Consider the following 115,343-nt stretch of genomic DNA (forward strand, 5'->3'; position numbering starts at 1 on the left):
TCAACGGACTGTGACCCTTCCGGGTATGGGTAGGCTCGGAGGGGTGCCCCAGATCCCTGAGAAGATCCACGAGTTGACCGTCGGCCAGCTGTCGGCCCGTAGCGGTGCCGCCGTCTCCGCGCTGCACTTCTACGAGTCCAAGGGGCTGATCAGCAGCCGCCGCACCTCGGGCAACCAGCGCCGCTACAGCCGGGACACCCTGCGCCGGGTGGCCTTCATCCGTGCCGCCCAACGCGTCGGCATCCCGCTCGCCACGATCCGCGAGGCACTCGCCGAACTGCCCGAGGAACGCACGCCGAACCGCGAGGACTGGGCCCACCTCTCCGAGGTCTGGCGGTCCGAACTGGACGAACGGATCAAGCAGCTGAACCGGCTGCGCGACCACCTCACCGACTGCATCGGCTGCGGCTGCCTGTCCCTGGACACCTGTGTGCTCTCCAACCCCGACGACGTCTTCGGCGAACAGCAGAGCGGCTCCCGCCTCCTGGTCGAGCGCCGCAGGACCGAACGGCGCGAACCCGGCTGCTGACAGGGCGGCTCCCGGGTTCGCGCCGGGCGTCACTCGTACTCCGTGCCGCCCTTACGGGTCAGGTACGCCGGGCTGACCGCCTTGGCGACGGCCCGCCCGCCGGTCACGGGGCTGTACCGCTCGGTGGCCGGCCGGATCACGACCCCCTCGCGCAGGTGCAGTGCGCGCCCGGAGACGGTCTCCCGTCCTTCGGCCACCTCCAGGACGAGGTCCGCGGCGTACGGACCCTCGTACAGCCGTGGCACCAGTGGCAGTTCGCCGTCGAGCAGCGTGCACAGCTCCGCGGAGTCCAGCCAGCGGACCCGGCCGTCGATGTCCGCGCAGACGTCGAACACGGCGTACCCGAGGGTGTCGCGGCGGCCGTCCGCGCCGTACGTCAGGTCCTGCACCCCGGCACCGTAGACCTCGCCGAAGATCCCGATCCGTCGCGCGCCGAGCCGCTCGGCGAGCCGGGCGGCGACCTCGCCCACCCGGTGGCCGTGGACGGCCCGCCAGTACAGATTGCGCGGATCCTCCTTCAGGGCGAGGGACTTCGAACCGAAGCCCTTCGAGGACACCAGCACCCGGCCGTCCTCGGCCAGATACGTGACCAGGCAGGCCGTGCCGTGCAGCTTCTCCGTGAGGACGACCGGTTCGCCGGGCGTGAAGATGCCGGGGTGGCGCTGGATGTTCTCGATGTCGACCCAGGGCAGCAGATCCGGCGCCGACTCGACCTCGCCGCTCATCGTGGGCGGGATCGGCGGCACCCATTTGACGATGCCGAGCCGTTCCGCGAAGTCCGTGCCGTCGGTCACGGCGGCCGTCAGATCGACGTCCGCGAGGGCCCGTGGGCGGCAGACGATGCCCTGCGACAGCTCGCCCCGCAGCCGTACCGCCTTCACCCGGTCCGAGTTGCCTCCCGCCAGCCGGCCGGTGAGCCCCAGTTCCTCGATCAGCGGCGCGGGGAGCACGGACTGCTCCGGGATGTACACGGCCGTGTCACCGGTGCGGTACGCCCCCTTCGCCACGACGGCTCGGTACAGGCCCACCTGGGCCAGTTCGAGCGCGTCGGCGTTCGGGTGTTCGTGGATCGTCAGCACTTCGGCGGTGACGCGCAGCGTCGACATCGGCCTCTCCTCGCTCCTGGGACTCAGGGCTGTCTCGTCGCCCCCAACTGTCCGCACGGGAAAGGGGTGGAGCGAGTCAATTTCGCCCTGGTAGGAGCGCGCTCCGGACGCGCCGGGCGCCACCCGTGCCGTGCCGCCCGCACGCCACGGGGTGCGACCGCTTTCATGGCAACGCTGCCATGGACACGGAGGGGTGGCGCGGCGCGTCCCCCGGGCATCGACATGGCAAGGGCACAGCGAAGGCACGGCACGGCAAGGAGCGCCGATGAGCGTCGTCATCTGTTCGCTGAAGTGGGAGAAGGCCCACTCGGGGACGCAGCGGATCACCTACGACTCGGACGGCTACCACCTGGTGCGCTTCCCGTACGAGGCGACCGAGGAGTCGTACGACCCCTGGAAGATGCACGACCCGGAGAACGGCGGTGGCACCGCCTCGAAGTTCCCCGACCCGCGCTCCGGACTGATCTGGCCCAGCCACGACGGCTGGGGAGTGCTGTCGGCGATGGTGTTCTGGGAGGCGGACGCCAGGACGCTGGAGTACCGCACCCGCTTCGTGCGCGACCCCCTGAATCTGACCAAGAAGAAGTACGACTCCACGGGCACGACGGACAGCGTGCGCACCCGGGGCGGCCAGTACCGCACCTGCGTGTGGCAGATGTTCGTGCACAGGGGCATGCCGCTGGGCCTGAAGATATCCGCGCGAGGGTCGGGGGACACCAGGCGGACCACGGCGATCACCCTCGCCGAGTTCAAGCTCGCCATTCACACGGACGTCAAGAGGCCGTAGCCGTCGCGCCGTACCGGAACCTCGTCGACCACACATGCACGGGGGTGCGGCATCCCCGGCGCACCCCCGCCGAGCTAGGCCGAGACCAGCAGCCGCCCGCGCCTGGACTCCGCCAGGGCGTCGGGGGTGAGTACCGGTCGTGGCACCACGATTCCGCACTCCGTGCAGACCGGGCCCGAGGACGGTTCATGGGCCAGGTCGTACATCCAGACGAGGCGCTCGCCGTCGCACACCGGGCAGGTCGAGCCCGGTTCGCGCTCCAGCGCGGCGATGAGCCGGCGCAGCACCTCCGCCAGTGGTTCCCGGGGGTGGACCTTCGGGTCGTCGCACCACGCGACGCCGAAACCGCCCCAGGTCAGCCGGTGCCAGTCGTCGACACTGCCCGGCCTGCGCAGCCCGTCGTACTTCTCCTTCTTGCGGCGCCGCGCGAACTGCACCTCGTAGTCGAGCCAGACGGAGCGGGCCTCTTCCAACTCCTCCAGTGCGGCCACGAGCCGCGCCGGGTCGGGGTTGCGGTCCTCGGGGCCGAAGCCGGCCCGCGAGCACAAGTGGTCCCACGTCGCCCGATGCCCGTAGGGGGCGAACCTCTCAAGGCACTTGCGCAGTGAATACCGCCGCAGTGCCAGATCGCACCTGGGATCTCGCACCTGTCTTGCCAGACTCCGGAAACCGGCCATCGCCCTGCACCTCCGTCACACCTGCACCTGAACTTCGGTCACTTCGGCGTCGTCGTCGGGACGTCGCCGAATAGACGTATCGACACGCGATTCGGCTCCATCCGATTTCCGATGACCTCCATAAGTCGTCTGCTGAGCTGTTCACGGACCCTTCCTGCCTACGTCTGACTGCCTCTGACTGACTTCTTCTTGCGCTCTTGTCGAGCTTCTTCTTGGCTTACGACTACTTCTGAGTACCTGTTCACGCTGTCCGTCACCTGTGTGTTCGCGGCGATCCAGAAAACGTGACGCATGTTCAGCTTCAAAGTCGGGGATACCGGCGGTAACATCCCGCCCACCCCTGTCAGGAGGAGCTGCCATGCCCTGGCGCACCCCACGCACCTCACGCAACGCACCGGACAGACTGAGAACTCCCCGCAGATTCCCGGAGTTCCTCAAGGCCGCCTCCCTATGCGCACTCGTTGCCGGTCTTTTGTCGCCTCTTTCCCCGGCTTCCCCGGTGGCGGCCGCCGACACCGGGTCCGTGCAGGCGGCAGCCGTGACCGACCACTGCGGCGGACAGTGCTCCGACATCCTGCCGCCCGGCCAGAACGGCAACGCCACCCTCGCCCAGATCCTCCTCAACCAGGCGTTCGGCTCCATGCCGGAGAACGCCGGCAACCAGCTCGGCCCCTACAACAACCTGGCCACCGGCTACCCGGGCCTCACCAACTCCACCATCAACACCTTCTTCAACGATGCCTCCTTCGGCGTCGCCTCCGACCAGGTCGCCTCCACCCTGAAGCCGGCCGGCCGCACCGACGTCACGATCGTCCGCGACAAGAAGACCGGTGTGCCGCACATCACGGGCACCACCCGCTACGGCACCGAGTTCGGCGCGGGCTACGCCGCCGCCCAGGACCGGCTGTGGCTGATGGACGTCTTCCGCCACGTCGGCCGGGGCAAACTGACCCCCTTCGCGGGCGGCGCCCCGTCCAACCAGGGCCTGGAGCAGGAGTTCTGGCGCCACGCCCCCTACACCGAGGCCGATCTGCAGGCCCAGATCGACAAGGCCGTGGCCGCCAACGGCGAACGCGGGCAGCTGGCCCTCGCCGACGTCAACGCCTACGTCGCCGGCATCAACGCCTACATCGACGCCTCCGACAGCGGCCGTTACTTTCCCGGCGAGTACGTCCTGACCGGCCACAAGGACTCCGTCACCAACGCCGGCACCATAGAGAAGTTCAAGCCCACCGACCTGGTCGCCCTGGCCTCCGTCATCGGCGCCCTCTTCGGCTCGGGCGGCGGCGGCGAGGTCAACAACGCCCTCTCCCTGCTGGCCGCCCAGGAGAAGTACGGCGTCACCGAGGGCACCAAGGTCTGGGAGTCCTTCCGCGAGCGCAACGACCCCGAGGCCGCCCTGACCGTCCACGACGGCAGCTTCCCGTACGCCACCAAGCCCGCGGACCCGCAGGGCATGGCCCTCCCGAACGCCGGCACGGTGGCCGAGGAGCCCCTCGTGTACGACCGCACCGGCAGCGCGGCCACGTCGTCCTCCAAGAGCCTGTCCGCCAAGGCCACCGACAGCGCCCTCAGCTCCGCCCGGCGCGGCATGTCCAACGCCCTCGTCGTCAGCGGCAAGCACACCGCGAGCGGACACCCCGTCGCCGTCTTCGGCCCGCAGACCGGCTACTTCGCCCCCCAGCTGCTCATGCTCCAGGAGATCCAGGGCCCGGGCATCAGCGCCCGCGGCGCCTCCTTCGCCGGACTGAGCATGTACGTCGAACTCGGCCGCGGCCAGGACTACGCCTGGAGCGCCACCACCTCCGGCCAGGACATCATCGACACGTACGCGGTCGAGCTGTGCCAGGACGACGTGCACTACCTCTACCACGGCACCTGCACGGCCATGGAGAAGGTCGAGCAGACCAACGCCTGGAAGCCCACCACCGCCGACTCCACCCCCGCGGGCTCGTACCGCATGCAGGTCTGGCGCACCAAGTACGGCCCGGTGACCCACCGCGCCACGGTCGACGGCAAGAAGGTCGCCTACACCACCCTGCGCTCCTCGTACCTGAACGAGGCCGAGTCGATCATCGGCTTCCAGATGCTGAACGACCCGGACTACATCAAGGGTCCCGAGAGCTTCCAGAAGGCCGTCCAGAACATCAACTACACGTTCAACTGGTTCTACGCCGACTCCACCCACACCGCGTACTACAACAGCGGTGACAACCCGGTGCGCGCCGCGAACGTCGACCCCGAGTTCCCGGCCTGGGCCCGGTCCGCGTACGAGTGGCGGGGCTGGAACCCGACCACCAACACCGCCGACTACACCCCGCCCGCCGAGCACCCCAACTCCATCGACCAGGCGTACTACATCTCCTGGAACAACAAGCAGGCCGCGGACTACACCACCGCCCCCTGGGGCAACGGCTCCGTCCACCGGGGCAACCTCCTGGACGACCGGGTGAAGAAGCTGGTCGCCGCGGGCGGGGTCACCCGGGCCTCGCTGACCAAGGCCATGGCCGAGGCGGGCCTCGCCGACCTGCGGGCCGAGGACGTCGTCCCCGACCTGCTCAAGGTCATCAACAGCAGCGCGGTCACGGACTCCGCGGCCGCCGCGGCGGTCACCAAGCTCCAGACCTGGGTCACGTCCGGCTCGAAACGCACGGAGACCTCCGCCGGTTCGAAGACCTATGCCCACGCCGAGGCGATCCGCATCCTGGACGCCTGGTGGCCCCTGCTGGTGAAGGCCGAGTTCGAACCCGGCCTCGGCACCGGCCTGTACAACGCCATCACCGCCAACCTGCCCGTCGACGAGTCCCCGTCGGCCGCGCACGGCCCGACCGGCTCCCACGCCGGCAGCTCGTTCCAGTACGGCTGGTGGAGCTACGTCGACAAGGACATCCGCTCGGTACTGGGCGAGACGGTGCGGGGCCCGCTGGCGAAGCAGTACTGCGGCGGCGGCAGCCTCGGCGCGTGCCGCACCGTCCTGATCGACACCCTCAAGGAGGCCGCCGGCAAGACCGCCGCGCAGGTCTACCCCGGGGACGCCAACTGCTCGGCCGGCGACCAGTGGTGCGCCGACTCGATCATCCAGCGGACCCTGGGCGGCATCAAGCACAACAAGATCAGCTGGCAGAACCGGCCGACCTACCAGCAGGTCGTGGAGTTCACCTCACACCGGTGAGCGACGCCCCCCCCGCACCGGAGCCACCGGTGCGGGGCCGAGTGAACGCCGGTGAGAGCCGGTGAACGCGTGACGGCGGCGGGTCCGGATCAGGTGATACGGCCCGCCGCCAGCACCACCCGGGCCAGCTCACGGTGGCAGATGTCACTGTGGGCACCGGACGGCGCGCCGCCGCGCCGCACCACGGCCGAGGCGTCGACGTTCACGCACCCCGTCGCCGGCAGCCGTGCCTTGAGCGCGTCGGCCAGCTCGAACGACCGCGTCCCCTTGACCGCCTGCACCCCGTCGTAGCCGAGGGCGCCCCACTTCCTGCCCAGCACGCTGTTCACGCTCAGACCCAGCACCGTGCGCGCGTCGCCCGCCATCCGGGAGGCCAGCGGGTAGATCGTGCCGAGCGCCGAGTCGTGCCTGGAGTGGCAGCACACCAACGGACCGTCGATCCGCTTGTGTTGCCCGGCCAGCGCTCCGCTCGCCCGTTCGTCGTGCGGCAGCCGGGACGCGAACGCGTAGTGGGAGAAGGCCGCCTGAAGAAGCGTCACCGACTTCACGCACCGCGCACCCTCCGGCAGCCCGCGCAGCGCGAACGACACCAGACGGGCGCCGAAGCTGTGCCCGACGAGGTGCACCCGCACGTCCGGCGACGACTGCGCGAGCTGTCCGAGCAGCCGCCCGAGCCCTCGCTCACCGACCGTCCCGGCGCACCGCTTCATCGCGAAGTACGTGGCCTGGCGCAGCAGTTCGTGCGCGCCGTCCCACGCCTGGGGAGGGGTGACGGCGGCCCCGGTCGGCACATCCGGGGTCTCGACCTCCGCCAGTGCCGCCGCGAAGTCCGCGCACACCGACGCCGTGTCCCCGCACAGCATCCCGGGTGTGCCCTCCGGCGCACCCGCCGCGACGGTGTCCGCCGTGAACGCGCCCTGCGGAGCCTGTGGCTCCACCTCGACCAGCAGCCGTACGAGCCGCCCGAACTCCTCCAACGACGCGCCCTCGTCCGGCCGTCGCTCCAGCAGCCGGGCGAGCTGCTCGACGACGGTGGCCCGCCCGGGGAAGACCTCCGCCAGCGCGTGCCGGGTGTTCTTGTCGAGCGCCGGGCGACCGGGCACGAGGGCGGGCACCGGCCTGAAGTCCGGGATCGGCTCGTCCGAGAACCGCATCGAGGGCCACAGCACGCCGACGTACCCCAGCCTCGCGGTCGGCGCGAGCACCGGGAACGGCTCGAAGAAGCGGCTGTAGAGCCCGGTCGCGCCGGACCGGTCGCTGTTCCAGCCGTGCGCGAAGACGACCAGATCCGCCACCCCGCGCCCGCCGACCCCGGCGAACAGCCGGTCCCGCTGACCGGTGTCCACGTCCCCGTCCGCGTCGAAGGTCAGTTCCCAGTAGGGAGTCACGCTCATTTCCACAACCGCCATGACGAGCCCCCTTCGGCCACGTTGGTGGTGCGCCCAGGCGCATGGTCCTGCCAACGGCGAAAGATGGCCATACGTCACGTACGGCCGGACTCGTGATCCGACCCTCCGGCTAGCGGTACAGCAGATACTCCTTGCGCACCCTGCGGAACGCGGCCAGTTCCTCCTGCCAGCCGGCCACGACCTCGTCCGTGTCCGCGCCCGCGTCGATCATCGTCCGCACCCGCGCCGAACCGGTCAGCTTGTCGATCCAGTTGTCCGGCCGCCAGGCGAAGCCGCTCCACACCTTCCTGGCGGTCACGAGAAGGCCGATCCCGGTGCGCACCGGGTCGTAGGCGGCCCGGTCGTGCACATGGATCTGCACGCCCCCGATGGTCTTCCCCTGGAACTTGGAGAAGGTCGGAGCGAAGTAGGCCTCCCTGAAGTGCGCGCCGGGCAGACCGAGCTCGTTCGCGGCGGCCGCCCACCGCCGGTCGATCCCCTCCGCGCCGAGCAGCTCGAACGGCCGCGTGGTACCCCGCCCCTCGGACAGGTTCGTCCCCTCGAACAGGCACGTCCCGGAGTACACGAGCGCGGTGTCCGGCGTCGGCATGTTCGGGCTCGGCGGCACCCACGGCAGCCCGGAGGCGTCGTGGAACCGCGAGCGCTTCCACCCCGACATCAGGACGGTCTCCAGCGCCACCGGCGCGGTGAGGAACTCCCCGTTGAACAGCCGGGCCAGCTCCGCCACCGTCATCCCGTGCGCCTGCGCGATGGGCTGCCGCCCGACGAAGGTCGCGAACTCCTTGTGCAGCACGGGCCCTTGGGCGCTGCGCCCGGTCACCGGGTTCGGCCGGTCCAGCACGACGAAACGCTTCCCGGCCAGCTGGGCCGCCTCCATGCAGTCGTACAGCGTCCAGATGTACGTGTAGAAGCGGGCGCCCACGTCCTGGATGTCGAAGACGACCGTGTCCACGCCGGAGGCGGTGAAGATGTCCGCGAGGGGGCGGCCGCTCTTCTGGTACGTGTCGTGGACGGGCAGCCCCGTCGCCGGGTCGTCGTGGCGGCCTTCGGAGCCGCCGGCTTGGGCGGTGCCGCGGAAGCCGTGCTCGGGGCCGAAGACGGCCCTGAGGTCCACGCGGTCGTCGGCGTGCATCACGTCCACGATGTGGCGGGCGTCGCGGGTGACGCCGGTCGGGTTGGTGACGATGCCGACCTTCTGGCCGCCGAGGATCTTGTAACCGTCCCCGGCCAGGCGCTCGAAGCCGGTGCGCAGCCCTTGGCGGGCTGCCTCGGCCGGGGGTGCGGTGGTGAGGCCGGCGGTGGAGGCGGTGGCCGAGGCCGCCGTGGCCGTGGAGGCGGCGAGGAAGGTGCGGCGGGAGAGGCGCATGGGGGTGACCTCCGTCATCGCGGGGAGCGGTGTTATGGGCAAGCTAAGCGCTTCCGCGGCTGGTTTGTCGTCTGCGGGCCCGTGTTGGCTGCTCGCGCAGTTCCCCGCGCCCCTTACAGGGGGCGTTGACGGTGCCCTTCCTCTGTTACATACCGACCGGTTAGTCTGACCCTCTGGGTAGGCCGTTCTTGATGCGTCGGTGTTGACAAGGAGAGCGATCATGGGAGACGTACAGGGTGCTGGTGTGGTCGTCACGGGAGCCGGTGGCGGGATCGGGGCCGCGCTGGCGCGGCGGTTCGCGGCCGAGGGGGCCCGGGTCGTCGTGAACGACCTGGACGGGGACCGGGCGAAGGCCGTGGCCGACGAGATCGGCGGGATCGCGGTGCCCGGGGACGCCTCGGCGATCGTCGCGGCGGCGCGTGACGCGCTCGGCGGGACCGTGGACGTGTACTGCGCGAACGCCGGGCTCGCCTCCGGGGGGACCGAGGCCGCCGACGAGAAGGTGTGGGCGCTCGCCTGGGACGTCAACGTGATGGCGCACGTCCGGGCGGCCCACGAACTGCTGCCGGCGTGGCTGGAGCGCGGCAGCGGGCGTTTCGTGTCCACGGTCTCGGCGGCGGGCCTGCTGACGATGATCGGCGCGGCGCCCTACAGCGTCACCAAGCACGGGGCGTACGCCTTCGCCGAGTGGCTCTCCCTCACCTACCGCCACCGGGGCGTCAAGGTGCACGCGATCTGTCCGCAGGGCGTGCGCACCGACATGCTGACGGCCTCCGGCAGCGCGGGCGACCTGGTGCTCGCGCCGACCGCGATCGAGCCCGAGGACGTGGCCGACGCGCTCTTCGAGGGCATCGAGAAGGACCGCTTCCTGATCCTGCCGCACCCCGAGGTCGCCGCCTACTACCAGGCCAGGGCGGCCGACCCGGACCGCTGGCTGACGAACATGAACCACATCCAGCAGAAGTGGGAGACCGCGGGCTGACCGCCCTGCCCGGCGGCCGGGCGCCGGAGAGTGGGATGATCCTCCGGCGGGAGCGTCCGATTCCGCCCGATCGGGAACCGATCGAGGCCGGACGGGCGACCAGTAGGCGACGACAGAACCTCGGAAGGCAGGTGGCGGCAGTGCCCAGGACGACGGACGGAGACGGTACGCCCGTCCCGCAGCGGCTGCTGGCCGCCGCCACCCGGCTCTTCGCCGAGCGGGGGTACGACCGCACCTCCGTGCAGGAGATCGTCGAGGCCGCGGGTGTCACCAAGGGCGCGCTCTACCACTACTTCGGCTCCAAGGACGACCTGCTGCACGAGGTGTACGCGCGCGTGCTGCGGATCCAGCAGGAGCGGCTGGACGCGTTCGCGGGGGCCGACGCTCCGGTGGAGGAGCGGTTGCGGGGGGCCGCGGCGGACGTCGTCGTCACCACCATCGACAACCTCGACGACGCGATGATCTTCTTCCGCTCGATGCACCACCTGAGCCCCGAGAAGAACAAGCAGGTCCGCGCGGAGCGGCGCCGCTACCACGAGCGCTTCCGCGCGCTGGTGGAGGAGGGCCAGGAGACCGGGGTCTTCTCCAAGGCGACCCCGGCGGACCTGATCGTCGACTACCACTTCGGCTCGGTCCACCACCTGTCGACGTGGTACCGCCCCGACGGCCCGATGAGCCCGCAGGAGGTCGCGGACCACCTGGCGGACCTGCTGCTGAGGGCACTGCGCCCGTAGGACGCCTCGGCTCTCCCCGCGCCCCTTTCGGGCCCCCGGCCTTCAGGGCAAGAAGCACGGGGCGCAGCCCCTGCTTCTTGAGGGGCGCGGGGAACTGCGCGAGAAGCCCTCACTCACCCGCACCCGCCCACGAACGAAGCCCGCACCCCCGAGCTACAAGGCGCCCCGGCCTCACACGTACCGCTTCAACTCCCGCCGAGCCAGCGACCGCTGGTGCACCTCGTCCGGCCCGTCCGCGATCATCAGCGTCCGCGCCCCCGCGTACAGCTCGGCCAGCGGGAAGTCCTGGCTGACACCCCCCGCACCGTGCAGCTGGATCGCCCGGTCGATGATGTCCACCACCGTCCGAGGCGTGGCGATCTTGATCGCCTGGATCTCCGTGTGCGCCCCCTTGTTGCCCACCGTGTCCATCATCCAGGCCGTCTTCAGCACCAGCAGCCGCAGCTGCTCGACGGCGACCCGCGCGTCGGCGATCCAGTTGTGCACGACGCCCTGCTGCGCCAGCGCCTTGCCGAAGGCCTCCCGGGCCACCGCCCGCCGGCACATCAGCTCGATCGCCCGCTCGGCCATCCCGATGAGCCGCATGCAGTGGTGGATGCGCCCGGGACCCAGCCGCGCCTGCGCGATGGCGAACCCGCCGCCCTCCTCCCCGATCAGGTTCGACGCCGGCACCCGCGCACCCTCGAAGATCACCTCGGCGTGACCGCCGTGGTAGTGGTCCTCGTACCCGAAGACCCGCATCGCCCGCTTCACGGTGACACCCGGGGTGTCGCGCGGAACGAGGATCATCGACTGCTGGCGCCGGATGTCGGCGCCGTCCGGGTCCGTCTTGCCCATCACGATGAAGATCTGGCAGTCGGGGTTCATGGCCCCGGAGATGTACCACTTGCGTCCGGTGACGACGTAGTCGTCGCCGTCGCGTTCGATCAGCGTGGTGATGTTGGTGGCGTCCGAGGAGGCCACCTCGGGCTCGGTCATCGCGAACGCCGACCGGATCTCACCGGCGAGCAGCGGCTCCAGCCACTGCTTGCGCTGGGCCTCGTCGCCGAACTGGCTCAGCACCTCCATGTTGCCGGTGTCGGGTGCGGCGCAGTTCAGCGCGGTCGGCGCCAGCTGCGGGGACCGCCCGGTGATCTCGGCGAGCGGCGCGTACTGGAGGTTGGTGAGCCCCGCGCCGTACTCGGAGTCGGGCAGGAAGAGGTTCCACAGGCCCTGCCTGCGGGCCTCGGCCTTCAGCTCCTCCACCACGGCCGGCGTGTCCCAGGGCGAGTCCAGTTCGGCCCGCTGCTCCTCGGCCACGGCTTCCGCCGGGTACACGTACTCGTCCATGAAGGCGAGGAGCTTGGCGCGCAGCTCCTCCGTACGCGCGTCGAATGCGAAGTCCATGGGATCAGCCCTCCTGGGAGCCGGAACCGGAGCCGGTACGAAGTGTCGTCAGGCCGTGTTCGATGAAGACGGGGACCAGGTCGCCGATGCGGTCGAAGCCGCGGCCGACCGTCTGGCCGAGGGTGTACCGGTAGTGGATGCCCTCCAGGATCACGGCGAGCTTGAACCACGCGAACGCCGTGTACCAGGACACCGAGGAGACGTCTCGGCCCGAGCGGGCCGCGTACCGCTCGACGATCTCGGCCGGGTCCGGGTGACCGGCGGCCGTCGCGGTCGTCGAGACGGGGGAGTCGGGGGTGGCCAGCGGCACGCTGTACATCACCAGCAGGCCCAGGTCGGTGAGGGGATCGCCGAGCGTGGACATCTCCCAGTCGAGGATGGCCTTGATCGCGTCGTCGTCGCCGAGCAGCACGTTGTCGAGGCGGTAGTCGCCGTGGATGACCGTCGCCGCGGGGGAGCGGGGGAGCCGGCGGCCCAGTGTCGCGTGGAGTTCGTCGATGCCGGGCAGCTCGCGGTTGCGGGACGCGTCCAGCTGCTTGCCCCAGCGCCGCAGCTGCCGGTCCAGGAAGCCCTCCGGGCGTCCGAAGTCGGCGAGGCCCACCTCTGCCGGGTCCACCGCGTGCAGTTCGACCAGGGTGTCGACCAGGCCCAGCACGGCGGCCCGGGTGCGCTCCGGCCCGAGCGGGGCCAGCTGCTCGGCGGTGCGGTAGGGGGTGCCCTCGACGAAGTCCATGACGTAGAAGGGCGCGCCGAGCACGTCCTCGTCCTCGCAGAGCAGCACGGGGCGCGGCACGGGCACGTCGGTCGGGTGCAGTGCGCTGATCACGCGGTGCTCGCGCTTCATGTCGTGCGCGGTCGCCAGCACATGGCCCAGCGGCGGACGCCGTACGACCCACTTCGCGGCGCCGTCCGTGACCTCGTACGTCAGGTTCGACCGCCCGCCCTCGATGAGCCGGCCGGTGAGCGGGCCGCTCACGAGTCCGGGCCGCTCGGCGTCGAGCAGGGCGCGGAGCCGGTCGGGGTCGAGACCTGGCGGGTGGTCTGGGTGCATCATCGCTCCTACACGCGAACGCGTTCTACCGGGACCCGTCTCATGATGCCGACCGGTCGGTATGTCGTCCAGTGGGCGGCACGAAAGTGATCGGGGTCTCCACGGAATCCGGCCGGAAACGGCCGGCTCCCGGAGCGAGCCGCGCGGCCCTCACGCGTGGCAGGTCATCATCTCCCCGCCGTTGAGGGTCGCCATGTCCATGAACCCGGCGAGCGGGTCGACGCCCTCGCCCTCCGGCTCCCCGTCCAGCTCGGCGTACGCCCGCCGCAGGTTCGCCACCAGCCGCTCGCTCTCCGGCAGCGCGGCGTACTCCCCGAGGTCCGTGCTCCGCGCGGCCTCCAGCGGGGTGAGTCCGGCCGCGTGCGACTTCTCGGCCACCTCGGCCACGAACCGCGTGTACCGCTCGGCCCGGTCGAACGCCGACGGGTCGGTCACCGGCCCGTGCCCGGGGACGACGGTCTCGGCGCCCAGCTCGCGCAGCAGCGCCAGCGCCCGCAGCGAACCGGTCAGCGACCCCATGAGGAAGAACGGCGTCCCGCCCTCGAAGACCAGGTCGCCCGCGAAGAGCACCCGGCGGTGCGGCAGCCACACCACCGAGTCGCCGACGGTGTGCGAGACGCCCGGATGGATGACCTGAGCCTCGATGTCCCCGACGTGCAGCGTCACCTGATCGTCGTACGTCAGGTCCGCGCCCTGGATGCTCACGTCCCCGAAGTCGGTCCGCGGCCAGAGCAGATGCAGGTGCTGTCCGCCGGCGAGGTCCTCGCGGCGGCAGGCCGAGTGCGAGACGAGGGTGGCGGCCGGCGTGAAGAAGCCGTTGCCGTAGGTGTGGTCGCCGTGGTGGTGCGTGTTGACCAGGAGGCGGGGCCTGGGAACCCCGGTCGCGTCTAGCGCGGCGCCCAGCGCGCGGGTCCGGCGCTCCGTCGCCGCGGTGTCCACGAGCAGGGTGGAAGTGCCGTCACTGACGAAACCCGAGTTGTTCAGACACCATCCGCCGTCCGGCTGCACGTACGCGTACACGTCGCTCGCGAGTTCGACGGTGTACGGCTCCTCCGCGGTCACGGTGACCCCCTTCATCCCCCGGATCGTCGCCGACCGGTGGTCAGAGCCTGCCAGTCGGCGGCGATCCGGTGGCATCCGGGGGGCCGGGAGCGCGGCGGGTCAGTGGTCGTCCCAGTGCCCGTCGTGGGCGGCGTGCCGGTGTCCGTCGTGCACATAGTCCACGTGGTCCCCGTGGGTGACCGCCTGGTGCCCGCAGTCCTCGCCGTGCTCGTGGGCGTGACCGTCGTGCGCGGTGTGCCCGCTCGGCTCGCACTCGTCCCAGTGCCCGGAGTGCTCGCGGTGCAGATGCCCGTCGTGCGCGTAGTCGGTGTGGTCACCGTGCGTCACGGCGGTGTGCCCGCAGGTCGGACCGTGGTCGTGCTCGTGGACGGGGTGTTCCTGGTGAAGGGTGGTCATGGTGCTCGCCTTCGCTGGTACGAGGGATGACTTGTCCAGGCTAGGCACAGAAGTCTCGATTCTTCCTTTCCGAAACTCCATGCACACACCAAGAGTTGCTCTTCAGAGCACCAGTGCCGCCCCGCACACCGCGAGCGCGATGACGCACAGGGCGGCCGTCGTGGCGGCCGAAGGCGCGAGGACGGGAGGGCGGGCGGCGGCCAGGGCGGCGATACGCCGATGGGCGAGCGCCAGCAGGGCCAGCCACAGCATCGCGCACAGGGCCGCGGCCGGCACGCTCGCCGCCGAGGGCCCACCGTGCAGCGCGGACTTCGCGGCGAGCACGGCGACCACGGCTCCCGTGAGGGTCGTACGGCGCCAGGCGAGCCGGGTCCGTTCCGGCTGCAGGCCGGGGTCGCGGTCGGGGGCGGCCGGGGGAGCGGGCGCCGGGCTCACCCCTCCCACCCGAGCAGCACGACGACGACCATCGCGACGGCGACCACGGCGACGACGACACCGAGCAGCGCCGGGAAGCGCGACACCGGCAGGTCCTCCCCGCGCCGCATCGCCCGCTCGCAGCGCACCCAGTGGTTGACCGCCCGCAACGCGCACAGCACCCCGGCCGCCAGCAGGGCGAGCGCGAGTCCGACCCGCCAGCCCCAGCGCAGGTCCGGCAGGAACTGGTCCACCGCGAAGCCGCCGCCGATGAGCGCGAGCGAGGTACGCAGCCAGGCCAGGAACGTCCGCTCATTGGCCAGGGAGAACCGGTAGTCCGGGGTTCCGCCGTCCTTCCGGATGTCCTCGGGGACGAACCAGAGCCGGACGTTCCGTACACATTCGATCACGTGCCGGACACTACCGGTCGGCTTCGCGTGTCAGTCGCCCCGGTCCTCCTTGAGCCGCTGGTACGCCGCCGTCCCGTCCGGCACCCACTCCCACTCGCCCAGCCGCCGCTCCAGCTCGGCCTCCGTGAGGAACCCGTGCCAGGCCACCTCCTCGACCTGCGGGCTCACCGGCGACGTGCAGCGGACCTCGTACACGGCCGACCACCAGCTGCGTCCCGCGCCGTCGTCGTACAGGAACTTGAACAGCGGCTCGGGGCGCGGCAGCCCGGGGACACCCAGCTCTTCCTGGGCCTCGCGGAGCGCCGCGTCGTCGTAGGCCTCGCCCGCCCCGACGACCCCGCCGACGAACATGTCGTACAGCGACGGGTAGACCAGCTTCGTCGACGTCCGCCGGTGCACGAAGATCCGCCCCTCGGCGTCCCTGGCCAGCACGAACACGGCCCGGTGCCGCATCCCCCGCGCATACACCTCCCCCCGCGGTGCCTGCCCGATGACCTGGTCGTTCTCGTCCACGATGTCGAGAATCTCGTCGGCTGCGCTCATGCCCCCATCCAAGCAGGGGGCGGGGCGACCGCGGCTCTCGGCAGCCGGCCCGGCGGGGCTTCACGCGCAGGGTGCCCGCACCCCCGAAACACACGGCCCCGCGGGCCGATGAAAGAGGAGACGCATCTCGGCAGTTGACTAGGTCACGCCTTCTGCCGAAGGATCTGATCCAAAGCTGCTGACCGGCCGGTAACAAAGCGCGGGGCCGTACCCGGCCCGTTCCAGCGTGCCCCGGTTGCCTGACCCGTTCCCGAGAGGACGTCCTCCATGTCGTACGACGCAGATGTGATCGTGATCGGGGCGGGCCTCGCCGGGCTCGCGGCGACCGCGGAGCTCGTCGACGCGGGCCGCAAGGTGATCCTCCTCGACCAGGAGCCGGAGCAGTCGATCGGCGGCCAGGCGCACTGGTCCTTCGGCGGGCTCTTCTTCGTGGACTCGCCCGAGCAGCGCCGTCTGCGGATCAAGGACAGCCACGCCCTCGCCCTCCAGGACTGGATGGGCACGGCCGCCTTCGACCGCGAGGAGGACCACTGGCCGCGCAAGTGGGCCGAGGCGTACGTCGACTTCGCGGCCGGCGAGAAGCGGTCCTGGCTGTACCAGCAGGGCGTCCGGTTCTTCCCGGTCGTCGGCTGGGCCGAGCGCGGCGGCTACGACGCCAACGGTCACGGCAACTCCGTCCCCCGCTTCCACATCACCTGGGGCACCGGCCCCGGCCTCGTCGCGCCCTTCGAGCGGCGGGTGCGGGAGGGCGTGCGCCGGGGGCTGGTCCAGCTGAAGTTCCGGCACCGGGTGACCGGACTGTCGCGCAGCGCGGGCTCCCTCGACACCGTCACCGGCGAGATCCTGGAAGCCTCGACGATCGAACGCGGCCAGCCGAGCAGCCGCGAGGTCACCGGCGCCTTCGAACTGAAGGCCCAGGCCGTGATCGTCACCTCAGGCGGCATCGGCGGCAACCACGACCTGGTCCGCGCCAACTGGCCCGAGCGCCTCGGCAACCCTCCGGAGAAGATGATCTCCGGTGTGCCCGCGCACGTCGACGGCCGGATGCTCGGCATCGCCGAGGAGGCGGGCGCGCGCCTCATCAACCGCGACCGGATGTGGCACTACACCGAGGGCATCCAGAACTGGAACCCCATCTGGGACAACCACGGCATCCGTGTCCTGCCCGGCCCGTCCTCGCTCTGGCTGGACGCCCGCGGCAAGCGCCTGCCCGTGCCGCTCTTCCCGGGCTTCGACACCCTCGGCACCCTCGAACACATCATGAAGACCGGGTACGACTACACCTGGTTCGTGCTCGACCAGAAGATCATCGGCAAGGAGTTCGCCCTCTCCGGCTCCGAGCAGAACCCCGACCTGACGGGCAAGTCCATCAAGGACGTCTTCATCCGGGCCCGCGCGGACGTCCCCGGCCCGGTGAAGGCGTTCATGGACCACGGTGTCGACTTCGTCGTCGAGAAGGATCTCGGCTCCCTGGTCCGCGGGATGAACGCGCTCACCAAGGACCCGCTGATCGACGAGGCCGAGCTGCGCCGCGAGATCGTCTCCCGGGACCGTGAGGTCGCCAACCCCTTCACCAAGGACCTCCAGGTCATGGCGATCCGAGGAGCCCGTAACTACCTCGGCGACAAGCTCATCCGCACCGCAGCCCCGCACCGCATCCTCGACCCCAAGGCGGGCCCGCTGATCGCCGTCCGCCTGAACATCCTGACCCGCAAGACCCTCGGCGGCCTGGAGACCGACCTCTCCTCCCGGGTCCTCACCGAGGGCGGCGACCCGCTGGACGGCGTGTACGCGGCGGGCGAGGCGGCGGGCTTCGGCGGCGGCGGCGTCCACGGCTACCGCTCCCTGGAGGGCACGTTCCTCGGCGGCTGCCTGTTCTCGGGCCGCACGGCAGGCCGGGCGGCGGCCAAGGCGACGGGCTGAGCGGCGCGGCGAGAACGCCGTACGGCGGGGAGGGCAACGGGCTGTACGGTGCCGAGGGCAACGCGCTGTTCGGCGGCGAGGCTGAGCGCGGCGCCGCGCTCATGACGGAATTCTGACGAATACCCGCTGCCGCTGGCCCAGCCGCGGTGGCGGGTGTTCGAATCGATACGTGAACCCTGAACACCCCGAACCACGGGAAGCGCCACCGGAGCCCCCGAACCCGGCGGCCCCCACCGACCGGGCGGACACCTCCGAGGGCCGCGGCGCGCCCATCGGCCGCCGGGTCCTCCTCGGCACCCTCGGACTCGGCGCCCTCGGCGTCGTCTCCGCGCCGGTCCTCCAGCGCGGCATGGAGGCGTTCCTCGGCGAGGCGGCCGAGAAGGACCCCACCGGCCTGACCGGCCTCCTCCCCAACGGCGGCGGCTTCCGCTACTACTCCGTGACGTCGTCCGTACCCCGCAGGACCGCGAAGAACTACCGCCTCACCGTCGACGGCCTGGTCGACAAGCCCGGTTCCTACACCCTCGCCGATCTGCGGGCCCTCCCGCAGACCCGGATGGTGAAGGACGTCCAGTGCGTCACCGGCTGGCGCGTGCCGGACACCCCGTTCGAGGGCGTACGGCTCTCCGTGCTGCTGGACGCGGCCGGGGTGCGCTCCTCGGCCGGAGCGGTCCGCTTCACCTGCTTCGACGGGGCGTACAGCGAGAGTCTCACCCTGGAGCAGGCGCGCCGCGCGGACGTCCTGGTGGCCCTGCGGATGCAGGACAAGGACCTCAGCCACAACCACGGCGGCCCGGTCCGCCTCTACGTCGCCCCCATGTACTTCTACAAGTCGGCGAAGTGGCTCTCCGGCATCGAGCTCACCGAGGAGGTCGAGCCCGGCTACTGGGAGGAGCGGGGCTACGACATCGACGCGTGGGTCGGCCGATCGAACGGGCGGGACGATGAACCGACGACTTGAGGAACGGCCGGTCGTCATGGCCTCCCGCGTCCCGCGCTTCACCGCCGCCGAACGCTGGATCCACCGGACGACCGCGGCCCTGATGGGCGCCTGCGTGGCGACTGCGGCCTGTCTCTACCTCCCCGCCCTCGCCGAACTGGTCGGCCGCCGGGCCCTGGTGGTCCTGGTCCACCAGTGGACGGGCCTCCTCCTGCCCCTCCCGGTCCTGGCGGGCCTGGTCTCCCGCGCGTTCCGCGCGGACCTCGGCCGCCTCAACCGCTGGGGCCCGCACGACCGCGTCTGGCTCCGCGCCGCCCGCCGCCGACTGGCCGGCCCGCGCCCCGCCGCGAAGTTCAACGCCGGCCAGAAGCTCTACGCGGCCTGGATCGCCGGCGCCACCCTCGTCATGCTCGTCACGGGCCTGATGATGTGGTTCACCCACCTCACCCCCCTGATGTGGCGGACCAGCGCGACCTTCGTCCACGACTGGCTGGCCCTGACCATCGGCATCGTCCTGGCGGGCCACATCGGCATGGCCCTGGGCGACCCGGAGGCCCGGCGCGGCATGCGTACGGGCTCGGTGAGCCGGGAGTGGGCGGACAACGAGCATCCGCTCTGGCGGCCGTAGGCCGTAGCCGTAGACCGCAAGCCGCAAGCCGCAAGCCGCAAGCCGCAAGCCGCAAGCCGCAAGCCCGCAAGCCCTGGGCCGCAGGCCCGCAGGCCCCGGACCGCAGGCCGTCGGTCACGACAGGGGCGGGGCGCCGGACCTCCGGCTCCCCGCCCCTGAACGACCAGCGCTCCTCGCCCGCCCGCGCCCCTAGATGATCAGCGACAGCAGCAGCACGATCGCCCCCGCCACCACCGAGATGATCGTCTCCATCACCGACCAGGTCTTGATGGTCTGGCCGACACTCATCCCGAAGTACTCCTTCACCATCCAGAAGCCGGCGTCGTTGACATGGCTGAAGAAGAGGGAGCCCGCGCCGATGGCGAGGACGAGCAGGGCGGTGTGGGCCGTCGACATGTCCGCGGCCAGCGGTGCCACCAGGCCCGCCGCCGAGATCGTGGCGACCGTGGCCGACCCGGTCGCCAGCCGGATCGCCACCGCGATCAGCCAGGCCAGGACGAGCGCGGGGATCGACCAGTCCTCGGAGATCTCCAGGATCATCTGCCCGACCCCGGAGTCGATGAGCGTCTGCTTGAACCCGCCGCCCGCGCCCACGATGAGCAGGATGCCCGCGATCGGCGCGAGGGACTTCTCGACGGTCGACCCCAGCCGCTCCTTGGTGAACCCGGCGGCCCGCCCCAGCGTGAACATGCCCACGATCACGGCCGCGAGCAGCGCGATCAGCGGCGAGCCGACCACGTCGAAGACCCGCTGCACCATGTTCTCGGGGTCGTCCACGACGATGTCCACGAGCGCCTTGGCCAGCATCAGCACCACCGGCAGAAGGACGGTCGCCACGGTCGCGCCGAACGACGGCCGCTTCTCCAGCTCCTCCGAGGGCCGCGCCTGGATCATGCGCTCGGGCACCGGTACGTCCACCCACCGTGCCGCGTACTTCGAGAACAGCGGCCCGGCGATGATCACGGTCGGTATCGCGACCACCAGGCCCAGCGCCAGCGTCACACCCAGGTCGGCCCGCACCGCGTCGATGGCGACCAGCGGGCCGGGGTGCGGCGGGATCAGCCCGTGCATCACGGACAGACCCGCGAGGGCCGGGATGCCGATGCGCATCAGCGAGTAGTTGCCGCGCTTGGCGACCATCAGCACGACCGGGATCAGCAGCACGATCCCGACCTCGAAGAACAGCGGCAGCCCGATCACCGAGGCGATGAGCACCATCGCCCACGGCATCGCCCGCCCCTGGGCCTTGGCGAGGATGGTGTCGACGATCTCGTCGGCGCCCCCGGAGTCCGCGAGCAGCTTGCCGAGGATCGCGCCCAACGCGATGAGCACGCCGACGCCGGCCACGGTCGTCCCGAGCCCGGTGGTGAAGCTGGCGATCGCCTTGTCCAGCGGAGCCCCGGCGAACGCGCCGAGCGCGAGCGAGCCGATGGTCAGCGCCAGGAAGGCGTGCACCTTGAACCTGGTGATGAGCACGACGATCACGGCGATGCCCGCCAGGACGGCGATGCCCAGCTGTGCGTGCCCCGCCGAGGTGATCGGCTCGACGGGGTCCGCTGCCAGCAACTCGACGTTGAGTCCGGTCACGGTGATTCCTTGTTTTGGGGAGGTGTCAGGGGGAGGTGAGGGGTGGGGGAGGGGCCGAGGCGAAGCAGGAGGCAGCGGGCACCAGGAGCCGGCGGAAGCCAGGAGCCGGCGGAGGCAAGGAGCCGGCGGAAGCAAGGAATCGGCGGACGCAGGAGCCGGCGGCCGAGGGCCTACGACTACGCCGGATCGAACTCCCGCAGCGCCGCGACCGCCCGCTCGGCGATCTCCTCGGGCGCGCCCGCCACATCGACCGCGACGCCCGCCTCGTCCGCCTCCAGGGGCTGCAGCGTGGCGAACTGCGAGTCGAGCAGCGCGGTGGGCATGAAGTGGCCCTGCCGGTGGGACATCCGGTCCTCGATGAGGGCCCGGTCACCGGTGAGATGCACGAAGACGACACCGGGCGCCGCCGCCCGCAGCCGGTCCCGGTAGGACCGCTTCAACGCCGAACAGCTGACCACCCCGCCGAGCCCGGCCCGGTCGTGCGCCCAGGCGCCGATGGCGTCCAGCCACGGACCTCGGTCCGCGTCGTCCAGCGGTGTCCCGGCCGACATCTTGGCGATGTTGGCCGCGGGGTGGAAGTCGTCGCCCTCGGCGTACGGAACGCCGAGCCGTGCCGCGAGCAGGGGGCCGATCGTGGTCTTCCCGGTCCCTGCCACGCCCATCACCACGACGACATGAGGGGTACGCATCACTACCTCGCTGTCTTCGTCGACATCTGAGACGTCACCCGACGTCGACGACACTGAAACCCATTAGGTACGACGAATTCAAGCCCTCGACACAAATAAGTCTGACTTTTTCTTCACTCCCCGCTCCTCGTACCCTGATCCCCATGACCACACCGGGCCGGGGGCTGCACGGCCGAGTTCTGGAGACCCTCGGACCGGCGATCACGGCGGGCGAGTACCCGCCGGGCAGCGTGCTGCGCACGGACGAACTCGCCCAGACCTTCGAGGTGTCCCGCTCCGTGATGCGCGAGGCGGTGCGCGTGCTGGAGTCCATGCACCTGGTCGAGTCCCGCCGCCGGGTCGGCGTGATCGTCCGCCCGCCCGCCGAGTGGAACGTCTACGACCCGCAGGTCATCCGCTGGCGGCTGGCCGGCGCGGACCGCCCCCGCCAGCTGCGCTCCCTCACGGTCCTGCGCTCCGCCGTCGAGCCGATCGCCGCCGGCCTCGCCGCGCGCAACGCCACCGCCGAACAGTGCGCCGCGCTCACCGAGTGCGCCATCGGCATGGTCGCCAACTCACGCGGCCACCGGCTGGAGGGCTACCTCCGGCATGACGTCGCCTTCCACCGCCTGATCCTCGACGCCTCCGGCAACGAGATGTTCGCCCGCCTCGGCGACGTCGTCGAGGAGGTCCTCGCCGGCCGCACCCACCACGCCGTGATGTTCCACGACCCCGACCCCGCCGCCGTCACCCTCCACGTCCAGGTCGCGGAAGCCATCCGCGAGAAGGACGCCCCCCGAGCCGAACGGCTCACCAGGCAGATCACGGTCGGCGCACTCCAGGAGCTGGACATCCTGGCCCCCAACGGCCAGGCACCGACCACCGGTTGACCCGGGGCTCGGACGGGCCCGCTAGGCCCCGTCCTCCGCGGGGAACTCCCCGTCCACGTACACCCAGGCCCCCGCCACCCGCTCGAAGCGGCTCCGTTCGAGCATCGAGCCACCGCGGTACGAGGCGCGGAAGGTGACGGTGCCGGTGGTGTGGAAGGGCGAGCCGTCCCGGGTCTCCAGGATCTCCAGGCCGGTCCAGCGCATGGTCGTGTCGAAGGCGACCTCGGCGGGCCGCGTCCGGGGATGCCAGCTGCGCAGCAGATACGCCTCGTCGCGCACCACGAACGCGCTGTACCGGGACCGCATCAGCGCCTCGGCGGTCGGCGCGGCGGCGCCCCCGGAGTGGTAGCGGCCGCAGCACTCCTCGTACGTCCGCGGCAACCCGCAGGGGCACGAACGAGGAGCCGACGACGAAGCACGGGAAACACTCTTCGACCTGGTCCTGGAACCGCTGCGGCGCGACGACATGGCAGTCATTGTGCCCGCTCTACGCCGAGCCCGCGTTCGTCGGCGGATACGGCGGCCGCGCCGGCACCCCGGAACCTCTCGGGGACGGCAGCGGCGGCAGCGCCGGTTCCCGCAACCAGGTCTGGAACAGGGCGTCCAGGGGCCCGTCGGCGTAGCGCCCGGCGTGCGCGGTGAAACCGGCCGTCGTCACCGCGCCGCCGCGGTGGACGGTCGCCCAGCCGCGCAGCATCCGGAAGAACGCCTCGTCACCGAGGGCACAGCGCACGGCGTGGACGGTCAGCCCGCCGCGCTCGTAGAGCCGGTCGTCGAACATCAGCTTGCGGCCCGGGTCGGCCAGCCGCAGATCCTGCGGCAGCGCGGCGAGCTTCTGGTGCGCGGCGGCGGCCAGTTGCTGCGCGCTGCGCCCGCCGGAACGCTCCGACCACAGCCACTCGGCGTACTTGGCGAACCCCTCGTTCAGCCAGATGTGCCGCCAGTCGGCGATGGACACGCTGTTGCCGAACCACTGGTGCGCCAGCTCGTGGGCCACCAGCCGCTCCGAACCCCGCGCCCCGTCCACGTGGTTGGCGCCGAACAGCGACAACCCCTGTGCCTCGACCGGGACATCGAGCTCCTCCTCGGTCACCACCACCGCGTACTCCCCGAACGGGTACGGCCCGAAGAGCTCCTCGAACAGCTCCATCATCGCCGGCTGCCGCGCGAAGTCCCGCGAGAACTCGGTGAGCAGGTGCGCCGGGATGTGCCCGTGCTGCGGCACCCCGCCCGGCCTCGGATCGCCCAGCAGCACCGTCTGGTACCTGCCGATCGACAGCCCCACCAGATAGCTCGACGTCGGCGCCGACTGCTCGTACACCCACGTCGTCGTGGACGCCTTCGTCGTACGGGTGAGCAGCCGCCCGCCCGCCACCACCTGGTACGCCGACGGTGTCGTCACCGAGATCTGGTACGACGCCTTGTCGGCGGGCCGGTCGTTGCACGGATACCAGGACGGCGCCCCGACGGGCTGGCTCGCCACCAGCGCCCCGTCGGTCAGCTCCTCCCAACCGAGCCCGCCCCAGGGGCTGTTCACCGGCTTCGGATTGCCCGACCAGTGCACCTCCACCGTGAACGCGGCCCCGGGCCGGATCGGCTTGGCCGGCCGGATCCGCAGCCTGCCACCCCGGTGCGAGTAGTGCGGCGCCCGCCCCTCGACCCGCACCCGCCCGATCTTGAAGTCGGCGAGGTTCAACTGGAACTCCGCGAGCGGGGCCCGGCCCGCTATGGCGTTGAGCCGCGCGGTGCCCGACAGCCGGTTCGGCCCTGGTCGGTAGTCCACGGCCAGCTCGTACCGATGCACCCGGTAACGGGAATCACCGTTCGCCGGGAAGTACGGGTCCGGACCCACTGACTGCTGAACCGCCACTGCCGCTTCTGCTCCCCGCTCCGCTCTCGTACGACGTCCATCGTCCCCCGAGTCCCCCGACGCCGCACGAGCCGCGGTCAGCGGCGCCATGACTCGATCGGGTTGCCCAGCCACCGGGTGTCGTCGGGAACGGACTCCGCGGCCATGACCAGCGACGCCGGGCCCAGCGTGGTACGGGCCCCGACCACGCTGCCGGGCAGGACGATTCCGCCCGGGCCCAACGTGGCGCCCTCACGGAGCTCAACAGTATCCGTCCGCAAGATCCGGTCGTGGAAGAGGTGGGTCTGGAGAACGCACCCCCGGTTCACCGTCGCCCCGTCGCCGAGCGTCACGAGGTCGGTCTCGGGCAGCCAGTAACTCTCGACCCACACCCCCTTGCCGATCCGCGCCCCCAGCCCGCGCAGCCACACGTTGAGCACCGGCGTCCCGGGCACCGCCCCGGCCAGCCACGGCACGGCCAGGACCTCCACGAAGGTGTCCGCCAGCTCGTTGCGCCACACGAAACCGCTCCACAGCGGATGCTCCCCGCGGCGGTGCCGCCCCACGAGCAGCCACTTCGCCACGACGGACACCAGCCCCGCCAGCGCGCCCGACCCCAGCAGCACGAGACCGCCCACCAGCCACGCCCAGCCGCCCAGCGCACTCAGCGCGGCCACCGTCAGCAGCGCGAGCCCCGCCGAGCAGAACACCGGCACGATCCGGCACAGCTCCACCAGCGCCCGCGCCCACAGCAGCCGCGCCGGCGGCTCGTACGTCAGGCTCTGGTCACCGTCGGACACCGCCCGGGGCAGCTTCACCGGCGGCAGCCCCAGATACGAGCTGCCCTTCTTCGCCTTCTTCGGCGTCGCCGACAGCACCCCCACCAGCCCGCCGTCCGGTACGGAACGCCCCGGCGCGGTCATCCCGGAGTTCCCGAGGAACGCCCGCCGCCCGATCTCCGCCCGCCCGATCCGCATCCAGCCCCCGCCCAGCTCGTACGGCGCGGTCAACGTGTCGTCCGCGAGGAACGCCCCGTCCCCGACCGTCGTCAGACTCGGCAGCGCGAGCACCGTCGACACCTCCGCGCCCCGCCCGATCCGCATCCCGAGCAACCGCAGCCACACCGGCGTGACCAGCCCCGCGTACAGCGGGAACAGCGTCTCCCGCGACCGGTCCATCAGCTGGGTGACGGTCCACGCCTGCCAGCCGACCCGGCTGTGCGTGGGATGCGTACCCTCCCGCAGCCCGAGGCTCAGCAGTCGCACGGCGACCAGCAGGAGCAGCGCGTACGCCGCCCCGAACGCGAGGGTGGCCGGCACCAGCCCGAGCACGGCGCCCCGCAGGGCACCGCCCAGCCCGGCCTGCGGATCCACGAACAGACTCAAGCCCGCCAGCGCGGCGAGCCCGGCGAGCACCGGCAGCGCGGTCAGCCCGAACCCGGTCACCCCGTACGACGCCCGCCAGAACAGGCCCCGCCGCGGCCGCTCCCTGGGCCAGTTCCGCTTCGCCTTGCCCAGCTTGACCGCGGGCGCCCCGGCCCAGCGCTGACCGGTGGGCACCTGCCCGACCACGGCCGACCCGGGCGCCACCTCGGCCCGCTTGCCGACCCTGGCCCCCGGCAGCAGCATGCTCCGCGTCCCGACGACCGCGCCGGCGCCCACCTTGACCGGTCCGATCTCCAGCAGGTCCCCGTCGAGCCAGTACCCGCAGAGGTCCACCTCGGACTCCACGGCCGCGCCCCGCCCGAGCTTGAGCATCCCGGTCACCGGCGGCAGCGCGTGCAGATCGACGTCGGCGCCGACCTTGGCGCCCAGGGCACGCGCGTACCGCTCCAGCCAGACCCCGGTCAGGGAGGTCGCCCCGCTGAACTCGGCCAGCCGCTCGGCCGCCCACAGCCGCAGGTGCACACTCCCGCCGCGCGCGTACCGGCCCGGCCCGACCCCACGCAGCAGCAGTCGTGCCCCGCCCGCCGCGATCGCCAGCCGCCCCGGCGGGGTGAAGAGCAGCACCGCCCCGACCGCCACGGCCCACCAGGGCGCGGTCGGCAGCCAGGCGTACGGCCCGAGCAGGTTCCCGAGCGCCGCCAGCGGGACGACCCACCGCAGACCGAGCAGGGTGAACAGCGGCACCAGCAGCAACGACTGGACCAGCCGCGCCCGCACGGGCACGGGTGCCACCACGCGCCGGGGCCCTTCCTGCCCGCCGGACTCCTCCAGGTACCGGGCCAGCTTCCTGAGCGTGGGCCGCTGGTAGACGTCCACCACCGCGACGCTCGGATACCGGGTCCGCAGCCGTGTCGTCAGCTGCGCGGCGGCCAGACTCCCCCCGCCGATCGCGAAGAAGTCGTCGCCCGCGCCACCGACCGGGATGCCCAGCACCTCCGCCCACTGCTCGGCGAGCCACGCCTCGGTCCCGTACAGCTCCTCGGCCGGACCGGCCGTCTCCAGGTCCGCCAGCGGCCACGGCAGGGCGTTCCGGTCGACCTTCCCGGATGTCCGGGTCGGCAGCTCCGCCACCGGCGCCAGCAGCGGCACCAGCGCGGCCGGCAGTTCCGCCCGCAGCTTCGCCACGGCCGTCGCGTGGTCCCACCCCTCCTGGGTGACCACGTACCCGACGAGCAGCTGGTTGCCGCTCCGCGCGGTCCGTACGGCCGCCGCGGCGCCCGCGACCCCGGGCAGGGCCTGCAACGCGGCGTCGACCTCGCCCAGCTCGATCCGCCGCCCGCCGAGCTTGATCTGCTCGTCGGCCCTCCCGAGGAAGACCAGCCCCTCGGGCTCGGCCCTCACCAGGTCACCACTGCGATAGGCGCGCTCCCAGCCCAGCGACTGAAGCGGCGCGTACTTCTCCGCGTCCTTCTCGGCGTCGAGATACCGCGCGAGCCCCACGCCGCCGATCACCAGCTGCCCGCTGGCGCCCATCGGCACGGGCTCCCCGCTCTCGTCCACCACGGCCAGCTCCCACCCGTCGAGCGGCAGCCCGATCCGGATCGGCTCCGCACCGGTCATCAAGGAGGCACACGCGACGACGGTGGCCTCGGTCGGCCCGTACGTGTTCCATACCTCCCGCCCCTCCGTCACCAGCCGCTGCGCCAGCTCCGGCGGGCACGCCTCACCGCCGAAGATCAGCAGCCGTACGTCGCTCAGGGTCTCGGGCTCCCAGAGTGCGGCCAGCGTCGGCACGGTCGACACCACCGTGATCTCCTGCTCGACCAGCCAGGGCCCCAGATCCGCGCCGCTCCTGACCTGTGCGCGCGGCACCGGCACCAGACAGGCGCCGTACCGCCAGGCCAGCCACATCTCCTCGCAGGACGCGTCGAAGGCCACCGAGAGACCGGCCATCACCCGGTCCCCGGGCCCGATCGGCTCCTCGGTCAGGAAGAGCGCCGCCTCCGCGTCCACGAACGCGGCGGCGCTGCGATGGCTGACGGCCACCCCCTTGGGCCTGCCGGTCGACCCGGAGGTGAAGATGATCCACGCGTCGTGCTCGACCCCGGGCCGGGCGGCGGGGGAGCCGGACGCGCCGTGCACGGTCAGTTCGTGTCCGGCCCCGACGACCGCCCGCACCTCCGCCTCGTCGAATACCAGTTCGGCCCGTTCGTCGGGGTCCTCTGCGTCCACGGGCACATAGGCGGCTCCGGCGGCGAGCACCGCGAGGATGGCGACGTACAGCTCGTTCGTGCCCGACGGCACCCGCACCCCGACCCGGTCCCCGAGCCCGACCCCGGCGGCTCCCAGCCGTCGTCGCAGATTCTCCACCTCGACGGCCAGCGCGCGGTAGGTCAGCCGCCGCGTCCCGTCGTCCAGGGCGGGCTCGTCCGGGTACGACCGCGCGGACGCCTCGAAGACGTCGACCAGCGTGCGGGGGGAGGCGGCGGGACCGGCCGAGAAGCGCGCCGCCCCGCCGAACCGCCCGGCGTCCTCGGCCATCTCCTCGTCGAGCAGCGTCAGGTCGGGACTCTCGTACACGGCGGCCATCGGATCCTCGCCTCTCGAACCCGGACCATCCGGGGGCGCCGGAGGGCCGCAGGTCTGCCTGGGGATATTTCCGTACCGGTGCCGAACAAGCCCCATACTCTAGTGCTCGGGTGACTACTGCCTGTCGTGTCGGCCAAGCGGAGGCATCCGGAAGGCGGCCCACAAGGGCCGGTCGGACGGCTGTGACCTGGGGTTTCTCGAACCAGGCGAGATATGTCCCACATTCGCCGCCGACCACGCACGAAGGCCGCGACCCGGGGGTCACGGCCTTCGTTATTGTGTGTCCGAGGGGGGACTTGAACCCCCACGCCCGATAAAGGGCACTAGCACCTCAAGCTAGCGCGTCTGCCATTCCGCCACCCGGACAAGGTGTCTGTCGCGCGGGGTCTCCCTCGCGGCGACGAAGGAAACATTACCAGGCTTTCGAGGGCCCCCGATCACACCCCGTCCCCGGGCGCCGCCCGGCGTGAACGGCGTGTGACGGGCCGGTCCCGGTCTTGGGAGGGGCGGTGGGGCAGGAGGAGGATGAGGGGAACCACCAGCAGCGACAGCGGGAGGAACCAGCGTGAGTGAGACGGACACGGGCAGGCGCGTGACCGGCGAGGACGAGGTCGTCGACCTCTGCAGCGAGCTGATCCGGATCGACACCAGCAACTTCGGCGACCACTCGGGCCCGGGTGAGCGCGCGGCCGCCGAGTACGTCGCCGAGAAGCTCGCCGAGGTGGGGCTGGAACCGAAGATCTTCGAGTCGCACCCGGGCCGCGCCTCCACGGTGGCCCGGATCGAGGGCGAGGACCCGTCCCGGCCCGCGCTGCTCATCCACGGCCACACCGACGTCGTCCCGGCCAACGCGGCGGACTGGACCCACCACCCCTTCTCCGGCGAGGTCGCGGACGGCTGCGTGTGGGGCCGGGGCGCGGTCGACATGAAGGACATGGACGCCATGACGCTGGCGGTCGTCCGCGACCGGCTGCGCAGCGGTCGCAGGCCGCCGCGCGACATCGTGCTCGCCTTCCTCGCGGACGAGGAGGCCGGCGGCACGTACGGGGCGAAGCACCTGGTGAAGAACCACGCCGATCTCTTCGAGGGCGTCACCGAGGCCATCAGCGAGGTCGGCGGCTTCTCGTTCACGGTGAGCGAGCAGCGCCGGCTCTATCTGATCCAGACGGCCGAGAAGGGCATGCACTGGATGAAGCTGACCGTCGCCGGCACGGCGGGCCACGGCTCGATGATCCACCGCGACAACGCCATCACCGAACTGTCGGAGGCCGTCGCGCGCCTCGGCCGCACCCAGTTCCCGGTACGGGTCACCAAGACCACCCGCGCCTTCCTCGACGAACTCGGCGACGCGCTCGGCACCACGCTCGACCCGGAGGACATGGAGGGCACCCTCGCCAAGCTGGGCGGTATCGCCAAGCTCATCGGCGCGACCCTGCGCAACACCGCCAACCCCACCCAGCTCGGCGCCGGTTACAAGGTCAACGTCATCCCGGGCGAGGCCACCGCGCACGTCGACGGACGGTTCCTGCCCGGGTTCGAGGAGGAGTTCCTCGCCGATCTCGACAAGATCCTCGGCCCCAAGGTGCGGCGCGAGGACGTGCACTCCGACAAGGCGCTGGAGACCTCCTTCGACGGGGCGATCGTGGACGCCATGCAGTCCGCGCTGCTCGCCGAGGACCCGGCCGCGAAGGCGGTCCCGTACATGCTCTCCGGCGGTACGGACGCCAAGTCCTTCGACGACCTCGGCATCCGGGGCTTCGGCTTCGCGCCGCTGAAGCTGCCCCCGGAGCTGGACTTCGCGGGCATGTTCCACGGTGTCGACGAGAGGGTGCCGGTCGAGGGCCTGAAGTTCGGCGTGCGAGTCCTCGACCGTTTCATCGACGCGTCCTGACCGTTCGGCACAGGATTCGGCCGCGCGTACGAAGATCGACCGTGACGGGTGAATCCGACCATAAGCTCGTAGCTCCATTACTCCCTCCTCGTTACAGGTGATGCGACTCGCTACTTGGAGTCGCTTTGCCAACAAGGAGGAACAATGCTCAAGAAGGTCGTCGCCGCTGCGGCTGCCACCGGTGGTCTGGTTCTCGCGGGCGCGGGTCTGGCCGTCGCCGACGCCGGGGCCCAGGGTGCCGCCGTCGGCTCCCCGGGCGTCGCGTCCGGCAACGTCGTCCAGGTGCCGGTGCACGTCCCCGTGAACGTGTGCGGCAACACGATCTCGGTGATCGGGCTGCTGAACCCCGCCTTCGGCAACACCTGCATCAACAAGTGACGTTGTGCCTCACCCGGTGAGGGTCTGAACAAACCGTCGGCCCCGGAGTGCGCGCCATGCACTCCGGGGCCGTTCGGTCTCCCGACAAGGTGTACAAGATCACAACATAGGGCTTAAGGCAGGTAATTCAGCAATGCGACAGGTCACCCGCAAAGGCCTCATGACGGTGGCGGCCGCGTCCGGAGTCTTCGCCGCGGCCGGAGGCATGGCCCACGCCGACTCCGGCGCGCAGGGCTCCGCCACCAACTCGCCGGGCGTGCTCTCCGGCAACACCGTGCAGGCGCCGGTGGAGGCCGAGGTCAACGTCTGCGGCAACACGGTGAACGTGGTCGGACTGCTCAACCCGGCGGCCGGCAACAAGTGTTCCAACGGCGGAGGCGGCAAGCACGCCCGCGGCGACCAGGGCCACGGCTCCTCGCACGGTGGGTCCCAGGCCCGGGGGCACGCCAGTGACTCGCCGGGCGTGGCCTCCGGCAATGTCGTGCAGGCCCCGGTGAACGCCCCGGTCAACGTGTGCGGCAACAGCGTCAACGTCGTCGGCGTCGGCAACACGGCCGTCGGCAACGACTGCTCCAACGGCTCGGGCGGCGGCGGTCACGGCGACGACGGCCACGGCCCGTCGTACGGTGGCGGGTCCCACGCGGGCGGTCACGCCGGTGACTCGCCGGGAGTGGCTTCCGGGAACCACATCCAGGTTCCGGTGCACGTGCCGGTCAACGTGTGCGGCAACAGCGTCAGCGTGGTCGGCATCGGCAACGGCGTCGCGAACGACGACTGCGGGAACTCGGGCGGCGGAGGGTCGCACGAGAACCCGGGCGGCGGCTCGCAGAACCCGCCGGGCGACTCCGAGGAGGCGTCCCCGCAGGCGCCGAGCAAGCCCGGTGAGCCGGGTGGTCCCGGCAGGCCCGGTGGTGACACCAACACCCCGGGTACGCAGACCGTCACCCAGCCCGACGGCGCGGCCCAGCTCGCCCAGACCGGCGGCGACCTGCCGCTCGGGCTGATGCTCCCGGTGGGCGCGGGCGCACTGATCGGGGGCGCCCTGATCTACCGCAAGGCTCGGGCCGTCGCGCTGTAACCGGACGCGGAACCCACCGCACGGAGCGGGCCCCGCACCAGCGGGGCCCGCTCCGTTTCGTCGTGCCCAGTCACCATGTGGCGCGCACCTGGCGGATGATCCGTCGGCGCAACCGCACCCTGCGGCTGCCGTCACGCAGCAGGCTCAGTCGGTCCAACTCCCAGTGTCCGTACTCGGCATGGTCCGTCAGCAGGCGTGTGGCGTCCTTGCGGGAGACCCCGCGCGGTACGTACACGTCGACAAATTCGTATTCCGGCATCGGTATCTATTGTGCGGGCTGGGGCCCGGTACGGATAGCGTCTGCACTATGTCTGATGCTGCGCAGCCCACCGCTGCCGAGGTACGCGCCGCCGCCGAGGCGGTCAAGACCGCGCTCGACCGCCACCTGGCGGCGGTCGAACGCCGGTCGGGGGAGGACGACCCGGCCGTCTACGAGGCGTTCAACGAGCTGGCCGCGGCCGCCGAGGAGTACGACGAACTGCTCTACGACCGCTATGACGAGGTCACTCCCTTCGAGATCCCCGGCACCGAGGACAGGCCGCCGTACATCGGCCCCGACGAGCCCGGCGCGCTCAGTGTGCTGATCCGCCGGGACTACACGGTGGGCGAGCCGCAGCGGCTGCTGGCACAGGCGCAGCGCGTGGAGGCGGCCGAGGAGCCGGCCGGCACCGACGGGGCGGCGAGCACGGTGCTCGGCGCCCTCGGCGTGCTGTTCGGGGAGTTCGAACCGGACGAGATCGCCTCCCGGCACAAGGAGTTCGGTCTGGAGGAAGGGGACTCCACGCTCTGGGTGACCGCCGCCGACGACGCCGCCGATCCCGGTGAGTGGCTGGAGGCGCCCTTCGAAGGGGTCGACGGGCAGCAGGTCGTCTGCCGCTTCGACGTCAGCGCGGTCTTCGACGACGAGCCGGACGACGACCTCGACGACGACGTCACGCTCGCGGCGGAGCTGGACGAGGACGAGGATCTGGAACCGCTGGACGTGGACCGGTAGGGGCCCGGGGGCGCCTCGGAGCTCGGGGCGTCCGCCGTCGGGCGGCCCGGGCCGTGCGAGGTCGCTCGCGAGGTTCCCCGCGCCCCTGAAGGCGGCCCCGCGCCCCTGAACGCGGCCCTGCGGGCCGCCCTGGGGCGCGCGCTGTCAATCGGCCGACGGCACCTGGGTCTTGAGCAGTGCCGGCAGGCGTGTCGTGCGTGGCTTCGCGGGGACCTCGGCGACCGCACGGGGCAGGGCATGCTCCACCCCGTGCACGACGGACAGGTGCCGCTCGGCGCGGCCGAAGGCCGTGTAGACCCAGGGGCGCGTGAGGGCCTGAGCCGCGTCACCCGGCAGCACCACCACCGCCGCCGGCCACCGGTGCCCGACGGCCTGGTGCGCCGTCAGCGCCCACCCGTGCCGTACGGTCTGCTCCACCCGCTCCTTCGGTACGACCACGGCCACACCCGCGCACTCCAGGTGCAGCCCCTCGGCGTCGGCCTTCACCACCCGGCCGGGAGTCGTACGGCCCGGGGCGGGGGAGTGGGCCACCCGGTCGCCCGGGTCGAAGCCGCCGAAACGGCCGGGACCGGGGTTCAGCCGCTCCTTGAGCGCGGCGTTCAGCGCACGCGTACCGGCGGCGCCCCCGTGTCCGGGGGTGATCACCTGCACCTGCTCGGCCGGGATCCCGAACGCCCTCGGCACCGAGTCCACGACGAGCTGCGCGGTCCGGTGCACCGCCTCACCGGCGTCCCGCACCGGCACGATCACGACCTCCTTGCCGGGCGCGTCGACCTGGTTCAGCTCGCCGATGCCGATGCCGGAGACCAGTTCACCGATCGGCCCGGGGTCGGGTGTCCGCGAGGCGACCTGCGGGCTGGTCCGGGCGGCGAGCAGATCGGCGAAGACCCGGCCGGGCCCGGCGGACCAGAGCACTCCCGGGTCGCCGCTGAGCACCAGCCGGGAACCGTCGGGCAACGACTCGACGAGCAGCGCGGCGGTCTCGACGTCCAACTGGGGCGCGTCCAGCACCACGAGCAGATCCAGATCGAGCGCGCCGTCCCCGTCACGGCCGGGTCCCTCGGCGCCGGACAGCAGCCCTGCGAGGGTCGTCACGGCCGTGTCGCCCCCCTCGGCGATGTCCCCGCCGTCGGCGGAGCCCAGCTGTGCGGCGAAGCGGCGCACGCCGTCCGCGCTGTGCGTCGCCGCGTACGCCCGCAGCCCGAGCGACCGGGCGGCCGTGACGAGCGCCGCCGGTTCCGCGCGGGCCGCCTCGCCGCCGGTGTGCAGCACGAGCCCGTGCCCCGCGACGGCGCGGATCAGCTCGACAGCGGAACGCGGTGCCGACGCCGCCGCCGAGGACCAGTCGACCGGATCGTCCTTGGGCAGGGAGTTCATCACGCGGGCGAGGCCGTCGGCGAGGCTCTCCTCGGCGAGGGCGTACCGCTCCAGGCCGATGAGGACGCGGACCGGGCGCTCCTCCTCGGCCTCGTCGCCCTCTCCCTCGTCGTCGGCGGGGGAGTCGGCGGCCGGTCCGGGGGCCGGTGCGGAACGCTGCGCGGCCGGGGCGTCGTCCAGGGCGTCCTGGAACACCAGGGCCTCGCCCTCGGCGACGGTGCTCTGGACGGCCTCGTCGGGGTCGGGGACGGAACGCTGACCGAGCGCGCCGATCAGGACCGGGGCCTCCAGCGCCGTGTGCCCGGCCACGGCGGCCTGCTCCAGCAGCCAGACGGTGACCGCCCGGCCCCGCCGCTCGTCGTCCGGGCCGCACTCCGCCCCGAGCAGGGCCCGCGCGAATCCGTCCGCCTGCTCGGGCCGCACGCCCGGAACGCGCAGCAATTGCCAGGGATCCTCCCGCAGCAGGGCGCCCGCACCCTCGCCGAGCGCCTCGGCGGCCTGCGGCACCAGTGCCTCCGGAGCACCGCCCTCGGCCAGCACCGCGCGCACCGCCTCGACGGTCTCGCCCGACGGAACCGCCGCACCGGCCGGGGGCGCCACGGGCTGCGGTCGCCGCGCCGGTTCCTGCGCGGCCCGGCGCGGCGTCGGCTCCGGCTCGTCGAAAACGGTGGCCGTGGGTTTCCGGCCGCCCTCCACGGCCCGTACGGCGGCCAACAGATCGGCGGCCGTCCCGCTGAGCTTGGCTCCGCTCGTGATCGGTGCCTTCTTCTCCGCCCTGCGCCGCTCGATCCGCTCCCGCTCCAACCGCTGGGCCGCCAACTCGGCCTGGGCCTCGGAGACTTCGGACGTGCCTTCGGATGCGCCCTCGGACGCGTCTCCCGAACCTTCGGGGGCGGAGCTCTCGGACGCGCCCGAGTCGTCGGTGCCGGCGGAGCCTTCCGGAGTGCTCCCCGCGGTTGCGTCGTCGGGCGCGTCGGAGCGCGTGGTGTCGCCCTGGCCTCCCGGCTCGTCCGTCCCCGTGGTCGCGGGCTCCGTGCTCACAGCGTGCTCCAGTCGTGATCGGGATAGCGGTGCACGGGCGCCGACACATCGTCGAGAGCCCGGCAGATCTCGTCAGGAAGACTAAGGGTCTCCACTGACAATGCCCCCGTGAGCTGCAGCGCGTTGCGCGCGCCGACGATGGGCGCGGCCACGCCGGGCCGGTCGCGCACCCAGGCGAGGGCCACCTGGAGCGGGGTCACGGCGAGACCGTCCGCGGCGGTCTGCACGGCCTCCACGATGCTGGTCGCCGTCTCGTCGAGGTAGGGGGCGACGAACGGCGCCATGTGTTCGGAGCCGCCCCGGGAGTCGGGGGGCGTGATGTGGCGGTACTTGGCGGTCAGCACCCCGCGCCCCAGCGGCGACGAGGGGAGCAGGCCGACGCCCAGGTCCAGTGCGGCGGGCAGCACCTCGCGCTCGACGCCGCGTTGCAGCAGGGAGTACTCCAGCTGCGTACTGGCCAGGCGGGTGCGTATACCGGGGGCCGCGAGCTGCCAGGTGGCCGCCTTCGCCAGCTGCCAGCCGCAGAAGTTGGAGACGCCGACGTACCGGGCCCGGCCGCTGCTGACGGCCAGGTCGAGGGCCTGGAGCGTCTCGTCGAGCGGCGTTTCGGGGTCGTAGGCGTGGATGTGCCAGAGATCGACGTAGTCCGTGCCGAGGCGGGCGAGGGAGGCGTCCAGGGCGGAGAGCAGATGGCCCCGGGAACCGTCGAAGCGGCGGTCGGGGTCCGGGACGCTGCCGGCCTTCGTGGAGATCACCAGGTCGCGGCGGGGCACCAGCCCGTCCATCAACTGCCCGAGCAGGTACTCGGCTTCGCCGTCCCCGTAGACGTCGGCCGTGTCCACGAGTGTGCCGCCCGCCTCCCAGAACACCTTCAACATGTCCGCGGCGTCATGTTCGTCCGTGTCGCGGCCCCACGTCAGGGTGCCTAGCCCGATCCGGGACACGCGCAGGCCGGTACGGCCGAGATGCCTCTGCTCCATGGACGCCGAGATTACTGGCCACGGTTCGCCGCGTGGGGGCCTGTGGACAACCGATTTCCACAGGGTGGGCTCGTCGTCCGCGGCCGGGTGGGGGCTGCTCTCGCTCGAGGGCGCCGGGGGACCGCGCGAGCAACCACAACGGACCCGCACTCGCCTCACAGCCCCATCCCCCCGGTATGGTCGGCGGGACCAAGACGTTACTGATCGGTAAGGGAAGGCGGGTCTATATGAAGCTCGGGATCAACCTCGGCTACTGGGGCGCCGGAATGGACGGGGACAACCTGGCCGTGGCCCAGGAGGCCGACCGCCTGGGGTACGCGGTCTGCTGGGCGGCGGAGGCCTACGGCTCGGACGCCGCCACCGTGCTCAGCTGGGTCGCCGCCAAGACCGAGCGCATCGACGTGGGCTCCGCCATCTTCCAGATCCCGGCCCGCCAGCCCGCGATGACCGCGATGACGGCCGCGACGCTGGACTCGCTCTCCGGCGGCCGTTTCCGGCTCGGCCTCGGCGTCTCGGGGCCGCAGGTCTCGGAGGGCTGGTACGGGGTCAAGTTCGACAAGCCGCTCGCCCGCACCCGCGAGTACGTGGAGATCGTCCGCAAGGCCATGACCCGTGAGCGCCTGGCGCACGACGGCGAGCACTGGACGCTGCCGCTGCCCGGCGGCCCCGGCAAGCCGCTGAAGCTGACCGTGCACCCCACCCGCGAGCACATCCCGCTGTACATCGCCGCGATCGGCCCGAAGAACCTGGAGCAGACCGGCGAGATCGCCGACGGCGCCCTGCTGATCTTCCCCTCGGCCGCGCACCTGGAGGACACGGCGATCAAGTACCTGCGGGCGGGGCGGGAGAAGGCCGGCAAGACCCTCGAAGGGTTCGACGTCTGCCCGACCCTGCCCCTCGCCGTCGGCGCCGACAAGGACGTGGCGACGCTCGCCGACACCTTCCGCCCGTACACCGCGCTGTACGTCGGCGGCATGGGCAGCCGCAAGCAGAACTTCTACAACCAGCTCGCCCAGCGCATGGGGTACGAGAAGGAGGCGGCCGAGATCCAGGACAAGTACCTGGCGGGCGACAAGACCGGGGCCGCGGCGGCCATTCCGCACGAGCTGATCGACCAGACCACGCTGCTGGGGTCAGTGGAGCGCATCGCCGACCGGATGAAGGCCTACGCCGAGGCCGGGGTCACCACCCTCACCCTCGCCCCCGCGGGCTTCACCCTGGACGAGCGGATCGCCTCGCTCCGGGCCGGCACCGAGGCCATGGAGCTCGCCGGGCTCGCGTAACCCGAACGGAGCAGCGTCCGACGCGCGCCGGAACCGGCCGGAATCGGCCGGAATCGGCCGGACCGAGGGCTCTGCAAGTTCCGCGGCCGTGGTGGGGGCTCGGGGGTCTTCCCCGCCACGGCCGTCACGGAGGACAACGCGGCGCGACCCGCTCGGTTACGCGTTCGCGCCGCCCCGGCATCCTTCGTTCGGCGGATTTGTCCGACACAGCTGTTGCCCGGCTCCTGTTACCCCATTTGACTCGTTTTCTGCAGGACCCCTGCCAGGACCCCTGCAGAGAGGTGCCTCAGATGCTTTCGGCCAAGAGTCTCTTCCAGGAGATCGTCGACAACGACGAGTCGTTCCGGCTGTTCTGTTCGATCGCCGCCAGCGGCGAGACACAGGGCGGCTGGGAGAACGCGCGTATCGCGGCGCTCGTCCCGCAGAGCGAGCGCGCACTCGCACCGAAGATCACCCGTCACGGTGCCGACGAGGACAAACACGGGCGGATCTTCCACGCCCTCATGAAGAAGCGCGGCCTCCGACCGGTGGAGGTCCCGCCCGAGACCGACTACACGATGCTCCTCGAACGCCGCGGCATCGGCCTCGCCCACGAGAAGCTCAAGGCCGACCAGGCCCTGACACAGCGGGACATCATCGTCTACCTGTCCCACAGCCGGGTCACCGAACAGCGTGCCGCCGACCAGATGGTGATGCTCCGCAAGCACTTCGCGGACCACCCCGAGATCGGCAAGGCCGTCCGGATGATCTCCGACGACGAGGACAACCACCTCGCGTACACCCACGAGGAGCTGCTGCGTTACGCGGCCGCCGGACACGGCCGTCTGATCCAGCGGACCCTGCGCGAGTGCGCCCTCGCCGAGATCGCCGTGTACCGGGACGTCAGCCTCGCCGTGATGGACCGCATGGGACGCGTCCTGGGCTGGCCGAAGGCGAAGGCCGCCGTCCTCGCGGCGGGCATCCACGCCGTGTACGCCTACGAGCGGGCCTTCGGCTGGCGCCGCATGGTGACCCTGGCGATGCCGGAACGCCGCGACGCCCTGGGCGGACCGGCGACCGCGGCCCCGGAGTTCGCCTGAGCACCTCGCACATCCGTACGCGCGCGTGGGGCGTCGCCGCTCGACCACGCGCGCGTACGGCACGAGGGGCGGCACACGGCGGCGTGCGGTCCCGAGGGCTACAGCCAGCCCCGTCGCTTGAAGAGCCGGTACACCAGCACCTCCGTCATGACCATCAGCGCCATCAGCGCCGGGTACGACCACACCCAGCGCAGCTCGGGCATGTGCTCGAAGTTCATGCCGTAGACACCGGCGGCCATCGTCGGGATCGCGGCCATGGCCGCCCAGGCCGAGATCTTCCGCATGTCGTCGTTCTGGCGGACGCTCATCTGCGCGAGATGCGCGGAGAGGATGTCGGAGACCAACCGGTCCAGGCCCTCGACGGACTCGTTGACGCGGGTGAGGTGGTCGTTGACGTCACGGAAGAAGGGCTGGGCCTTCTCCTCGACAAAGGGCACCGCGAGGGTGGAGTTGCCGGTGCCCGACAGCCGGACGAGAGGTGCGGCGAGCGGGCCGGTGGCCCGGCGGAACTCCAGGACCTGGCGTTTGAAGGTGTAGATGCGGGACGCCGTGTTCCTTGAGCCGCCGACGTCGGGGGAGAAGACCTCCGTCTCCAGTTCCTCCAGGTCGGTCTGGAGCTCGGTCGCCACCTCCAGATAGTGGTCGACCGTGGCGTCCGTGATCGCGTACAGCACGGACGTGGGCCCTTTCCCGAGCAGTTCGGGCTCCTGCTCCAGGCGACGTCGTACGACCCCCAGAGGGGAGCCGTCGCCGTGGCGGACGGTCACGACGAAGGCGTGGCCGAGGAAGACCATCACCTCGCCGCTGGTCACGGTGTCGCTGGCCGGCTCGTACACGACTGGCTTGAGGACCATGAACAGCGAGTCGTCGTACACCTCCAGCTTGGGCCGCTGGTGGGCCTTCAGAGCGTCCTCCACGGCCAGCGGATGCAGTGCGAACTCCTCGGTGACCAGGGCGAACTCCTTCTCCGACGGCTCGTGCAGGCCGATCCACACGAAGCCGCCCGAGGCGCGGGCGGCGGCCAGGGCGTCGGAGAGGTCGTCGGGGCCCTCGGTGCGGTGCCCGTCGCGGTAGACGGCGCAGTCGACGATCACGGGGAGTTCCTTTCGCAGGGCCTTGTCCACAGGGCGCTTGTCCACAGGGCCTTGGCCACGAGCGTTGTTTGCGGAGCCCTGTTCACGGAGCGTTGTCCACAGGGCCGGGGGAGTGTGTCGGGCGGGCGTCTAGGCTGGGGCGCATGCCCACGTTGATCCTTGTCCGGCACGGACGTTCCACCGCCAACACCGAGGGCGTGCTCGCCGGGTGGACGCCCGGGGTCGCGCTCGACGAGCGAGGCACCGCCCAGGCCGCGGCGCTGCCCGGCCGCCTCGCCGGGCTGCCGATCGCGGAGGTCGTCACCAGCCCGCTCCAGCGCTGCCAGGAGACGGTCCGCCCGCTGCTGGACGCGCGGCCCGGTCTCGCCGCGCACACCGACGAGCGCATCGGCGAGTGCCACTACGGCGACTGGTCCGGCCGCAAGCTCGCCGAGTTGAAGGACGAGCCGCTGATGGAGGTCGTCCAGGCGCATCCGACGGCGGCCGAGTTCCCCGGCGGGGAGTCGATGCGGGCCATGCAGCACCGGGCCGCGGAGGCGGTCCGCGAGTGGAACGCGCGCGTGGAGCGTGACCACGGTGCCGACGCCGTGTACGTGATGTGCTCGCACGGCGACGTCATCAAGTCGCTCGTCGCGGACGCACTCGGACTTCATCTGGACCTCTTCCAGCGGATCTCTGTCGAACCGTGTTCCATCACCGCGATCCGTTACACCCGACTCAGGCCGTTTCTCGTCCGTCTCGGCGACACCGGGGACTTGTCGTCCCTGGCGCCGCGCGAGGAGCCCCCGAGCGGTGACGCGACCGTGGGGGGCGGTGCGGGGGCACCGTGATCGTCAACCGCAGTAGGGTGAAGCGGTCGCGGCGGCACTGAACCCCTCAGCAGCCGGCGCGGCCGGTCCCGACGTCGATTCCAATGGAGACAGGACGTGTCCCGTCAGGTGTTCCTCTACGACCCCCCGGACCGCTTCGTGGCCGGTACGGTCGGGCTGCCCGGGCGCCGTACCTTCTTCCTGCAGGCCTCCTCCGGGCAGCGTGTCACCAGCGTTGCCCTGGAGAAGACCCAGGTCGCCGCGCTCGCCGAGCGCATGGACGAACTGCTGGACGAGGTCGTGCGGCGCAGCGGCGGCAGCGCCGCGGTGCCGGCCGTCGCCCCCACCGAGGTGTCGGACACGGCACCGCTGGAGACCCCCGTCGAGGAGGAGTTCCGGGTCGGCACCATGGCACTGGCCTGGGACGGCGACGAGGAGCGGATGATCGTCGAGGCCCAGGCCCTGGTCGAGCTGGACGCCGACTCCGAGGAGGACCTCGCGGAGGCGGAGGAGCGGATGCTCCAGGACGAGGAGAACGGCCCGCCGATGCTCCGCGTCCGCCTCACCGGCACCCAGGCCCGCGCCTTCGCCAAGCGCGCGCTCGACGTCGTCAACGCCGGGCGCCCGCCGTGCCCGCTGTGCAGTCTGCCGCTCGACCCGGAAGGACACGTATGTCCGCGCCAGAACGGATACCGGCGCGGGGAGTGACCGCCTCCGCCGAGCCGTCGCCCACCCCGCCGGTCGAGCCGTCGGTCACCCTGCTGGCCGAGGGCGAGCTGACCGTGCGCGGCCAGGTGCGGGAGGCGTCCAACGCGGTGCTGTACTGCACGGTCGCGCACGAGGGCCGCGAGGCCGCCTGCGTCTACAAACCCGTCGCCGGGGAGCGACCCCTGTGGGACTTCCCCGACGGCACGCTCGCGCAGCGCGAGGTCGCCGCGTACGAGGTGTCCGAGGCGACCGGCTGGGGGCTCGTCCCGCCCACCGTGCTGCGGGACGGGCCGTACGGGCAGGGCATGTGCCAGCTGTGGATCGAGGGCGCGCCCGGATCCGAGCTGCTGGCCCTCGTCGACGGTGAGGAGCCCGGGGAGGGCTGGAAGGCCGTCGGCTTCGCCGAGGTCGGGGACGGCGAGACCGCGCTCCTCGTGCACGCCGACGACCAGCGGCTGCGCCGGCTCGCCGTCCTCGACGCGGTCGTCAACAACGCCGACCGCAAGGGCGGGCACCTCCTGCCCGCCGCGGAGGGACGGCTCTACGGCATCGACCACGGAGTGACCTTCAACGTCGAGAACAAACTGCGGACGTTGTTGTGGGGCTGGGCGGGGGAGCCGCTCACCGAGGAGGCCGTGGACGTCCTGGAGCGGCTGCGGGACGCGCTCGGGGAGGGCGGGGCGCTGGCGGCCAAGCTCGTCGCGTTGATCACACCGGCCGAACTGGACGCCACGCGCGAACGGGTGGCCGCGCTCCTGAAGAGCGGACGCCACCCGGAGCCGAGCGGCGAGTGGCCGGCGATCCCCTGGCCCCCGGTCTGACGGAACCAGCGCAGGGCCGCGCCCCGTAAGCGGGCGCGGGGAACTGCGCGATCAGCCACGTACCCGCCGCGGCCGCAGCACAGGGCGTACCCCCGAGTGGGTAGGCGCCCTGCCGGTCCCCGGAGGGACCCCGCATAGCCGCGCAGCGATCGGGTTAGGCTCGTGGCATGTATGCCTGGCCCGCTTCTGAGGTCCCCGCCCTGCCCGGCAAGGGCCGCGACCTTCGGATCCACGACACCGCGACCGATGGGCTCATCACCCTTGACCCCGGTCCCGTCGCCCGTATCTACGTCTGCGGTATCACCCCGTACGACGCGACCCACATGGGTCACGCGGCGACCTACAACGCGTTCGACCTCGTTCAGCGCGTGTGGCTCGACACCAAGCGGCAGGTTCACTACGTCCAGAACGTGACGGACGTCGACGACCCCCTGCTGGAGCGGGCCGAGCGCGACGCCATCGACTGGGTGGCCCTCGCCGAGAAGGAGACCGCCCTCTTCCGCGAGGACATGACCGCCCTGCGGATGCTCCCGCCCCGCCACTACATCGGCGCGGTCGAGGCCATCCCCGGCATCGTTCCGCTCGTCGAGCGGCTCCGTGACTCCGGCGCCGCCTACGAACTCGAAGGGGACATCTACTTCTCCGTCGAGTCCGACCCCGACTTCGGCAAGGTCTCGCGCCTCGACGCGGCCACGATGCGGCTGCTCTCCGCCGAGCGCGGCGGCGATCCGGACCGGCCGGGCAAGAAGAACCCGCTCGACCCCATGCTCTGGATGGCCGCGCGCGAGGGCGAGCCCAGCTGGGACGGCGGCTCCCTCGGACGCGGCAGGCCCGGCTGGCACATCGAGTGCGTCGCCATCGCCCTCGACCACCTCGGCATGGGCTTCGACGTGCAGGGCGGCGGCTCCGACCTCGCCTTCCCGCACCATGAGATGGGCGCCTCGCACGCGCAGGCGCTGACCGGCGAGTTCCCCATGGCCAAGGCGTACGTCCACGCCGGGATGGTCGCCCTGCACGGCGAGAAGATGTCGAAGTCCAAGGGCAACCTGGTCTTCGTCTCCGCGCTGCGCCGCGACGGGGTCGACCCGGCCGCGATACGGCTCGCGCTCCTCGCCCACCACTACCGGTCCGACTGGGAGTGGACCGACCAGGTGCTCCAGGAGGCCGTGGCCCGCCTCGACCGGTGGCGCGCCGCCGTCTCCCGGCCCGACGGACCGCCCGCCGAGGCCCTGGTCGAGGAGATGCGCGAGGCCCTCGCGAACGACCTGGACGCGCCCACCGCGCTCGCCGCGGTCGACCGCTGGGCCGCCCTCCAGCAGGAGCGGGGCGGCACGGACGAGAGCGCGCCCGGTGTGGTGTCGCGCGCCGTGGACGCGCTGCTCGGCGTGGCCCTGTGAAGCCGATGCAGTAACGACTCTGCACTGGTGTCACCGAAGAACGACCCCGGCACAGGCGTCGCCCACGCCACGCGCCGGAGGGACATCGACGGGGCGCGTCCTCCGAGCGGAGGACGCGCCCCGTCGCCATGCGGCAGGGCCGCTCGCGGGGCGGGCGGCGGGATGGCGCCGCACCGGCCACGAAGACGCGGTGCCGGGACGGCAGTTCAGGGGGACGGGGAGGGAGCTGAACGGCCGAGCCGACCAGACCGGCACCATCCCGGCCGCGCGTCGTCCCCGGGCTGTCAAGGAGCTGTCGGTCGACGGGCGAAGGGCTGCGGGGTCGGTCGGCATGTGATGGGGTGACAGACGTCAGTTGAAGCCGGACCGGCCAGCTGCCGGTCCCTTCGTGGAAGGGACGCACAGTGGCACCCCCGCTCCCCCCGCACTCCCTCTCGGCTCGCCCCACCCCCCACCTCAGTAGGCGAAGACTGCTCACGACGTCGGCCGCGACCGCCGGCGCGCTGCTCGTCGGGGCCTCCTCCGCGTCCGCCGCCTCCGCCGCCGGCTCGGCCACCGAGGATCCGTGGCCCGACGTCATCCCCCTGCCCAACGGCTTCCGCCCCGAGGGCATCACCATCGGCACCGGCCCCTACGCCTACCTCGGCTCCCTCGGCGACGGCTCGATCTACCGCGCCGACCTGCGCACCGGCGCGGGCCGCATCGTCTCGGCGGGCCCCGGTACGCCCTCCGTGGGGCTCAAACTCGACGACCGGGGGCGGCTGTTCGTCGCCGGGCGCGGTCAGGGCGCCCGCGTGGTGGACATCCGCACCGGCGCGATCATCGCGTCGTACACGCTCACCACCAGGACGCCGACCTTCGCCAACGACGTCTTCCTCACCCCGGGCGCGGCCTGGTTCACCGACTCGTTCCAGCCCGCCCTCTACGCCCTGCCGCTCGGCCGTGACGGTCGGCTGCCGGGTGCGGACGAGGTCGTCACGGTCACCCTGAGCGGCGCCTGGACCCAGACGCCGGGCGAGACGGTCAACGCCAACGGCATCACCCGCACTCCGGACGGCAAGGCCCTCCTGGTCGTCCAGTCCGGTGTGGGCGCACTCCACCGGGTCGACCCGAGAACGGGCGTCACGACCCTCGTCGACCTGGGCGACGCGGCCCCCCTCACCAACGGCGACGGTCTGCTGCTGATCGGCCGGCGGCTCTACGTGGTGCAGAACCGGCAGAACGCGATCGACGTGTTCCACCTCTCCACCGACGGCCGCAGCGGCATCTTCGAGGGCCGCCTCAGCGACGCCGACTTCGACGTCCCGACCACGGTCGCGGCCCACAACAAACGCCTGTACCTGCCCAACGCCCGCTTCACCACGACCCCGACCCCGGACACGAGTTACGCCGTGGTGGCGATCAAGTGCTGAGTACCTGACCACTCCCGGTGCACTGCCCCGCGCCCCGAAAGGGGCGCGGGGCAGTGCACGACCAGCCACGACGAACCTGCGGATCCCGCGCAGCGTCACGGCAACGGCATCACCGGCGCACTACTCCTCCGACGAACCCTCGCCGTCACTCTCACTCTCGCTCTCGCTCTCGCTCTCGCCTGCGGCCTCCGGCCGCGGCGGCTTCGGCGGCCGCGTACGCCCCCCGGGGTTCTCCTTCGGGTTCCACGCGCCGGAGCCCGTGTCACCCCCGTCAGCCGTGGCATGCCCCCCGGCCGGACCGGCGGCGCCGGGCCCACCGTCACGGCGCCGCAGATACCGCTCGAACTCGCGAGCGATCGCCTCGCCCGACGCCTCCGGCAGCTCCGCCGTGTCCCGGGCCTCCTCCAGCGTCTGCACGTACTCGGCGACTTCGCTGTCCTCCGCCGCCAGCTGGTCCACGCCCACCTGCCAGGCACGCGCGTCCTCGGGCAGCTCGCCCAGCGGGATGCGCACGTCGATGAGGTCCTCCAGGCGGTTCAGGAGGGCCAGCGTCGCCTTCGGGTTCGGCGGCTGCGACACGTAGTGCGGCACCGCCGCCCAGAGCGAGACCGCGGGGACACCGGCGTGCGTGCACGCCTCCTGGAGGATGCCGACGATGCCCGTGGGGCCCTCGTACTTGGTCTCCTCCAGGTCCATCCGCTGCGCCAGGTCCGGGTCGGACGTGACACCGCTGACCGGGACCGGACGCGTGTGCGGGGTGTCGCCGAGCAGCGCGCCCAGCACCACCACCAGCTCCACGCCCAGCTCATGGGCGAAGCCCAGCAGCTCGTTGCAGAACGAGCGCCAGCGCATCGACGGCTCGATACCCCGGACGAGTACGAGATCGCGGGGCTTGTCGCCGCCCACCCTGACCACCGACAACCTTGTCGTCGGCCAGGTGATCTTCCGTACGCCGCCGTCCAGCCACACCGTGGGACGGTTCACCTGGAAGTCGTAGTAGTCCTCGGCGTCCAGCGCCGCGAACACCTCGCCCTTCCATTCCCGGTCCAGATGCGCGACCGCGGTGGAGGCGGCGTCGCCGGCGTCGTTCCAGCCTTCGAACGCGGCCACCATCACTGGGTCGATCAGCTCGGGAACCCCCTCCAGCTCGATCACCCAGCGCCTCCTTCCGACGTGCCCTCGCGTACGCCCCAACCTTACGGCGTGCCGAGGGGGCCTCCGCAGCCCCCTTGCACGGGGGAGTGAACGGATCACTGCCCCGTTCGCACGGCTCAAACACGCGTCGGCGGCCGAGCATCAGGTGATCAACTTCTCACAGGGACGATCGCAGCCACTGTTCCACGCTCGCGATGTGCACTGTCGCCCAGGAACGCGCGGCGTCGGCGTCGCGGTCGCGCAGGGCGGCCAGGATGGCGCGGTGCTCGTGCAGGGTCCGGCTGACGGCGTCCTCCTGGGTCAGTCCGCGCCAGATACGGGCCCGTGTGGTGGGCCCCGAGAGGCCGTCGAGCAGCGAGCAGAGCACGGAGTTCCCTGAGCTCTGCACGATGCCCCGGTGGAACTCCAGGTCGGAGGCGACCAGTTCCTCCACCGAAGGATCGGTGCCGAGCTTGTCCAACTGGGCCGCCAGCGCGTCCAGTTGCTGCTCGCTGATCTTCAGAGCGGCCATCGCCGTCGCCGCCGGTTCGAGGATCCGGCGTACGGCGAGGAACTCCAGGACCGTGTCGTCGCGGTGGAAGTCGACGACGAAGCTCAGCGCCTCCAGCAGGAGTTGCGGGTCGAGACTGGTCACATAGGTGCCGTCGCCCTGCCGCACGTCCAGGATGCGGATCAACGACAGGGCGCGCACGGCCTCGCGCAGGGAGTTGCGGGACAGCCCGAGATCGGCGGCGAGCTCGCTCTCCTTCGGCAGCCGGTCCCCGGGGCGCAGCGCGCCGGAGAGGATCATGTCCTTGATCTTCTCGATCGCCTCGTCGGTGACTGCCATGGCGGCCCCTCCTCGTCGTGTCAGGCCGTTCCGGTCGCTCCGGCCGTTCGGGCCGCTCCCGCTGATCCGATGGCTCCGGTTGATCCGGTCGTTCAGACATCCGATGTATCAGGCCATTATGAAGGCTCCGGCGTGTCTCTTCGGCCACAGTGCCTCAGGTCGGCCGGGCCGCCTCGTCGTCCGCGGGTGACAGGCAGGAGGAGCATCGTCGGGGGCAGACGCGAAGGGGCGGCTCCCTGGAGGGGAGCCGCCCCTTCGCGTGGTCCGGCCCCAGAGCGGAGGGGGCCGTCCCGCTCGGCGCCGACCCCGGTCAGGGGAGGGGCCGGACCGAGAGTCGGTCACTTCTTGTCGAGCACGTCCTGGACCTTCGCCCGGATCTCGTCCGTGGCCAGGCCCCGTATCGTCAGCGTCGTCCGCCGCCGCAGGACGTCGTCGGCCGTCTCGGCCCACTCGGTGTCGCGGGCGTAGACGACCTGCGCCCAGATCTCGGGCGCGTCCGGGTGGACGCGCTCGCCCAGCTCGGGGTTCTCGTTGGCCAGACGGGCGATGTCGAAGGCCAGGGAACCGTAGTGCGTGGCCAGGTGCCGCGCCGTGTCGGCACCCATCCGCGGCCCCGGGGCGGGTCGGTCCACCAGCAGCCGGTGGGCGACCGCGCGCGGGTTGGCGACACCCGGCAGCGGCAGCTTCTTCGGCAGCGTGGAGACCGGTTCGAAGTCCTCGCCCAGCGGGTGCCCGGGGAGCGCCTCCAGCTTCTTCATGATGGTGCGGCCGATGTGCCGGAACGTCGTCCACTTGCCGCCCGCGACGGACAGCATGCCGCCCCGGCCCTCGGTGACGACCGTCTCCCGCTTGGCCTTCGCGGTGTCACCGGGCCCGCCCGGCAGCACCCGCAGACCGGCGAAGGAGTAGGTGATGAGATCGCGGGAGAGCTGCTGGTCGCGGATGGAGAAGGCGGCCTCGTCCAGGATCTGGGATATGTCCTTCTCGGTGACCGCGACGTCCGCCGGGTCGCCCTCGTACATCTCGTCGGTCGTACCGAGCAGCAGCATGTCCTCCCAGGGGAGGGCGAAGGTGATGCGGTACTTGTCGATGGGTGTGGCGAGCGCGGCCTTCCAGGGAGCCGTCCGCTTCAGCACCAGGTGCGCGCCCTTGGAGAGACGGATGGAGGGGGCCGCGTTCGGGTTCTCCATCCGGCGCAGGTGGTCGACCCACGGCCCGGTCGCGTTCAGCACCAGCCGCGCGTCGACTCCGAATTCATCCCCGGACAGCCGGTCGCGCAGCTCGGCACCGGTGACCCGGCCCTTGGTGAAGCGCAGCCCGGTGACCTCGGCGTGGTTCAGGACCACCGCGCCCGACTCGACGGCCGCGCGGACCGTCATCAGCGCCATCCGGGAGTCGTTCATCTGGTCGTCGCCGTACACGGCGACGGCCTTGAGGTTGTCGGTGCGCAGCTCGGGTACGTCCTGCGCCGCCTTGGCGGGGGAGAGCAGGTGACCGACGCCGTCACCGAAGGCGGAGAGCGCGGAGTAGGCGAAGACGCCCGCCCCGAGCTTCGCCGCGCCGTGCGGCCCGCCCTTGTACACGGGAAGGTAGAACGTGAGCGGGTTCGCCAGGTGGGGGGCCACCTGGCGGGAGACCGCACGGCGCTCGAAGTGGTTCTCCGCCACCAGCTTCACCGCGCCGGTCTGCAGGTAGCGCAGACCGCCGTGGAGCAGCTTGGAGGAGGCGGAGGAGGTGGCGCCGGCGAAGTCGCCGGCGTCGACCAGAGCCACCCTGAGCCCGGACTGCGCGGCGTGCCAGGCGGTGGAGATGCCCAGGATGCCGCCGCCGATCACGAGGAGGTCGTACGACGCCTTGGCGAGCTGCTCCCGGGTCTCGGCACGGCTCGGGTTCGAGCCGGACGCCGGGCGCGTCCCCAGGGCAGGCAGGGTCTGCAGGGTGGTCTGACTGGTCATGTCGGGTTCTTACTCCTCATCAGAGCCGGATGTTCGGAGCCGTCGAGGGCCCCGCTCAGCTCTCGTCCTCGAGCCAGCCCATGGTCCGCTCGACGGCCTTGAGCCAGCTCTTGTACTCACGGTCGCGGGTCTCCGCGTCCATCCGGGGGGTCCACTCGGCGGCCCGGCGCCAGTTGGCGCGCAGGTCGTCGGTGCTGGTCCAGAAGCCGACGGCGAGACCGGCGGCGTAGGCGGCGCCGAGGCAGGTGGTCTCGGCGACCATCGGACGGACCACGGGGGCGTCCAGGAAGTCCGAGAGCGTCTGCATCAGCAGGTTGTTGGAGGTCATGCCGCCGTCGACCTTGAGGGCCGCGAGCTCCACGCCCGAGTCCTTGGTCATGGCGTCCGTGATCTCACGGGTCTGCCAGGCGGTCGCCTCCAGGACGGCGCGCGCGAGGTGCGCCTTGGTGACGTACCGGGTGAGACCGGCGATCACACCGCGGGCGTCGGAGCGCCAGTACGGGGCGAACAGACCGGAGAAGGCCGGCACGAAGTACGCGCCGCCGTTGTCCTCGACCGTGAGCGCGAGCGTCTCGATCTCGGCGGCGGTCGAGATGAGCCCCATCTGGTCGCGCATCCACTGCACCAGCGAGCCGGTGACGGCGATCGAGCCCTCCAGGGCGTAGACCGGCTTCTGGTCGCCGATCCGGTAGCCGACCGTGGTCAGCAGGCCGCTGTAGGAGTTGATGATCTTCTCACCGGTGTTCAGCAGCATGAACGTGCCGGTGCCGTACGTGGACTTGGCCTCGCCCTCGTCGAAACAGGTCTGGCCGAACAGGGCCGCCTGCTGGTCGCCGAGCGCGGAGGCGACCGGGATGCCGCCGAGCAGGTCGCCGAGTCGGCCGCCGGTGACCTCGCCGTAGACCTCGGCGGAGGAACGGATCTCCGGGAGCATCGACAGCGGGACGCCGATGGACTCGGCGATCTTCTCGTCCCACTCCAGGGTGTGCAGGTTCATCAGCATGGTGCGGGAGGCGTTGGTGACGTCGGTGTAGTGCTTGCCGCCGTTCACACCGCCCGTCAGGTTCCAGATGACCCAGGTGTCCATGGTGCCGAAGAGGATGTCGCCGGCCTCGGCGCGCTCACGCAGGCCCTCGACGTTGTCGAGCAGCCAGCGGGCCTTCGGGCCCGCGAAGTACGAGGCCAGCGGCAGGCCGGTCTCACGGCGGAACCGGTCCTGGCCGACGTTGCGGCCGAGCTCGCGGCAGAGGGCGTCGGTGCGGGTGTCCTGCCAGACGATGGCGTTGTGGACGGGCTCACCGGTGTTCTTGTCCCAGAGCAGCGTGGTCTCGCGCTGGTTGGTGATGCCGATGGCCTTGATGTCGTCACGGGTGATGCCGGCCTTCTCGATGGCCCCGGCGACGACCTCCTGGACGTTCGTCCAGATCTCGGTGGCGTCGTGCTCGACCCAGCCCGGCTTCGGGAAGATCTGCTCGTGCTCCTTCTGGTCGACGGAGACGATGCGTCCGTCGCGGTCGAAGACGATGCAGCGGGACGAGGTCGTGCCCTGGTCGATGGCGGCGATGAACGGGCCGGCGGTGTGGGCGTCGGTCACGGTGTGCTCCTGAAAGGTCAACTGGTCAACGGGCTGTACGTACGGCGCGTGCTGAGCGTTCCGCGGGAGGGCCCGCAGAACGGCGGCTCAACGGGTTCCTCAGGCGAATGCGACGTTGTAGAGGCCTGCGGCGATGGCGGCACCGATCAGGGGGCCGACCACCGGGACCCAGGCGTAGCTCCAGTCCGACCCGCCCTTGTTGGGCAGGGGCAGCAGGGCGTGCACGATGCGCGGACCGAGGTCGCGGGCCGGGTTGATCGCGTAACCGGTCGGGCCACCGAGGGACAGACCGATGGAGACCACGACGAGCGAGGTGATCAGGGCACCGAGGGTGCCGAGGCCCTTGCCCGAGTCGTTCAGACCCTGTGTGAGCACCGCCAGGACCAGCACGACGGTGCCGATGACCTCGGTGGCGATGTTCAGGACCGCGTTGCGCACCTCAGGGCCGGTGGAGAAGATGCCCAGCACGGGGCCGGCGCCCTTCTCCCGGGCCTCGATCGACTTGGCCTTGGTCCGCGTCTCCGCGTCACCGACGATCTCCTCGTCGGTCAGGTGGGCCTGGAACTGGCCGTAGTAGGCGATCCAGACCAGAGCGGCACCGATCATGGCGCCGAGCAGCTGCCCGCCCCAGTAGATCGGGACGTCGCCCCACTCGATGCCGTCCTTCTTCAGCGCGAGCGCGAGGGTGACGGCCGGGTTCAGGTGGGCGCCGGAGAGCGGCGCGGAGGTGTAGACGGCGGTGAGAACGGCAAAACCCCACCCGAAGGTGATGGCGAGCCAGCCGGCGTTACGGGCCTTGGAGGCCTTCAGGGTGACGGCCGCGCAGACGCCGCCGCCGAGCAGGATGAGTATGGCGGTACCGATGGTCTCGCCGATGAAGATGTCGGAGCTGGACACCCGCGACTCCTTTGTCCTTCGTCCAGGGGAAAGAGTTCGGCCCATGGCGTTGTCACACTCTAGCGCGTATTGCCGGTAGGTGTTCGACAATGTCGACCGATGGACGGGAGTCTTGCTCCGGCGTTACGGGCACGTCAAGAGCTGAGTTGTCGAAAACGCGATCGTTATTGATCGAACAGGCCCGTCGATCTTGGGGTGGCTGCTAGAGGCGCACACGCGGGTACGGCGAAGGCCGGGACACGGTGACGTGTCCCGGCCTTCGCCGCATTCGCGGAAGGGGGTTCAGAACCGCCCGGCGCCCAGGTCCCGCGACACCGCGCGGGCGCAGTCCCGTACGGCCGCGATCAGCTCGGGGCGCAGCTCGCCGTCGCGGCACAGCCGCTCCACGGCGCCGGTGATGCCGACCGCGCCGACGGGCATCCGCCGCCGGTCGTGGATGGGGGCGGCGATGGACGCCACGCCCTCCCAGGTCTCTTCGATGTCGGCCGCGTACCCGCGGGCGCGGGTGATGTCCAGGACGCCCTCGAAGTCGTCCAGCGCGTGCACGGTCCGGTCGGTGAATGCCTTGCGCTCGCTCTCCAGCACCTCGCTGTGCGCCACCGGGTCGTAGGCCGCCAGGACCTTGCCCAGGGCCGTGGAGTGCAGGGGCTGCATGGCGCCTATCTCCAGGACCTGCCGGCTGTCGTCGGGCCGGAAGACGTGGTGCACGATCAGCACGCCCTGCTGATGCAGCACCCCGAGGTGGACGCTCTCGCCGCTGGAGCGGGCCAGGTCGTCCGTCCAGACCAGGGCCCGCGCCCGCAACTCGTGGACGTCGAGGTACGTGGTTCCCAGCCGCAGCAGTTCGGCCCCCAACTGGTAGCGCCCCGAGGCGTCGTCCTGCTCGACGAACCCCTCCTGCTGGAGCGTGCGCAGTATGCCGTGGGCGGTGCCCTTGGCGAGGCCCAGCGACGAGGCGATGTCCGACAGGCCGAGCCGCCGTTCGCCGCCCGCGAGCAGGCGCAGCATCGCGGCCGCCCGTTCGAGCGACTGGATGTTCCGTGCCATCGCCGTCCTGCCTCCGTCCCCTTCGGCCGCCGTACGCGACTGAACTTCCATCGTTCGGCAATGTCGAACACTACCGGTCGTTGCCGACCTCTTGCTAATGGTCGACAACAGCTTTTCGGCCACGCGCACCGTGCGGTGGCATTCTCGTGCCCCTGCGGTGTCCGTCCGGTGCGCGCGGTGTGCCCGATGCGTCCGCGCGATGTCCGAAAGGTGCCGGAGTGGTGTCCGTCGTTGTTTTCGTCGTCGGAGTAAACCGCACCCGAGCGGGTGCGCCACGCCGGTCCGCCCCGTGGACGCCCCTGACCATCCGTGCCGCCCCGGGCTACGCTTGCCGCGTGCGCCTTCCGTGGGAAGCCGCAAAGCCGACAGCCGTCGCACTCCAGGGAGCAGCTCCATGGCCTCGTCGCCGAACACGTCCCTCACGTCCGCCGCCGCAGGCCGGGCCCGATCCGAGGCCCTCCGCGAGGCCCTCGCCACCCGTGTGGTGGTCGCCGACGGCGCGATGGGCACGATGCTCCAGGCGCAGGACCCCACACTGGAGGACTTCCAGCAGCTCGAGGGCTGCAACGAGGTCCTCAACGTCACCCGCCCCGACATCGTCCGCTCCGTGCACGCCGCCTACTTCGACGCGGGCGTCGACTGCGTGGAGACCAACACCTTCGGCGCCAACCTCACCGCACTGGGCGAGTACGACATCCCCGAACGCACCGCCGAGCTGTCCGAGGCCGGTGCCCGCATCGCCCGCGAGACGGCCGACGAGTACGCCGCCCGCGACGGACGGCAGCGCTGGGTGCTCGGCTCCATCGGCCCCGGCACCAAGCTGCCCACCCTCGGCCACACCACGTTCACCGCCATCCGTGACGCCTACCAGCAGAACGCCGAGGGCCTGCTGGCCGGTGGCGCCGACGCGCTGCTGGTGGAGACCACTCAGGACCTGCTGCAGACCAAGGCCTCCGTCATCGCGGCACGCCGCGCCATGGAGACCGCCGGCTACGAGGTCCCCCTGATCGTCTCCGTGACGGTCGAGACCACCGGCACCATGCTCCTGGGCTCCGAGATCGGCGCCGCCCTGACGGCGCTGGAGCCGCTCGGCATCGACATGATCGGCCTGAACTGCGCCACCGGCCCCGCCGAGATGAGCGAGCACCTGCGCCATCTGGCCCGCCACTCCCGCATCCAGCTCTCCTGCATGCCCAACGCGGGACTGCCGGTGCTGACCAAGGACGGCGCCCACTACCCGCTGACCGCCCCGGAGCTGGCCGACGCCCAGGAGAACTTCGTCCGCGAGTACGGCCTCTCCCTCGTCGGCGGCTGCTGCGGCACCACCCCCGAGCACCTGCGCCAGGTCGTCGAGCGCGTCCGGGACCTCACTCCCCCCGCCCGCGACCCGCGCCCGGAGCCCGGTGCGGCCTCCCTCTACCAGAGCGTGCCGTTCCGGCAGGACACCGCCTACATGGCCATCGGCGAGCGCACCAACGCCAACGGCTCCAAGAAGTTCCGTGAGGCCATGCTGGAGGCCCGCTGGGACGACTGTGTGGAGATGGCCCGCGACCAGATCCGCGAGGGCGCCCACATGCTCGACCTCTGCGTCGACTACGTGGGCCGCGACGGGGTGGCCGACATGGCCGAACTCGCCGGCCGTTTCGCCACCGCCTCCACCCTGCCGATCGTCCTGGACTCCACCGAAGTGGACGTGATCCAGGCCGGCTTGGAGAAGCTCGGCGGGCGGGCCGTGATCAACTCCGTCAACTACGAGGACGGCGACGGCCCCGAGTCCCGCTTCGCGAAGGTCACCCGACTGGCGCAGGAGCACGGGGCGGCGCTGATCGCGCTGACCATCGACGAGGAGGGGCAGGCCCGCACACCGGAGAAGAAGGTCGAGATCGCCGAACGGCTCATCGACGACCTGACCGGCAACTGGGGCATCCACGAGTCGGACATCCTCATCGACACCCTGACCTTCACCATCTGTACCGGTCAGGAGGAGTCCCGCAAGGACGGCGTCGCCACCATCGAGGCGATCCGCGAGCTCAAGCGCCGCCACCCGGACGTGCAGACCACGCTGGGCCTGTCGAACATCTCCTTCGGCCTGAACCCGGCCGCCCGCATCCTGCTGAACTCCGTCTTCCTCGACGAGTGCGTGAAGGCCGGCCTGGACTCCGCCATCGTCCACGCCTCCAAGATCCTGCCCATCGCCCGCTTCAGCGAGGAGGAGGTGCAGACGGCGCTCGACCTGATCCACGACCGCCGGGCCGAGGGCTACGACCCGCTGCAGAAGCTGATGGCCCTGTTCGAGGGCGCCACCGCCAAGTCCCTGAAGGCGGGCAAGGCCGAGGAGCTGGCCGCCCTGCCGCTGGAGGAGCGCCTCAAGCGCCGCATCGTCGACGGCGAACGCAACGGCCTGGAGGCCGACCTCGACGAGGCACTCCTGACCCGCGCCGCCCTCGACATCGTCAACGACACGCTGCTGGACGGCATGAAGGTCGTCGGTGAACTCTTCGGCTCCGGCCAGATGCAGCTGCCGTTCGTGCTGCAGTCCGCCGAGGTCATGAAGACCGCCGTCGCCCACCTCGAACCGCACATGGAGAAGTCGGACGCCGAGGGCAAGGGCACCATCGTGCTGGCGACCGTCCGCGGCGACGTCCACGACATCGGCAAGAACCTCGTCGACATCATCCTGTCCAACAACGGCTACAACGTCGTCAACCTCGGCATCAAGCAGCCGGTCTCCGCGATCCTGGACGCAGCCGCCGAGCACCGCGCCGACGTCATCGGCATGTCCGGCCTGCTGGTCAAGTCCACGGTGATCATGAAGGAGAACCTGGAGGAGCTCAACCAGCGCGGGCTGGCCGCCGACTACCCCGTCATCCTCGGCGGCGCCGCGCTGACCAGGGCCTATGTCGAGCAGGACCTGCACGAGATCTACGAGGGCGAGGTCCGCTACGCCCGCGACGCCTTCGAGGGCCTGCGCCTGATGGACGCCCTCATCGGCGTCAAGCGCGGGGTCCCCGGCGTCCAGCTGCCCGAGCTGCGGCAGCGCCGGGTGCGCCCCGCCGCGGCCACCGTCGTGGAGGACCGCCCCGAGGAGGGCCACGTCCGCTCCGACGTCGCCACCGACAACCCCGTGCCCACCCCGCCGTTCCGCGGCACGCGTGTGGTCAAGGGCATCCAGCTCAAGGAGTACGCGAGCTGGCTGGACGAGGGCGCCCTGTTCAAGGGCCAGTGGGGCCTCAAGCAGGCCCGCACCGGCGAGGGCCCCACCTACGAGCAGCTCGTGGAGACCGAGGGCCGGCCCCGGCTGCGCGGCCTGCTGGACCGGCTCCAGACCGAGAACCTGCTGGAGGCGGCCGTCGTCTACGGCTACTTCCCCTGTGTGTCCAAGGACGACGACCTGATCATCCTGGACGACGACGGCAACGAGCGGACCCGGTTCTCCTTCCCGCGCCAGCGCCGCGGCCGCAGGCTCTGCCTGGCCGACTTCTTCCGCCCCGAGGAGTCCGGCGAGATCGACGTCGTGGGCCTGCAGGTCGTCACCGTCGGCTCCCGCATCGGCGAGGAGACCGCCAAGCTCTTCGAGGCCAACTCCTACCGCGACTACCTCGAACTCCACGGCCTGTCCGTGCAGTTGGCCGAAGCCCTCGCCGAGTACTGGCACGCCCGCGTCCGCTCCGAGCTCGGCTTCGCCGGCGAGGACCCGGCCGCGATCGAGGACATGTTCGACCTGAAGTACCGGGGCGCCCGCTTCTCCCTCGGCTACGGCGCCTGCCCCGACCTGGAGGACCGCGCCAAGATCGCACAGCTCCTCGAACCCGAGCGGATCGGCGTCCAGCTCTCGGAGGAGTTCCAGCTCCACCCCGAGCAGTCCACCGACGCCATCGTCATCCACCACCCCGAAGCCAAGTACTTCAACGCGCGGTAAGGCCCCAGCCGGGGCTCGACCCTGGCGAAAGGCGCTTCCGCGCGCGGCGTCGTAGACTGGTCGGTCCACCGCAGGCCGGTTCCCCATCCGGGAACCGGCCTGCTCGTCCCCCAAGGAGGTGCGCCGGATGACCACGACGATTCCCGCGCCAGGAACCCGTACGGCCGAAGGCTCGGCCCTCCAGGCCGTGCTCCTCGACATGGACGGCACCCTGGTGGACACCGAGGGCTTCTGGTGGGACGTGGAGGTCGAGGTCTTCGCCGGCCTCGGGCACACCCTCGACGACTCCTGGCGGCATGTCGTGGTCGGCGGACCCATGACCCGCAGCGCGGGCTTCCTCATCGAGGCCACCGGCGCCGACATCACGCTCGCCGAGCTCACGGTGCTGCTCAACGACGGCTTCGAGGCCCGTATCGAGCGCACCCTGCCGCTGATGCCCGGCGCCGCCAGACTCCTCGCCGAACTCGCCGCGCACGGCGTCCCCACCGCCCTGGTCTCCGCCTCGCACCGGCGCATCATCGACCGCGTCCTGACCTCTCTCGGCCCCCAGCACTTCGCGCTGACCGTCGCCGGTGACGAGGTCGAGCGGACCAAGCCGTTCCCCGACCCCTATCTGCTCGCGGCCTCCGGTCTCGGCGCGGACCCGGCCCGGTGCGCGGTCATCGAGGACACCGCCACCGGTGTCGCCGCCGCGGAGGCGGCCGGCTGCCATGTGGTCGCCGTCCCGTCCGTGGCCCCCATCGCCCCCGCCGTCCGGCGCACCGTCGTGACCTCGCTGGAAGAGGTCGACCTGCCATTTCTGCGTGACCTGATGGCGATCACGGCCAATTGAAAGCCCAACGAATTCCAAGATCGCGCGACACCGCTCGGGACAGGGAATTCACCAGGCCGCGATGACTGAATTCCCGCGCGGGGGAATACCTTTCCACCTGTGACGTTGACCACTTCACAGGGCCCCTGAAGTGGTCGTCTGGCGCCCCCGAACCCCCGGTTCAGGGGCGTTCGGTGCGCCTTTGTGTCCCGATTGGCGAACGGTGCCCCAAACATTCCGTGGGTACTACATCGTTTGCGTCCACACCTGGTTCCGCAGCGTGATGGGAACTCAACTCCGGTGTGCGCGGGACCCTCTGGCCGTGCGGGCTAATCTCGACGCGAGAACATCGCCGTACTTCCCAGGACGCGCTCGCACCACCCCGCCGGCAGCCGTCCTGGAACCCAGCTTTGGAGAACAAGCGCGCATGAACCGCAAGACCTTGGTGCTGCCGGCCGTGATCGGTCTGCTCACCCCGGTACTCGCCGCCTGCGGTGCCACCGACAGCGCGGGCGACAGCGGGGACGCGATCGTCGTCGGCACCACCGACCGGTTCACCGCCTCCAAGCAGGCCCCGGCCCCGATCGACCCGGCCTACGCGTACGACGTCGGCACCTGGAACATCCTCCGCCAGACCGTCCAGACCCTCCTGGTCCAGCCGCGCGGCGACGGGGAACCGGAACCCGAGGCCGCCTCCCGCTGCTCCTTCACCGACACCGGCAACGAGCGCTACGTCTGCACCCTGCGTGACGGCCTGAAGTTCGCCGACGGCGACCCGATCACCGCCGAGGACGTGAAGTTCTCCATCGACCGGGCCCGCTCCCTCAAGGCCGACAGCGGTGTCTTCGCCCTGCTGTCCACCATCGACCTCGTCGAGACCAAGGGCGACAACGAGGTGATCTTCCACCTCAACAGCCCCGACGCGACCCTCCCGTACAAGCTGTCCACACCCGTCGCCGGCATCGTCAACCCGGACGACTACGACAAGGACAAGCTGCGCGACGGCTTCCAGGTCGACGGCTCCGGCCCGTACACCCTGGACGCCGAGGTCGAGAACAACGAGCTGGTCCGAGCGGTGTTCACCAAGAACCCCAACTACAAGGGCCAGTTGGACCCGAAGAACGACAAGGTCGAGCTGCGTTCCTTCGACGGCGCCGACGCCATGGGCACCGCCCTGAAGAACGGCGACATCGACCTGATGACCCGCACCATGACCCCGGAGCAGATCACCAAGCTCTCCGACGCGGCCGACAGCGACATCGACGTCGTCGAGTCCGCCGGCCTGGAGATCCGCTACCTCGCCTTCAACACCGAGGCCTCGCCGGTCAGGAGCACCGCCGTCCGCAGGGCCATGGCCGAGGTCATCGACCGCGGCGAACTCGTCGCCAAGGTCTACGGCTCCCAGGCCGAACCCCTCTTCTCCCTGGTCCCCGCCGGTATCACCGGCCACTCCAACTCCTTCTTCAACAAGTACGGCGACCCGGACGTCGCCAAGGCGAAGTCGACCCTGGAGACCGCCGGCGTCACCGCCCCGGTGAAGCTGACCCTCCACTACACGACCGACCACTACGGCGCAGCCACGAAGAAGGAGTTCGAGGTGCTGAAGAAGCAGCTCGACGACAGCGGCCTGTTCGACGTCACCATCAAGGGCACCCCCTGGTCCACGTTCCGCCCCGCCGAGCAGGAGGGCGAGTACGCGGTCTACGGCATGGGGTGGTTCCCGGACTTCCCCGACGCCGACAACTACCTCGCGCCCTTCCTCGACAAGGACAACTTCCTCGGCTCGCCCTACGCGAACAGCGAGATCCGCGGCAAGCTGATCCCCGAGTCCCGCCGTGCGGCCGACCGTCTCTCCGCCGCCGAGAGCCTTACCGGCATCCAGGACATCGTCGCCGACGACGTGCCGATCCTGCCGCTGTGGCAGGGCAAGCAGTACGTCGCCGCCCGCGACGACGTCACCGGCGCCGAGTACGCCCTCAACGCCGCCTCCACCCTCCAGCTCTGGGAGCTGGGCCGCGGCAGAAGCGACTGACCGGACTTCACCATCCCTCCAGGCAGGGGCCGTTCCGCCTCGGGGGAGCCCGGAGTGCCCGCAATGCACCGACGACACAAGGCATCCATACGTGAACATGCGCACCCAGTGGCCTGTCCTGACCATCGCGACAGGGCTCGCCGCCGGCCTGCTGACCGGTTGTGGCTCCGACTCGGGGGGATCCGGGGGCTCCGGTTCCAACGTCGTGGTGGGGATGTCCGACGACGTCCTGGCCACCGACCCCGCCTCCGGCTACGACCCAGGGTCCTGGCTGCTCTTCAACAACGTCTTCCAGTCGTTGCTGAGCTTCCCCAACGGCGCCACCGAGCCCGAACCGGACCTCGCCGAGGAGTGCTCCTTCGAGGCGGGCGGCACCACGGTCTATGAGTGCACCCTCAAGGAGGGTCTGAAGTTCAGCAACGGTGAGGCGCTCACCGCGAAGGACGTCAAGTTCTCCTTCGACCGCATGCTGAAGATCAACGACGACGCCGGCCCCGCGATCATGTTCCCCATGCTCGACAAGGTCGAGACCCCGGACGACAAGACCGTCCGCTTCGACCTGAAGTACGCCGACGCCACCTTCCCCAGCAAGATCGCCTCCGGCGCCGGCTCGATCGTCGACGAGAGCTCCTACGACGCCGACGGACTCCGCGAGGACGGCGAGGCGGTCGGCTCCGGCCCCTACAAGCTGGAGTCCTTCGGCGAGGACGAGGCCGTCTTCACCGTCAACGAGAACTACCAGGGCCCCGCCGACATCGAGAACAGCGGCGTCACCCTCAAGTTCTTCCACGGTGACCAGGACGCCCTGAAGAAGGCCCTGCTGGAGGACGACCTCGACGTCACCTACCGCGGCCTCAGCGCCTCCGACATCTCCGACATCGAGACCGACACCTCCACCGCCAGCGGCATCGAGATCGTCGACGGCACCGGCGCCGAGGTGCAGCACCTCGTCTTCAACATGGACGACCCGGTCACCGGCAAGCTCGGCGTCCGCCAGGCCATCGCCTACCTCCTCGACCGCGAGGCCCTCGTCGACGAGGTCTACCAGGGCACCGCCACCCCGCTGTACTCGATCATCCCGGCCGGCATCACCGGCCACAACACGGCCTTCTTCGACACCTACGGCGCCCGCCCGTCCAAGGCCAAGGCCGAGGCCGCGCTCCGCGCCGACGGCATCGACGGCAAGGTCGAACTGACCCTCTGGTCCACCCCGTCGCGCTACGGCCCCTCCACCGACCAGGAGTTGGAGGCCGTCGCCAAGCAGCTCAACGACAGCGGCCTGTTCGACGCCGACGTGAAGTCCGTCGCCTTCGACCGGTACGAGAAGGACATCGCCGCCGGCAAGTACGGCGTGTACGTCAAGGGCTGGGTGCCCGACTACCCGGACCCCGACAACTTCACCGGCCCCTTCTTCGGCAAGGGCAACGTGCTGGGCAACAACTACGACAACTCCACCATCACCGGTGACCTCCTCACGAAGACCGCCGCCGAGAGCGAGCGCTCCTCCACGGAGAAGGAGTACGCCGAACTCCAGAACATCGTCGCCACCGACGTCCCGCTCATCCCCATCTGGCAGGCCAAGCAGTACGCCGTCGTCCGCGACGACGTCTACGGCCTGGAGTACTGCCTGGACGCCTCCACCGTCTTCCGCTTCTGGGAGATCAGCAAGGACTGACACGAGCACGGGCCGACACCACGGCCCCGTACGACCGAGGGCGCTCCCTTCCACAAGAAGGGAGCGCCCTCGGGGCGTTGACAGGTCGCCGCCGACTACTGCGCGCCGGGGCGCACCAGCCCGCTCTCGTACGCGTACACCGCCGCCTGCACCCGGTCCCGCAGTCCCAACTTCGTCAGCACATGGCCCACATGCGTCTTCACCGTGGTCTCGCTGACGAACAGATCGGCGGCGATCTCCGCGTTCGACAGCCCCCGGGCCACCAGCTTCAGCACCTCGACCTCACGGTCCGTCAGCGTGTGCAGCGTGTCCGGCACCGGCTCCTCGCCCGAGGGCAGATGCACCGCGTACTTGTCCAGCAGCCGGCGCGTGATGCTCGGCGCGAGCATCGCCTCCCCGCCCGCCACCACCCGGATCGCCTGCACCAGCTCATTGGCCGGCGCGTCCTTCAGCAGGAACCCGCTGGCGCCAGCCCGCAGCGCCTCCACCACGTACTCGTCCAGATCGAACGTGGTCAGCACCAGCACCTTGGCCGGGCCGTCCCGCCCGGGACCGGTGATCTGACGGGTCGCCTCCACCCCGTCCATCCGGGGCATCCGGATGTCCATCAGCACCACATCGGGCTGCAGCGCCCGCACCTGGTCGAGCGCCTGGAGGCCGTCCCCGGCCTCCCCGACGACCGCGAGATCCTGCTCCGCCTCCAGAATCATCCGGAACCCGGTACGCAGCAGCGGCTGGTCGTCGACCAGTAGGACGCGGATGGCCACGAAAATCTCCTTCGGCTAGTCCGGCCCCATTCTGCCCTGCCCCTCGCCGGCCGACTCCGGTGACCTCACCTGGAGGGGGTACGGCGGGGGAGTACCACCGAACTCCGGGCACACCGACCGGTGGTCGCACCAGCCGCACAGCTTCGTCGGCCGCGGACGCCAGTCACCGGTCTCCGTGGCCAGCCGGATCGCCTCCCACAGCGCCAGCAGCTTGCGCTCCACCCGCTCCAGATCGGCGACCACGGGGTCGTACGTCAGCACGTCCCCACTGCCCAGATAGACCAGCTGAAGCCGGCGCGGTACCACCTGCTTCAGCCGCCACACCACCAGCGCGTAGAACTTCATCTGGAACAGCGCGCCCTCGGCGTACTCCGGTCGCGGCGCCTTCCCCGTCTTGTAGTCGACGATCCGCACCTCGCCGGTGGGCGCCACATCGACCCGGTCGATGATCCCGCGCAGCCTGAGCCCCGACTCCAGCTCCGCCTCGACGAACAACTCCCGCTCGGCCGGCTCCAGCCGCGTCGGGTCCTCCAGCGTGAACCAGCGCTCCACCAGCCGCTCGGCCTCCGCCAGCCAGCTCGCCAGCCGCTCACCCTCCGCGTCGTCCGCGAACAGTTCCACGACCTCCGGCCTGGTCTCCCGCAGCCGGTCCCACTGCCCCGGCACCAGCGACCTGGCCCGCGGCGCCGTCCGCTCGGCCGCAGGCGCGTCGAAGAGTCTCTCCAGCACCGCGTGCACCAGCGTGCCGCGGGTCGCCGCCTCGCTCGGCTTCTCCGGCAGCCGGTCGATCACCCGGAACCGGTACAGCAGCGGGCACTGCATGAAATCGCTGGCGCGCGACGGCGACAGCGAGGCGGGCGGCGCGGCGGCGCGCACGACAGGACGGTCGCCCTCGCCACCCGCAGGAACGGCGGGGGTGCCGTCGGTGCTGGTTTCCATGACCACAGACCATACGGCCCACCACTGACAGTGACCGTCACGGGCCCGGACGACCACCGACCGACACCACCCCCGCCGACACCCGTGTGCCTCGTGCGACGCGGGGAAAGACAGAGGGGGTGCCGGGGCGGAACGCGCCCCGGGTACGACATAGCATCGACGACAGACCCTTCCGCCCGGCCACCGGCTGCGGAAGACGCTTCGAACGAGGGGACATCGTGGAGACGAGCGGCGGGAGCGGGCAGCCGCGGTCCGACAGCGAGCAGGCACCCGAGCGCGCCCATCGAGACGCGACCGGGACACCGGCGAACCAGGACGCCCCCACCCCGCCCGACCCCGACCCCACCGCCGTCCGGCCCGACGAGACCTCCGCGACGGACCCCGCCGCCCGCGCGACGGACGACAACGCCGAGAAGTCCGCGGCCACGACCCCCGCCGACGACGGGGCGGCCGACACCGGCGAGACCCCTGCCACCGGCGAGACCCCTGACAGCGCCGGGCCCCCTGACAGCGCCAAGACCCCTGACACCGTTGAGACGCGCCACACCGTTGAGGCGCCCGACGGCCGCGTGCCGTCCGACAACGCCCAGGCTTCCGGCGACCGCGCGCCCGCCGACCCCGCGAAAACACCCGCGCCCGCCGCCCCCGAGCAGGCGTCCCCCACCGACCTGACCAAGGCGCCCACCCCGGCGGACGAGCCGGAGCGCACCGCCACGTCCGCGCGCCCCTACGCCCACTCGGACACCGCACCCAAGCCCCCCGAGCGCCCCAAGGAGCCCGGCGGTGGCATCCTCATGGGCCGTCCCTTCGGCGTGCCCGTGTACGTCGCGCCCAGCTGGTTCCTGGTCGCCGCCCTGATCACCTGGGTCTTCGGCGGCCAACTCGACCGCGTTCTGCCCGAACTCGGCGCCGCCCGCTACCTCGTCGCCCTCTTCTTCGCCGTCGCCTTCTACGGCTCCGTACTCGTCCACGAACTCGCCCACACCATCGCCGCCCTGCGCTACAAGCTGCCCGTGCGCCGCATCCAGCTGCAGTTCTTCGGCGGTGTCTCCGAGATCGAGAAGGAGTCCGAGACCCCGGGCCGCGAGTTCGTCCTCGCCTTCGTCGGCCCCCTCCTCTCCCTGATCCTGGCCGGCGTCTTCTACGTCGCCCTGCTCGCCGTCGAACCGGGCACCGTCCCCGGCGTCCTGCTCGCCGGCCTGATGATCTCCAACCTGATCGTGGCCGCGTTCAACCTCCTCCCCGGCCTCCCCCTCGACGGCGGCCGCATGCTCCGCGCCGTCGTCTGGAAGATCACCGGCAAGCCCATGAGCGGCACCGTCGCCGCCGCCTGGGTCGGCCGGGCCCTCGCCGTCTCCGTCCTCATCGGTCTGCCGCTGCTCACCCAGTCCGGCGTGCTCGGCTCCGCCGCCGAGGACAGCGTCGGCATGGACACCGTCCTCGACGCCCTGCTCGCCGCCATCCTCGCCGCGATCATCTGGACCGGCGCCGGCAACAGCCTCCGCATGGCCCGCCTGCGCGAACACCTGCCCGAACTCCAGGCCCGCGCCCTCACCCGCCGTGCCGTCCCCGTCGAGACCGACACCCCCCTCTCGGAGGCCCTGCGCCGCGCCAACGAGGCCGGCGCCCGCGCCCTCGTCGTCGTCGACCCCGACGGCGAACCCCTCTCCCTCGTCCGCGAGGCCGCCATCGTCGGCGTCCCCGAACACCGCCGCCCCTGGGTCGCCGTCAGCGGCCTCGCCCAGGACCTCACCGACGGCATGCGCGTCTCCGCCGAACTCGCCGGCGAAGAACTCCTCGACGCCCTCCGCGCCGCCCCGGCCACGGAGTACCTCGTCGTGGAGGAGTCCGGGGAGATCTACGGCGTCCTGTCGGCGGCCGACGTGGAACGGGCCTTCGTGAAGGCGATGGCCAGGCCCAGCTGAGGCGGCCACTCCCCGGACCATGGTCGGCGCGCCCTCCGGGGACCGGTACGCTGGGTCACATGTCCGAACCGACCGGTGCCGCCCGCCGTCGCGGGCCCTTCAAGGTCGGGGACCAGGTCCAGCTCACCGACCCCAAGGGACGCCACTACACGTTCACGCTCGAAGAGGGAAAGAACTTCCACACCCACAAGGGTTCCTTCCCGCACGACGAGCTGATCGGCGCTCCCGAGGGCAGTGTTGTCCGCACCACGGGGAACGTCGCCTACCTGGCGCTCCGCCCCCTGCTCCCCGACTACGTCCTGTCCATGCCCCGCGGCGCCGCCGTGGTCTACCCCAAGGACGCGGGGCAGATCCTCGCCTTCGCCGACATCTTCCCCGGCGCCCGCGTCGTCGAGGCCGGCGTCGGCTCCGGCTCGCTCAGCAGCTTCCTGCTGCGCGCCATCGGCGACCAGGGCATGCTGCACAGCTACGAGCGCCGCGCAGACTTCGCCGAGATCGCCCAGGCCAACGTGGAGCGCTACTTCGGCGGCCCCCACCCCGCCTGGCAGCTCACCGTCGGAGACCTCCAGGACAACCTCAGCGACACCGAGGTCGACCGCGTCATTCTCGACATGCTCGCCCCCTGGGAGTGCCTTGAGGCCGTCTCCAAGGCCCTCGTCCCCGGCGGCATCGTCTGCTGCTACGTGGCCACCACCACCCAGCTCGCCCGGACCGTGGAGTCCATCCGTGAGATCGGCTGCTTCAACGAGCCGAGCGCCTGGGAATCGATGATCCGCAACTGGCACATCGAGGGCCTCGCCGTCCGCCCCGACCACCGGATGATCGGCCACACCGGGTTCCTGCTCACAGCCCGTCGCCTCGCCGACGGCGTCGAGCCCCCCATGCGCCGCCGCCGCCCCGCCAAGGGCGCCTACGGCGAGGACTACGCCGGACCCAACGCCGACGGCGGCTCCGGCCGCTGACCACGACGCACGACGAACGCGCCTTTGCCGTGGCCGAGTTCCCCGCAGCGCCCGGGAACTCGGCCACGGCGCTCTCCCGTTGACGCACCACCTCGAAAGCTGCGGGAACCACGTACCCCGCCGTTCCACCCCACTGTGACGTGTGGCACCATGCGGGTCATCCCAACCGGCACAGCACCCTCAGGAGACGCTCCTAGTGCAGCAATCCGCCGTCCCGGAACTGGCACACGCGCACACCCGCCCCATCCACTGGCTCGCCACGGCCACCGCCCTCGCCGGCGTCGTCGCCCTGTCGTCCGCCCTCCAGCCCGACGCGGCGAGAGCGGCCCAGCCCGCCCCCGCGACAGCGCCGGCCCCCGCCGCCGTGGCGCCCCCCGACCCCGCCGAGGTGGACCTCCCGCTCGACTGCGGACCCGTCGGCGTCGTCGTGAAGAAGCAGGGCTCCGGCGACCTCGACGGGGACGGCCGGCCCGAGACCGTGGCCGTCGTGCACTGCGACGCCAGCATGGGCACTCCGCCCGACGGCGTGTACGTGCTCACCCGCTCCACCGACGCGGCGCAGCCCCGGGTCGTCGCCACCCTGGTGAACCCCAAGGACCGCACCACCGTCTCCGACTTCGCCGTCCGCGACGCCACCGTCACCGCCACCCTGCACGGCTACTCGTCGGCCGAGGTCCCCAACTGCTGCCCGGACGTCACGAACCCCGTCAAGTGGCAGTGGAAGAACGGGGCGTTCGTACGCTCCACCCCCGCCGGGGCACAGAGCGTCTGACACCGGTCGCCTCCGGGCGAACGAGCAGTGATCACCCGGCAAACCCGGTGTGAGAAAGCAGACACAGGGCGACGCGGAGTGCCCGCCGGGTCACTCCGCGTCAGGCCCGAAGACCTCGACCCTGTCCGAAACGCGACGTACATGGATGCACTCGCCAGGACACTCCTTCGCGGAGTCCACCACGTCCGTGAGAAGCGGCAGCGGAACGGGCGTTGTCGCCCCCGGGGCCTGCAGCAACTCGTCGCCGGGACTCTTCACATAGGCCAGTCCGTCGATGTCCAGCTCGAACACCTCGGGCGCGTACTGCACGCAGATACCGTCACCGGTGCAGAGGTCCTGGTCGATCCAGACCTCGAGCGCCTCGCCCGCGGCCGTGGCCTCCTGCTGCACGCTCATCTCTCCTGCCGCCTCATGCCTCGGGTCATCCGTCGAGTCACCGTCGAGTCACCGTCGAGCCGGTCGGGAACGATGCAGGCTCTGACGGGTGTTGAACACTTCGACCCTACCCGGGGCGGCTTCCCAATCATGTTCGGTGGGTATTCCCCTGGCGTGAGGGAGAGCGCAAGGGTGAAGATCGGACACACCCCGACCGTCTTTGTGATCTAGGGGTTTCAATCGACACCCACCCAGGTAGGGTCTGGAAGCGTCCAGCTCCCCTTGGAGGAGGTGAGGACCGTGGCAGCCCACGACGACGACATGAACCACGGCATCCGCCCGGGACGAGGGTCCGACGACCCGGCCGGGCAGATTGCCTACCTTGAGCAGGAGATCGCCGTCCTGCGACGCAAGCTCGCCGACTCTCCGCGACACACGAGGATTCTCGAAGAGCGGATCGTCGAGCTGCAGACCAATCTGGCCGGCGTGTCCGCGCAGAACGAGCGGCTCGCCAACACGCTCCGTGAGGCCCGCGACCAGATCGTGGCCCTCAAGGAGGAAGTCGACCGGCTCGCACAGCCGCCGGCCGGCTTCGGTGTCTTCCTCACGGCGAACGAGGACGGCACGGCCGACATCTTCACCGGAGGCCGAAAGCTCCGGGTGAACGTCAGCCCCAGCGTCGACCTGGAAGAGCTCCGGCGAGGCCAGGAAGTGATGCTCAACGAAGCTCTCAACGTGGTCGAGGCCATGGAGTTCGAGAGCGTCGGCGACATCGTCACCCTCAAGGAGATCCTCGAGGACGGCGAGCGCGCCCTCGTGCAGGGGCACACCGACGAGGAACGGGTGGTGCGGCTCGCCGAGCCACTGCTGGACATCACCATCCGCCCCGGCGACGCCCTCCTGCTCGAACCCCGCTCCGGCTATGTCTACGAGGTCGTGCCCAAGAGCGAGGTCGAGGAACTCGTCCTCGAAGAGGTCCCCGACATCGGGTACGAGCAGATCGGTGGCCTCGGCAACCAGATCGAGATGATCCGCGACGCGGTCGAGCTCCCCTATCTCTATCCGGACCTGTTCAAGGAGCACGAACTGCGCCCGCCCAAGGGCGTCCTGCTCTACGGACCCCCCGGATGCGGCAAGACGCTCATCGCCAAGGCCGTCGCCAACTCGCTGGCCAAGAAGGTCGCCGAGGTCACCGGCCAGGCCCAGGGCAAGAGCTTCTTCCTCAACATCAAGGGCCCCGAGCTCCTCAACAAGTACGTCGGCGAGACCGAGCGACAGATCCGCCTCGTCTTCCAGCGTGCGAGGGAGAAGGCCAGCGAGGGCACCCCCGTCATCGTCTTCTTCGACGAGATGGAGTCCCTCTTCCGCACCCGCGGATCCGGCGTCAGCTCGGACGTGGAGAACACCATCGTCCCGCAGCTGCTCGCCGAGATCGACGGCGTGGAAGGCCTGCAGAACGTCGTGGTCATCGGCGCCTCCAACCGCGAGGACATGATCGACCCCGCCATCCTGCGCCCCGGCCGGCTCGACGTGAAGATCAAGATCGAGCGTCCGGACGCCGAAGCGGCCAAGGACATCTTCCAGAAGTACCTCACCGAGCGTCTCCCGCTGCACACGGACGACCTCGGCGAACACGGCGGCTCCAAGACCACCACCGTCCAGAGCATGATCCAGACGGCAGTGGAACACATGTACGCCGAGTCCGAGGAGAACCGCTTCCTGGAGGTCACCTACGCCAACGGCGACAAGGAAGTCCTCTACTTCAAGGACTTCAACTCCGGCGCCATGATCGAGAACATCGTCGGCCGCGCCAAGAAGATGGCGATCAAGGACTTCCTCGACAAGAACCAGAAGGGCCTCCGCGTCTCCCACCTGCTCCAGGCCTGCGTGGACGAGTTCAAGGAGAACGAGGACCTGCCCAACACCACCAACCCGGACGACTGGGCCCGCATCTCCGGAAAGAAGGGCGAGCGGATCGTCTACATCCGTACGCTGATCACCGGAAAGCAGGGCGCCGACACCGGACGCTCCATCGACACGGTGGCGAACACCGGACAGTACCTGTAAAACACAGGGCGGCTGCGGGTGCCCTCAGTGGGTACCCGCAGCCGACTGTTTTCCAGGTGAAGGCCGGAGCAAGGCAATGACGCAAATGATCTCCCCACCAGCGCAGAGCCGTTCTAGGCTCTTTCGTACCGCCGAGTCGCGCAGTGCGGGGACGGGCACCGCACACGCACCGGAGCGCCAGCGGTACTTGAGCAGCGCCCCCGACCGAGGGCGCCGCCGGGCAAGGAGGGCCGCATGACCGTACGGCGAGTAATGGGCATCGAGACGGAGTACGGGATCTCCGTCCCCGGCCACCCCAATGCCAATGCCATGCTCACCTCGTCCCAGATCGTCAACGCCTACGCAGCGGCGATGCACCGGGCCCGCCGGGCCCGCTGGGACTTCGAGGAGGAGAACCCGCTGCGGGACGCGCGAGGCTTCGACCTCGCCCGCGAGGCCGCCGACTCCAGCCAGCTCACCGACGAGGACATCGGCCTCGCCAATGTCATCCTCACCAACGGCGCGCGGCTCTACGTCGACCACGCCCACCCCGAATACAGCGCCCCCGAGGTCACCAATCCCCTGGACGCCGTCCTGTGGGACAAGGCCGGCGAGCGCATCATGGCCGAAGCCGCCGAACGCGCGGCACAGCTCCCCGGCGCCCAGCCGATCCACCTCTACAAGAACAACACCGACAACAAGGGCGCCTCCTACGGCACGCACGAGAACTACCTGATGAAGCGGGAGACCGCCTTCTCGGACATCGTGCGCCACCTGACCCCCTTCTTCGTCTCCCGCCAGGTCTTCGCCGGCGCCGGCCGCGTGGGCATCGGCCAGGACGGCCACGAACACGGCTTCCAGCTCAGCCAGCGTGCCGACTACTTCGAGGTGGAAGTCGGCCTGGAGACCACCCTCAAGCGCCCCATCATCAACACGCGGGACGAACCCCACGCCGACGCGGAGAAATACCGCCGCCTCCACGTGATCATCGGCGACGCGAACCTCTCGGAGATCTCGACCTATCTGAAGCTCGGCACGACGGCCCTGGTGCTCTCGATGATCGAGGACGGCTTCATCGCCGTCGACCTGGCCGTCGACCAGCCCGTACGCACCCTCCACCAGGTCTCGCACGACCCGACCCTGCAACGCCTCATCACGCTGCGCAGCGGGCGCACCCTGACCGCCGTACAGCTCCAGATGGAGTACTACGAGCTGTCGCGCAAGTACGTGGAGGAGCGCTTCGGGGCCGACGCGGACGACCAGACCAAGGACGTCCTGTCCCGGTGGGAGGACACCCTCAACCGCCTGGAGAACGACCCCATGAGCCTCTCCGGCGAGCTGGACTGGGTCGCCAAGCGGGAGCTGATGGAGGGCTACCGGCGCCGTGACGGCCTCGACTGGGACGCCGCCAGGCTCCACCTCGTCGACCTTCAGTACGCCGACGTGCGCGCTGAGAAGGGCCTCTACAACCGTCTAGTGGCCCGCGGCAAGATGAAGCGGCTGCTGACCGAGCAGGGCGTCGACGAGGCCCGTACGAAGCCGCCGGAGGACACCCGTGCGTACTTCCGCGGTCGCTGTCTGGAGCAGTATGCGGACGACGTCGCGGCGGCCTCCTGGGACTCGGTGATCTTCGACCTCCCGGGCCGGGACTCGCTCCAGCGCGTCCCAACCCTCGAACCGCTTCGCGGAACGCGAAATCACGTCAAGGAGCTGCTGGACCGCTGCCGCACGGCAGAAGACCTGGTCAGGGTGTTGTCCGGGCACTGAACCGGGCTTCAATCGTGATCAGCCGAGCAGGGTGGAAACACCGCCGTCCGGGAATCATCGAGGTGGCCCCCGGACGTTGTGGAAACGACGGGGCCAATGTCGGACCCGGCTTGTAGGGTCTGATCATCACCGATCGGCAGGAAAGCCGACCTGCCGACCATGTCGGGCAAACAGAGCGGGGTGAGGGTTATGGCGACCAAGGACACCGGCGGCGGCCAGCAGAAGGCCACCCGTTCCACCGAGGAGACCGAGGCGGCGCCGGAGGCGCAGGCATCGGAAGACCTCAAGGAGCGGCAGGAGAAGCTCAGCGACGACGTGGACTCGGTTCTGGACGAGATCGACGATGTCCTCGAGGAGAATGCAGAGGACTTCGTTCGAAGTTTCGTTCAGAAGGGCGGCCAGTAGCCTTTGATTTGAAGGCGATGGGGGTGTACGGGTTGGCAAGTGAAGAGGGCGTGAAGTGTTGCTCGCGGTGTAAGGAGCACAAGCCGCGAGCAGCCTTCGCCAGTAACAAGTCGGCCCGTGACGGGCTGCAGGCCTACTGCCGGGAGTGCTGGGCGGAGTACCACCAGGCGCGGCAGCTGGCCAAAGGCAAGAAGGTGCGACCGCGCGTGGAGACGCCTGAAGGGCACAAGTTCTGTCGTTGCTGTGGCCAGGTCAAGCCGCACAGTGAGTGGCATCGAAACGCAACGGCCTCCGACGGCGTCTCGACGAGCTGCAAGGCCTGCCGTGCGGTCAAGGGCCGCGCAGGGCATCTGAAGCGCAACTACGGCCTCACCGAAGCCGAACGCGACGAGATGGTCGCGTCCCAGATGGGGCTCTGCGTGATCTGCCTGAAAGCCCCGGCCGTGCATGTGGATCACTGCCACAAGACGGGTAGGGTCCGAGGCGTACTGTGCTTCAACTGTAATTCGGCCATCGGCAAGTTGGGAGACGATCCCGACGCTGTTCGTCGGGCTGCCGCCTACTTGGAGGGAACTTCGTGGAAGCCAACACTCGTAGCACCGGGCGTCTACCAGCTGCCTTCCTGACGCCTGGGTCGTCGTCCTTCATGGACTTCCTGTCGGACCACCAGCCGGAGCTGCTTCCCGGCAAGCGGCAGCTGCCGCCGACCCAGGGCGTCATCGAAGCTCCGCACGGCACGACGATCGTGGCCGTGACGTTCCCCGGTGGTGTGGTGCTCGCCGGTGACCGCCGGGCCACGATGGGGAACATGATCGCCCAGCGGGACATCGAGAAGGTGTTCCCGGCCGACGAGTACTCGGCCGTCGGGATCGCCGGCACGGCCGGTCTGGCCGTGGAGATGGTGAAGCTGTTCCAGCTGGAGCTGGAGCACTTCGAGAAGGTCGAGGGCGCGCAGCTCTCCCTGGAGGGCAAGGCGAACCGGCTCTCCACCATGATCCGTTCCAACCTCGGCATGGCCATGCAGGGTCTGGCCGTGGTCCCGCTCTTCGCGGGTTACGACGTGGACCGGGAGAAGGGCCGCATTTTCTCGTACGACGTGACGGGCGGCCGTTCCGAGGAGAGCGGGTACGCGGCCACCGGCTCGGGCTCGATCTTCGCGCGCGGTGCGATGAAGAAGCTGTTCCGTGCCGATCTCTCCGAGGACGAGGCGACGACCCTCGTCATCCAGGCCCTCTACGACGCGGCAGACGACGACTCGGCGACCGGTGGTCCCGATGTCGCCCGCCGGATCTACCCCATCGTCACCGTGATCACCGAGGACGGCTTCCGTCGGCTCACCGATGAGGAGTCCTCCGAGATCGCCCGCTCGATCCTGGAGCGGCGTCTGGAGCAGCCGGACGGCCCCCGGGCCGCGCTGCTCTAGCCGGTTCGGCCTCGACGGCCCCTCTTTATCAAGGTGATCCAGTGACTTCGACAGAAAGGGACGGATAACCGGTGTCGACGCCGTTCTATGTCTCACCCCAGCAGGCGATGGCCGACCGGGCGGAGTACGCCCGTAAGGGCATCGCCCGTGGCCGCAGCCTGGTCGTGCTGCAGTATGCCGACGGCATCGTGTTCGTCGGCGAGAACCCGTCCCGCGCGCTGCACAAGTTCAGCGAGATCTACGACCGGATCGGCTTCGCGGCCGCCGGCAAGTACAACGAGTACGAGAACCTGCGGATCGGTGGTGTGCGCTACGCCGACCTGCGTGGTTACACCTACGACCGTGACGACGTGACCGCCCGGGGTCTCGCCAACGTCTACGCCCAGACCCTGGGCACGATCTTCTCCTCCGCGGCCGAGAAGCCGTACGAGGTGGAGCTGGTCGTGGCCGAGGTGGGGGAGACCCCCGAGGGCGACCAGATCTACCGGCTGCCGCACGACGGGTCGATCGTGGACGAGCACGGTTCGGTCGCGGTCGGTGGCAACGCCGAGCAGATCAGCAGCTATCTGGACCAGCGGCACCAGGACGGCATGTCCTTGGCGGAGGCGTTGAAGCTCGCCGTCCAGGCCCTGTCGCGCGACACCAACGGCACGCAGCGGGAGATCCCCGCGGAGCGCCTGGAGGTGGCGGTTCTGGACCGTACGCGCCCGCAGCAGCGCAAGTTCAAGCGCATCGTGGGCCGTCAGCTCGACCGTCTGCTGGAGGCGGGGGGCGCCACCACGGAGGCCGAGAGCTCCGAGGAAGACGACGAGTAGCACCAGCGTCCGCACGACCCGTCCGTAGTGCGCCCCGGCCGACTCAGGCCGGGGCGCGCGGCGTTCGGTGCCGTTGGCTGCGCGCCCTGAAGGGCGCGTGCTCAGCCCCCTGCCCGTGCCGTGGAGCCCCGCGCCACCAGCTCCACCGGGATGTCCCCCTCCGCCGGTGTGCGCCCCTCCAGGACGGCCAGCAGGGCCTCCATCCCGCGCTCCCCGAACAGCTCCGCGTCCAGCCGTACGGTCGTCAGCTCGGGGTCGAGGGCGGTGGCGAGGGCGAGGTCGTCGAGTCCGGTGACGGACACGTCCTCAGGGATCCGCAGCCCGAGGCGCCGTACGGCCTTGTAGACCCCGGCGGCCAGCTTGTCGTCGTCGCACACCACGGCGGTGGGGCGTCTCCGGGTGCCGGTCAGGGCTGCCTCCGTCGCGGCCCGTGCCTCCTCGATGGAGATCGGCGCCGCGGCCGTCCGCAGGGTCGCGCCCGGTACCGAGGCCACGCGTGCCGCGAGTTCCCTTGCGCGGACGCGGAAGGTCCAGGAGGGGATGTCCGCGGCGAGGTGCAGGAAGTCGCGGTGCCCCAGGGCGAGCAGGTGCTCGGTGACCTGGCGGATGCCGTCGCGGATGTCGAGGTTGACGGTCGCGGCTCCGAGGCTGCCGTCGGGGTCGCTGTCCAGCATGACGAGGGGCAGTTGGTCGCCGCGGATGGCGGTGAGCGCGTCCGCGGCCATGGAGGAGGCGATCACGCCGTCGAGGGCGGCCTGGGCGGAGGCGAAGGGGTCGCGGGCGGGGCCGACGCCCTCTGGGGAGGGGTAGAGGACCACGCCGAAGCCGTGGCGGGCGGCGACGCGGGCGGCTCCCGTGTAGACGCCGGCGAAGAACTCGGTGGTGAGGGCGGGGACCACCAGCAGGACGGTGCGGGTGCGGCCGAGGCGGAGGTTGCGCGCGGCGAGGTTGGGCCGGTAGCCGAGTTCGCGTGCGGCTTGTCGTACGCGTTCGGCCGTGGTCTCGGAGACGCGGCCGCGCCATTTGTCGCCGAGGACTAGGGAGACGGCGGCCTGGGAGACGCCGGCGGCCTGGGCGACGTCACGGCTCGTGGGCCGGGTACTACCTCGTGCCACCGTCGGCCTGCTCCCTCGTCTGGACTCGTGGTCAGGCCACATGGTACGTATGACGCAGGGACGTTATACGTAACACGTCGCTCGCGAGAGCCCGTCGAGAGGCAGGACATGGCCGCCGGATACCTCGAGATCCTCAGGACGCGGCACGCCGCGCGACTGCTCGCCGGAACACTGGTGGGCCGGCTGCCGAACGCCACCGCCGCCGTCGCGATCGTGCTCTTCGTCCGCGCGGAGGGCGGCACCTACAGCCTCGCGGGCGCGCTCGCGGCGGCGTACGGGCTCGCCAACGCCGTCGGGCAGCCGCTGCTGGGGCGCTTGGTGGACCTGTACGGGCAGCCGCGGGTGCAGTTCCCGGCGGCGGTCGCCTCCGCCCTCGCCATGGTCGTCTTCGCGCTGTCCGGGCTGGATCCGCTGGGGGTGGCGTACCTCGCGATGGCGGTGGCGGGGCTGTGCACGCCGCCGCTGGAGGGCGGCTTGCGGGCCCTGTGGTCCTCGGTGCTGCGCAGGGAGGAGCAGGTGCACACGGCGTACGCGATGGACGCCGTGGCGCAGGAGCTCATGTTCACCGTCGGGCCGCTGCTGGTGACGCTGTGCGTGGCGCTGTGGTCGGCGTCGGCCGCGCTGGTGGTGCTGAGTGTCGTCGGGGTGCTGGGGGCGCTGTGGGTGGTTCTCTCGCCGCCTTCGAGGGCCTGGCGGTCCGCCCCGCGTGAGGCGCACTGGCTGGGCGCGTTGCGTTCGCCCGGGCTGCTGTCCCTCCTCGCCGCCTTCCTCTTCGTCGGTGTCGCGCTCGGCTCGATCACCGTCGCCGCCGTGTCGTACGCGGACGGCCACGGCGGGGACGCGGTGTACGGATGGCTGATGGCGGGTGTCGGCCTGGGGGCGCTGGTGGGCGGCACGGCGTACGGCGCGCGGCAGTGGACCGGGGCGCCCGAACGGCGTCTGCAGGCGCTGGTGGCGCTTCTGGCGGTGTGTTACGTGCCGCTGACGCTGATGCCGGGCCCGGTGGGGATGACGGGGCTGACGACCCTCGCGGGAGTGTTCCTGGCGCCGGCGATCGCGTGTGTGTTCGTCCTGGTCGACCGGCACGCACCGCGCGGCACGGTCACCGAGGCGTTCTCCTGGATCGTGACGACGTTCACGGTGGGCCAGTCGGTCGGAACGGCCGTCGCCGGGCCGGTCGTCGAGTGGGGCGGGACGCTGTGGGGGTTCGTCGTGCCGGGCGCGGCGGGGGCCGTGTCGTTGCTGGTTCTGCTGGCCACGGGGCGGGTTCTCGCTGTTCCTTCTGGGGGTGCGGTGGTTGCGGTCTCATCGGAAAATGATCCAAACCGTGCTGTCGAACCCCGTTTCAGCTCGGTGGATCGGGCGTAATGTTCAGTCATGGACCGCCGCATTTTCGGGCTGGAGAACGAGTACGGCGTCACGTGCACGTTCAGGGGACAGCGCCGTCTGTCTCCTGACGAGGTGGCGCGGTACCTCTTCCGCCGTGTCGTGTCATGGGGCCGCAGCAGCAATGTGTTTCTGCGGAACGGGGCCCGCCTCTATCTCGACGTGGGCTCACATCCGGAATACGCGACACCCGAATGTGACAACGTGACCGAACTGGTCACTCACGACAAGGCCGGCGAGCGCATTCTCGAAGGACTGCTGGTCGACGCCGAACGCCGCCTGCACGAGGAGGGAATCGCGGGCGACGTCTACCTCTTCAAGAACAACACGGACTCCGCCGGCAACTCATACGGTTGCCATGAGAACTATCTGGTGGCGCGGCACGGGGAGTTCTCCCGTCTCGCGGACATCCTGATTCCGTTCCTCGTCACCCGGCAGCTGCTGTGCGGTGCGGGCAAGGTTCTGCAGACCCCGCGTGGTGCGGTGTACTGCGTGAGCCAGCGCGCGGAGCACATCTGGGAGGGCGTCAGCTCGGCGACCACCCGCTCCCGGCCGATCATCAACACCCGTGACGAACCGCACGCGGACGCCGAGCGGTACCGCCGTCTCCACGTCATCGTGGGTGACTCGAACATGTCCGAGACGACCATGCTGCTCAAGGTCGGCGCCACCGACCTGGTGCTGCGCATGATCGAGGCGGGCACCGTCATGCGTGACCTCACCCTGGAGAACCCGATCCGGGCGATCCGCGAGGTCAGCCATGACATCACCGGCCGTCGCAAGGTGCGGCTGGCCAGTGGCCGGGAGGCCTCCGCGCTGGAGGTGCAGCGCGAGTACTACGAGAAGGCCGTGGACTTCGTGGAGCGCCGCGGTATCCGTACGGGCACCGTGGAGCAGGTGCTGGAGCTGTGGGGCCGCACGCTGGACGCGATCGAGGCGGAGGACCTCGACCGGATCGGTACCGAAATCGACTGGGTGATGAAGTACAAGCTCATCGAGCGGTACCGGGCCAAGCACAACATGACCATGTCGCATCCGCGGGTCGCGCAGATAGACCTCGCGTATCACGACATCCACCGCCGTCGTGGCCTCTACTACCTGCTGGAGAGGAAAGGTCAAGCCACCCGTATCTGCAATGACTTGAAGATCTTCGAGGGCAAGTCGGTTCCGCCGCAGACCACTCGGGCCCGGCTGCGTGGCGACTTCATCCGGCGCGCACAGGAACAGCGCCGGGATTTCACGGTCGACTGGGTGCATCTCAAGCTCAACGACCAGGCGCAGCGGACGGTGTTGTGCAAGGACCCGTTCCGTTCGGTGGACGACCGGGTGGAGAAGCTGATCGCGGGAATGTGAGCCGGAATGTTCCGGGCCCGATTGCCGGAACGCAACGCGGGGCGCCGTACGTTTGCCGTACGGCGCCCTTCTCACGCCGTAGAGTTGCGCGCACGCCATCCGACAAGATCGACCGATACGAGGCCTTCACCGTGCGCCGACGCTCACTCCTCATCGCTGTTCCCGCTGGACTGGTCACGCTCGCCGCCTGTGGTGACAGCGAGTCAGACTCGGCCAAGGCCAGCAGCAGCCCGTCCGCGTCGGCGAGCGGCGCGGCGAAGCCGCCGAAGATCGTGGACGGTCCGCTGCCGGCGATCACGGCCGGGGTGAAGTTCGACGAGAAGCCGACCGTCGCGAAGGGCAGCGGTGATCCGTCGAAGGACCTGGCGGTGAAGACGGTCATCGCGGGCAGCGGGAAGACGGTCGCCGAGGGCGACTACATCCAGGCGAACTACCTGGGGCAGATCTGGGCCTCGGCGAAGGTCTTCGACAACTCCTACGACCGTAAGACGCCGCTGGTCATCCAGCTCTCCCCGCAGGGCATCATCGACGGCTGGCGGTACGCCCTGACCGGCAAGAAGGCCGGCAGCCGGGTCCAGATGGCCGTGCCGCCGACGTGGGGCTACGGCAAGGACGGCAACGCGCAGGCGGGGATCAAGGGCACCGACACGCTGGTCTTCGTGGTGGACATCCAGGACACCTTCAACGCGAAGAGTTCGGCGAAGGGCGCGAAGGTCGCGCAGGACGACGTGAACCTGCCGAAGGTGGGCACGAACACCGACGGCAAGGCGCCCTCCATCGAGGTGCCCAAGGTCGACCCGCCGAAGAAGCTGGTGGCGAACTACATCCTGGAGGGCGACGGCCCCGAGGTCGGTCCGGACGACAGCCTGTTGGTGCAGTACAAGGGCGTGCTCTGGGACACCGGCAAGGAGTTCGACTCCTCCTACAGCCGGGACGCGCTCAGCTCGTTCGGGCTGAAGCAGGTCGTCAAGGGCTGGTCGCAGGGCATGACCGGCAAGAAGGTGGGCAGTCGCCTCCTCATTGTCATCCCCCCGGAGCTGGGTTACGGGGACACGCCGCCGAGCGGCAGCGACATCAAGAAGGATTCCGTGATGGTGTTCACCGTGGACATCCTCGCGAAGATGTGATCCCCGGGGATGCGAGACTGTCCGTGTTGCCTCGTACGTACACAAGCAGGAGCCTGAAGACGTGAGCATTGACAAGCCCGAGATCGACTTCCCCGAGGGCCAGCCGCCGGCGGACCTGGAGATCAAGGACATCTGGGAGGGCGACGGCGAGGTGGCCCAGGCGGGCCAGACCGTCACCGTGCACTACGTGGGTGTGTCCTTCTCCACCGGCGAGGAGTTCGACGCCAGCTGGAACCGCGGGACGCCGTTCCGTTTCCCGCTCGGTGGCGGTCGTGTCATCAAGGGCTGGGACCAGGGTGTGCAGGGCATGAAGGTCGGTGGCCGTCGCCAGCTGACCATTCCGGCCCACCTCGCCTACGGGAACCAGAGCCCGACTCCGGCGATCAAGCCCGGTGAGACGCTGATCTTCGTGGTCGACCTCCTCGGGGTCTGATCCGTCGGATCCCGGTTCCGCGGCGATCATGCCGTGACCGGTCCCGACTGTCTGGGGTCCATGCCTTTTCGGGCATGGACCCTCGGCTTTTGCCGCGACGCTTCGTAGCGGTACGGTCGTGCCGCGGAAACACCCGGAGGAAGGGCGTCGATGGCCATTGCCAAGGCCGAGCGGTTGATGAACCTGGCGCTGTGTCTGCTGGGGACGCGGCGGCCGCTCAGCAAGCGCGAGCTGCGGGATTCCATCGAGGCGTATGTCGAGGCCGCCGGGACGGGAAAAGGCGCAGCCGGCTCCGACGACTCCTTCAACCGCATGTTCGAGCGCGACAAGGACGATCTGCGCGAACTCGGCCTCGTCATCGAGACGGTGGAGAACCTCGACGGTGAGGTCGGCTATCTGGCCCGACGCGACAGCAACAGCCTCCCGCCGATCACCCTCGACGCCGAGGAGGCCGCGGCCCTCGGGCTCGCCGCGAAGGTCTGGCAGCAGGCCCGTCTCGCCGGTGCCGCGAGCGGCGCCCTGCAGAAGCTGCGCGCGGCCGGGCTGCCCGAGGACGTCGACCCGTACGAGGCCCACGGGGCCCTGGAACCACGCATCCCGGTGCACGAGGCCGCCTTCGAGCCGCTGATGCTGGCCTGCCGTGACCGGCGTCCCGTCGTGTTCGAGTACCGCAAGGCGACCGCCGCGCGCCCTGAGCCCCGCCATGTGGAGCCGTGGGCGCTGGAGTGCTGGCGCGGCCACTGGTACCTGGCCGGCTTCGACCGGGACCGGGGTGCCGAGCGGGTCTTCAGGCTCTCCCGGATCACCGGCAAGGTCCGCAGCCGGGGTGCCGCGTACACCGCCGAGGTCCCCGACGTCGTCACCGTGCGGGAGACGGTCGCGAGCTGGGCCGGGGAGACGGCCGACCGTTCCGCACTGATCCGGCTGCGCTCCGGCGCCGGCTACCCGCTGCGCGCGAAGGCCTCCCTCGTTCGGGAACTCGGGAACGGCTGGGACGAGTTGGAGATTCCGTACGGGCACGGTCTGGATGCCTGGCTGGTGGAGTTCGGGCCCGACGTGGTGGTCCTGGAGCCCGCCGAGCTGCGGGCCGACGTGGTGGACCGGCTGCGTGCCGTGGCCAAGGGTTGAGGGGGACGTAAGAACGTGGTGGGAAAACCGGCCCGGCCGGCGAACGCCATCGACCAGACCCGGCGGATGCTCTCCCTGGTGACGTATCTGCGGGAGCGGCCCGGCGCCCGGATCGAGGACGTCGCCCGTGCCTTCGGGATCACCGAGGACGAGCTGGTGTCGGACCTCGATGTGCTGCCCATGTGCGGGACCAGCTTCCGCGGCGGTGACCTGCTGGACATCGACACCGACGGCGAACGCATCTGGTGGCACAACCCGGCCGCCCTCGGCGCGGAGGCCGCCGAGCCGCTGAGGCTGGCCGCCGACGAGGCCACCGCCCTGCTGGTGGCGGCCCGCGCGGTGGCCACCCTGCCCGGGCTGCGGGAGAGTGACCGGCAGGCCCTGCTGCGGGCCACCGCCAAGGTCGAGGGCGCGGCCGGGGAGGCGGCGGGCGCCAGCTCGCGCCTGTCGGTCACGTTCGAGGCCGAGGGCGGGGTCTTCGCGGACGTGGACCGGGCCATCTCGGAGCGCAGGCGGCTGTGGATCCGCTACTACTCGCCCGCCCGCGACGAGGTCACCGAACGCGAGATCGACCCGATTCGCCTGGTCAGCGTGGGTCACACCTATGTCGAGGCCTGGTGCCGCCGCTCCGAGGCCCGGCGTACGTTCCGGCTGGACCGGGTCGCCGAGATCAAGATCCTCGACGAGCCGTCCGCGCCGCCCGAGATCGAGCTGCGGGACCTGTCGGAGGCGCTGGTGCAGCCGGCCGCCGAGGATCCCGAGGTGGTGGTCGAGGTGGGTCCCGGCGGGCGCTGGGTCGCCGAGTACTACCCGCACGACAGCGCCGAGGAGCTGCCGGACGGCGGGCTGCGCATCAGCCTGCGCACCCCCGACCCCGCCTCGCTGCGGCGCCTGGCGCTGCGGCTCGGGCGCGACGGCCGGATCGTCTCCCCGGCGGACCTCGCCGACAGCGCCCGCCGGGCGGCCCGCGAGGCGCTGGCGGCCTACGACGAGGCCGAGCCGGCCGGACCCTGACCGGAACACCGCGGGACTGCGGGACCGTGTGACGGCGGCACCGGGGGCGGCCAGACGTGAAACGACGACGGCGAGACGACGACGGCGAGACGACGACGGCGTACGACCGGAAAAGGGAGATACGAGGGCTGTGAGCGGCGGGTCGGTTGTGTCGGGTGTGAAGTCCGGTGTGAAGTCCGGGGTGAAGTCCGGGGTGCAGGAGATCCAGGAGATCCGGGAGATGACCGTCGCGGTCGCCTTCGCGGGAATGAAGAAGGCGGTCGACGTGGTGTTCAGGGCCGGCTGCCCCGACTGCCGGGCCAACTTCGAGCTGGGTGCGAGCGCGCTGCGGCTGGCCATCGGCGCCACCAGCAAGACCACCTTCTACTCCTTCACCTGCCCCGAGTGCGGCACCGCCGTCCGCAAGCCGGCCGGTGAGCGCATCGTCGAGCTGCTGACCGGCGGCGGTGTGCGAACCCTCCGGCTGCATTCGGCGGGCTAGGGCCAGGGGCTAGGGTCGGCTCATGTTCTGGGCGATGTTCGCGGTGGCTGTGGGTTTTGTCGGGCTGGTCGTGCTCGGGGTGCTGGCCGTGCGGGTCTTCCTGGAGGCCCGGCGGCTGGGTGCGCAGGTCGCGGAGTCGGCGCGGAGGATCAGCCGGGCGGCGGAGGATCTGGAGCGGGCGACGGCGAGCGCGGCCCGTTCCGCGGACGCTCTGTGAGTGGCGACCGAGGCCCTGTGAGTTGACAGCGCGGTGCGTTTTGCGCCACTTCGCCCTGTCACCTTCTCACCTTTGGCAGGTACGCTGCCTGTCGCGGCACGGAGAACGAGGCCCGGGTCGCGAATCGGGAGTACGCAGGGGGATTGCCCAGCGTTCACCCCTGAGCGTTACGATCGCTGCCAGTACGACCGTTCGGACACTTGTCCGACTGGTCGGACAGCCCCCACCCGCCGCCTCGGTGAAGAAGGTAGACAGCTATGGGTAGGCTCGGCCCCACCGAGATCATTCTGATCCTCGTCGTCATCATCCTGCTGTTCGGTGCCAAGAAGCTTCCGGACATGGCGCGCTCCCTGGGCAAGTCCGCCCGCATCCTCAAGAGCGAGGCCAAGGCCATGAAGTCCGAAGGCCAGGACGACACCAACGCGGCGGCCGCGCCTCCGCACGCCGGCAGCGAGGCCCCGGCCCAGCGCACCATCCAGGCCGCCCCGGGCGACGTGACCAGCTCCCGCCCGGTGAGCGAGCCGACGGACACCACCAAGCGCTGACGCAAGGCCGGACCAGACTTCCGGCCTGCCGCACGAGATGAGGACGTGGGTTGCTCAAGTCTGCCCGCAACAAGGAGAAGGATCCCGAGGGGCGGATGCCCCTCGTGGAGCACCTTCGCGAGCTCCGCAACCGGCTGGGCAAAGCGCTCCTGGCGATCGTCGTGGCCTCTGTGGTGGGTCTGGTCTTCTACCAGGAGATCATCAACTTCCTCACCCGGCCGGTCCAGGAGTCCGTCGGGTGCACGCGCGACTTCACCGAACTCGCCAAGGAGAGCAAGGGAGCCTGCGGCAACATCACGATGTCGGGCCTGATGGGCCCGTTCACTCTGATGATCAAGGTGTCCCTGACGGCCGGCGTGGTCATCGCCAGCCCGGTCTGGCTCTATCAGCTGTGGGCCTTCATCGCGCCCGGCCTGCACCGGCACGAGAAGCGCTACTCGATGGCCTTCGTGGCCGCGGGCTTCCCGCTGTTCATGGTGGGCGCCTACTTCTCGTACCACGTGCTGCCCGCCGCCGCCGAGGTCCTGCTCGACTTCACCCCTGACAACGCCGTCAACCTGCTGCCCCTGGACGAGCTGCTGGACCTCGTGACCCGCATGGTCATCGTGTTCGGCCTCTCCTTCGAGCTGCCGCTCGTGCTCGTCATGATGAACATGACGGGCATGGTCACCGGCCGGCGGATGCTGGGCTGGTGGCGGGCCATGATCATGGGTGTCACCGTGTTCGCCGCGTTCGCCACCCCGACCGTCGACCCGGTCTCGATGCTCTCGCTGGCCGCGCCGATCATCCTGCTGTACTTCGTGGCCACCGGCTTCTCCCTGCTGAACGACAAGCGCAGGCGACAGCGCGACGCGCTCGGCCCCGCCGACGACGAGGCATCCGAGCTGGATCTCACCCCCGAGGACATCGGCGAGGTCGAGACCGTGTCCGTGGCCAAGGCGCTTCCCGCGCAGACCGAGCCCGAGCGGGAGCGGATCAACGGGTACGACGACGTGACCTGAACACCGGCACACGGCACGAAGCCGGGACGAGACGGCGGTGGGCCCCATCCGGCATCCCGGACGCTGTTGGTAAATCCGCCCCGCTGGATCTCATTCAGCGGGGCGGAGTGCTGCGAAGGGTGAGGTGCGGGTGCGGGCGAGCGGTCTGCCGGTGAGCCAGGCATCGATGCGGGCGAGGTTGATGGCGGCGCCGGTGAAGTGGTGTTGCAGCCGGGTTTTGGCGAGGCCGCGGTAGCGGGATCTGCGCAGGCCGAATGCCTGGACGCCTTGGGAGATGGTGCCCTCGACGCCGGCGCGGTGTCCGTAGCGGCGGCGCCAGTGGTGGGTGTCCTGCTCGGTGCGGGCCTGCTGGAGGATCTCGTGTTCGGCTTTGGGGCGCAGGGTCAGATTGCGGCCGGTTTCGGCGGTGGTGCAGGAAGTCCGCAGTTCACAGGGGGTGCAGTGGCGTTCGGCGAAGCGGACGCGGGTGACCGGGGTGCCGCGGTGGCTCTGGGCGTCTCTCCACTGGACGCTGGTGTGGCCGCCGGGGCAGACGGCCTGGCGTTGCTCCCAGTCGACGGTGAAGCGCGTGCTGTCGAAGACGTCGCCGGTTGCCTGTTGCCGGATGGTGTTCTTCCCGACCGGTCCGACGAGGGTGATGCTGTGATCGCGGCGGGCGTGGTGGATCTGCTCGGCGTCGACGTATCCGGCGTCCAGCAGGTGTTCGTCCGGCACCAGTTGGCGGTCGGCAAGGGCGGTGTGGATGTCCTCCAGCACGGCGTTGTCGGTCACCGGTGCCGGGGTGGTGTGGATGTGGGTGATCAGGTGCGGGGCGTCGGGCTCGCAGGTCTCGCTGAGGTGGACCTTGTATCCGGACCAGGCCAGATCGCGCTTCGCTCCGGTCCTGGCCCCGGGCTCGTGCGGGGTGCGTAAGCGGATCAGGCCGGGCGGGGTGTTCTTCGGCTCCCGCCAGCGCACGGTGCCGTCGACGCGGTGAAACTGCTGCACCCAGGTCTGGCGGAGGAACTCCACCGCGGGAAGACGCTGCAGGCCGGGCGGTGCCGATGTCGACCAGACCGCTTCCAGCAGCACCGTGCCGTCGGCCCCGCACTGGTCGCCGTGCTCGATCCGGGCGGCCCACCGGGACGGGAAACGGCTGTCCTCCGGACGCGCCGAGTACCGGTCGAACCACTCCGGCGCAGCCAACCCCATCAGCCAGTCCCCGGCCGCCTCGGCGATCTGGTTCAAAGCCGCCCGCAGTGTCTCGACCACGAACTCCAGCCGGCTCAGATCCCTGGTCACGGCCAGTACATGGGTGGCGTCCGTGCGCTGCCGGTTACCCGCCTTGACCAGCCCGGCCTCCCCGGCGGCCGTCAGCACCGCGTCGAACACCGCCCGGCCCGCATCCGACTCGGTCAGCCGGGCCCGGAACTCGCTGAGCACGGAGAAGTCGAACCCCACGTCGGCCAGCTCCAGCGACAGGGCGTACTTCCAGTCCAGACGCGAACGGACCGCGTGCGCAGCCTGCCGGTCGGTCAGACCCTCGGCGAACTGCAACACCGACACCAGCGCCAGCCGCGCCGGCGAGACCACCGGCCGCCCCCGCGCCGAGAACAACTCCTCGAAGTCGGCATCGGCGAAGACCGGCCCGAGCGCATCCCGAACCCGCATCACCAGACACCCCTTCGGAAACACCGCACGCGCCAGCCGCGCGGTCTCCTCCGGAATCTCCGCCAGATCCACCCCACGCAACGACACGAACCCACCCCACGAACATGACGACGGCCTGCACAACCCCAACGGGGTCGTGCAGGCCGTCGTCACGCAGGCCCCCGGATTTACCAACAGCGTCCGGCATCCCGGGTGGGGCCCACCGCCGTCGTACGTCCGTGCGTTCGCCGTGATTCCTTTTCGGACGGCGGACGGTCCTGATCTCGACGGTGCCACGATCCGGATAATGATCGTCCTGTTGTCAGTGGGGCCCGGTACGCTCGAAAGCACGATGACAGAGGACCTCTCACCGGCCGAGCGGTACGCGGCAGCACGTAGGCGCGCTGCCGAGCAGGCCACCGCGCTCGCCTCCTTCCGCGAGATGTACGACTTCGGTCTCGACCCCTTCCAGATCGAGGCCTGCCAGGCGCTGGAGGCGGGCAAGGGCGTCCTGGTGGCCGCCCCCACCGGCTCGGGCAAGACGATCGTCGGCGAGTTCGCCGTCCACCTCGCCCTGCAACAGGGCAAGAAGTGCTTCTACACGACACCCATCAAGGCCCTGTCGAACCAGAAGTACGCCGACCTGTGCCGCCGTTACGGCGCCGACAAGGTCGGTCTGCTCACCGGTGACAACAGCGTCAACTCCGAAGCCCCCGTGGTCGTGATGACCACCGAGGTGCTGCGGAACATGCTGTACGCGGGCTCCCAGACCCTCCTCGGCCTCGGGTACGTCGTCATGGACGAGGTGCACTACCTCTCCGACCGCTTCCGGGGCGCCGTCTGGGAAGAGGTGATCATCCACCTTCCCGAGTCGGTCACCCTGGTCTCGCTGTCCGCCACCGTGTCGAACGCCGAGGAGTTCGGCGACTGGCTGGACACCGTGCGCGGCGACACCGACGTGATCGTCTCCGAACACCGGCCGGTGCCGCTGTTCCAGCACGTGCTCGCCGGACGGCGGATGTACGACCTGTTCGAGGAGGGCGAGGGCAACAAGAAGGCCGTCAACCCGGACCTGACCCGGATGGCGCGGATGGAGGCCAGCCGGCCCTCCTTCCAGGACCGTCGGCGCGGCCGCGCCATGCGCGAGGCCGACCGTGAGCGCGAGCGCAGACAGCGGTCCAGGATCTGGATCCCGAGCCGCCCCGAGGTCATCGAACGGCTCGACTCCGAAGGTCTGTTGCCCGCCATCACCTTCATCTTCAGCCGCGCCGCCTGCGAGGCCGCCGTCCAGCAGTGCCTGTACGCGGGCCTCCGGCTGAACGACGACGAGTCCCGGCACGAGGTGCGCGCCCTCGTCGAGGAACGCACCGCCTCCATCCCCCGCGAGGACCTCCACGTCCTCGGCTACTACGAGTGGCTGGAAGGCCTGGAACGCGGCATCGCGGCCCACCACGCGGGCATGCTGCCGACGTTCAAGGAGGTCGTCGAGGAGCTCTTCGTACGCGGCCTGGTCAAGGCCGTGTTCGCCACCGAGACCCTCGCGCTCGGCATCAACATGCCCGCCCGCTCGGTGGTGTTGGAGAAGCTCGTCAAGTGGAACGGCGAGCAGCACGCCGACATCACCCCCGGTGAGTACACCCAGCTGACGGGGCGTGCGGGCCGGCGCGGCATCGATGTCGAGGGCCACGCGGTGGTGCTGTGGCAGCGGGGCATGAACCCCGATCACCTCGCCGGGCTCGCCGGCACCCGGACGTACCCGCTGCGCTCCAGCTTCAAGCCGTCGTACAACATGGCGGTCAACCTGGTCGAGCAGTTCGGGCGGCATCGCTCGCGCGAGTTGCTGGAGACCTCGTTCGCGCAGTTCCAGGCCGACAAGTCGGTCGTCGGGATCTCCCGGCAGGTGCAGCGCAACGAGGAGGGCCTCGAGGGCTACCGGGAGTCGATGACCTGTCACCTCGGGGACTTCGAGGAGTATGCGCGCCTCAGGCGGGACCTCAAGGACCGCGAGACCGAGCTGGCCAAGCAGGGGGCCGCGCAGCGGCGCGCCGAGGCCGCCGTCGCGCTGGAGAAGCTCAAGCCAGGCGACGTCATCCATGTGCCCACGGGCAAGTACGCCGGGCTCGCGCTGGTCCTGGACCCCGGGCTGCCCGCCGGGCGGTCCAACGGCCACCGGGGTTTCGAGCACCACGACGGGCCGCGCCCGCTGGTGCTGACCGCCGAGCGGCAGGTCAAGCGGCTGGCGTCGATGGACTTCCCGGTGCCGGTGGAGGCGCTGGAGCGGATGCGGATCCCGAAGTCGTTCAACCCGCGTTCGCCGCAGTCGCGCCGGGATCTGGCGTCGGCGTTGCGCACCAAGGCCGGGCATCTGGTGCCGGACCGGCACCGTAAGCGGCGGGCCGCCGCCGCGGACGACCGTGAGATCGCGCGGCTGCGCGCCGAGCTGCGGGCGCATCCGTGCCACGGGTGCAGCGACCGTGAGGACCACGCGCGGTGGGCCGAGCGGTACCACCGGCTCAAGCGGGACACCGCGCAGCTGGAGCGGCGTATCGAGGGCCGTACGAACACGATCGCGCGGACCTTCGACCGGATCGTCGCCCTGCTCACCGAGCTGGACTATCTGCGAAGCGACGAGGTCACCGAGCACGGCAAGCGGCTCGCCCGGCTCTACGGCGAGCTGGACCTGCTCGCCAGTGAGTGTCTGCGCGCGGGTGTGTGGGAGGGGCTCGGGCCCGCGGAGCTCGCGGCGTGCGTCTCGGCGCTGGTCTACGAGGCGCGCGTCGGCGACGACGCGATGGCGCCGAAGCTGCCGTCCGGGAACGCCAAGGCCGCGCTCGGGGAGATGGTGCGGATCTGGGGGCGGCTGGACGCGCTGGAGGAGGAGTTCCGGATCACGCAGAGCGAAGGGGTCGGGCAGCGGGAGCCGGATCTCGGCTTCGCCTGGGCCGCGTACATGTGGGCTTCGGGGGCGGGGCTGGACGAGGTGCTGCGGGAGGTGGAGATGCCGGCGGGTGACTTCGTGCGGTGGTGCAAGCAGGTGATCGATGTGCTTGGCCAGATCTCCGCGGCGGCGCCCGCAGGGTCGACCGTGGGGAAGAGTGCGCGTAAGGCTGTGGACGGGGTGTTGAGGGGGGTTGTGGCCTACTCGTCGGTGGGGTGAGGCTTCGCCGGGCGGGGGAGTGGGATGGGGTCGGTTGTCGGACGGGCGCGGGTGAGTGGGGGATCTCGCGCACTTCCCCGCGCCCCTGAAGGCTTGTCGGGCTTCTGGCGTGGTTCCCCGCGCCCCTGAAGGCTCATGGGGCTTCTCGCTTGGTTCTCAGCGGCCCGTAAAGACATCCGCCTGGCCGTGCGGTCCGGTTCAGCGGGTTGTGTAGTTGCGCCAGCCTCCGTACTTCGTGATGTCCTCGGTGCCTCTGAGGGCTGACGGTTCGCAGAGGAAGCCTGGGGTTCGGGTGCCGTCGGCGAGTTCGACGGTGCCCAGGGTCATGGGGCGGGGGAGGGTCGTCAGGAGGCGGCCCAGGCCCTCTGGCGGGAGGCGCCAGACCTCCGCCTCGATCGGGGCGCCGCCCTCGCCGACATGGACCAGGCCGGGTTTCGGCGGGGTCGTGCGCAGGGCGTGCAGGCGGTAGACGGGGGCCGTTGTGGTGGTTCGTTCCAGTCGGGCGCCCAGGGACAGCAGTTGGGGGTTCAGGGGCTGGCCCGCGAGGTGGGCGCCCACCACCGCCAGGCGGGTCTCCGGCTGGAGTACGGAGGCGAGGCGGGCCAGGCGGCCGTCCGTGAAGGCCGGGCCGATCAGCATCACGCCGAAGGGGTGACCGTTCACCTCACCGGCGGGGACGGCCACCGCCGCCAGGTCGAAGAGGTTCGTGGAGTTGGTGAAGCGGCCGAGGCGGGCGTTGGCGCCCAGCGGGTCGGCGGCCACCTCGGCGAGTGTGGGGTGGCCCGGTGTCGTCGGCAGCAACAGGGCGTCCGCGTCGGCCAGTTCGGCGAGCGCGCGGGTGCGCAGGGCGGACAGTCGGTCCTGGTCGGCGAAGAGCCGGTGGGCCGGGATGTCCCGGGCCCGGGTGATGATGCCCGCGACGGTGGGGTCCAGGGAGTCCACACCGTCCGCGACGGCCTTGTCGACGAAGTCGCCGACCGCCGTGTAGCGCTCGGCCACGAAGGCGCCCTGGTAGAGCATGGCCGCCGCCTCGGTGAACGGGGTGAGGTCGAGGGTCCGTACGTCCGCGCCCGTGGCCTGCAGACGGGTGACGGTCGCCTCGAACGCCTCCGCCCAGCCCTCGTCGAGTTCGCCCAGCTGAGCGGGTGTGGGGACCGCTACGCGCCAAGGGCCCGGGGTGCGCGCGGGGAGGGACTTTTTTTTTTTTTTTCAGATGTGTATAAGAGTCAGGTCCGTGGTCGGCCGGGGCACCGACGGCCAGTACGGCTCCGGCGGGTACCGTCACCGGTTCCCACCGGGGGACCGGTGCGCCGTCCACGGTCACCGGTGCGGGCGCGCCCGTCACGCAGACCGTGGTGGCGTGGGTGAAGCGCAGGGTGGGCCCCTGCAGGGTGCATTCGAGGCCGGGGGCGCCCTCGGGGTTGCCCAGCGCCAGGTTGCCGAGGCGGAAGGACAGGTCGTCCATGGGGCCGCTGGGCGGGACGCCGACCTGCCAGTGTCCGGTGCGGCCGGGCCAGTCCTGCACGGTGGTGAGCGTGCCGCCGGAGACGACCTCGATACGGGGCGTCGGGTCGCAGACGGCGGCGAGGGTCACGGTGGTGTGGTCGGCCCGTCGGAAACCGGGGTCGGTGAGGGCTGCCCGGAGCTGGCCCAGGTTCGTCTCGATGCCGTCGACGCGGGTCCTCGCCAGCGCCTCGTCCAGCCGCCGCAGGGCGTGGGCCCGGTCGGAGCCGTACGCGACGAGCTTCGCCAGCAGCGGGTCGTACGACGCCGTGACCTCGGTGCCCGTCTCCGCCCAGCCGTCGACGCGGACGCCCGGCGGGAACTCGACCCGGGTCAACAGGCCCGCGCTCGGCCGGTGCTCGCGGCAGGGGTCCTCGGCGTAGATCCGGGCCTCGACGGCGTGGCCGCGCGGCTGGCCCGGGGCCCGGACCACGGCGGTGTCGCCGCGGGCCAGGCGCAGCATCCAGGCGACGAGGTCGACGCCGTAGACCTCCTCGGTGACCGGATGCTCCACCTGGAGGCGGGTGTTGACCTCCAGGAAGTACGCCTCCTCGCGTGTGGCGTCGTACACGAACTCGACCGTCCCGGCGGAGCGGTACTCGACGCTCGCGCACAGGTCGCGGGCGGCGGCGGTCAGCCGTGCGCGCACGTGGTCGGGCAGGCCGGGGGCCGGGGCCTCCTCGACGACCTTCTGGTGGCGGCGCTGGAGGGTGCAGTCGCGGTCGCCGAAGGTGACGACGAGGCCGTCGCCGTCGCCGAAGACCTGCACCTCGACATGGCGGGCCCGCTCGACGAACCGTTCGAGGTAGACCCCCGAGGACGTCGTGGCGAAGGAGGCGGCGGCGACGCGCCGCACCCGCTCCCAGGCCTCGGTGAGTTCGTCGGCGGATCGACATGCCGACATACCGATACCGCCGCCCCCGCCGGTGGCCTTGAGCATCACCGGGTAGCCGATCTCCGAGGCACGGCCGAGGGCCTCGTCGAGCGAGGCGAGCAGGTCGGTGCCGGGCAGGAGGGGCACGCCCGCGGCCTCGGCCGCCGCCCGCGCGGTGTGCTTGGCGCCGAACAGCTCCAGCTGGTCGGGGGTGGGGCCGACGAACACGATGTCCGCCTCCTCGCAGCGGCGCGCGAATTCCGCGTCCTCGGAGAGGAACCCGTACCCGGGGTGGAGGGCGCCCGCGCCGGTGTCCTTGGCGGCCTTCAGGACCAGGTCCGCGTCGAGGTACGACTCCTTCGCGGGCGCCGGGCCGAGCCGTACCGCCTCGTCGGCGAGCCGGACGTGGGCGGCGGAGCGGTCGGCGTCGGAGTACACCGCGACCGTGCGCAGGCCCAGTTCGCGGGCGGTTCGGATGATCCGGACGGCGATCTCGCCCCGGTTGGCGACCAGCAGCGTGTCGAAGGTCATGAGCCCGCTCCGGTGGTCGTCTCTTCTGCGGCCGCCGGCACCCGGCCGGCGATCGTCACCTGGACGGCCGTCGGGTCGAAGCCGTTGCAGGGGTTGTTGATCTGGGGGCAGTTGGAGACCAGGACGAGCACGTCCCGCTCGGCGCGCAGAGTGAGGGCGAGGCCGGGGGCGGAGATCCCGTCGACGATGCCGAGGGTGCCGTCCTGCTCGACCGGGACGTTCATGTACCAGTTGATGTTCGACACCAGATCGCGTTTGCCGAGGCCGTGCCTCGCGCCCTCCGCGAGGAAGTTGTCCACGCAGGCGTGCTGCGACCAGGTGTGGTGCCCGTACCGCAGGGTGTTCGACTCCTTGGAGCAGGCGCCGCCGACCGTGTCGTGCCGGCCCACGTCGTCGGCGGTCACGGTCATCAGCGGGGTGTGTTCGTTCGACATCAGCACGCTGCCCGTGGTGAGGAAGATGCCGCCCTGGGAGTGGATCGTGTCGGGCGCGCTGTAGCGGACGGCCGTGTCGTGGGCGTCGTACACCAGGAAGTCGACGGCCTGGTTGCCGTGCAGGTCGGTGAGGGTGAGGGTCTCGCCGGCGCGGATCACCGACGACCAGGCGGCGCGGGCCGGGACCACGGTGCTCGTGCTCATGCGCTCCCCCTCGCGGTGAGGAACTCGGCGGTGTTCAAGAAGGCCCGGCGGCCCTCGGGCGTGGCGTCCCAGAGGGGGTCGCCGGGCTCGGTCGGCCGGGCACGCCAGGCGAGCACCTCCAGGGGGGTGCTGACGTACTCGGGGCGCGGGTCGGCCGGGTGCGGCACATTGGCGATCAGCACGGTCACGTCCTGCTCGGTGCGCAGGGTCACGGCGGTGCCGGGGCCGGCGGAGCCGGTGAAGTCGAGGGTGCCGTCCTCGCGTACCCGTACCCCCTGGAAGAAGGAGAGCGAGGGCGGGAGGTCGCGGGGTTCCAGACCGTTCTTGGCGGCGGCCAGTTTGAACAGTTCCCGCCCGGCGGGGGAGGCGGAGTGCGGGGTGCCGTCCCCGTACCGCTCGGTGTTGCGTACGAGGGTGGAGGTGCCGCACAGCGCGTCGTGGCGGCCCGAGGTGTCGGCGACCACCGAGGCCAGGACCCGGCCCTGGTCGGACAGGAGCAGGACGCCCTCGCCCAGGTAGGCGTTCCACTGGACCTTGACGGTGTCGGCCACGTTCAGCCGCTCCCAGGGGCGGTCGGCGTGGTGCAGCAGCAGATGGGCGCAGGCGTCGCCGCGCAGGTCGGTCAGCCGGAGCTCGGTGCCGCGGGCGAGCACCCGGTGCGTGTAGTTGCCGCCCGCCACCGTCTCGGCCCAGACCAGCCGTGCGGGCTCGCAGGGAGGGGCGGGCCAGTCGCTCGCGGGCACCACGGGCATGGACTCGGCCGAGGAGCCCTCCTGGGCGCGGGCGTGATCACGTGCTCCGTACGTCGTCGATGTCGCCATCGTGGGACCTCCGGGTGCGGCGTGTATTTCTGTCGTGCGACAGAAATTAGGAGCGGGGCGCGTCCGTGCCATGTCCCTCGCGTTGCCGGGTGGTTACCGCCCCCTCACGATGATCGTGCCCGGTCGGGGGCCGGGGAACAGGGCGATCGGCCTGAGCCGGAGTCCGGGTGCCGTGTGCGAGGATCGAACACATGGGAAGCGCGGGCGGCGGCGGTGGGCGGCGGGTCGGCAGACCGCGTGCCGAGGGGCGGTCGGAGAGCGGACTGTCGCCCCGGGACGAACTGCTCGACGCAGCGGCCGAGTTGTTCACGACGCGGGGGTACGCGGCCACCACCACCCGGGCCGTCGCCGAGCGCGCCGGCATGCGGCAGGCGTCCATGTACCACTACGTCTCCGGCAAGGAGGAACTGCTCGCCGAGCTGCTGGAGTCCACGGTCGCACCGTCGCTGACCTGTGCTCGTGACCTCCTGGCCCGGGACGCCGTCCCGGCCGAGGAGCGGCTGTGGGAGCTGTGCCGCGCCGACGTCGCGCTGCTCTGCGGCGGCCCGCACAACCTCGGCGGCCTCTACCTCCTGCCGGAGGTCCGTGCCGAACGCTTCGCGGGCTTCCATGCCGTACGGGCCGAACTCAAGGACGCCTACCGGCAGTTGATCGCCGCGACGGTCGTGGGCGGGACGCTCGCGAAGAGCGAGCTGGAGCTGCGGACGGATCTCGTCTTCGGGTTGATCGAGGGGGTCATCCTCGTCCACCGCTCGGAGCCCGAGCGCCCCGTCTCGTTCTTCGCGGAGGCGACGGCGGACGCCGCGCTGCGCATCGTCGGAGTCTGACCTTCACCCTGTCAAGAGGCTCTTCTCGCATGCCTGTTCGCCGTTACTCGGTGTGTGCGAACCGCGACCCGGCGTGTAAATGACCAGAGCGTACTCCTTGCGCGAGGGTGATTTCAGGCGGTTGCTGAATATGACACAGCGATGATCCGGTCGGACTAAGCTCGCCCGCAGCGCACCGAGTTGAGATGTATTCGGGCGCTTGTTCCAAAAAATACCGAAGATCCAGTTTGATTCGCGGATGAACCCGAGCAACCTCCAGCAACTCCCCGCAAGTCCCCCGACCAACAGCCGAACCGTCTTTAGAGGGCATACATGGTGAGTGTTCAATCGCCTCCCGGTGGCCGTGAACTTCCCTACGCGCGCGTGCTGCCGCTACCGGCGATACTGATGGCCGCGGCGACCGGGACCACCGTCTTCCTGGTGACGGGTCCGGCCCGGCTCGCCGTCGGCTCGTGCGGAGCCGTCGCGACGCTCCTGCTGCTCACGGTCGCCGTCGTCGCGGTCCGCGGCGGCCGTCGTACGGTCCGGGAACTGCGCGCCGAACAGCAGCGCCGGACCACCTTCCTCGAACAGCGGATCGCCGCCCACGACGAGGAGTTCATCCGGCTGGGCAAGGAGATCCTGCCCGCCGCGCTGTACCGGCTGCGCACCGGAGAATCCCCCTCAGAGGTGATTCGTCACGTCGTCGACGGTGACGCCGAGTGGCGCGAACTTCCGGAATCCCAGCGCGAATTGCTGCGCATCCTCCTCACCATCGTCGACCGCGAGGAAGCACTGCGCGACTCCTCGCAGCGGTCGTTCGTCAACATCGCCCGCCGCGTCCAGGCGATCGTGCACCAGCAGAACAACGAACTCCGCGAGATGGAGGAGGACCACGGGCGCAACCCCGAGGTCTTCGACGACCTGCTGCGCATCGACCACGGCACCGCCCTGATCGGCCGTCTCGCCGACTCCATCGCCGTCCTCGGCGGCAGCCGTCCCGGCCGCGTGTGGTCCCGGCCCGTGCCGCTCTACAGCGTGCTGCGCGGCGCCATGTCCCGCATCCTGGAGTACCGCCGCATCGAGCTCGAATCGATCGCCAAGGTCAACGTCAACGGCGTCGGTGTCGAACCGGTCATCCACGCCTGCGCCGAACTCCTCGACAACGCCACCCGCTACTCGCCGCCCCACACCAAGGTGCACGTCACCGCCGTGGAGGTGCAGACCGGCATCGCCATCGAGATCGAGGACGGCGGCATCAGCCTCAGCGAGGAGAGCCGGGCCAAGGTCGAGGACATGCTCGCCAAGGCCCAGCAGGGCGTGGACATCCAGGAGATGGGCGACACCCCGCGCCTCGGCCTCGCCGTCGTGGGCCGTCTGTCGACCATGTACAAGATGCACGTCTCGCTGCGGCCCTCCGCCTACGGCGGCGTCCGCGCCGTGATCATCGTGCCCCGCGACCTGCTGACCGACGAACCCGCCCCCGGCCTCGCGCACGGCATCGGCGCCGGCGCCGTGACGACCATCGACAACGGCGGCGTCCCGGGCCCCGACCGCAAACCCAAGCGCCGTCGCCCGACCACCGGCCCGCGGATCCCGAGCTCCGCGGAGGAGATGAGCCGGGACATGGAGGACGACGTTCCCGTCGTCACCGAGTGGACCGCCAACGGCCTGCCGCAGCGCCGCAGCCGCAGCAAGATCCCGCTCAGCCAGCGCTACGCCGAGGCCGCCGCCGCGGAGGCCGCCGCCGAGGCCGCCATGGCCGCCGCCCCCGTGTGGCAGCCGGAGCCCGAGCCGGAGAAGGAACTGCCGCCGCCCGGCATGTGGGTCGAGGCGTTCATGGCCGGGCTCAAGGGCGACCCCGACCCGAACGCCCGACGGAACCCGGACGACCCGACGGCGTCCACCGCAGCCATCGTGAGCAACGACGCTCTCACCGCGAACACCGAGCCGGCCCGCACCGAGGCCGACGACGAGGGGGACCTCAAGTGATCCAGCAACGAGCCAATTTCGACTGGCTGCTGAAGGATCTGGCCGACGGCGTACCCGGTATCCAGCAGATCGTCGTGCTCTCCGCCGACGGTCTTCGGATCGCCCGCCACGGTGGTGACCCGGACGCCGCCGACCGGGTCGCCGCCGCCTGCGCGGGACTGCAGAGCCTGGCCGGCGCCGTGGCCGGTGAGATCCCCCAGAGCGACGGCCACATGCGGATGGTCATCATCGAGATCAACGGCGGCTACTTCTACATGATGGCCGCCGGTGCCAACGCCTACCTCGCGGTCCTCGCCAACGAGGTCGCCGAACCCGGCCTGATGAGCAACCGCATGCGCGACCTCGTCGACCGGATCGGCTCCCACCTCACCAGTCCGCCGCGGCGCAACGGGCAGACCGTATGACGCCTCCGCAACGCCGACGGCGCCAGCCCAACCACGAGCCCTCGCCCCCGCCACCTCCGCTGCCCCAGCCGTCCTCGTCCTCCTCGCAGGCCGAGGGCGAGGAACCCGGGGGCGAGTCGGGCGGTCGCCCGCCCGAGCGGCTCTACATCCTCACCGGCGCGGAGGGCGAGCGAGCCCCGATCGACCTTGTCACGTTAATCGTGGCGCGCGCCGATCCGCCGCCGTCCGCCGCTCCTGAGCAGTCGGCGTTGCTCCGGATCTGCCAGGCCCCCCTGTCCGTGGCCGAGATCTCGGCCTATCTCAACCTGCCGATCAGCGTGGTGACCGTCCTGCTCACCGAGCTGCTGACGGCCGAACTGGTTCAGGCACGCGCACCGGTCGTCCGGCAGGCGCGGGCGGACCGTTCCCTCCTCGAAGCGGTGATGCATGGACTTCAAAAGCTCTGACACCATCACGGGTCCACGGACCGAGGACCACCTGCCGCACACCGCACAGGCAGCGGCGAAGATCGTGATCGTGGGCGGTTTCGGCGTCGGCAAGACGACCATGGTGGGGTCCGTCAGCGAGATCAGGCCGCTGACGACCGAGGAGACCATGACCCAGGCCGGCATCGGGGTCGACGACAACTTCGGCTCCAAGTCCAAGACGGCCACCACCGTGGCCATGGACTTCGGCCGCATCAGCATCACGGACGAGCTGGTGCTCTATCTGTTCGGCACCCCCGGACAGGAGCGCTTCTGGTTCCTGTGGAACGGCCTGTTCGAGGGTGCCCTCGGGGCGGTCGTCCTGGTCGACACCCGCCGGCTGGAGGTCAGCTTCGACGTCATGGGCCGCCTGGAGGAGCGCGGTGTGCCCTTCGTCGTCGCCGTCAACGACTTCCCGGACGCGCCCCGCTACGCCATCGAGGAGCTGCGCCAGGCCCTCGACCTGGCCGAGGAGATCCCGATCATCCGCTGCGACGTACGCCGCCGGGCGTCCAGCCGGGACGTCCTGATGACTCTCATGACCTTCCTGCACTCCCTGGCGATGTCGGGGGCGGCGGGACCGGGAGCGGCCACGGCCTGACCGGCGCGCGCCCGCGCGCGCCAGGCGCTTTGCGTCGCCTCCCCGCACTTCCCTCACCTTCAGACACCGGATCCACCTCAGTTCGGAGCGAGCACCGTGACGCCTGAATCAAAGTCCCTGACCGGCACGGACGACCCCACACTCGGGCCGCCCCCCGGTTGCCCCGCCCACGGCACGGGCCCCGGCGGGCTCCGCCGTCTGTACGGCCCCGAGGCGGAGGACCTGGGAGCCGTGTACGAGAAGCTCCGCGCGGAACACGGCCCGGTGGCCCCCGCCCTGCTCCACGACGACGTACCCATCTGGGTGGTGCTGGGGCACGGCGAGAACCTGCACATGGTGAGCACGCCGTCGCAGTACTCCCGGGACACCCGGCTCTGGAACAAGCTCCAGGACGGCACGTTCAAGCCCGACAACCCGCTGATGCCGCACATCGCGTGGCAGCCGATCTGCTGCCACGCCGAGGGTGACGAGCACCTGCGGCTGCGCGGCGCGGTCACCGGCGCCATGTCGACCATCAACTTCCGGGGCATCCGCCGCAGCATCAACCGCTACACCCAGCAGCTCGTCAACGAGTTCTGCGAAGAGGGCGAGGCGGACCTCGTCAGCCAGTTCGCCGAGCACCTGCCGATGGCGGTGATGTGCGAGATCCTCGGCATGCCCGAGGAGTACAACGAACGGCTGGTGCACGCGGCCCGCGACATGCTCAAGGGCACCGAGACGGCCATCGCCAGCAACGCCTACATCATGGATGCCCTGATGGGGCTCACCGCCCGCCGCAGGTCCAACCCCCAGGAGGACTTCACCAGTCACCTGATCAACCACCCGGCCAAGCTCAACGACGAGGAGGTGAGCCAGCACCTGCGCGTCGTGCTCATCGCCGCGTACGAGGCCACCACCAACCTCCTCGCCAACGTGCTGCGGGTGGTCCTCACCAACCCCGGGTTCCGCGCCCAGCTCAAGGGCGGCCAGATGACGGTGCCCGAGGCGGTCGAGCAGTCCCTGTGGGACGAGCCCCCGTTCAGCACCCAGCTCGCCTACTTCGCCAAGCAGGACACGGAGTTGGGCGGTCAGCGGATCCGAAAGGGCGACGGTCTGCTCTTCGGTATCGCACCGGGCAACGTCGACCCGCGGGTACGGCCCGATCTCACCGCCAACATGCAGGGCAACCGCTCCCACCTCGCCTTCGGCGGCGGCCCGCACGAGTGCCCGGGCCAGGACACGGGCCGAGCCATCGCCGACGTCGGTGTCGACGCCCTCCTGGCGCGTCTTCCGGACATCCAGCTCAACTGCGAGGAACACGAGCTGCGGTGGCGGGCCTCGATCTCGACCCGGCATCTCGTCCGGCTTCCGGTGCGCTTCGAGCCGAAGGACAAGGAGGTCCTGGAGCCGCGGCCCCTCGGCCGTCCGGTGCCGGCCCAGCGTGAGGGCCAGAGGGCCACTGTGGCGAGCCCGCCGCCCGGGTGCCCCGTCTCCGGGACCGCGCAGCCGGCGCCGGCGACAGCCCAACCGCCCGCCCGTCCCGGGCTCCTGCGCCGCGTGCTGCTGTGGCTGAGCGGCCGATAGCCACCCCCTCAGGCCCGGGCGTCGTACGGTGTGCCCGCCCACTCCTCGTACGACGCCCACGCCTGAAGCACCCGCCCGCTCACGAACCGGTGCTCGCGCCCCGTGACCGGATCGGTGAACTCCAGCGTCCGCGCCAGCAGTTGCAGCGGGCGTCTGAAGTCGTCGGCCGGCACGGGGTCGCGCACGTCCGGGTACAGCGGGTCACCGAGGATCGGTACGCCCACTGCGGCCATGTGCACCCGCAGTTGATGCGTCTGCCCGGTGCGGGGCGTGAGCCGATAGAGGGCCAGGCCGTCGTCCCGGTGCCGCAGCAGCTCCACCCCGCTGACGGCGTTGGGTTCGCCCTCGACCTCTCGGGCCGCCATGACCCCGCGCTCCTTCACGATCCGGCTGCGCACGGTGCGGGGAAGGGCTAGCTCCGGGTCGTACGGGGCGACGGCCTCGTACTCCTTGGCGACGAGGCGGTCGCGGAACAGCGACTGGTAGGCGCCGCGCTCCTCGGGGCGCACGGTGAACAACAGCAGCCCGGCGGTGAGCCGGTCCAGCCGGTGGGCGGCGCTCAGCGCGGGCAGCCCCAGCTCACGACGGAGCCGGGCGAGCGCGGTCTCGGTGACATGGCTGCCGCGAGGTGTCGTGGCCAGGAAGTGCGGCTTGTCGGCCACGACGACGTGCTCGTCGCGGTACACGACGTCCAGCGCGAACGGCACCGGCACCTCGTACGGCAGGTCCCGGTGGAACCACACGTACATGCCCGGCACATACACTGTGTCCCGCGGCACGGGCCGCCCGTCGGCGCCCACGATCAGTCCCGCGTCCAGCATGCCGTCGATCACGCCCGGCCCGGCCGCGAGCCGCTCCACCAGGTGATCGCGTACGGTCGCCCACGCCGTCCCCTGCGGCAGCCTGACCCGCACCGGATCGATGCCGTCGCGCTGCGGCAGCGGGGAAGGGGGGACCGGACTCTTGCGTCTCATCACGGTCAAGCGTACGAGGGGACCGGACGCGCCGGTGCGGTCCGGTCCCTCTTCCGGGCAGGCCTTCGGGCGATGGCGTCAGGCGGCGCACCGGTAGCGATCGGTGTCCTCGTGCCAGTGGTAGGAGCCCGCGGCCCAGCCCTGGATGGCCCGGGCGTGGCGCAGGACGGCGCGCTGGGTGTGCTGGTTCGTACGCAGGTCGTGCAGAGCCTGCGGAAGGTCCGACCTGACCGTCTCCTCCAGCGTCCTGACCCGCCCCGTCAAGATGCGGTTGACGAGCGAGACGGCCTCGTGGAGGGGGACGCCGTGCAGTTCCTGGGTGACGCGCACGATGTTGTTCCTGGCGACGCCTTCGCGCACTTCCTTGGGGTAGGACACGATGTCGTTGTGCAGGTCGACGGTGTCGCGGAACGCGTTGATCAGTACGGAGAAGGGACGGGTGGCGCGGATGTCCTCGGTTATCTCCCAGCCGAGCGAGTGCTCCATCAGCAGCGCGCTGCACCCGGCCGCGCCGTAGTCACGGCGCATCTCCGTCTGCTCGATGAGGTCGGGGAACCGAGGGCGGGTGAGGTTCTCCGTCTCCCACAGCGAGGCTTCCAGGAACTGTCGGAGCGATCTGGTGTACAGGAACTGCCACGAGAGGGATGCCGCGGGGGCGGTGCGCTGCCACAGGTCCGCCAGCGCGCGCTCCAGGGGCTCCTTCGGAGCCGGGCCGGCGGCCGGGACCTGTGCCGCCACCGGCAGGAAGGACATCAGGCGCTCGATGTGGTCGAGGATCTGCTCCCGCTTGCCGAGAGCCTCGCACCAGGGCAGGAAGATGTCGTCGAGGCACCAGATCACGCTGTGCCAGCAGGACAGCAGTTCCAGCTCACGTGCTGATGCGTGTGGATAGGTCAGGGCCGTGAAACGGGTGAAGTCCGCCCGGTCGAAGACCTCGGCACTCCACCCGCCGTGGTGCGAATCGGTGTGCTGCGGTTCGAGTAATCCCATGGAGTACGCCCACGCGCGAACACGTGGACGGGTCTCTTCCAAGTGAGGGTTCACCCTGGCCGGGAACGGCATGTAGAACGAGGGTATCTGGAAGGTGTCCGCCACGGCTGCCTCCTGTCTGTGACGACGTGCCTCTGCACCGCCCTCTGTCCTGGTCGACGGCGTACAAGCCGCCACCAGGCCTTGAATGACGCGCTGTGCTCCCTGTGCCGCGTCGGCGGGCGCCGCCGACCGGCGTACGAACCGGGCTTGCTGGTCGTGCCGGCGGAACCGGTCGAACGGGGCCTGGCTGCCCGCGTGCCGGGCGGTGTCGTCGGCCGTGAGCTTCGAGGTGACATACGGACGGTGCAGAAAATCCGTGATCACCATCGCCGCGACCGAGCCGTCGGTGACCAGGCCGTGAATCGCCCCGCCTTCCTCTGGACGCTCTCCGGGGAATTGACCTTCCAAACCACCATCCGCTCCACGTTGTCCCGCGTCAACCTCGGCGGACCGTCCGGAGGCGCGAGCAGGGAAGCCCTATGATGATTTGTCAATCGTTTGGCTTGAATTTGGGGCGGGAGCTGCGAAAACAGGCCACTCCCTGCGAAAGGTGTATGACACACCGTCGGACGCTCTCTCATTCCGGCCCCCTGGGTGCGGCGGCAACCCGCCCTGGCAGCCCACCACTTCGCACCATGCGCTGGCTTCAGGGCGGCTGAAAGGGCGTACGACCCCGGCGCATGGAGCGGCCCTCGGCCCCGCCCTGCCCGGCGCGCCGTCTGTGCCGGGCCTGTGTGCCGGGCGGGCGGACGGTGCGGTGCCGAGGCGGGACGGGGTGTTGGTGCGCAGCGGGACGAGCGTCAACCGGAGGGTGTGCGGTGCTTGTGGAGGAGGTGGTACGCGGTACCCGCGGCCATCGTGGCCAGGAGGAACAGGACCGTGAACCACTGGAACCACCAGTGGCCGCCGGCCGGGTCGTAGACCTCCGCTCGGGGCCAGGCCAGGTTGACGGTCATGAAGAGGCCGTAGAGGAGGGCGAGGGCGTTGACGGGAATGCCCCAGCGTCCCAGGGAGAACAGGGGCTTGCCGGTCTCGTCGGTGCCGGCGGTGGGGAACGTGCCCTTCAGCCGACGGATCAGGAGCGGACCGGTGACCATCGCGTACGCCAGGTACAGCATCACGATGCAGGTCGTGCCGATGGCCAGGAACGCCTCCGGTGAGGCGAAGTTGAGGAGCAGCAGGGCGGCGGCGAGGACACCGACGACCACGGCGGGGGCGGTGGGCATGCCGGTGCGGGGGTTGACCTCGGCGAGCCGTGCGGCGAAGGGGAGCCGGCCGTCGCGGGCCATCGAGAAGAGCATGCGGCAGGCCGACGTCTGGATCGCGAGTGTGGCCACGATGATCGCCACCACCACGTCCGCGAGCAGGAGGCGGCCCACGCCGTCACCGAGGCTGCTGGTCAGCACATAGCTCAGGCCGTCCACGCCGAGCCTGCCGTCGGTCAGGCTCGGCGCGGCGAGCAGACCGCCGAGCACGAGCAGACCGCCGAGCAGACCGGCCGCGCCGAGGGCCGTGAGGATCGTGCGGGGCGCGGTGCGGCGGGGGTTGTGGGTCTCCTCGCTCATCTCGCCCGCGCTGTCGAAGCCGATCATCACGTACGCCGCCATGAACGAGCCCACCAGCAGGGCCCCCAGCAGATCGGTACTGCCCTCGGCCATGTGGAACGTGATGCCGGGGGTGCGCTCGGAGTGGGTGAGGAGCAGGACGACGATCAGGATCGCGCCGATGATCTCGGCGGTCACGCCCACCCGGTTGACCACGGACAGCACCCGGTTGTCGAGGACGTTCACGATGGTCGTGAGGACCAGCAGGAGCACGCCCAGGACGGCCGCGTTCGCCGCCCCCGTCGACGACGTGGGTGCCGGGTCGCCGCCCACGAACTGGAAGCCCGACCAGATCGCCGGCAGCACCATCTGGAGCGCGAGCGCGGCCGCCGCGACCACCACGATCTGTCCGATCACCATGATCCAGCCGGCGAACCAGCCGAAGGTCCGGTTGGACAGGCGCGAGGACCACTGGTAGATCGAGCCCGATATCGGGTAGCGCGCCGCGAGTTCCGCGAAGCAGGCGGCCACCAGCAGCTGGCCGACGAGCACCGCCGGCCAGGTCCAGAAGAAGACCGGGCCGCCGAACGCGTATCCGAAGGCGAAGAACTGGAAGACGGTCGTGAGGACCGAGATGAAGGAGAAACCGGCGGCGAACGAGGCGTATCTGCTCAGGCTGCGGTGCAGTTCCTGGCGGTAGCCGAACTCGGTCAGGGAGCGGTCGTCGGGGGAGTGGGGTGGCTCCGGACGGAGTTCGGGGGCGGTGCTCGTCATGGCGGCAACCTGCTTTCGCAACAAGCGGCGCGAGCCTTCGCGCCCGGGGGGACGCGAGCTCTCGCGCACGAGCGCGCGCATTCCTGTCGGGCGACAGAAATTAGGGGAGGCCTGTGTCGCGCGCGTCACGCGACCGTGTCCGGGGCGAGCCCAAATCCTCACGACCGTGGCAGGGGTGGAGGGTCGGGACAAGGCGCGGCCGAGCCACGCTCAACAACGCCCGGGACGCGGGCCCGGGCCATGCGCGAAGGCCCGGAGGCGGCGGTCCGGTTGCGGTGCGAAGGCCGCGGTGCGGTCGTGGAGCGCGCCCGGACGGGTGCCGCGGTGGGGCCGGTGGAGCGTCGCTTCTATGCTGAGCGGCTGCGGGCGGCCGGCCCGCCCCGACGACCGCGGTGAGGAACCTCCGGATGAACGACGCGTCGCCGCCCTGCCACCTGCTCCACCCGGGCGCTCCCGAGTCGCCCGTGCTGCTGCACGTGCCGCACGGTTCGCGCGCGATCCCGGCCGCCGTACGGAGCGGGATCGTGCTCGACGACACCGCGCTGGCCCGGGAGTTGGACCACATCACCGACGCGTACACGGACCGCATCGCCGAGTCGGCCGCCGGGCGGTCTGCCGTGCGCCCGTGGCGGTTCGTGAACCGGTGGTCCCGGCTCGTGGTCGACCCCGAGCGGTTCCCGGACGAGCGGGAGGAGATGCTGGCCGTGGGCATGGGCGCCGTCTACACGCGGACCACGCACGGCGAGGTGCTGCGTCCGGCCGACCACGACGGTCTGCCCCTCGACGGGAGCGGGAGGTCGCTCGTCGAGGGCTACTTCCGTCCCTACGCCGACGCCATGACCGACGCCGTCACCGACCGGCTGGCGGCCGCGGGGCGGGTGGTGGTCGTCGACGTCCACTCGTACCCGAGCGAGCGTCTGCCCTACGAGCTGCACGGCGACGGTCCCCGCCCGCCCGTCTGCCTGGGCACCGATCCGTTCCACACTCCGGCCGGGCTGCTCGCCGCCGCCGAGGAGGTGTTCAGCGGGTTCGGTGGGACGGGCGTCGACAGCCCGTTCCGGGGCGCGTACGTCCCGTTGAAGTACTACGGGCGGGACCCCAGGGTGAGCGCCCTGATGATCGAGATCCGCCGGGACCTCTACATGGCCGAACCGGGCGGGGCGCCGGGCCCGGGGGTGGTGGCGCTCGCGGAGGCTCTGGCGCGGCTGGTGGACCTCCTCCCCGGCCTGCTCGCGGAGCTGCTCACGGACGTCTGAAGGTCCCCAGCCCGTTCGCGTCGAACGCCTCGATCGTCACCGAGGTCGCCCGGCCGTTCTCGTCGCCCTTGAAGGTCACGCCCGAGGGGCCGGTCGCGCTCTCGCCCACGGTCTCGAAGAAGAAGGTGTCGCCGTCGTAGTGGGTCAGACGGAACGTCATGGGCCGGGGGCCCAGCCGCAGTGTCAGGTCGCCGCCCGCCTCGGTGACCGTGAGGGGACCGTAGTACGCGTTGGCGTAGGTGCCGGTGTAGGCGGAGTCGGCGCGGGCGTCGGAGGCGTCGGCCGGAGGCTCGGAGTAGTCGGTGGGGGAGCGGAGTTCGTCGGCCTCCTGCTCGTAGATCCCGGCGGCCAGGTCCAGCCAGTCCTCGGTCGGCTTGCCGTGCTGCGCCGTGTCGAAGAAGTTCAGGGCGACGGCGTCCGCGAGGCCGACGGGGGAGCCGTTGGTGAGGACGACGATGCCGAGCTGTTCGCCGGGGAGCATCGTGACGTTGGTGTGGGCGCCGAGGGCGAACGCGCCGGTGTGGCTCAGCCGGAGGCGGCCGTCGTCGTTGTAGGAGACGTTCCAGCCGAGGCCGTAGAAGCCGGTGCGGCCCGCCGGCGCGGGCGGCGGCTGGGAGACGGTCTGGGGGACGTGGGTGCGTTCGAGGGGGTCGGCGGCGATGATCCGGTCGCCCTCCAGATCGCCGATCGCGAGCTGGAGCCGCAGCCAGCGCGCGAGGTCGCGGGCCGAGGAACTGGCGCCGCCCGCCGGGGCCTGGGCATCGGCGTCCCGGACGTACGTCGCCTCCCAGTCGGTGGTGTCGCCGCCGTCCGAGCCCTCTTCGCGGACGTGGGTGAAGGCCTTGTTGTTCGTGCCCTCGTAGTCGCTGAAGCGGGAGCTGGTGGCGTCCATGCCGGCCGGGTCGTAGAGGAGGTCCTCGGAGAGCTGCTCCCAGGTCGTCCCGGCGGCGTCGGCGACGGCCTGCCCCGCCGCCGTGAAACCGAAGTTGGTGTACGCGTAGCTCGCGCGGAACGGGGTCAGAGGCTCCAGCCGGAGGCGGTCGAGGATGTAGTCCTGGTCGCAGCCGAGGTCTTCCAGGAGATCGCCGGCGTGGTCCGGGAGGCCGGCGCGGTGCGAGAAGAGGTCGGCCAGGGTGACGTGGTCGGTCACCCACGGGTCCTTGAGGGCGAAGCCGGGCAGGTGCTCGGTCACCGGGTCGTCCCAGTCGACGGTTTTGTCGCCGACGGCCTCGGCGACCACCGTCGAGGCCAGCGGCTTCGACAGGGACGCCAGCTGGAACACCGTGTCCGCGTCGACCTCGGCGTCCTGGCCGACGTGCCGCTTGCCGTAGCCCTCTAGGTGGACCACCCGGTCCTTGTGGACGACGGCGACCGCGACGCCCGGCACCCCGGTCCGGTCCATGCCGCGCTCGACGAGGCCGTCGACGGCCTCGACGGCCCGGTCGACGTCCTCCTGCGTGAGCTGGGGCGGCGGCTGCGGCGGGGGCGCGGCCGGGGCGGTGCCCATGCCGTACGGGACGCCGCCGAGGACCAGCAGCGACGAGACCACGGTGACCGCGCCCCAGGTCCTGCTTCTGCACCGGGCCCTGCCTCCGCCCCGGGCCCTGTTTCCGGCCCGGGTCCGGTCTCCGCGGCGTGCCCTCGTGTGCCGAACAGCCATGTGTTCATTCAAACGGGTGAACCGGGCTTTGTCCTGGGGAAGTCGCCCGGCCCGGTCACGGGGCGTCCCGGGGAAGCCGCGCGCCCGACAGGGCCGGGCAAGCGGTGGGGGCGTCGGGCCGTGGGGTCACACCGTCGCGGGCGGGCTCTCCTGCTCGGCCTCCACGCGGGCGTTCCACTCCTTCTTCGAGGCCTGCCAGCCGTCCTCGTCGTGGCCGAGGCGCCAGTACCCGGAGACGGACAAGTCCTCGCGGGGGACGGCCAGTTCGACGCGGAGCAGCCGGCGCAGCTCCTTGACGAAGCCGGCCTCGCCGTGGACGAAGGCGTGCAGCCGGCCCTCGGGGAACTCCAGCGCACGTACGGCCTCGACGAGGGCCTCGCCCACGGGACGGTCGCCGCGGTGCAACCAGACCACCTCCACATCGGAGTTGATCTTCTGTTCCTCCTCGGCGCCGGCGACCTCGACGATCGCGTGCGCGCGGGCGCCGTCGGGAAGGGCCTCCAGCGAGGCGCCGATCGCCGGCAGGGCGGACTCGTCACCGACGAGGAGGTGCCAGTCGGCCTCCGGGTTGGGCGCGTACGCGCCGCCGGGGCCCAGGAAACGGATCAGCTCGCCCGGCTGGACACGGGTGGCCCACGGACCGGCGATGCCCTCGTCGCCGTGCAGCACGAAGTCGAGGGTCAGCTCGCGCAGTTCGGGGTCCCAGGCGCGCACGGTGTACGTCCGGGTCACCGGCCACCGGTCCCGGGGGAACTCCGCGCGGATCCGCTCGATGTCGAAGGGCTCCGGGTAGGTCACACCCTCGGGGCCGAACAGGAGTTTCACGTAATGATCGGTGCTGCCGCGCAGGGAGAACTCGGCGAGGCCGTCGCCACCGAGTACGACGCGCTGCATGTGCGGAGTGAGCCGCTCGGTGCGGACGACTCGCGCGGTGTGGGGCTTCGGGGTCCTGCGTTCCGGACGCTCTGCCATGACGGCCTCCCAAATACCTAGATAAGGCTTACCTAAGTTACCATCTCCCCCTGATGAACACCCCATGCTCGGAGCGTGTGGAGGACTTCTCGATGTGAATCGCGCCTCAGAGCCCTCACTACCGAAGTGTCACCCCACCCTCCGGCGTACGCCCCCTCCGAGGCGCACTTCTCATGTTCCGAGCGTCGCCAGGAGCCTCTGCAGCGATCCGCCGAGCCCCCAGCGCGCCGCGAGCGCCTCCAACGCCGCCGGATCCCGCGGTTCGCGCGGCAGTGCCGTGTCGACGTCCGGCAAGGGTACGTCGGCCGCCACCAGGACCACCTTGGGCGCGACCGCGACATAGGCCCGCGCCTCGTCGAGCCTCTTGCGCTGCGACGGGGTCAGTTTCGCCGCCGGGTCGTCGACCGCGGCCATGATCCCGGCCAGGTCGCCGAACTGGTCGAGCAGCTTCGCCGCCGTCTTCTCGCCGATGCCCGGCACACCGGGCAGGCCGTCGCTCGGGTCGCCGCGCAGCAGGGCCAGGTCCGCGTACCCGCGCCCGACCACCCCGTACTTCTCGCGCAGCCACGCCTCGTCGGTGAGCTGCAGTGTGCCCACGCCCTTCAGCGGATAGAGCACCCGTACCTGGCGCTCGTCGTCGACCAGTTGGTACAGGTCGCGGTCGCCGGTGACGATGTCGACCGGGTCCTTCGCCCGGGCCGTGAAGGTGCCGATCACGTCGTCCGCCTCGTACCCGGCGACGCCCACGCGCGCGATGCCGAGCGCGTCCAGCACCGCCTCGATGACCGGCACCTGCGGCGAGAGGGTGTCCGGCACCACCTCCTCGTCGGGTCCGACCTCGTGCTCCTCGGCGACGCGGTGCGCCTTGTAGGAGGGGATGAGGTCGACCCGCCACTGCGGCCGCCAGTCGGCGTCCATGCAGGCCACCAGGTCCGTCGGCCGGTGGTCCTTGACCAGCCGGTCGATGAATTCGAGGAGCCCGCGCACGGCGTTCACCGGGGTGCCGTCCGGGGCCTTCACGGATTCCGGCACCCCGAAGTAGGCGCGGAAGTACAGCGAGGCGGTGTCGAGGAGCATCAGGCGTCGGGTCACGCCCCGCATCATGCCGTACACCACGGACACAGGGCCTCGCGCAACAGCCGACGGCCCCGACGCGACCGCGCGCCGGCCCCGACCCCGGTGCGCACGGGCCCGCACCTGACCGCGCGCCGCCCCGGTGCCCGCTACCGCACGGGCCCCGACGTCGCAGCGCGTGCGCCCCGTGGAGGTGTTCGGTGAACGCCCCTGGCCTGCGGTGAACGCCCTGTGAAGCGGACCACGGCCGCGTTTCGCCCGGTCGGGCCCGGGCAGGCGCGGCCCCGGAGCAGCGCCGGCCGTGGTGTCGACACCACGCGCCGGGCGGGCCGATCCCGCCGCGCTCCACGGTCGGCCTGCGGGCGGGGGAGGCGGGCCGTTTCGTCGCTATCGCAAGAGGTGCATGTGTCAGCCAGGGAGTCATCCAGACTCGAAGCCGAGGGCCTGTTCAAGGTCTTCGGCAGACGACCCGACGACGCGGTGGACCGGCTGAGGTCCGGCGCCGACCGTGAGGAACTGCGCGCCGAGGGCACCACCGCCGCCGTGATCGACGCCTCCTTCACGGTGGAGCCGGGCCAGATCTTCGTCGTCATGGGCCTGTCCGGGTCCGGCAAGTCCACGCTGCTGCGCATGCTCAACGGGCTTCTGGAGCCCACCGCGGGCCATGTCCGCTTCGGCGGCCGGGACCTGACCGCGATCGACGACCGTGAACTGCGGGCGGTGCGTGCCACCGGCATCAGCATGGTCTTCCAGCACTTCGCGCTCTTCCCCCACCGCAGCGTCCTGGAGAACGCCGCCTACGGCCTGGAGGTCCAGGGCGTGCCGCGCGCCGAACGGCTGCGACGCGCCACCGAGGCGCTGGCCCTGTGCGGCCTGGCCGGCTGGGAGAAGTCCTGGCCCGACGAGCTGTCCGGCGGCATGCAGCAGCGCGTGGGCCTGGCCCGTGCCCTCGCCACCGACGCCGACGTGCTGCTGATGGACGAGTCGTTCAGCGCGCTCGACCCGCTGATCCGCCGTGACATGCAGGACCAACTGCTGGAGCTCCAGCAGACTTTGAAGAAGACCATCGTCTTCATCACGCACGATCTCAACGAGGCCATGCGCCTCGGCGACCGCATCGCCGTCATGCGCGACGGCCGTATCGTCCAGACCGGCACCGCCGAGGACATCCTGATCCGCCCCGCCGACGACTACGTGGCGTCCTTCACCCAGGACGTCGACCGCTCCCGGGTGCTCACCGCCGGGGCCGTCATGGACACCGCCGTACGGGGCGACGAGGCGGACTGCGGCTGCGGTACCGCGACGCCCGACATGTCGTTCGCGGAACTCTGCGCGCTCAGCGCCCGCCTGTCCCACCCGGTCGCGGTGCTCGACCGGAAGGGCGCCCTCGTCGGCGTGGTTCCGCAGCGACGCCTGATCGGCTTCCTCGGCGACCAGGACGGCGGCGAGGGCGGCGGGCACGGCGGCGGGCACGGGCGGGACGGCGCGTACGGGCGGGACGGCGCGCACGCCGCGCCCGTGCCGTGCGACGCCCCGCGCGACAAGGCCGTACGGGCGGTGAAGGCCAGTGCCTAGGATCCACATCGGCGACTGGGTCGCCCACGGCGTCGACTGGCTCCGGGACAATCTCGGGCCGCTCTTCGATCTGATCAAGGTCGTCGTCGAGGTCATGTACGACGCGGCGAACACGGTGCTCACCGCCCCCGACCCGCTGCTCCTGGCCGGCATCCTCGCCGTGCTCGCCCTCTGGCTGCGCGGGCTGCTCCCCGGGGTCCTGGCCTTCGCCGGCCTGGCGTTCATCGACTCGATCGAGCAGTGGGAACCGGCGATGAACTCGCTCGCGCTGGTGCTGGTCTCCTGCGTGATCATCTTCGCCGTCGCGCTGCCCATCGGTATCTGGGCCGCCCGCAGCCGCGCGGTCAGCGGCACGATCCGCCCGGTGCTCGACTTCATGCAGACGATGCCGGCGATGGTCTATCTGATCCCGGGCATCTTCTTCTTCGGGGTGGGGCCGGTGCCCGGCATGGTCGCCACCATCGTCTTCGCGATGCCGCCCGCCGTCCGTCTCACCGAGCTCGGCATCCGGCAGGTCGACGCCGAACTCGTCGAAGCGGCCGAGGCGTTCGGAACCCATCCGCGCCGCACGCTGTGGCGGGTGCAGCTGCCGCTGGCGCTGCCCACGATCATGGCGGGCGTCAACCAGGTGATCATGCTGGCCCTGTCGATGGTCGTCATCGCGGGCATGGTCGGGGGCGGCGGACTCGGCTCCACGGTGTACGACGGCATCAGCTCCGTGGACGTCGGCCTCGGATTCGAGGGCGGTATCGCGGTGGTCATCCTCGCGATCTACCTCGACCGGATGACCGGGGCGCTCAACCAGCGTGTGTCGCCGCTCGGCCGCCGCGCCCTCGCCAAGGCGGGCACGGCCCTCGGCGGCCTGCGTTTCCTGCGCTGGAAGCCGGCCACCCCGGTCGCGATGGTCGGTGTGGTCGTGCTCGCGCTGGTCGCCGGCGGCCTGAACGTCTTCGGCAGGTCGGACGACACCACCGAGGTCACGACGAACGTCGGCCAGGGACGCCCGATCAGCATGGGCTACATCGACTGGCCCGAGGGCGTCGCCTCCACCTACCTCTGGAAGGAGATCCTCCAGCGGCGCGGCTTCACCCCCGAGACCAGGTCGCTGGAGGTCGGCGCCCTCTACAACGGCCAGGCCCAGGGCAGCGTCGACATCCAGACCAACTCCTGGCTGCCGGCCACGCACGCCTCGTACTGGGCGAAGTACAAGGACCGGCTGGAGGACTACGGCAGCTGGTACGACGAGACCTCGCTGGAGATCGCCGTCCCCTCCTACGTCAAGGGCGTGAAGTCCCTCGACGACCTCAAGGGCAAGGGCGATCTGTTCAAGGGGAAGATCTACGGCATCGAGCCCGGCGCGGGCGAGACCAAGCTCTACGAGGACAAGGTCCAGAGTGTGTACGGCCTGAAGGGCGAGTACCAGCTCATCAAGTCCAACACCTCCGCGATGCTGGCCCAGTTGGACCGCGCCTACCAGAAGAAGGAGCCCGTCGCCGTCACGCTCTGGTCGCCGCACTGGGCGTACGACAAGTACGACCTGACCAAGCTGGAGGACCCCGAGGGCGCCTTCGGCGCGGGCGACGGGATCCACACGCTGGGGCGGAAGGGCTTCGCGAAGGACGAACCCCAGGTCGCCCGCTGGCTGAAGGACTTCGAGCTCACCGACGACCGGCTCACCTCCCTCGAAGGCGCCGTCCAGGCCGCCGGAAAGGGGCACCAGGAGGACGGTGTCAGGGCCTGGCTGAAGAAGAACCCCGGGATCGTCGACGAGCTGGCCCCGGTCGCCGAGTCCCGCTACGAGCAGGGCAGGCAGGCCGGTGCCGCGCCGGTCATCGGCTATCCGGCGTGGGACGAGGGCATCGCCGTCACCCATCTCTGGGAGAACGTCCTGGACAAGCGCGGCTACCGGCCGAAGAAGACCAAGCTCGACATCGGACCGCTGTTCACGGGCCTGTCCACCGGTCAGGTCGACGTCGAGTTCGACGCCTGGCTGCCGGTCGCGCAGAAGTCGTACTGGGACAAGTACCGGAACGATCTCGTGGACCTCGGTGCCTGGTACGACAGGACGTCGCTGGAGATCGCCGTCCCGTCGTACGTGAAGGGCGTGCGCACCATGGACGACCTGCGGACGCACAAGGACGAGTTCGACGGGCGGATCGTCGGCATCGAACCGGGCACGGGTCAGATGGTCCGGCTGGAGAACACCGTCATGCCCGCCTACGGGCTGTCGGACTTCAAGCTCACCAAGGCCGGGACGAGTTCGATGCTCGCCGAACTGGACCGCGCCTACGCGAAGAAGGAGCCGATCGCCGTCGTGCTCTGGTCGCCGCACTGGGCGTACGACAAGTACGACCTCACTCGGCTCGCCGACCCCGAGAAGACCTGGGGCGCGAACAACCAGATCCGTACGCTGGCGCACCGGGACTTCCCCGACGAGTACGCGGAGCTGAACGGCTGGCTGAAGAACTGGCACATGACCCCGGACGAGCTGATGAGCCTGGAGCAGGCCGTTCAGAAGGCCGGGCGGGGCCGGGAGGACGAGGGCGTCGAGAAGTGGATCGACGCGCATCCGGGGATCGTCGACGAGATGGCCCCCGTGCAGTGATCGTCGACAGGACGGCCCTGGCGAAGCGGTCGTCGACGAGACGGCCGCGTGGCGGCGGAGTGAGGCGGCCGGGCGCGACTTCCCGAACGGATGAGGGGAGTCGCGTACTGGCGTACGAGTAAAGATCCGGACAACCCTGGGGCGGTCCGCATCCACCCGGCCCGGCGACCCGCCGGCCGGTGGGGCGGGCCGCTCGCGGTTCTTCAACCGCCTTTCACGGTGCATGACTTCGCGGACGCGGGGGTGGTCCCGTGGGGGTGCCCGGGGCGGTGTCCTGGCTGCGCGGGACGGGTGTCGTGGGCGGCGGACCCGCCCGGCGGGTGTCGGTGACGGGGCGTGCGGCACGTGTCACCCCACGCGTTCGCCGGGGCGGCCGCCCCGCCCGCCGTGCGGCACCAGAACGCCGTGGGTGGGGAGGCGGGAGGAGGACGCGGCTGGCGAGAAGTGTGAGCATGGACCCCCTGCCGGTTTACAGGGATGTGACGGGCGCGTGAAACGGTTTGCCGAACATGCGTAGGGTGCAGAGAACTCATCAGGACGAGCGCGCCCGGTGAGTGCCGGACGGGTGGCCATCCGTAACCGGACCAGTGAGCGTTCGCGGGGCCGCCCGGTGGGGTGTCCGTGAGCCGACCGACGAGCGAAGGAGGGAGCCGGAGCGATGGGCGACCACAAAGAACAGCCCCTTCGGGTGGGCGCGGCCGTCCGGCGGCGGCGCCGGGCACAGGAGCTCACCCTCGCCGCCGTGGCCGAGCGCAGCGGCCTGTCGGTCCCCTTCCTCAGCCAGGTCGAGAACGAACGGGCCCGCCCCAGCAGGCCCTCCCTGGAACGTATCGCGGACGCCCTCGGCACCACAGCCGTCGAACTCCTCGCCGCGGCCGATCCGGCGTGCAGTGTCGACGTGGTGCGCGCCGCCGACGAGGACGGTTTCACGCCCCCCGACTCCAGCTCGCGCTCCCTGGTGCGCGGTCACCACCAGTTGCACGCCATGGAGTTCACCGGCGACCACGACGAGGGCCGCGAGGTCCAGCACCGCAACGACGAGCTGATGTACGTCGTCGACGGCGCCGTCGAGGTCGAGGCCGAGGGCCGTGCCCACCGCCTCGGACGCGGTGACACGCTGTACATGTCCGGTGGCGTACGGCACCGTTGGCGGGCCACCGAGCCCGAGACCCGGGTGATCGTGGTCGCCGTCGCGGACCACATCGAAGCCCTGGAGGACCGTCACCGCAAGGGCGCGTGAGATCGCCGTGGGCTCCGTTCCCCGGATCGTCTCCCTCGTCCCCTCGCTGACGGAGGCCGTCGCCGTCTCGCTGCCCGGCGTGCTGGTGGGCGCCACCGACTGGTGCGCCCACCCGAGTGATCTTGACGTGGCCCGGATCGGCGGCACCAAGAACCCCAGGACCGACGACATCGCCCGTCTCGCCCCCGACCTCGTGATCGCCAACGAGGAGGAGAACCGCGCGGCGGACCTGGCCGCTCTGCGCGAGGCGGGGGTCGAGGTCCTCGTCACCGAGGTACGGGACGTACCGGGCGCCTTCGCCGAACTGGACCGGGTGCTGCGTGCCTGCGGGGCCCGCTCCCGGCCGCGCTGGCTGGACGAGGCGGAGTCGGCATGGTCCCGGCCGTCGGCCGCCGCCGTGGACGGTCCGCTGACGCCCGGCCGCAGGACGACGGCCGTCGTGCCCGTCTGGCGTCGGCCGTGGATGGTCCTCGGCCGGGACACCTTCGCCGGTGACGTGCTCGCCCGGCTCGGCGTGGACCATCTGTACGCCGGGCACGCGGAGCGCTATCCCCGGGTCCCCGTTGAGGAGTTGCGGGCCGCCGCGCCCGATGTGGTGGTCCTGCCCGACGAGCCGTACCGCTTCACGGCCGACGACGGTCCCGAGGCGTTTCCCGGGCTGCCCTGCGCGCTGCTCAGCGGTCGGCACCTCACCTGGTACGGGCCGTCGCTGGCCGAGGCGCCGCGGGTGCTGGACGCGGCGCTGCGAGCAGCCCTCCGCTGACCAGACCGCGCACGGTGCCCACGGCGGCCGTGGCCCAGGCCGCCAGCAGCAGCGCGTACAGCGCGACGGCGAGGACGTCCAGGGCGACCAGTCCCGTGTGCCGGGCCAGTCCCGTCGCGCCGGTGGCACAGGTGCCGACCGGGAAGGTGAACGCCCACCAGGCCATCGAGAACCCCATGCCCCGCCGCCGGGCACGGACGACCAGAGCGGTGGCGAGCGCGAGCCAGAGCAGCGCGAAGCCGAGGACGGGGACACCGTAGAGGACGGCGAACGGGGTGAGGGCGTGCGCGTACGGGGCCGGCAGCGCGCCGGGGGCCGCGTCGGCGAGGTTGCCGACGGCGGTGGCCGACTGCCCGAGCGGTCCAAGGACCAGGAACAGGCTCGGCGTCAGCGCGAGCGGCAACGGCCCCGCCGTGACGAGCCGGCCGCACACCGCCGGCAGGACGAGCAGTGTCGCCAGCAGGCTCACCCCGAACAGCGCGAGACAGCCGAAGAGCAACGTCTGCCGGGCCTGCCCGGGCGGCAGGTGCGGCACGAGCAACGGACCGAGCGCGGCGGAGACCATCGGGGCGACGAGGGGCAGCAGCAGGGCCGGAGTGACCCGGTCCGCGTCGATCCGGTGCCGGACGATCATCGGATACGGCACGGCCACGGCGGCGACGAGGCCCACGGCCGTCCCGGCGGAGAAGAGCACGACGTCCAGGGCGACGGCCGCCCGCACACCGGTCCAGTCGCGGCCGACGACCAGGGCACCGCCGCCGACGGCCGACAGGGCCATGGAGAGGCAGCCGTGGAAGGGGGCCACGGCCGGGTCCAGGAGGTGGGCGCGGGCCTGGTCGCGGTGGTGGGTCCAGTGCAGGGCACGGGCGCCGAGGACGGCGACCAGGGCGACGAGGGCGAGTGCCCACACCGCCGCGCAGGCCGTCCGCAGACCTGGGAGGTCCAGGGGGAGTCCGGCACCGGCGGAGGCGACGATGGCGGTGCCCATGACCGGGGCGTACCAGTTCGGGCCGAGGTGGCGAAGGGCGGGGAACGGGAGCGGGCGGGACGCGGGCGCACCCGGACGGGGGCGGGGGTGAGGGTGGGGCGTGGACGGGCGGGCTGGGCGGACTGCGGTGGCCATGCGTCGAGCGTCCCGCCGCCGTGCGGGGCCCACCAGGGAGTCCGGTTGTATGGGGACATAAGCTTGGGTTATGAGCGAGACGAACGGGGAGCGGGGCGGGCTGGCCCACCGGGTGCCGGATCTCGGGGCGCTCGAACTGCTGCTGGCCGTGGCCCGGCTGGGCTCGCTCGGCCGGGCGGCGCGGGAGCTGGGCATCACCCAGCCCGCCGCGAGCAGCCGCATCCGCTCGATGGAACGACAGCTGGGGGTGGCGCTGGTCGACCGGTCGCCGCGCGGGTCCCGGCTCACCGACGCGGGGGCGCTCGTCACCGACTGGGCCCGCCGGATCGTGGAGGCGGCCGAGGCGTTCGACGCGGGCGCGCAGGCGCTGCGGGACCGGCGTGACTCCCGGCTCCGGGTCGCCGCGAGCATGACCATCGCCGAGTACCTGCTGCCCGGCTGGCTCATCGCGCTGCGCGCCGCGCGCCCGGACACGGCGGTCTCGCTCCTCGCGGGCAACTCGACGGTCGTGGCGGAGCGGCTGCTCGCGGACGAGGCCGACCTGGGGTTCGTCGAGGGGCCGACCGTTCCGGCCGGGCTGGACGCGGCCGTGATAGCGCACGACCACCTGATCGTCGTGACCGCGCCGAGTCACCCCTGGGCGCGCCGCCGCAAACCCCTGGAGGCGGCCGAGCTGGCCTCCACGCCGCTGATCCTGCGCGAGAAGGGCTCGGGTACGCGGCAGGTCCTGGAAGCGGCCCTGGGCGGCCTGGCCCGGCCCCTCATCGAGCTCTCCTCCACCACGGCGGTCAAGTCCTCGGCGCTGAGCGGCGCGGGCCCGGCGGTGCTCAGCGAACTCGCCCTCGGCGAGGAACTCTCCGCCCGCCGTCTGGTCAGCGTCCCCGTGAACGGCGTCCGCCTGCGGCGCGCCCTGCGAGCGGTGTGGCCGACGGGCCACCGCCCGACGGGACCTGCGCGGGACCTGCTCGGCCTCACGCGGGGGCCTACGGCCGTCTGACGGCGCCGGGGGTGCGTGTGTCGTGGGCGGGTGCGG

Annotated in this window: 96 protein-coding genes, 1 tRNA gene and 3 pseudogenes; 56 read left to right on the plus strand and 44 right to left on the minus strand. The window is 70.9% G+C overall.

The window, feature by feature from the left end; genetic code table 11:
* Window positions 1-43 precede the first annotated feature (43 nt).
* The gene (gene soxR / locus GWK25_RS15425; protein WP_308010670.1) at window positions 44-529 is read left to right on the plus strand and encodes a redox-sensitive transcriptional activator SoxR; all 486 of its coding nucleotides are present in this window, start codon (window positions 44-46) and stop codon (window positions 527-529) included.
* A 29-nt stretch (window positions 530-558) separates the two neighbouring features.
* Here soxR and GWK25_RS15430 read toward each other — a convergent pair whose 3' ends face one another.
* On the minus strand, window positions 559-1,635 hold the full coding sequence (locus tag GWK25_RS15430) for an RNA ligase (ATP) (protein WP_215450800.1): 1,077 nt from the start codon (window positions 1,633-1,635) through the stop codon (window positions 559-561).
* A 265-nt stretch (window positions 1,636-1,900) separates the two neighbouring features.
* Between GWK25_RS15430 and GWK25_RS15435 the strand changes: the two genes are divergently transcribed.
* Window positions 1,901-2,422 carry a hypothetical protein gene (locus GWK25_RS15435; protein ID WP_215450801.1) on the plus strand — a complete coding sequence of 174 codons (522 nt, stop codon included), beginning with the start codon at window positions 1,901-1,903 and terminating at the stop codon, window positions 2,420-2,422.
* Between the two features lie 74 nt (window positions 2,423-2,496).
* Here the strand turns inward: GWK25_RS15435 and GWK25_RS15440 are convergent, their stop codons facing one another.
* On the minus strand, window positions 2,497-3,099 hold the full coding sequence (locus GWK25_RS15440) for a hypothetical protein (protein ID WP_215450802.1): 603 nt from the start codon (window positions 3,097-3,099) through the stop codon (window positions 2,497-2,499).
* Between the two features lie 358 nt (window positions 3,100-3,457).
* On the opposite strand from GWK25_RS15440, the gene GWK25_RS15445 reads away from it, so the two are divergent.
* Complete coding sequence (locus GWK25_RS15445) at window positions 3,458-6,271, plus strand: penicillin acylase family protein (protein ID WP_215450803.1); 2,814 nt, start codon at window positions 3,458-3,460, stop codon at window positions 6,269-6,271.
* 89 nt (window positions 6,272-6,360) lie between these two features.
* Here the strand turns inward: GWK25_RS15445 and GWK25_RS15450 are convergent, their stop codons facing one another.
* Both GWK25_RS15450 and GWK25_RS15455 read right to left on the minus strand, forming a co-directional pair.
* Complete coding sequence (locus GWK25_RS15450; protein ID WP_215450804.1) at window positions 6,361-7,680, minus strand: serine-threonine protein kinase; 1,320 nt, start codon at window positions 7,678-7,680, stop codon at window positions 6,361-6,363.
* Window positions 7,681-7,789: 109 nt separating this feature from the next.
* Window positions 7,790-9,046, minus strand: coding sequence for an exo-beta-N-acetylmuramidase NamZ domain-containing protein (locus GWK25_RS15455; protein WP_215457389.1), 1,257 nt, complete (start codon window positions 9,044-9,046; stop codon window positions 7,790-7,792).
* 220 nt (window positions 9,047-9,266) lie between these two features.
* On the opposite strand from GWK25_RS15455, the gene GWK25_RS15460 reads away from it, so the two are divergent.
* Together GWK25_RS15460 and GWK25_RS15465 are read left to right on the plus strand one after the other, a co-directional pair.
* Window positions 9,267-10,028, plus strand: coding sequence for an SDR family oxidoreductase (locus tag GWK25_RS15460; protein ID WP_215450805.1), 762 nt, complete (start codon window positions 9,267-9,269; stop codon window positions 10,026-10,028).
* Window positions 10,029-10,168: 140 nt separating this feature from the next.
* Window positions 10,169-10,762 carry a TetR/AcrR family transcriptional regulator gene (locus GWK25_RS15465; protein WP_215450806.1) on the plus strand — a complete coding sequence of 198 codons (594 nt, stop codon included), beginning with the start codon at window positions 10,169-10,171 and terminating at the stop codon, window positions 10,760-10,762.
* A 171-nt stretch (window positions 10,763-10,933) separates the two neighbouring features.
* Here the strand turns inward: GWK25_RS15465 and GWK25_RS15470 are convergent, their stop codons facing one another.
* From GWK25_RS15470 to GWK25_RS15500, 7 genes are all read right to left on the minus strand, one after another.
* Window positions 10,934-12,148 (minus strand): acyl-CoA dehydrogenase family protein, encoded by a 1,215-nt coding sequence (locus GWK25_RS15470; protein ID WP_215450807.1) that lies wholly within the window; start codon window positions 12,146-12,148, stop codon window positions 10,934-10,936.
* Between the two features lie 4 nt (window positions 12,149-12,152).
* Window positions 12,153-13,199, minus strand: coding sequence for a phosphotransferase family protein (locus tag GWK25_RS15475; RefSeq protein WP_215450808.1), 1,047 nt, complete (start codon window positions 13,197-13,199; stop codon window positions 12,153-12,155).
* A gap of 150 nt (window positions 13,200-13,349) precedes the next feature.
* Window positions 13,350-14,261 carry an MBL fold metallo-hydrolase gene (locus GWK25_RS15480; RefSeq protein WP_215457390.1) on the minus strand — a complete coding sequence of 304 codons (912 nt, stop codon included), beginning with the start codon at window positions 14,259-14,261 and terminating at the stop codon, window positions 13,350-13,352.
* A gap of 99 nt (window positions 14,262-14,360) precedes the next feature.
* The gene (locus GWK25_RS15485) at window positions 14,361-14,657 is read right to left on the minus strand and encodes a hypothetical protein (RefSeq protein WP_215450809.1); all 297 of its coding nucleotides are present in this window, start codon (window positions 14,655-14,657) and stop codon (window positions 14,361-14,363) included.
* 102 nt (window positions 14,658-14,759) lie between these two features.
* Window positions 14,760-15,092: a DUF202 domain-containing protein gene (locus GWK25_RS15490; protein WP_215450810.1), complete on the minus strand. Its 333-nt coding sequence runs from the start codon at window positions 15,090-15,092 to the stop codon at window positions 14,760-14,762.
* The gene (locus GWK25_RS15495; protein ID WP_215450811.1) at window positions 15,089-15,481 is read right to left on the minus strand and encodes a DUF202 domain-containing protein; all 393 of its coding nucleotides are present in this window, start codon (window positions 15,479-15,481) and stop codon (window positions 15,089-15,091) included. The genes GWK25_RS15490 and GWK25_RS15495 overlap by 4 nt, the downstream gene beginning before the upstream one ends.
* A gap of 30 nt (window positions 15,482-15,511) precedes the next feature.
* The gene (locus GWK25_RS15500) at window positions 15,512-16,024 is read right to left on the minus strand and encodes an NUDIX hydrolase (RefSeq protein ID WP_215450812.1); all 513 of its coding nucleotides are present in this window, start codon (window positions 16,022-16,024) and stop codon (window positions 15,512-15,514) included.
* Window positions 16,025-16,291: 267 nt separating this feature from the next.
* On the opposite strand from GWK25_RS15500, the gene GWK25_RS15505 reads away from it, so the two are divergent.
* The 3 genes from GWK25_RS15505 (at window position 16,292) to GWK25_RS15515 (ending at window position 19,515) form a co-directional block, all read left to right on the plus strand.
* Window positions 16,292-17,947 carry an FAD-binding dehydrogenase gene (locus tag GWK25_RS15505; protein WP_215450813.1) on the plus strand — a complete coding sequence of 552 codons (1,656 nt, stop codon included), beginning with the start codon at window positions 16,292-16,294 and terminating at the stop codon, window positions 17,945-17,947.
* 169 nt (window positions 17,948-18,116) lie between these two features.
* Complete coding sequence (locus GWK25_RS15510) at window positions 18,117-18,908, plus strand: molybdopterin-dependent oxidoreductase (protein WP_215450814.1); 792 nt, start codon at window positions 18,117-18,119, stop codon at window positions 18,906-18,908.
* On the plus strand, window positions 18,892-19,515 hold the full coding sequence (locus GWK25_RS15515; RefSeq protein ID WP_215450815.1) for a cytochrome b/b6 domain-containing protein: 624 nt from the start codon (window positions 18,892-18,894) through the stop codon (window positions 19,513-19,515). Before GWK25_RS15510 ends, GWK25_RS15515 begins: the two co-directional genes overlap by 17 nt.
* A 189-nt stretch (window positions 19,516-19,704) precedes the next feature.
* Here GWK25_RS15515 and GWK25_RS15520 read toward each other — a convergent pair whose 3' ends face one another.
* Window positions 19,705-21,102 carry a GntP family permease gene (locus GWK25_RS15520; protein ID WP_215450816.1) on the minus strand — a complete coding sequence of 466 codons (1,398 nt, stop codon included), beginning with the start codon at window positions 21,100-21,102 and terminating at the stop codon, window positions 19,705-19,707.
* Window positions 21,103-21,278: 176 nt separating this feature from the next.
* Complete coding sequence (locus GWK25_RS15525; protein ID WP_215450817.1) at window positions 21,279-21,791, minus strand: gluconokinase; 513 nt, start codon at window positions 21,789-21,791, stop codon at window positions 21,279-21,281.
* Window positions 21,792-21,934: 143 nt separating this feature from the next.
* Here GWK25_RS15525 and GWK25_RS15530 point away from each other — a divergent pair, with 143 nt between their 5' ends.
* Window positions 21,935-22,660: a FadR/GntR family transcriptional regulator gene (locus tag GWK25_RS15530; protein WP_215450818.1), complete on the plus strand. Its 726-nt coding sequence runs from the start codon at window positions 21,935-21,937 to the stop codon at window positions 22,658-22,660.
* Between the two features lie 21 nt (window positions 22,661-22,681).
* Here the strand turns inward: GWK25_RS15530 and GWK25_RS15535 are convergent, their stop codons facing one another.
* The 4 genes from GWK25_RS15535 to GWK25_RS15550 form a co-directional block, all read right to left on the minus strand.
* Window positions 22,682-23,128: a YchJ family protein gene (locus tag GWK25_RS15535; protein WP_215450819.1), complete on the minus strand. Its 447-nt coding sequence runs from the start codon at window positions 23,126-23,128 to the stop codon at window positions 22,682-22,684.
* Window positions 23,129-23,147: 19 nt separating this feature from the next.
* Entirely contained in the window at window positions 23,148-24,530 is a 1,383-nt protein-coding gene (locus tag GWK25_RS15540; protein ID WP_215450820.1) for a M1 family metallopeptidase, read from the minus strand.
* 77 nt (window positions 24,531-24,607) lie between these two features.
* Window positions 24,608-28,483, minus strand: a complete 3,876-nt coding sequence (locus GWK25_RS15545; RefSeq protein WP_215450821.1) for a Pls/PosA family non-ribosomal peptide synthetase — start codon at window positions 28,481-28,483, stop codon at window positions 24,608-24,610.
* Window positions 28,484-28,764: 281 nt separating this feature from the next.
* Window positions 28,765-28,849: transfer RNA gene (locus GWK25_RS15550), tRNA-Leu, on the minus strand.
* Window positions 28,850-29,048: 199 nt separating this feature from the next.
* Here GWK25_RS15550 and GWK25_RS15555 point away from each other — a divergent pair.
* The 3 genes from GWK25_RS15555 (at window position 29,049) to GWK25_RS15565 (ending at window position 31,830) form a co-directional block, all read left to right on the plus strand.
* On the plus strand, window positions 29,049-30,374 hold the full coding sequence (locus tag GWK25_RS15555; protein ID WP_215450822.1) for a M20/M25/M40 family metallo-hydrolase: 1,326 nt from the start codon (window positions 29,049-29,051) through the stop codon (window positions 30,372-30,374).
* A gap of 144 nt (window positions 30,375-30,518) precedes the next feature.
* Window positions 30,519-30,752, plus strand: a complete 234-nt coding sequence (gene chpH, locus GWK25_RS15560) for a chaplin ChpH (RefSeq protein WP_033531632.1) — start codon at window positions 30,519-30,521, stop codon at window positions 30,750-30,752.
* 133 nt (window positions 30,753-30,885) lie between these two features.
* Window positions 30,886-31,830: a chaplin gene (locus GWK25_RS15565; RefSeq protein ID WP_215450823.1), complete on the plus strand. Its 945-nt coding sequence runs from the start codon at window positions 30,886-30,888 to the stop codon at window positions 31,828-31,830.
* Between the two features lie 70 nt (window positions 31,831-31,900).
* Here the strand turns inward: GWK25_RS15565 and GWK25_RS15570 are convergent, their stop codons facing one another.
* Window positions 31,901-32,089 (minus strand): DUF5703 family protein, encoded by a 189-nt coding sequence (locus tag GWK25_RS15570; RefSeq protein WP_005485166.1) that lies wholly within the window; start codon window positions 32,087-32,089, stop codon window positions 31,901-31,903.
* Between the two features lie 48 nt (window positions 32,090-32,137).
* Here GWK25_RS15570 and GWK25_RS15575 point away from each other — a divergent pair, with 48 nt between their 5' ends.
* Entirely contained in the window at window positions 32,138-32,824 is a 687-nt protein-coding gene (locus GWK25_RS15575; protein ID WP_215450824.1) for a hypothetical protein, read from the plus strand.
* A gap of 144 nt (window positions 32,825-32,968) precedes the next feature.
* Here the strand turns inward: GWK25_RS15575 and GWK25_RS15580 are convergent, their stop codons facing one another.
* Window positions 32,969-35,242 (minus strand): helix-hairpin-helix domain-containing protein, encoded by a 2,274-nt coding sequence (locus GWK25_RS15580; RefSeq protein WP_215450825.1) that lies wholly within the window; start codon window positions 35,240-35,242, stop codon window positions 32,969-32,971.
* On the minus strand, window positions 35,239-36,222 hold the full coding sequence (locus tag GWK25_RS15585) for an aldo/keto reductase (protein ID WP_215450826.1): 984 nt from the start codon (window positions 36,220-36,222) through the stop codon (window positions 35,239-35,241). The genes GWK25_RS15580 and GWK25_RS15585 overlap by 4 nt, the downstream gene beginning before the upstream one ends.
* A 227-nt stretch (window positions 36,223-36,449) precedes the next feature.
* Here GWK25_RS15585 and GWK25_RS15590 point away from each other — a divergent pair, with 227 nt between their 5' ends.
* The gene (locus tag GWK25_RS15590) at window positions 36,450-37,505 is read left to right on the plus strand and encodes an LLM class F420-dependent oxidoreductase (protein WP_215450827.1); all 1,056 of its coding nucleotides are present in this window, start codon (window positions 36,450-36,452) and stop codon (window positions 37,503-37,505) included.
* A 290-nt stretch (window positions 37,506-37,795) separates the two neighbouring features.
* Window positions 37,796-38,584 carry a ferritin-like domain-containing protein gene (locus tag GWK25_RS15595; RefSeq protein ID WP_215450828.1) on the plus strand — a complete coding sequence of 263 codons (789 nt, stop codon included), beginning with the start codon at window positions 37,796-37,798 and terminating at the stop codon, window positions 38,582-38,584.
* A 98-nt stretch (window positions 38,585-38,682) separates the two neighbouring features.
* Here GWK25_RS15595 and GWK25_RS15600 read toward each other — a convergent pair whose 3' ends face one another.
* Window positions 38,683-39,678, minus strand: a complete 996-nt coding sequence (locus tag GWK25_RS15600; RefSeq protein WP_215450829.1) for a magnesium and cobalt transport protein CorA — start codon at window positions 39,676-39,678, stop codon at window positions 38,683-38,685.
* A gap of 143 nt (window positions 39,679-39,821) precedes the next feature.
* Between GWK25_RS15600 and GWK25_RS15605 the strand changes: the two genes are divergently transcribed.
* The 5 genes from GWK25_RS15605 (at window position 39,822) to GWK25_RS15625 (ending at window position 44,825) form a co-directional block, all read left to right on the plus strand.
* Window positions 39,822-40,508 carry a histidine phosphatase family protein gene (locus GWK25_RS15605; RefSeq protein ID WP_215450830.1) on the plus strand — a complete coding sequence of 229 codons (687 nt, stop codon included), beginning with the start codon at window positions 39,822-39,824 and terminating at the stop codon, window positions 40,506-40,508.
* A gap of 96 nt (window positions 40,509-40,604) precedes the next feature.
* Window positions 40,605-41,195: a DUF3090 domain-containing protein gene (locus GWK25_RS15610; RefSeq protein WP_033531640.1), complete on the plus strand. Its 591-nt coding sequence runs from the start codon at window positions 40,605-40,607 to the stop codon at window positions 41,193-41,195.
* Complete coding sequence (locus GWK25_RS15615; protein WP_215450831.1) at window positions 41,159-42,016, plus strand: SCO1664 family protein; 858 nt, start codon at window positions 41,159-41,161, stop codon at window positions 42,014-42,016. The genes GWK25_RS15610 and GWK25_RS15615 overlap by 37 nt, the downstream gene beginning before the upstream one ends.
* 167 nt (window positions 42,017-42,183) lie before the next feature.
* Entirely contained in the window at window positions 42,184-43,413 is a 1,230-nt protein-coding gene (mshC, locus tag GWK25_RS15620) for a cysteine--1-D-myo-inosityl 2-amino-2-deoxy-alpha-D-glucopyranoside ligase (protein ID WP_215450832.1), read from the plus strand.
* A gap of 404 nt (window positions 43,414-43,817) precedes the next feature.
* Window positions 43,818-44,825: an SMP-30/gluconolactonase/LRE family protein gene (locus GWK25_RS15625; protein WP_215450833.1), complete on the plus strand. Its 1,008-nt coding sequence runs from the start codon at window positions 43,818-43,820 to the stop codon at window positions 44,823-44,825.
* A 120-nt stretch (window positions 44,826-44,945) separates the two neighbouring features.
* On the opposite strand, the gene GWK25_RS15630 is transcribed toward GWK25_RS15625, so the two are convergent.
* The 6 genes from GWK25_RS15630 to GWK25_RS15655 all read right to left on the minus strand — a co-directional run bounded on the left by GWK25_RS15630 (window position 44,946) and on the right by GWK25_RS15655 (window position 52,302).
* The gene (locus GWK25_RS15630; protein WP_215450834.1) at window positions 44,946-45,980 is read right to left on the minus strand and encodes a PAC2 family protein; all 1,035 of its coding nucleotides are present in this window, start codon (window positions 45,978-45,980) and stop codon (window positions 44,946-44,948) included.
* A 157-nt stretch (window positions 45,981-46,137) separates the two neighbouring features.
* Window positions 46,138-46,809: a FadR/GntR family transcriptional regulator gene (locus GWK25_RS15635; RefSeq protein WP_215450835.1), complete on the minus strand. Its 672-nt coding sequence runs from the start codon at window positions 46,807-46,809 to the stop codon at window positions 46,138-46,140.
* A gap of 338 nt (window positions 46,810-47,147) precedes the next feature.
* Window positions 47,148-48,764 carry a glycerol-3-phosphate dehydrogenase/oxidase gene (locus GWK25_RS15640; protein WP_215450836.1) on the minus strand — a complete coding sequence of 539 codons (1,617 nt, stop codon included), beginning with the start codon at window positions 48,762-48,764 and terminating at the stop codon, window positions 47,148-47,150.
* Window positions 48,765-48,819: 55 nt separating this feature from the next.
* Window positions 48,820-50,358 carry a glycerol kinase GlpK gene (glpK, locus tag GWK25_RS15645; protein ID WP_215450837.1) on the minus strand — a complete coding sequence of 513 codons (1,539 nt, stop codon included), beginning with the start codon at window positions 50,356-50,358 and terminating at the stop codon, window positions 48,820-48,822.
* A gap of 99 nt (window positions 50,359-50,457) precedes the next feature.
* Window positions 50,458-51,255, minus strand: coding sequence for an MIP/aquaporin family protein (locus GWK25_RS15650; protein ID WP_215450838.1), 798 nt, complete (start codon window positions 51,253-51,255; stop codon window positions 50,458-50,460).
* 282 nt (window positions 51,256-51,537) lie between these two features.
* A complete protein-coding gene (locus GWK25_RS15655) occupies window positions 51,538-52,302 on the minus strand; it encodes an IclR family transcriptional regulator (protein WP_215450839.1) in 765 nt (254 codons plus the stop codon).
* Window positions 52,303-52,696: 394 nt separating this feature from the next.
* Here GWK25_RS15655 and metH point away from each other — a divergent pair, with 394 nt between their 5' ends.
* From metH to GWK25_RS15675, 4 genes are all read left to right on the plus strand, one after another.
* The gene (gene metH, locus GWK25_RS15660) at window positions 52,697-56,221 is read left to right on the plus strand and encodes a methionine synthase (protein ID WP_215450840.1); all 3,525 of its coding nucleotides are present in this window, start codon (window positions 52,697-52,699) and stop codon (window positions 56,219-56,221) included.
* Window positions 56,222-56,348: 127 nt separating this feature from the next.
* The gene (locus GWK25_RS15665; RefSeq protein ID WP_215450841.1) at window positions 56,349-57,053 is read left to right on the plus strand and encodes an HAD family phosphatase; all 705 of its coding nucleotides are present in this window, start codon (window positions 56,349-56,351) and stop codon (window positions 57,051-57,053) included.
* Window positions 57,054-57,459: 406 nt separating this feature from the next.
* Complete coding sequence (locus GWK25_RS15670; RefSeq protein WP_215450842.1) at window positions 57,460-59,064, plus strand: ABC transporter substrate-binding protein; 1,605 nt, start codon at window positions 57,460-57,462, stop codon at window positions 59,062-59,064.
* Window positions 59,065-59,155: 91 nt separating this feature from the next.
* Window positions 59,156-60,739 carry an ABC transporter substrate-binding protein gene (locus GWK25_RS15675; protein ID WP_215450843.1) on the plus strand — a complete coding sequence of 528 codons (1,584 nt, stop codon included), beginning with the start codon at window positions 59,156-59,158 and terminating at the stop codon, window positions 60,737-60,739.
* A gap of 95 nt (window positions 60,740-60,834) precedes the next feature.
* Here GWK25_RS15675 and GWK25_RS15680 read toward each other — a convergent pair whose 3' ends face one another.
* Together GWK25_RS15680 and GWK25_RS15685 are read right to left on the minus strand one after the other, a co-directional pair.
* Window positions 60,835-61,506 (minus strand): response regulator transcription factor, encoded by a 672-nt coding sequence (locus GWK25_RS15680; RefSeq protein ID WP_215450844.1) that lies wholly within the window; start codon window positions 61,504-61,506, stop codon window positions 60,835-60,837.
* 15 nt (window positions 61,507-61,521) lie between these two features.
* Window positions 61,522-62,445 carry a PD-(D/E)XK nuclease family protein gene (locus GWK25_RS15685; protein ID WP_215450845.1) on the minus strand — a complete coding sequence of 308 codons (924 nt, stop codon included), beginning with the start codon at window positions 62,443-62,445 and terminating at the stop codon, window positions 61,522-61,524.
* Window positions 62,446-62,663: 218 nt separating this feature from the next.
* On the opposite strand from GWK25_RS15685, the gene GWK25_RS15690 reads away from it, so the two are divergent.
* The 3 genes from GWK25_RS15690 (at window position 62,664) to GWK25_RS15700 (ending at window position 66,104) form a co-directional block, all read left to right on the plus strand.
* Window positions 62,664-64,370 carry a site-2 protease family protein gene (locus GWK25_RS15690; protein ID WP_215450846.1) on the plus strand — a complete coding sequence of 569 codons (1,707 nt, stop codon included), beginning with the start codon at window positions 62,664-62,666 and terminating at the stop codon, window positions 64,368-64,370.
* 59 nt (window positions 64,371-64,429) lie between these two features.
* Window positions 64,430-65,332, plus strand: a complete 903-nt coding sequence (locus GWK25_RS15695) for a tRNA (adenine-N1)-methyltransferase (protein ID WP_045557089.1) — start codon at window positions 64,430-64,432, stop codon at window positions 65,330-65,332.
* Window positions 65,333-65,528: 196 nt separating this feature from the next.
* Window positions 65,529-66,104 carry a hypothetical protein gene (locus tag GWK25_RS15700; RefSeq protein WP_215450847.1) on the plus strand — a complete coding sequence of 192 codons (576 nt, stop codon included), beginning with the start codon at window positions 65,529-65,531 and terminating at the stop codon, window positions 66,102-66,104.
* 90 nt (window positions 66,105-66,194) lie between these two features.
* Here GWK25_RS15700 and GWK25_RS15705 read toward each other — a convergent pair whose 3' ends face one another.
* Window positions 66,195-66,500, minus strand: a complete 306-nt coding sequence (locus GWK25_RS15705) for a ferredoxin (protein ID WP_184896119.1) — start codon at window positions 66,498-66,500, stop codon at window positions 66,195-66,197.
* Between the two features lie 279 nt (window positions 66,501-66,779).
* Between GWK25_RS15705 and arc the strand changes: the two genes are divergently transcribed.
* The 6 genes from arc to prcA all read left to right on the plus strand — a co-directional run bounded on the left by arc (window position 66,780) and on the right by prcA (window position 72,935).
* Window positions 66,780-68,546: a proteasome ATPase gene (gene arc, locus GWK25_RS15710; RefSeq protein ID WP_215450848.1), complete on the plus strand. Its 1,767-nt coding sequence runs from the start codon at window positions 66,780-66,782 to the stop codon at window positions 68,544-68,546.
* 234 nt (window positions 68,547-68,780) lie between these two features.
* Complete coding sequence (gene dop, locus GWK25_RS15715; RefSeq protein ID WP_338133446.1) at window positions 68,781-70,292, plus strand: depupylase/deamidase Dop; 1,512 nt, start codon at window positions 68,781-68,783, stop codon at window positions 70,290-70,292.
* Window positions 70,293-70,481: 189 nt separating this feature from the next.
* Window positions 70,482-70,697 carry a ubiquitin-like protein Pup gene (locus tag GWK25_RS15720; RefSeq protein WP_045557092.1) on the plus strand — a complete coding sequence of 72 codons (216 nt, stop codon included), beginning with the start codon at window positions 70,482-70,484 and terminating at the stop codon, window positions 70,695-70,697.
* A gap of 17 nt (window positions 70,698-70,714) precedes the next feature.
* A complete protein-coding gene (locus GWK25_RS15725) occupies window positions 70,715-71,323 on the plus strand; it encodes an endonuclease VII domain-containing protein (protein ID WP_215450849.1) in 609 nt (202 codons plus the stop codon).
* Window positions 71,275-72,120, plus strand: coding sequence for a proteasome subunit beta (prcB, locus tag GWK25_RS15730; protein ID WP_045557093.1), 846 nt, complete (start codon window positions 71,275-71,277; stop codon window positions 72,118-72,120). The genes GWK25_RS15725 and prcB overlap by 49 nt, the downstream gene beginning before the upstream one ends.
* A 71-nt stretch (window positions 72,121-72,191) precedes the next feature.
* Complete coding sequence (prcA, locus tag GWK25_RS15735; protein WP_215450850.1) at window positions 72,192-72,935, plus strand: proteasome subunit alpha; 744 nt, start codon at window positions 72,192-72,194, stop codon at window positions 72,933-72,935.
* Between the two features lie 101 nt (window positions 72,936-73,036).
* On the opposite strand, the gene GWK25_RS15740 is transcribed toward prcA, so the two are convergent.
* A complete protein-coding gene (locus GWK25_RS15740) occupies window positions 73,037-74,050 on the minus strand; it encodes a LacI family DNA-binding transcriptional regulator (protein ID WP_215450851.1) in 1,014 nt (337 codons plus the stop codon).
* 108 nt (window positions 74,051-74,158) lie between these two features.
* Here GWK25_RS15740 and GWK25_RS15745 point away from each other — a divergent pair, with 108 nt between their 5' ends.
* From GWK25_RS15745 to tatC, 10 genes are all read left to right on the plus strand, one after another.
* The gene (locus GWK25_RS15745) at window positions 74,159-75,418 is read left to right on the plus strand and encodes an MFS transporter (protein ID WP_215450852.1); all 1,260 of its coding nucleotides are present in this window, start codon (window positions 74,159-74,161) and stop codon (window positions 75,416-75,418) included.
* Between the two features lie 9 nt (window positions 75,419-75,427).
* Complete coding sequence (pafA, locus tag GWK25_RS15750; RefSeq protein ID WP_013004876.1) at window positions 75,428-76,789, plus strand: Pup--protein ligase; 1,362 nt, start codon at window positions 75,428-75,430, stop codon at window positions 76,787-76,789.
* 131 nt (window positions 76,790-76,920) lie between these two features.
* A complete protein-coding gene (locus GWK25_RS15755; protein ID WP_215450853.1) occupies window positions 76,921-77,916 on the plus strand; it encodes an FKBP-type peptidyl-prolyl cis-trans isomerase in 996 nt (331 codons plus the stop codon).
* Between the two features lie 61 nt (window positions 77,917-77,977).
* Window positions 77,978-78,349: an FKBP-type peptidyl-prolyl cis-trans isomerase gene (locus GWK25_RS15760; RefSeq protein WP_045557108.1), complete on the plus strand. Its 372-nt coding sequence runs from the start codon at window positions 77,978-77,980 to the stop codon at window positions 78,347-78,349.
* A gap of 150 nt (window positions 78,350-78,499) precedes the next feature.
* Window positions 78,500-79,477: a YafY family protein gene (locus GWK25_RS15765; protein ID WP_215450854.1), complete on the plus strand. Its 978-nt coding sequence runs from the start codon at window positions 78,500-78,502 to the stop codon at window positions 79,475-79,477.
* A 15-nt stretch (window positions 79,478-79,492) separates the two neighbouring features.
* Window positions 79,493-80,491, plus strand: coding sequence for a YafY family protein (locus GWK25_RS15770; RefSeq protein WP_215450855.1), 999 nt, complete (start codon window positions 79,493-79,495; stop codon window positions 80,489-80,491).
* 220 nt (window positions 80,492-80,711) lie between these two features.
* On the plus strand, window positions 80,712-80,972 hold the full coding sequence (locus GWK25_RS15775; RefSeq protein ID WP_037702271.1) for a hypothetical protein: 261 nt from the start codon (window positions 80,712-80,714) through the stop codon (window positions 80,970-80,972).
* A 22-nt stretch (window positions 80,973-80,994) separates the two neighbouring features.
* Window positions 80,995-81,189, plus strand: coding sequence for a hypothetical protein (locus GWK25_RS15780; RefSeq protein ID WP_215450856.1), 195 nt, complete (start codon window positions 80,995-80,997; stop codon window positions 81,187-81,189).
* A 257-nt stretch (window positions 81,190-81,446) separates the two neighbouring features.
* Window positions 81,447-81,734, plus strand: a complete 288-nt coding sequence (gene tatA / locus GWK25_RS15785; RefSeq protein WP_215450857.1) for a Sec-independent protein translocase subunit TatA — start codon at window positions 81,447-81,449, stop codon at window positions 81,732-81,734.
* Window positions 81,735-81,784: 50 nt separating this feature from the next.
* Window positions 81,785-82,735, plus strand: coding sequence for a twin-arginine translocase subunit TatC (gene tatC / locus GWK25_RS15790; protein WP_215450858.1), 951 nt, complete (start codon window positions 81,785-81,787; stop codon window positions 82,733-82,735).
* A gap of 90 nt (window positions 82,736-82,825) precedes the next feature.
* Here the strand turns inward: tatC and GWK25_RS15795 are convergent, their stop codons facing one another.
* The gene (locus GWK25_RS15795) at window positions 82,826-84,472 is read right to left on the minus strand and encodes an IS1182 family transposase (RefSeq protein WP_215448706.1); all 1,647 of its coding nucleotides are present in this window, start codon (window positions 84,470-84,472) and stop codon (window positions 82,826-82,828) included.
* 199 nt (window positions 84,473-84,671) lie between these two features.
* On the opposite strand from GWK25_RS15795, the gene GWK25_RS15800 reads away from it, so the two are divergent.
* Window positions 84,672-87,521: an RNA helicase gene (locus tag GWK25_RS15800; RefSeq protein WP_215450859.1), complete on the plus strand. Its 2,850-nt coding sequence runs from the start codon at window positions 84,672-84,674 to the stop codon at window positions 87,519-87,521.
* A gap of 198 nt (window positions 87,522-87,719) precedes the next feature.
* Here the strand turns inward: GWK25_RS15800 and GWK25_RS15805 are convergent.
* From GWK25_RS15805 to GWK25_RS15820, 4 genes and pseudogenes are all read right to left on the minus strand, one after another.
* Window positions 87,720-88,712, minus strand: a pseudogene (locus tag GWK25_RS15805) (amidase family protein); the annotation flags it as partial.
* A 33-nt stretch (window positions 88,713-88,745) separates the two neighbouring features.
* Window positions 88,746-90,429 (minus strand): annotated as a pseudogene (locus GWK25_RS15810) (biotin carboxylase N-terminal domain-containing protein); the annotation flags it as partial.
* Window positions 90,426-91,067, minus strand: a complete 642-nt coding sequence (locus tag GWK25_RS15815; RefSeq protein WP_215450860.1) for an urea amidolyase associated protein UAAP2 — start codon at window positions 91,065-91,067, stop codon at window positions 90,426-90,428. The pseudogene GWK25_RS15810 and the gene GWK25_RS15815, both read right to left, overlap by 4 nt.
* Window positions 91,064-91,888: an urea amidolyase associated protein UAAP1 gene (locus GWK25_RS15820; RefSeq protein ID WP_215450861.1), complete on the minus strand. Its 825-nt coding sequence runs from the start codon at window positions 91,886-91,888 to the stop codon at window positions 91,064-91,066. The genes GWK25_RS15815 and GWK25_RS15820 overlap by 4 nt, the downstream gene beginning before the upstream one ends.
* A gap of 191 nt (window positions 91,889-92,079) precedes the next feature.
* On the opposite strand from GWK25_RS15820, the gene GWK25_RS15825 reads away from it, so the two are divergent.
* From GWK25_RS15825 to GWK25_RS15850, 6 genes are all read left to right on the plus strand, one after another.
* Window positions 92,080-92,715, plus strand: coding sequence for a TetR/AcrR family transcriptional regulator (locus GWK25_RS15825; protein ID WP_215450862.1), 636 nt, complete (start codon window positions 92,080-92,082; stop codon window positions 92,713-92,715).
* 312 nt (window positions 92,716-93,027) lie between these two features.
* A complete protein-coding gene (locus GWK25_RS15830; RefSeq protein ID WP_215450863.1) occupies window positions 93,028-94,686 on the plus strand; it encodes a sensor histidine kinase KdpD in 1,659 nt (552 codons plus the stop codon).
* Window positions 94,683-95,090 (plus strand): roadblock/LC7 domain-containing protein, encoded by a 408-nt coding sequence (locus GWK25_RS15835; RefSeq protein ID WP_033531682.1) that lies wholly within the window; start codon window positions 94,683-94,685, stop codon window positions 95,088-95,090. Before GWK25_RS15830 ends, GWK25_RS15835 begins: the two co-directional genes overlap by 4 nt.
* Complete coding sequence (locus tag GWK25_RS15840) at window positions 95,087-95,536, plus strand: DUF742 domain-containing protein (RefSeq protein WP_215450864.1); 450 nt, start codon at window positions 95,087-95,089, stop codon at window positions 95,534-95,536. The genes GWK25_RS15835 and GWK25_RS15840 overlap by 4 nt, the downstream gene beginning before the upstream one ends.
* Window positions 95,517-96,155, plus strand: coding sequence for an ATP/GTP-binding protein (locus tag GWK25_RS15845; protein ID WP_215450865.1), 639 nt, complete (start codon window positions 95,517-95,519; stop codon window positions 96,153-96,155). The genes GWK25_RS15840 and GWK25_RS15845 overlap by 20 nt, the downstream gene beginning before the upstream one ends.
* 96 nt (window positions 96,156-96,251) lie before the next feature.
* On the plus strand, window positions 96,252-97,718 hold the full coding sequence (locus GWK25_RS15850; RefSeq protein ID WP_215450866.1) for a cytochrome P450: 1,467 nt from the start codon (window positions 96,252-96,254) through the stop codon (window positions 97,716-97,718).
* 8 nt (window positions 97,719-97,726) lie between these two features.
* Here the strand turns inward: GWK25_RS15850 and GWK25_RS15855 are convergent, their stop codons facing one another.
* The 4 genes and pseudogenes from GWK25_RS15855 to GWK25_RS15870 all read right to left on the minus strand — a co-directional run bounded on the left by GWK25_RS15855 (window position 97,727) and on the right by GWK25_RS15870 (window position 102,042).
* Entirely contained in the window at window positions 97,727-98,692 is a 966-nt protein-coding gene (locus GWK25_RS15855; RefSeq protein WP_215450867.1) for an RluA family pseudouridine synthase, read from the minus strand.
* A gap of 78 nt (window positions 98,693-98,770) precedes the next feature.
* Window positions 98,771-99,682 carry a hypothetical protein gene (locus GWK25_RS15860; protein WP_251829843.1) on the minus strand — a complete coding sequence of 304 codons (912 nt, stop codon included), beginning with the start codon at window positions 99,680-99,682 and terminating at the stop codon, window positions 98,771-98,773.
* A gap of 222 nt (window positions 99,683-99,904) precedes the next feature.
* A pseudogene (locus GWK25_RS43500) lies at window positions 99,905-100,051 on the minus strand (hypothetical protein); the annotation flags it as partial.
* A gap of 473 nt (window positions 100,052-100,524) precedes the next feature.
* Window positions 100,525-102,042, minus strand: a complete 1,518-nt coding sequence (locus tag GWK25_RS15870) for an amino acid permease (RefSeq protein ID WP_215450870.1) — start codon at window positions 102,040-102,042, stop codon at window positions 100,525-100,527.
* A gap of 407 nt (window positions 102,043-102,449) precedes the next feature.
* On the opposite strand from GWK25_RS15870, the gene GWK25_RS15875 reads away from it, so the two are divergent.
* Window positions 102,450-103,298: an N-formylglutamate amidohydrolase gene (locus tag GWK25_RS15875; protein WP_215450871.1), complete on the plus strand. Its 849-nt coding sequence runs from the start codon at window positions 102,450-102,452 to the stop codon at window positions 103,296-103,298.
* Here the strand turns inward: GWK25_RS15875 and GWK25_RS15880 are convergent.
* The 3 genes from GWK25_RS15880 to GWK25_RS15890 all read right to left on the minus strand — a co-directional run bounded on the left by GWK25_RS15880 (window position 103,285) and on the right by GWK25_RS15890 (window position 107,031).
* On the minus strand, window positions 103,285-104,805 hold the full coding sequence (locus tag GWK25_RS15880) for a serine hydrolase (protein ID WP_251829844.1): 1,521 nt from the start codon (window positions 104,803-104,805) through the stop codon (window positions 103,285-103,287). The genes GWK25_RS15875 and GWK25_RS15880 overlap by 14 nt on opposite strands.
* A 279-nt stretch (window positions 104,806-105,084) precedes the next feature.
* Window positions 105,085-105,930: a siderophore-interacting protein gene (locus tag GWK25_RS15885; RefSeq protein ID WP_215450873.1), complete on the minus strand. Its 846-nt coding sequence runs from the start codon at window positions 105,928-105,930 to the stop codon at window positions 105,085-105,087.
* Window positions 105,931-106,101: 171 nt separating this feature from the next.
* Window positions 106,102-107,031 carry a 5'-3' exonuclease gene (locus tag GWK25_RS15890; protein WP_215457391.1) on the minus strand — a complete coding sequence of 310 codons (930 nt, stop codon included), beginning with the start codon at window positions 107,029-107,031 and terminating at the stop codon, window positions 106,102-106,104.
* A 378-nt stretch (window positions 107,032-107,409) separates the two neighbouring features.
* On the opposite strand from GWK25_RS15890, the gene GWK25_RS15895 reads away from it, so the two are divergent.
* The 4 genes from GWK25_RS15895 to GWK25_RS15910 all read left to right on the plus strand — a co-directional run bounded on the left by GWK25_RS15895 (window position 107,410) and on the right by GWK25_RS15910 (window position 113,187).
* Entirely contained in the window at window positions 107,410-108,579 is a 1,170-nt protein-coding gene (locus tag GWK25_RS15895) for a betaine/proline/choline family ABC transporter ATP-binding protein (protein ID WP_308404243.1), read from the plus strand.
* On the plus strand, window positions 108,572-111,184 hold the full coding sequence (locus tag GWK25_RS15900) for an ABC transporter permease/substrate binding protein (RefSeq protein WP_215450874.1): 2,613 nt from the start codon (window positions 108,572-108,574) through the stop codon (window positions 111,182-111,184). The genes GWK25_RS15895 and GWK25_RS15900 overlap by 8 nt, the downstream gene beginning before the upstream one ends.
* 658 nt (window positions 111,185-111,842) lie before the next feature.
* Window positions 111,843-112,424: a helix-turn-helix domain-containing protein gene (locus GWK25_RS15905; protein WP_215450875.1), complete on the plus strand. Its 582-nt coding sequence runs from the start codon at window positions 111,843-111,845 to the stop codon at window positions 112,422-112,424.
* A gap of 7 nt (window positions 112,425-112,431) precedes the next feature.
* Window positions 112,432-113,187 (plus strand): helical backbone metal receptor, encoded by a 756-nt coding sequence (locus GWK25_RS15910; protein WP_215450876.1) that lies wholly within the window; start codon window positions 112,432-112,434, stop codon window positions 113,185-113,187.
* Here the strand turns inward: GWK25_RS15910 and GWK25_RS15915 are convergent.
* Window positions 113,114-114,310 carry a TDT family transporter gene (locus tag GWK25_RS15915; protein WP_215450877.1) on the minus strand — a complete coding sequence of 399 codons (1,197 nt, stop codon included), beginning with the start codon at window positions 114,308-114,310 and terminating at the stop codon, window positions 113,114-113,116. The genes GWK25_RS15910 and GWK25_RS15915 overlap by 74 nt on opposite strands.
* Before the next feature lie 70 nt (window positions 114,311-114,380).
* Here GWK25_RS15915 and GWK25_RS15920 point away from each other — a divergent pair, with 70 nt between their 5' ends.
* Entirely contained in the window at window positions 114,381-115,307 is a 927-nt protein-coding gene (locus GWK25_RS15920) for a LysR family transcriptional regulator (RefSeq protein ID WP_215450878.1), read from the plus strand.
* Window positions 115,308-115,343: the final 36 nt, after the last annotated feature.

The sequence above is a fragment of the Streptomyces sp. ATCC 21386 genome (genome assembly GCF_018728545.1).
GTDB lineage: Bacteria > Actinomycetota > Actinomycetes > Streptomycetales > Streptomycetaceae > Streptomyces.

Excerpts from the sequence above, each read along its gene's own strand:
- dop (WP_338133446.1), top strand. The coding sequence starts at position 68,781 with ATGACCGTACGGCGAGTAATGGGCATCGAGACGGAGTACGGGATCTCC.
- GWK25_RS15920 (WP_215450878.1), top strand. The coding sequence starts at position 114,381 with ATGAGCGAGACGAACGGGGAGCGGGGCGGGCTGGCCCACCGGGTGCCG.
- GWK25_RS15820 (WP_215450861.1), bottom strand. The coding sequence starts at position 91,888 with ATGGCGACATCGACGACGTACGGAGCACGTGATCACGCCCGCGCCCAG.
- GWK25_RS15435 (WP_215450801.1), top strand. The coding sequence starts at position 1,901 with ATGAGCGTCGTCATCTGTTCGCTGAAGTGGGAGAAGGCCCACTCGGGG.
- GWK25_RS15765 (WP_215450854.1), top strand. The coding sequence starts at position 78,500 with ATGGCCATTGCCAAGGCCGAGCGGTTGATGAACCTGGCGCTGTGTCTG.
- GWK25_RS15880 (WP_251829844.1), bottom strand. The coding sequence starts at position 104,805 with ATGGGCACCGCCCCGGCCGCGCCCCCGCCGCAGCCGCCGCCCCAGCTC.
- GWK25_RS15815 (WP_215450860.1), bottom strand. The coding sequence starts at position 91,067 with ATGAGCACGAGCACCGTGGTCCCGGCCCGCGCCGCCTGGTCGTCGGTG.
- GWK25_RS15535 (WP_215450819.1), bottom strand. The coding sequence starts at position 23,128 with ATGTCGTCGCGCCGCAGCGGTTCCAGGACCAGGTCGAAGAGTGTTTCC.
- GWK25_RS15870 (WP_215450870.1), bottom strand. The coding sequence starts at position 102,042 with ATGACGAGCACCGCCCCCGAACTCCGTCCGGAGCCACCCCACTCCCCC.
- GWK25_RS15845 (WP_215450865.1), top strand. The coding sequence starts at position 95,517 with ATGGACTTCAAAAGCTCTGACACCATCACGGGTCCACGGACCGAGGAC.
- GWK25_RS15485 (WP_215450809.1), bottom strand. The coding sequence starts at position 14,657 with ATGACCACCCTTCACCAGGAACACCCCGTCCACGAGCACGACCACGGT.
- GWK25_RS15655 (WP_215450839.1), bottom strand. The coding sequence starts at position 52,302 with ATGGCACGGAACATCCAGTCGCTCGAACGGGCGGCCGCGATGCTGCGC.
- GWK25_RS15615 (WP_215450831.1), top strand. The coding sequence starts at position 41,159 with ATGTCCGCGCCAGAACGGATACCGGCGCGGGGAGTGACCGCCTCCGCC.
- GWK25_RS15595 (WP_215450828.1), top strand. The coding sequence starts at position 37,796 with ATGCTTTCGGCCAAGAGTCTCTTCCAGGAGATCGTCGACAACGACGAG.
- GWK25_RS15745 (WP_215450852.1), top strand. The coding sequence starts at position 74,159 with ATGGCCGCCGGATACCTCGAGATCCTCAGGACGCGGCACGCCGCGCGA.
- GWK25_RS15565 (WP_215450823.1), top strand. The coding sequence starts at position 30,886 with ATGCGACAGGTCACCCGCAAAGGCCTCATGACGGTGGCGGCCGCGTCC.
- GWK25_RS15885 (WP_215450873.1), bottom strand. The coding sequence starts at position 105,930 with ATGGCAGAGCGTCCGGAACGCAGGACCCCGAAGCCCCACACCGCGCGA.
- GWK25_RS15825 (WP_215450862.1), top strand. The coding sequence starts at position 92,080 with ATGGGAAGCGCGGGCGGCGGCGGTGGGCGGCGGGTCGGCAGACCGCGT.
- GWK25_RS15705 (WP_184896119.1), bottom strand. The coding sequence starts at position 66,500 with ATGAGCGTGCAGCAGGAGGCCACGGCCGCGGGCGAGGCGCTCGAGGTC.
- GWK25_RS15505 (WP_215450813.1), top strand. The coding sequence starts at position 16,292 with ATGTCGTACGACGCAGATGTGATCGTGATCGGGGCGGGCCTCGCCGGG.
- GWK25_RS15450 (WP_215450804.1), bottom strand. The coding sequence starts at position 7,680 with ATGGCGGTTGTGGAAATGAGCGTGACTCCCTACTGGGAACTGACCTTC.
- GWK25_RS15570 (WP_005485166.1), bottom strand. The coding sequence starts at position 32,089 with ATGCCGGAATACGAATTTGTCGACGTGTACGTACCGCGCGGGGTCTCC.
- GWK25_RS15800 (WP_215450859.1), top strand. The coding sequence starts at position 84,672 with ATGATCGTCCTGTTGTCAGTGGGGCCCGGTACGCTCGAAAGCACGATG.
- GWK25_RS15530 (WP_215450818.1), top strand. The coding sequence starts at position 21,935 with ATGACCACACCGGGCCGGGGGCTGCACGGCCGAGTTCTGGAGACCCTC.
- GWK25_RS15725 (WP_215450849.1), top strand. The coding sequence starts at position 70,715 with ATGGGGGTGTACGGGTTGGCAAGTGAAGAGGGCGTGAAGTGTTGCTCG.
- GWK25_RS15445 (WP_215450803.1), top strand. The coding sequence starts at position 3,458 with ATGCCCTGGCGCACCCCACGCACCTCACGCAACGCACCGGACAGACTG.
- GWK25_RS15685 (WP_215450845.1), bottom strand. The coding sequence starts at position 62,445 with ATGGAAACCAGCACCGACGGCACCCCCGCCGTTCCTGCGGGTGGCGAG.
- GWK25_RS15590 (WP_215450827.1), top strand. The coding sequence starts at position 36,450 with ATGAAGCTCGGGATCAACCTCGGCTACTGGGGCGCCGGAATGGACGGG.
- GWK25_RS15460 (WP_215450805.1), top strand. The coding sequence starts at position 9,267 with ATGGGAGACGTACAGGGTGCTGGTGTGGTCGTCACGGGAGCCGGTGGC.
- GWK25_RS15545 (WP_215450821.1), bottom strand. The coding sequence starts at position 28,483 with ATGGCCGCCGTGTACGAGAGTCCCGACCTGACGCTGCTCGACGAGGAG.
- GWK25_RS15575 (WP_215450824.1), top strand. The coding sequence starts at position 32,138 with ATGTCTGATGCTGCGCAGCCCACCGCTGCCGAGGTACGCGCCGCCGCC.
- GWK25_RS15525 (WP_215450817.1), bottom strand. The coding sequence starts at position 21,791 with ATGCGTACCCCTCATGTCGTCGTGGTGATGGGCGTGGCAGGGACCGGG.
- pafA (WP_013004876.1), top strand. The coding sequence starts at position 75,428 with ATGGACCGCCGCATTTTCGGGCTGGAGAACGAGTACGGCGTCACGTGC.
- tatA (WP_215450857.1), top strand. The coding sequence starts at position 81,447 with ATGGGTAGGCTCGGCCCCACCGAGATCATTCTGATCCTCGTCGTCATC.
- GWK25_RS15855 (WP_215450867.1), bottom strand. The coding sequence starts at position 98,692 with ATGAGACGCAAGAGTCCGGTCCCCCCTTCCCCGCTGCCGCAGCGCGAC.
- GWK25_RS15515 (WP_215450815.1), top strand. The coding sequence starts at position 18,892 with ATGAACCGACGACTTGAGGAACGGCCGGTCGTCATGGCCTCCCGCGTC.
- GWK25_RS15500 (WP_215450812.1), bottom strand. The coding sequence starts at position 16,024 with ATGAGCGCAGCCGACGAGATTCTCGACATCGTGGACGAGAACGACCAG.
- GWK25_RS15775 (WP_037702271.1), top strand. The coding sequence starts at position 80,712 with ATGACCGTCGCGGTCGCCTTCGCGGGAATGAAGAAGGCGGTCGACGTG.
- GWK25_RS15440 (WP_215450802.1), bottom strand. The coding sequence starts at position 3,099 with ATGGCCGGTTTCCGGAGTCTGGCAAGACAGGTGCGAGATCCCAGGTGC.
- GWK25_RS15695 (WP_045557089.1), top strand. The coding sequence starts at position 64,430 with ATGTCCGAACCGACCGGTGCCGCCCGCCGTCGCGGGCCCTTCAAGGTC.
- GWK25_RS15915 (WP_215450877.1), bottom strand. The coding sequence starts at position 114,310 with ATGGCCACCGCAGTCCGCCCAGCCCGCCCGTCCACGCCCCACCCTCAC.
- GWK25_RS15635 (WP_215450835.1), bottom strand. The coding sequence starts at position 46,809 with ATGGCAGTCACCGACGAGGCGATCGAGAAGATCAAGGACATGATCCTC.
- GWK25_RS15840 (WP_215450864.1), top strand. The coding sequence starts at position 95,087 with ATGACGCCTCCGCAACGCCGACGGCGCCAGCCCAACCACGAGCCCTCG.
- GWK25_RS15860 (WP_251829843.1), bottom strand. The coding sequence starts at position 99,682 with ATGGGATTACTCGAACCGCAGCACACCGATTCGCACCACGGCGGGTGG.
- GWK25_RS15585 (WP_215450826.1), bottom strand. The coding sequence starts at position 36,222 with ATGGAGCAGAGGCATCTCGGCCGTACCGGCCTGCGCGTGTCCCGGATC.
- GWK25_RS15875 (WP_215450871.1), top strand. The coding sequence starts at position 102,450 with ATGAACGACGCGTCGCCGCCCTGCCACCTGCTCCACCCGGGCGCTCCC.
- GWK25_RS15670 (WP_215450842.1), top strand. The coding sequence starts at position 57,460 with ATGAACCGCAAGACCTTGGTGCTGCCGGCCGTGATCGGTCTGCTCACC.
- GWK25_RS15830 (WP_215450863.1), top strand. The coding sequence starts at position 93,028 with ATGGTGAGTGTTCAATCGCCTCCCGGTGGCCGTGAACTTCCCTACGCG.
- GWK25_RS15720 (WP_045557092.1), top strand. The coding sequence starts at position 70,482 with ATGGCGACCAAGGACACCGGCGGCGGCCAGCAGAAGGCCACCCGTTCC.
- GWK25_RS15455 (WP_215457389.1), bottom strand. The coding sequence starts at position 9,046 with ATGCGCCTCTCCCGCCGCACCTTCCTCGCCGCCTCCACGGCCACGGCG.
- GWK25_RS15640 (WP_215450836.1), bottom strand. The coding sequence starts at position 48,764 with ATGACCAGTCAGACCACCCTGCAGACCCTGCCTGCCCTGGGGACGCGC.
- GWK25_RS15430 (WP_215450800.1), bottom strand. The coding sequence starts at position 1,635 with ATGTCGACGCTGCGCGTCACCGCCGAAGTGCTGACGATCCACGAACAC.
- chpH (WP_033531632.1), top strand. The coding sequence starts at position 30,519 with ATGCTCAAGAAGGTCGTCGCCGCTGCGGCTGCCACCGGTGGTCTGGTT.
- GWK25_RS15905 (WP_215450875.1), top strand. The coding sequence starts at position 111,843 with ATGGGCGACCACAAAGAACAGCCCCTTCGGGTGGGCGCGGCCGTCCGG.
- GWK25_RS15665 (WP_215450841.1), top strand. The coding sequence starts at position 56,349 with ATGACCACGACGATTCCCGCGCCAGGAACCCGTACGGCCGAAGGCTCG.
- mshC (WP_215450832.1), top strand. The coding sequence starts at position 42,184 with ATGTATGCCTGGCCCGCTTCTGAGGTCCCCGCCCTGCCCGGCAAGGGC.
- GWK25_RS15890 (WP_215457391.1), bottom strand. The coding sequence starts at position 107,031 with ATGCGGGGCGTGACCCGACGCCTGATGCTCCTCGACACCGCCTCGCTG.
- GWK25_RS15780 (WP_215450856.1), top strand. The coding sequence starts at position 80,995 with ATGTTCTGGGCGATGTTCGCGGTGGCTGTGGGTTTTGTCGGGCTGGTC.
- GWK25_RS15605 (WP_215450830.1), top strand. The coding sequence starts at position 39,822 with ATGCCCACGTTGATCCTTGTCCGGCACGGACGTTCCACCGCCAACACC.
- metH (WP_215450840.1), top strand. The coding sequence starts at position 52,697 with ATGGCCTCGTCGCCGAACACGTCCCTCACGTCCGCCGCCGCAGGCCGG.
- GWK25_RS15470 (WP_215450807.1), bottom strand. The coding sequence starts at position 12,148 with ATGGACTTCGCATTCGACGCGCGTACGGAGGAGCTGCGCGCCAAGCTC.
- GWK25_RS15475 (WP_215450808.1), bottom strand. The coding sequence starts at position 13,199 with ATGCACCCAGACCACCCGCCAGGTCTCGACCCCGACCGGCTCCGCGCC.